Source organism: Streptomyces sp. NPDC050636 (assembly GCF_040654775.1).
Taxonomy (GTDB): domain Bacteria; phylum Actinomycetota; class Actinomycetes; order Streptomycetales; family Streptomycetaceae; genus Streptomyces.
Map to the genome: position 1 here is coordinate 1 of NZ_JBFAIP010000015.1, position 111,597 is coordinate 111,597.

General features: G+C 70.5%; 102 protein-coding genes, 5 tRNA genes and 2 pseudogenes (1 of these 109 only partly in view). 49 read left to right on the plus strand and 60 right to left on the minus strand.

Annotation, left to right across the window (positions count from 1 at the left end; translation table 11 throughout):
• The first annotated feature begins 632 nt into the window (after positions 1-632).
• Positions 633-1,340, plus strand: a complete 708-nt coding sequence (locus AB0I10_RS14950) for a bifunctional DNA primase/polymerase (RefSeq protein ID WP_363152863.1) — start codon at positions 633-635, stop codon at positions 1,338-1,340.
• Positions 1,341-1,630: 290 nt separating this feature from the next.
• Positions 1,631-2,245 (plus strand): hypothetical protein, encoded by a 615-nt coding sequence (locus AB0I10_RS14955; RefSeq protein ID WP_363152864.1) that lies wholly within the window; start codon positions 1,631-1,633, stop codon positions 2,243-2,245.
• Between the two features lie 252 nt (positions 2,246-2,497).
• On the opposite strand, the gene AB0I10_RS14960 is transcribed toward AB0I10_RS14955, so the two are convergent.
• The 3 genes from AB0I10_RS14960 to AB0I10_RS14970 form a co-directional block, all read right to left on the minus strand.
• The gene (locus tag AB0I10_RS14960; RefSeq protein ID WP_363152865.1) at positions 2,498-3,463 is read right to left on the minus strand and encodes a DUF5926 family protein; all 966 of its coding nucleotides are present in this window, start codon (positions 3,461-3,463) and stop codon (positions 2,498-2,500) included.
• A gap of 156 nt (positions 3,464-3,619) precedes the next feature.
• Positions 3,620-4,228: an ATP-binding protein gene (locus AB0I10_RS14965; RefSeq protein WP_363152866.1), complete on the minus strand. Its 609-nt coding sequence runs from the start codon at positions 4,226-4,228 to the stop codon at positions 3,620-3,622.
• Positions 4,229-4,368: 140 nt separating this feature from the next.
• Positions 4,369-5,214 (minus strand): glycerophosphodiester phosphodiesterase, encoded by an 846-nt coding sequence (locus tag AB0I10_RS14970; protein ID WP_363152867.1) that lies wholly within the window; start codon positions 5,212-5,214, stop codon positions 4,369-4,371.
• A 325-nt stretch (positions 5,215-5,539) separates the two neighbouring features.
• Between AB0I10_RS14970 and AB0I10_RS14975 the strand changes: the two genes are divergently transcribed.
• The 3 genes from AB0I10_RS14975 to AB0I10_RS14985 all read left to right on the plus strand — a co-directional run bounded on the left by AB0I10_RS14975 (position 5,540) and on the right by AB0I10_RS14985 (position 7,749).
• A complete protein-coding gene (locus AB0I10_RS14975) occupies positions 5,540-7,024 on the plus strand; it encodes a trypsin-like peptidase domain-containing protein (protein ID WP_363152868.1) in 1,485 nt (494 codons plus the stop codon).
• A gap of 42 nt (positions 7,025-7,066) precedes the next feature.
• Positions 7,067-7,153: transfer RNA gene (locus AB0I10_RS14980), tRNA-Ser, on the plus strand.
• 149 nt (positions 7,154-7,302) lie between these two features.
• The gene (locus AB0I10_RS14985; RefSeq protein WP_363152869.1) at positions 7,303-7,749 is read left to right on the plus strand and encodes a GNAT family N-acetyltransferase; all 447 of its coding nucleotides are present in this window, start codon (positions 7,303-7,305) and stop codon (positions 7,747-7,749) included.
• 1,705 nt (positions 7,750-9,454) lie between these two features.
• Here the strand turns inward: AB0I10_RS14985 and AB0I10_RS14990 are convergent.
• The gene (locus AB0I10_RS14990) at positions 9,455-10,300 is read right to left on the minus strand and encodes a bifunctional DNA primase/polymerase (RefSeq protein WP_363152870.1); all 846 of its coding nucleotides are present in this window, start codon (positions 10,298-10,300) and stop codon (positions 9,455-9,457) included.
• A 619-nt stretch (positions 10,301-10,919) separates the two neighbouring features.
• Between AB0I10_RS14990 and AB0I10_RS14995 the strand changes: the two genes are divergently transcribed.
• The 7 genes from AB0I10_RS14995 to AB0I10_RS15025 all read left to right on the plus strand — a co-directional run bounded on the left by AB0I10_RS14995 (position 10,920) and on the right by AB0I10_RS15025 (position 17,104).
• Positions 10,920-11,231, plus strand: coding sequence for a hypothetical protein (locus AB0I10_RS14995; protein ID WP_363152871.1), 312 nt, complete (start codon positions 10,920-10,922; stop codon positions 11,229-11,231).
• Positions 11,232-11,449: 218 nt separating this feature from the next.
• The gene (locus tag AB0I10_RS15000) at positions 11,450-12,697 is read left to right on the plus strand and encodes an acyl-CoA dehydrogenase family protein (protein WP_363152872.1); all 1,248 of its coding nucleotides are present in this window, start codon (positions 11,450-11,452) and stop codon (positions 12,695-12,697) included.
• Entirely contained in the window at positions 12,694-13,596 is a 903-nt protein-coding gene (locus AB0I10_RS15005; RefSeq protein ID WP_363152873.1) for an OB-fold domain-containing protein, read from the plus strand. Before AB0I10_RS15000 ends, AB0I10_RS15005 begins: the two co-directional genes overlap by 4 nt.
• A 1-nt stretch (position 13,597) precedes the next feature.
• A complete protein-coding gene (locus AB0I10_RS15010; RefSeq protein WP_363152874.1) occupies positions 13,598-14,818 on the plus strand; it encodes an acyl-CoA dehydrogenase family protein in 1,221 nt (406 codons plus the stop codon).
• Entirely contained in the window at positions 14,815-15,228 is a 414-nt protein-coding gene (locus AB0I10_RS15015; protein ID WP_363152875.1) for a MaoC family dehydratase, read from the plus strand. The genes AB0I10_RS15010 and AB0I10_RS15015 overlap by 4 nt, the downstream gene beginning before the upstream one ends.
• Positions 15,225-16,391, plus strand: coding sequence for a lipid-transfer protein (locus AB0I10_RS15020; protein ID WP_363152876.1), 1,167 nt, complete (start codon positions 15,225-15,227; stop codon positions 16,389-16,391). Before AB0I10_RS15015 ends, AB0I10_RS15020 begins: the two co-directional genes overlap by 4 nt.
• Before the next feature lie 179 nt (positions 16,392-16,570).
• Positions 16,571-17,104, plus strand: coding sequence for a SigE family RNA polymerase sigma factor (locus AB0I10_RS15025; RefSeq protein ID WP_363152877.1), 534 nt, complete (start codon positions 16,571-16,573; stop codon positions 17,102-17,104).
• Here the strand turns inward: AB0I10_RS15025 and AB0I10_RS15030 are convergent.
• From AB0I10_RS15030 to AB0I10_RS15065, 8 genes are all read right to left on the minus strand, one after another.
• Positions 17,037-17,681 (minus strand): hypothetical protein, encoded by a 645-nt coding sequence (locus AB0I10_RS15030; RefSeq protein ID WP_363152878.1) that lies wholly within the window; start codon positions 17,679-17,681, stop codon positions 17,037-17,039. The two genes, AB0I10_RS15025 and AB0I10_RS15030, sit on opposite strands and share 68 nt — an antisense overlap.
• A 70-nt stretch (positions 17,682-17,751) precedes the next feature.
• Complete coding sequence (locus AB0I10_RS15035) at positions 17,752-18,543, minus strand: hypothetical protein (protein ID WP_363152879.1); 792 nt, start codon at positions 18,541-18,543, stop codon at positions 17,752-17,754.
• Complete coding sequence (locus AB0I10_RS15040; protein WP_363152880.1) at positions 18,540-20,207, minus strand: ABC transporter permease; 1,668 nt, start codon at positions 20,205-20,207, stop codon at positions 18,540-18,542. Before AB0I10_RS15040 ends, AB0I10_RS15035 begins: the two co-directional genes overlap by 4 nt.
• Positions 20,204-21,070: an ATP-binding cassette domain-containing protein gene (locus AB0I10_RS15045; RefSeq protein ID WP_363152881.1), complete on the minus strand. Its 867-nt coding sequence runs from the start codon at positions 21,068-21,070 to the stop codon at positions 20,204-20,206. Before AB0I10_RS15045 ends, AB0I10_RS15040 begins: the two co-directional genes overlap by 4 nt.
• A gap of 193 nt (positions 21,071-21,263) precedes the next feature.
• Positions 21,264-22,205: a zf-HC2 domain-containing protein gene (locus AB0I10_RS15050; RefSeq protein ID WP_363152882.1), complete on the minus strand. Its 942-nt coding sequence runs from the start codon at positions 22,203-22,205 to the stop codon at positions 21,264-21,266.
• Positions 22,202-22,750 carry an RNA polymerase sigma factor gene (locus AB0I10_RS15055; protein WP_363152883.1) on the minus strand — a complete coding sequence of 183 codons (549 nt, stop codon included), beginning with the start codon at positions 22,748-22,750 and terminating at the stop codon, positions 22,202-22,204. The genes AB0I10_RS15050 and AB0I10_RS15055 overlap by 4 nt, the downstream gene beginning before the upstream one ends.
• A 794-nt stretch (positions 22,751-23,544) precedes the next feature.
• Positions 23,545-24,372, minus strand: a complete 828-nt coding sequence (locus AB0I10_RS15060; RefSeq protein WP_363152884.1) for a response regulator — start codon at positions 24,370-24,372, stop codon at positions 23,545-23,547.
• Positions 24,369-28,736, minus strand: a complete 4,368-nt coding sequence (locus AB0I10_RS15065) for a HAMP domain-containing protein (RefSeq protein ID WP_363152885.1) — start codon at positions 28,734-28,736, stop codon at positions 24,369-24,371. The genes AB0I10_RS15060 and AB0I10_RS15065 overlap by 4 nt, the downstream gene beginning before the upstream one ends.
• A gap of 102 nt (positions 28,737-28,838) precedes the next feature.
• Between AB0I10_RS15065 and AB0I10_RS15070 the strand changes: the two genes are divergently transcribed.
• From AB0I10_RS15070 to AB0I10_RS15085, 4 genes are all read left to right on the plus strand, one after another.
• Positions 28,839-30,782 (plus strand): SpoIIE family protein phosphatase, encoded by a 1,944-nt coding sequence (locus tag AB0I10_RS15070; protein ID WP_363152886.1) that lies wholly within the window; start codon positions 28,839-28,841, stop codon positions 30,780-30,782.
• Positions 30,783-31,003: 221 nt separating this feature from the next.
• Entirely contained in the window at positions 31,004-32,347 is a 1,344-nt protein-coding gene (locus tag AB0I10_RS15075) for a serine hydrolase domain-containing protein (protein ID WP_363152887.1), read from the plus strand.
• Between the two features lie 9 nt (positions 32,348-32,356).
• Positions 32,357-32,812, plus strand: a complete 456-nt coding sequence (locus AB0I10_RS15080) for a pyridoxamine 5'-phosphate oxidase family protein (RefSeq protein WP_363152888.1) — start codon at positions 32,357-32,359, stop codon at positions 32,810-32,812.
• A gap of 174 nt (positions 32,813-32,986) precedes the next feature.
• Positions 32,987-34,636, plus strand: coding sequence for a long-chain fatty acid--CoA ligase (locus AB0I10_RS15085; protein ID WP_363152889.1), 1,650 nt, complete (start codon positions 32,987-32,989; stop codon positions 34,634-34,636).
• 185 nt (positions 34,637-34,821) lie between these two features.
• Here the strand turns inward: AB0I10_RS15085 and AB0I10_RS15090 are convergent, their stop codons facing one another.
• Both AB0I10_RS15090 and AB0I10_RS15095 read right to left on the minus strand, forming a co-directional pair.
• Positions 34,822-39,372, minus strand: a complete 4,551-nt coding sequence (locus tag AB0I10_RS15090; RefSeq protein ID WP_363152890.1) for a PAS domain-containing protein — start codon at positions 39,370-39,372, stop codon at positions 34,822-34,824.
• A 347-nt stretch (positions 39,373-39,719) separates the two neighbouring features.
• Complete coding sequence (locus AB0I10_RS15095) at positions 39,720-40,214, minus strand: SSI family serine proteinase inhibitor (RefSeq protein WP_363152891.1); 495 nt, start codon at positions 40,212-40,214, stop codon at positions 39,720-39,722.
• Between the two features lie 239 nt (positions 40,215-40,453).
• Between AB0I10_RS15095 and AB0I10_RS15100 the strand changes: the two genes are divergently transcribed.
• From AB0I10_RS15100 to AB0I10_RS15110, 3 genes are all read left to right on the plus strand, one after another.
• Positions 40,454-40,544 (plus strand) — tRNA-Ser (locus AB0I10_RS15100).
• 302 nt (positions 40,545-40,846) lie between these two features.
• Positions 40,847-40,919 (plus strand) — tRNA-Arg (locus AB0I10_RS15105).
• Positions 40,920-41,056: 137 nt separating this feature from the next.
• Positions 41,057-41,130: transfer RNA gene (locus AB0I10_RS15110), tRNA-Met, on the plus strand.
• A gap of 59 nt (positions 41,131-41,189) precedes the next feature.
• Here the strand turns inward: AB0I10_RS15110 and AB0I10_RS15115 are convergent.
• Complete coding sequence (locus tag AB0I10_RS15115; RefSeq protein ID WP_363152892.1) at positions 41,190-41,984, minus strand: NAD(P)H-dependent oxidoreductase; 795 nt, start codon at positions 41,982-41,984, stop codon at positions 41,190-41,192.
• A 71-nt stretch (positions 41,985-42,055) separates the two neighbouring features.
• Here AB0I10_RS15115 and AB0I10_RS15120 point away from each other — a divergent pair, with 71 nt between their 5' ends.
• The 3 genes from AB0I10_RS15120 to AB0I10_RS15130 all read left to right on the plus strand — a co-directional run bounded on the left by AB0I10_RS15120 (position 42,056) and on the right by AB0I10_RS15130 (position 45,218).
• Entirely contained in the window at positions 42,056-43,120 is a 1,065-nt protein-coding gene (locus AB0I10_RS15120; protein ID WP_363152893.1) for a helix-turn-helix domain-containing protein, read from the plus strand.
• A gap of 201 nt (positions 43,121-43,321) precedes the next feature.
• Positions 43,322-44,215 carry a DUF2797 domain-containing protein gene (locus AB0I10_RS15125; RefSeq protein ID WP_363152894.1) on the plus strand — a complete coding sequence of 298 codons (894 nt, stop codon included), beginning with the start codon at positions 43,322-43,324 and terminating at the stop codon, positions 44,213-44,215.
• Between the two features lie 127 nt (positions 44,216-44,342).
• A complete protein-coding gene (locus AB0I10_RS15130; protein WP_363152895.1) occupies positions 44,343-45,218 on the plus strand; it encodes an amidohydrolase family protein in 876 nt (291 codons plus the stop codon).
• A 104-nt stretch (positions 45,219-45,322) separates the two neighbouring features.
• Here the strand turns inward: AB0I10_RS15130 and AB0I10_RS15135 are convergent, their stop codons facing one another.
• Positions 45,323-45,856, minus strand: coding sequence for an NAD(P)H-dependent oxidoreductase (locus AB0I10_RS15135; protein WP_363152896.1), 534 nt, complete (start codon positions 45,854-45,856; stop codon positions 45,323-45,325).
• A gap of 601 nt (positions 45,857-46,457) precedes the next feature.
• On the opposite strand from AB0I10_RS15135, the gene AB0I10_RS15140 reads away from it, so the two are divergent.
• The 6 genes from AB0I10_RS15140 (at position 46,458) to AB0I10_RS15165 (ending at position 55,191) form a co-directional block, all read left to right on the plus strand.
• Positions 46,458-47,159, plus strand: coding sequence for a response regulator transcription factor (locus AB0I10_RS15140; RefSeq protein WP_363152969.1), 702 nt, complete (start codon positions 46,458-46,460; stop codon positions 47,157-47,159).
• A gap of 106 nt (positions 47,160-47,265) precedes the next feature.
• Positions 47,266-48,969, plus strand: a complete 1,704-nt coding sequence (locus AB0I10_RS15145) for an ATP-binding protein (RefSeq protein ID WP_363152897.1) — start codon at positions 47,266-47,268, stop codon at positions 48,967-48,969.
• Positions 48,893-50,326: a bifunctional glycosyltransferase family 2/GtrA family protein gene (locus AB0I10_RS15150; protein ID WP_363152898.1), complete on the plus strand. Its 1,434-nt coding sequence runs from the start codon at positions 48,893-48,895 to the stop codon at positions 50,324-50,326. Before AB0I10_RS15145 ends, AB0I10_RS15150 begins: the two co-directional genes overlap by 77 nt.
• Positions 50,323-52,668 carry a glycosyltransferase family 39 protein gene (locus AB0I10_RS15155; RefSeq protein WP_363152899.1) on the plus strand — a complete coding sequence of 782 codons (2,346 nt, stop codon included), beginning with the start codon at positions 50,323-50,325 and terminating at the stop codon, positions 52,666-52,668. Before AB0I10_RS15150 ends, AB0I10_RS15155 begins: the two co-directional genes overlap by 4 nt.
• A 125-nt stretch (positions 52,669-52,793) precedes the next feature.
• Complete coding sequence (locus AB0I10_RS15160; RefSeq protein ID WP_363152900.1) at positions 52,794-54,365, plus strand: MFS transporter; 1,572 nt, start codon at positions 52,794-52,796, stop codon at positions 54,363-54,365.
• 46 nt (positions 54,366-54,411) lie between these two features.
• Entirely contained in the window at positions 54,412-55,191 is a 780-nt protein-coding gene (locus tag AB0I10_RS15165; protein WP_363152901.1) for a TetR/AcrR family transcriptional regulator, read from the plus strand.
• A 164-nt stretch (positions 55,192-55,355) separates the two neighbouring features.
• Here the strand turns inward: AB0I10_RS15165 and AB0I10_RS15170 are convergent, their stop codons facing one another.
• The 3 genes from AB0I10_RS15170 to AB0I10_RS15180 all read right to left on the minus strand — a co-directional run bounded on the left by AB0I10_RS15170 (position 55,356) and on the right by AB0I10_RS15180 (position 59,695).
• Entirely contained in the window at positions 55,356-56,234 is an 879-nt protein-coding gene (locus AB0I10_RS15170; RefSeq protein WP_363152902.1) for a YceI family protein, read from the minus strand.
• Positions 56,235-56,507: 273 nt separating this feature from the next.
• A complete protein-coding gene (locus AB0I10_RS15175) occupies positions 56,508-59,186 on the minus strand; it encodes an MFS transporter (RefSeq protein WP_363152903.1) in 2,679 nt (892 codons plus the stop codon).
• A gap of 11 nt (positions 59,187-59,197) precedes the next feature.
• A complete protein-coding gene (locus AB0I10_RS15180; protein ID WP_363152904.1) occupies positions 59,198-59,695 on the minus strand; it encodes a MarR family transcriptional regulator in 498 nt (165 codons plus the stop codon).
• Between the two features lie 300 nt (positions 59,696-59,995).
• Between AB0I10_RS15180 and AB0I10_RS15185 the strand changes: the two genes are divergently transcribed.
• Together AB0I10_RS15185 and bglX are read left to right on the plus strand one after the other, a co-directional pair.
• The gene (locus tag AB0I10_RS15185; RefSeq protein ID WP_363152905.1) at positions 59,996-60,214 is read left to right on the plus strand and encodes a hypothetical protein; all 219 of its coding nucleotides are present in this window, start codon (positions 59,996-59,998) and stop codon (positions 60,212-60,214) included.
• A gap of 295 nt (positions 60,215-60,509) precedes the next feature.
• Positions 60,510-62,813, plus strand: coding sequence for a beta-glucosidase BglX (gene bglX, locus AB0I10_RS15190; protein WP_363152906.1), 2,304 nt, complete (start codon positions 60,510-60,512; stop codon positions 62,811-62,813).
• Between the two features lie 65 nt (positions 62,814-62,878).
• Here the strand turns inward: bglX and AB0I10_RS15195 are convergent, their stop codons facing one another.
• The 5 genes from AB0I10_RS15195 to AB0I10_RS15215 all read right to left on the minus strand — a co-directional run bounded on the left by AB0I10_RS15195 (position 62,879) and on the right by AB0I10_RS15215 (position 66,487).
• Positions 62,879-63,640: a hypothetical protein gene (locus tag AB0I10_RS15195; protein ID WP_363152907.1), complete on the minus strand. Its 762-nt coding sequence runs from the start codon at positions 63,638-63,640 to the stop codon at positions 62,879-62,881.
• A gap of 180 nt (positions 63,641-63,820) precedes the next feature.
• Complete coding sequence (locus tag AB0I10_RS15200) at positions 63,821-64,657, minus strand: RNA polymerase sigma factor SigF (RefSeq protein WP_136742149.1); 837 nt, start codon at positions 64,655-64,657, stop codon at positions 63,821-63,823.
• Between the two features lie 191 nt (positions 64,658-64,848).
• Complete coding sequence (locus tag AB0I10_RS15205) at positions 64,849-65,658, minus strand: RNA polymerase sigma factor SigF (protein ID WP_189308280.1); 810 nt, start codon at positions 65,656-65,658, stop codon at positions 64,849-64,851.
• A 336-nt stretch (positions 65,659-65,994) separates the two neighbouring features.
• The gene (locus AB0I10_RS15210) at positions 65,995-66,288 is read right to left on the minus strand and encodes a Dabb family protein (protein WP_363152908.1); all 294 of its coding nucleotides are present in this window, start codon (positions 66,286-66,288) and stop codon (positions 65,995-65,997) included.
• A 34-nt stretch (positions 66,289-66,322) separates the two neighbouring features.
• On the minus strand, positions 66,323-66,487 hold the full coding sequence (locus tag AB0I10_RS15215; RefSeq protein ID WP_363152909.1) for a hypothetical protein: 165 nt from the start codon (positions 66,485-66,487) through the stop codon (positions 66,323-66,325).
• A 595-nt stretch (positions 66,488-67,082) separates the two neighbouring features.
• On the opposite strand from AB0I10_RS15215, the gene AB0I10_RS15220 reads away from it, so the two are divergent.
• The gene (locus AB0I10_RS15220; protein ID WP_363152910.1) at positions 67,083-67,541 is read left to right on the plus strand and encodes a hypothetical protein; all 459 of its coding nucleotides are present in this window, start codon (positions 67,083-67,085) and stop codon (positions 67,539-67,541) included.
• An 85-nt stretch (positions 67,542-67,626) separates the two neighbouring features.
• Here the strand turns inward: AB0I10_RS15220 and AB0I10_RS15225 are convergent, their stop codons facing one another.
• The 5 genes from AB0I10_RS15225 to AB0I10_RS15245 form a co-directional block, all read right to left on the minus strand.
• Complete coding sequence (locus tag AB0I10_RS15225; protein ID WP_363152911.1) at positions 67,627-67,938, minus strand: hypothetical protein; 312 nt, start codon at positions 67,936-67,938, stop codon at positions 67,627-67,629.
• A gap of 222 nt (positions 67,939-68,160) precedes the next feature.
• A tRNA-Ser gene (locus AB0I10_RS15230) sits at positions 68,161-68,247 on the minus strand.
• 56 nt (positions 68,248-68,303) lie between these two features.
• The gene (tadA, locus tag AB0I10_RS15235) at positions 68,304-68,804 is read right to left on the minus strand and encodes a tRNA adenosine(34) deaminase TadA (RefSeq protein ID WP_363152912.1); all 501 of its coding nucleotides are present in this window, start codon (positions 68,802-68,804) and stop codon (positions 68,304-68,306) included.
• 64 nt (positions 68,805-68,868) lie between these two features.
• Entirely contained in the window at positions 68,869-69,396 is a 528-nt protein-coding gene (locus AB0I10_RS15240; RefSeq protein WP_363152913.1) for a hypothetical protein, read from the minus strand.
• 220 nt (positions 69,397-69,616) lie between these two features.
• Positions 69,617-69,823 (minus strand): hypothetical protein, encoded by a 207-nt coding sequence (locus AB0I10_RS15245; protein WP_363152914.1) that lies wholly within the window; start codon positions 69,821-69,823, stop codon positions 69,617-69,619.
• Positions 69,824-69,999: 176 nt separating this feature from the next.
• On the opposite strand from AB0I10_RS15245, the gene upp reads away from it, so the two are divergent.
• Positions 70,000-70,635: a uracil phosphoribosyltransferase gene (upp, locus tag AB0I10_RS15250; protein WP_363152915.1), complete on the plus strand. Its 636-nt coding sequence runs from the start codon at positions 70,000-70,002 to the stop codon at positions 70,633-70,635.
• Between the two features lie 95 nt (positions 70,636-70,730).
• On the opposite strand, the gene AB0I10_RS15255 is transcribed toward upp, so the two are convergent.
• The 3 genes from AB0I10_RS15255 to AB0I10_RS15265 all read right to left on the minus strand — a co-directional run bounded on the left by AB0I10_RS15255 (position 70,731) and on the right by AB0I10_RS15265 (position 72,688).
• Positions 70,731-71,378, minus strand: coding sequence for a LytR C-terminal domain-containing protein (locus AB0I10_RS15255; protein WP_363152916.1), 648 nt, complete (start codon positions 71,376-71,378; stop codon positions 70,731-70,733).
• Positions 71,379-71,482: 104 nt separating this feature from the next.
• Positions 71,483-71,779, minus strand: a complete 297-nt coding sequence (locus tag AB0I10_RS15260) for a type II toxin-antitoxin system VapB family antitoxin (protein ID WP_030084955.1) — start codon at positions 71,777-71,779, stop codon at positions 71,483-71,485.
• A gap of 207 nt (positions 71,780-71,986) precedes the next feature.
• On the minus strand, positions 71,987-72,688 hold the full coding sequence (locus tag AB0I10_RS15265) for a DUF4232 domain-containing protein (protein ID WP_363152918.1): 702 nt from the start codon (positions 72,686-72,688) through the stop codon (positions 71,987-71,989).
• Positions 72,689-73,002: 314 nt separating this feature from the next.
• On the opposite strand from AB0I10_RS15265, the gene AB0I10_RS15270 reads away from it, so the two are divergent.
• Entirely contained in the window at positions 73,003-74,625 is a 1,623-nt protein-coding gene (locus AB0I10_RS15270) for a nitrilase-related carbon-nitrogen hydrolase (RefSeq protein ID WP_363152919.1), read from the plus strand.
• Here the strand turns inward: AB0I10_RS15270 and AB0I10_RS15275 are convergent.
• Genes AB0I10_RS15275 through AB0I10_RS15285 form a run of 3 tightly spaced genes read right to left on the minus strand, consistent with a single transcriptional unit; the run spans position 74,614 to position 76,530 of the window.
• On the minus strand, positions 74,614-75,228 hold the full coding sequence (locus AB0I10_RS15275; RefSeq protein WP_363152920.1) for a hypothetical protein: 615 nt from the start codon (positions 75,226-75,228) through the stop codon (positions 74,614-74,616). The two genes, AB0I10_RS15270 and AB0I10_RS15275, sit on opposite strands and share 12 nt — an antisense overlap.
• A complete protein-coding gene (locus AB0I10_RS15280) occupies positions 75,225-75,923 on the minus strand; it encodes a SigE family RNA polymerase sigma factor (RefSeq protein ID WP_363152921.1) in 699 nt (232 codons plus the stop codon). The genes AB0I10_RS15275 and AB0I10_RS15280 overlap by 4 nt, the downstream gene beginning before the upstream one ends.
• Before the next feature lie 25 nt (positions 75,924-75,948).
• Positions 75,949-76,530, minus strand: a complete 582-nt coding sequence (locus AB0I10_RS15285; RefSeq protein WP_363152922.1) for an LAETG motif-containing sortase-dependent surface protein — start codon at positions 76,528-76,530, stop codon at positions 75,949-75,951.
• A gap of 121 nt (positions 76,531-76,651) precedes the next feature.
• On the opposite strand from AB0I10_RS15285, the pseudogene AB0I10_RS15290 reads away from it, so the two are divergent.
• Positions 76,652-77,140 (plus strand): annotated as a pseudogene (locus tag AB0I10_RS15290) (MMPL family transporter); the annotation flags it as partial.
• Between the two features lie 137 nt (positions 77,141-77,277).
• Here the strand turns inward: AB0I10_RS15290 and AB0I10_RS15295 are convergent.
• The 5 genes from AB0I10_RS15295 to AB0I10_RS15315 all read right to left on the minus strand — a co-directional run bounded on the left by AB0I10_RS15295 (position 77,278) and on the right by AB0I10_RS15315 (position 79,226).
• Positions 77,278-77,865: an Imm21 family immunity protein gene (locus AB0I10_RS15295; RefSeq protein WP_363152923.1), complete on the minus strand. Its 588-nt coding sequence runs from the start codon at positions 77,863-77,865 to the stop codon at positions 77,278-77,280.
• A 359-nt stretch (positions 77,866-78,224) separates the two neighbouring features.
• Positions 78,225-78,473 (minus strand): hypothetical protein, encoded by a 249-nt coding sequence (locus tag AB0I10_RS15300; RefSeq protein ID WP_363152924.1) that lies wholly within the window; start codon positions 78,471-78,473, stop codon positions 78,225-78,227.
• A complete protein-coding gene (locus AB0I10_RS15305; RefSeq protein WP_363152925.1) occupies positions 78,470-78,715 on the minus strand; it encodes a hypothetical protein in 246 nt (81 codons plus the stop codon). Before AB0I10_RS15305 ends, AB0I10_RS15300 begins: the two co-directional genes overlap by 4 nt.
• Positions 78,712-78,909, minus strand: coding sequence for a hypothetical protein (locus AB0I10_RS15310; protein WP_363152926.1), 198 nt, complete (start codon positions 78,907-78,909; stop codon positions 78,712-78,714). Before AB0I10_RS15310 ends, AB0I10_RS15305 begins: the two co-directional genes overlap by 4 nt.
• The gene (locus AB0I10_RS15315) at positions 78,909-79,226 is read right to left on the minus strand and encodes a hypothetical protein (RefSeq protein WP_363152927.1); all 318 of its coding nucleotides are present in this window, start codon (positions 79,224-79,226) and stop codon (positions 78,909-78,911) included. The genes AB0I10_RS15310 and AB0I10_RS15315 overlap by 1 nt, the downstream gene beginning before the upstream one ends.
• 245 nt (positions 79,227-79,471) lie before the next feature.
• Here AB0I10_RS15315 and AB0I10_RS15320 point away from each other — a divergent pair, with 245 nt between their 5' ends.
• Positions 79,472-80,743, plus strand: a complete 1,272-nt coding sequence (locus AB0I10_RS15320) for an XRE family transcriptional regulator (protein ID WP_363152928.1) — start codon at positions 79,472-79,474, stop codon at positions 80,741-80,743.
• Positions 80,744-80,746: 3 nt separating this feature from the next.
• Here the strand turns inward: AB0I10_RS15320 and cutA are convergent, their stop codons facing one another.
• The 3 genes from cutA to AB0I10_RS15335 all read right to left on the minus strand — a co-directional run bounded on the left by cutA (position 80,747) and on the right by AB0I10_RS15335 (position 82,666).
• On the minus strand, positions 80,747-81,079 hold the full coding sequence (gene cutA, locus AB0I10_RS15325) for a divalent-cation tolerance protein CutA (protein WP_363152929.1): 333 nt from the start codon (positions 81,077-81,079) through the stop codon (positions 80,747-80,749).
• A gap of 170 nt (positions 81,080-81,249) precedes the next feature.
• Positions 81,250-81,420 carry a 50S ribosomal protein L32 gene (gene rpmF, locus AB0I10_RS15330; RefSeq protein WP_363152930.1) on the minus strand — a complete coding sequence of 57 codons (171 nt, stop codon included), beginning with the start codon at positions 81,418-81,420 and terminating at the stop codon, positions 81,250-81,252.
• 169 nt (positions 81,421-81,589) lie between these two features.
• Positions 81,590-82,666 carry an NAD(P)-dependent alcohol dehydrogenase gene (locus AB0I10_RS15335; RefSeq protein ID WP_363152931.1) on the minus strand — a complete coding sequence of 359 codons (1,077 nt, stop codon included), beginning with the start codon at positions 82,664-82,666 and terminating at the stop codon, positions 81,590-81,592.
• Positions 82,667-82,805: 139 nt separating this feature from the next.
• On the opposite strand from AB0I10_RS15335, the gene AB0I10_RS15340 reads away from it, so the two are divergent.
• Positions 82,806-83,672: a helix-turn-helix transcriptional regulator gene (locus AB0I10_RS15340; protein ID WP_363152932.1), complete on the plus strand. Its 867-nt coding sequence runs from the start codon at positions 82,806-82,808 to the stop codon at positions 83,670-83,672.
• On the opposite strand, the gene AB0I10_RS15345 is transcribed toward AB0I10_RS15340, so the two are convergent.
• The 3 genes from AB0I10_RS15345 to AB0I10_RS15355 form a co-directional block, all read right to left on the minus strand.
• Positions 83,627-83,971 carry a hypothetical protein gene (locus AB0I10_RS15345; RefSeq protein WP_363152933.1) on the minus strand — a complete coding sequence of 115 codons (345 nt, stop codon included), beginning with the start codon at positions 83,969-83,971 and terminating at the stop codon, positions 83,627-83,629. The genes AB0I10_RS15340 and AB0I10_RS15345 overlap by 46 nt on opposite strands.
• Before the next feature lie 173 nt (positions 83,972-84,144).
• Positions 84,145-84,336: a ferredoxin gene (locus AB0I10_RS15350; RefSeq protein ID WP_363152934.1), complete on the minus strand. Its 192-nt coding sequence runs from the start codon at positions 84,334-84,336 to the stop codon at positions 84,145-84,147.
• Between the two features lie 81 nt (positions 84,337-84,417).
• Positions 84,418-85,629 (minus strand): cytochrome P450, encoded by a 1,212-nt coding sequence (locus AB0I10_RS15355; RefSeq protein WP_363152935.1) that lies wholly within the window; start codon positions 85,627-85,629, stop codon positions 84,418-84,420.
• Positions 85,630-85,799: 170 nt separating this feature from the next.
• On the opposite strand from AB0I10_RS15355, the gene AB0I10_RS15360 reads away from it, so the two are divergent.
• Positions 85,800-86,279 (plus strand): MarR family transcriptional regulator, encoded by a 480-nt coding sequence (locus AB0I10_RS15360; RefSeq protein ID WP_363152936.1) that lies wholly within the window; start codon positions 85,800-85,802, stop codon positions 86,277-86,279.
• Positions 86,280-86,342: 63 nt separating this feature from the next.
• Here the strand turns inward: AB0I10_RS15360 and AB0I10_RS15365 are convergent, their stop codons facing one another.
• From AB0I10_RS15365 to AB0I10_RS15375, 3 genes are all read right to left on the minus strand, one after another.
• Entirely contained in the window at positions 86,343-86,993 is a 651-nt protein-coding gene (locus tag AB0I10_RS15365) for a peroxiredoxin-like family protein (RefSeq protein ID WP_363152937.1), read from the minus strand.
• Positions 86,990-87,607, minus strand: coding sequence for a TetR/AcrR family transcriptional regulator (locus tag AB0I10_RS15370; RefSeq protein WP_363152938.1), 618 nt, complete (start codon positions 87,605-87,607; stop codon positions 86,990-86,992). Before AB0I10_RS15370 ends, AB0I10_RS15365 begins: the two co-directional genes overlap by 4 nt.
• Before the next feature lie 89 nt (positions 87,608-87,696).
• Positions 87,697-89,205 carry an MFS transporter gene (locus tag AB0I10_RS15375; protein WP_363152939.1) on the minus strand — a complete coding sequence of 503 codons (1,509 nt, stop codon included), beginning with the start codon at positions 89,203-89,205 and terminating at the stop codon, positions 87,697-87,699.
• Between the two features lie 83 nt (positions 89,206-89,288).
• Here AB0I10_RS15375 and AB0I10_RS15380 point away from each other — a divergent pair, with 83 nt between their 5' ends.
• Complete coding sequence (locus AB0I10_RS15380; RefSeq protein WP_363152940.1) at positions 89,289-90,203, plus strand: helix-turn-helix transcriptional regulator; 915 nt, start codon at positions 89,289-89,291, stop codon at positions 90,201-90,203.
• Between the two features lie 206 nt (positions 90,204-90,409).
• Here the strand turns inward: AB0I10_RS15380 and AB0I10_RS15385 are convergent.
• Positions 90,410-91,051: pseudogene (locus AB0I10_RS15385) on the minus strand (methyltransferase domain-containing protein); the annotation flags it as partial.
• A gap of 112 nt (positions 91,052-91,163) precedes the next feature.
• Here AB0I10_RS15385 and AB0I10_RS15390 point away from each other — a divergent pair.
• Together AB0I10_RS15390 and AB0I10_RS15395 are read left to right on the plus strand one after the other, a co-directional pair.
• Positions 91,164-92,609, plus strand: coding sequence for a PLP-dependent aminotransferase family protein (locus AB0I10_RS15390; RefSeq protein WP_363152970.1), 1,446 nt, complete (start codon positions 91,164-91,166; stop codon positions 92,607-92,609).
• 170 nt (positions 92,610-92,779) lie between these two features.
• On the plus strand, positions 92,780-94,219 hold the full coding sequence (locus AB0I10_RS15395) for an alpha/beta hydrolase (protein WP_363152941.1): 1,440 nt from the start codon (positions 92,780-92,782) through the stop codon (positions 94,217-94,219).
• 60 nt (positions 94,220-94,279) lie between these two features.
• Here the strand turns inward: AB0I10_RS15395 and AB0I10_RS15400 are convergent, their stop codons facing one another.
• On the minus strand, positions 94,280-94,738 hold the full coding sequence (locus AB0I10_RS15400) for a nuclear transport factor 2 family protein (RefSeq protein WP_363152942.1): 459 nt from the start codon (positions 94,736-94,738) through the stop codon (positions 94,280-94,282).
• Between the two features lie 153 nt (positions 94,739-94,891).
• On the opposite strand from AB0I10_RS15400, the gene AB0I10_RS15405 reads away from it, so the two are divergent.
• The 3 genes from AB0I10_RS15405 to AB0I10_RS15415 all read left to right on the plus strand — a co-directional run bounded on the left by AB0I10_RS15405 (position 94,892) and on the right by AB0I10_RS15415 (position 97,964).
• Positions 94,892-95,455, plus strand: coding sequence for a TetR/AcrR family transcriptional regulator (locus tag AB0I10_RS15405; protein WP_363152943.1), 564 nt, complete (start codon positions 94,892-94,894; stop codon positions 95,453-95,455).
• A 129-nt stretch (positions 95,456-95,584) separates the two neighbouring features.
• On the plus strand, positions 95,585-96,187 hold the full coding sequence (locus AB0I10_RS15410) for a carbonic anhydrase (protein ID WP_363152944.1): 603 nt from the start codon (positions 95,585-95,587) through the stop codon (positions 96,185-96,187).
• Positions 96,188-96,362: 175 nt separating this feature from the next.
• Entirely contained in the window at positions 96,363-97,964 is a 1,602-nt protein-coding gene (locus tag AB0I10_RS15415; protein WP_363152945.1) for a SulP family inorganic anion transporter, read from the plus strand.
• Positions 97,965-98,046: 82 nt separating this feature from the next.
• On the opposite strand, the gene rocD is transcribed toward AB0I10_RS15415, so the two are convergent.
• The 3 genes from rocD to AB0I10_RS15430 all read right to left on the minus strand — a co-directional run bounded on the left by rocD (position 98,047) and on the right by AB0I10_RS15430 (position 100,955).
• Positions 98,047-99,324, minus strand: coding sequence for an ornithine--oxo-acid transaminase (gene rocD / locus AB0I10_RS15420; RefSeq protein WP_363152946.1), 1,278 nt, complete (start codon positions 99,322-99,324; stop codon positions 98,047-98,049).
• A complete protein-coding gene (gene ddaH, locus AB0I10_RS15425) occupies positions 99,324-100,196 on the minus strand; it encodes a dimethylargininase (RefSeq protein WP_363152947.1) in 873 nt (290 codons plus the stop codon). Before ddaH ends, rocD begins: the two co-directional genes overlap by 1 nt.
• A 255-nt stretch (positions 100,197-100,451) precedes the next feature.
• A complete protein-coding gene (locus AB0I10_RS15430) occupies positions 100,452-100,955 on the minus strand; it encodes an Lrp/AsnC family transcriptional regulator (protein WP_363152948.1) in 504 nt (167 codons plus the stop codon).
• A gap of 234 nt (positions 100,956-101,189) precedes the next feature.
• On the opposite strand from AB0I10_RS15430, the gene AB0I10_RS15435 reads away from it, so the two are divergent.
• Positions 101,190-101,969 carry a GntR family transcriptional regulator gene (locus AB0I10_RS15435; protein WP_363152949.1) on the plus strand — a complete coding sequence of 260 codons (780 nt, stop codon included), beginning with the start codon at positions 101,190-101,192 and terminating at the stop codon, positions 101,967-101,969.
• 65 nt (positions 101,970-102,034) lie between these two features.
• Here the strand turns inward: AB0I10_RS15435 and AB0I10_RS15440 are convergent, their stop codons facing one another.
• Together AB0I10_RS15440 and AB0I10_RS15445 are read right to left on the minus strand one after the other, a co-directional pair.
• Positions 102,035-103,363 carry an amidohydrolase family protein gene (locus AB0I10_RS15440; protein ID WP_363152971.1) on the minus strand — a complete coding sequence of 443 codons (1,329 nt, stop codon included), beginning with the start codon at positions 103,361-103,363 and terminating at the stop codon, positions 102,035-102,037.
• Between the two features lie 538 nt (positions 103,364-103,901).
• The gene (locus AB0I10_RS15445; RefSeq protein WP_363152950.1) at positions 103,902-104,237 is read right to left on the minus strand and encodes a hypothetical protein; all 336 of its coding nucleotides are present in this window, start codon (positions 104,235-104,237) and stop codon (positions 103,902-103,904) included.
• 52 nt (positions 104,238-104,289) lie between these two features.
• Here AB0I10_RS15445 and AB0I10_RS15450 point away from each other — a divergent pair, with 52 nt between their 5' ends.
• From AB0I10_RS15450 to pip, 3 genes are all read left to right on the plus strand, one after another.
• A complete protein-coding gene (locus tag AB0I10_RS15450; protein WP_363152951.1) occupies positions 104,290-104,886 on the plus strand; it encodes a TetR/AcrR family transcriptional regulator in 597 nt (198 codons plus the stop codon).
• 94 nt (positions 104,887-104,980) lie between these two features.
• Complete coding sequence (locus AB0I10_RS15455; protein ID WP_363152972.1) at positions 104,981-106,138, plus strand: agmatine deiminase family protein; 1,158 nt, start codon at positions 104,981-104,983, stop codon at positions 106,136-106,138.
• A gap of 77 nt (positions 106,139-106,215) precedes the next feature.
• Complete coding sequence (gene pip / locus AB0I10_RS15460) at positions 106,216-107,178, plus strand: prolyl aminopeptidase (protein ID WP_363152952.1); 963 nt, start codon at positions 106,216-106,218, stop codon at positions 107,176-107,178.
• A 218-nt stretch (positions 107,179-107,396) separates the two neighbouring features.
• Here pip and AB0I10_RS15465 read toward each other — a convergent pair whose 3' ends face one another.
• From AB0I10_RS15465 to AB0I10_RS15480, 4 genes are all read right to left on the minus strand, one after another.
• Positions 107,397-108,062, minus strand: coding sequence for a class I SAM-dependent methyltransferase (locus tag AB0I10_RS15465; RefSeq protein ID WP_363152953.1), 666 nt, complete (start codon positions 108,060-108,062; stop codon positions 107,397-107,399).
• A 78-nt stretch (positions 108,063-108,140) separates the two neighbouring features.
• On the minus strand, positions 108,141-108,641 hold the full coding sequence (locus AB0I10_RS15470; RefSeq protein WP_363152954.1) for a hypothetical protein: 501 nt from the start codon (positions 108,639-108,641) through the stop codon (positions 108,141-108,143).
• Between the two features lie 350 nt (positions 108,642-108,991).
• Entirely contained in the window at positions 108,992-109,216 is a 225-nt protein-coding gene (locus AB0I10_RS15475; protein WP_363152955.1) for a hypothetical protein, read from the minus strand.
• A 1-nt stretch (position 109,217) separates the two neighbouring features.
• The gene (locus AB0I10_RS15480; protein ID WP_363152956.1) at positions 109,218-109,535 is read right to left on the minus strand and encodes a hypothetical protein; all 318 of its coding nucleotides are present in this window, start codon (positions 109,533-109,535) and stop codon (positions 109,218-109,220) included.
• 1,210 nt (positions 109,536-110,745) lie between these two features.
• On the opposite strand from AB0I10_RS15480, the gene AB0I10_RS15485 reads away from it, so the two are divergent.
• Positions 110,746-111,276 carry a hypothetical protein gene (locus AB0I10_RS15485; RefSeq protein ID WP_363152957.1) on the plus strand — a complete coding sequence of 177 codons (531 nt, stop codon included), beginning with the start codon at positions 110,746-110,748 and terminating at the stop codon, positions 111,274-111,276.
• 14 nt (positions 111,277-111,290) lie between these two features.
• Positions 111,291-111,597 carry the 5' portion of a class I SAM-dependent methyltransferase gene (locus tag AB0I10_RS15490; protein WP_363152958.1) on the plus strand. 512 nt of this gene lie beyond the right edge of the window, so the window shows 307 of its 819 coding nt (coding positions 1-307); its start codon is at positions 111,291-111,293; its stop codon lies off the right edge, out of view.

Consider the following 111,597-nt stretch of genomic DNA (forward strand, 5'->3'; position numbering starts at 1 on the left):
GTTGAGTGGTTTTGTGCGGTATGTGTGGCCGCGCAAGTTCCTCAATAGCATCGCAAACCCCCATGTCATGCTGCTCCGCTATCAATGCCTCCACATGTACACGCACCGACGACATGATGTCCAGCATTGTCCCGATGGGGTTTGCGGTGTCAACGAGGTCTGTATATTGGCCTGAAAATAGCCCCCCGAACGTCAATTTGAGGTCGACTGACGGCGATCGACAGCGCGTCATCTCCACAGTGGCGGGTACGTACTCGGAAAGGTGCGGCGCGAGTTGGGGCCGCACGGAACTCTCCGGCGGGCACTGACGTCTCATACGACGACGACCGCGACGCACCCGCTCGTGGCGGGATCGCACGACGGAAGCGCAAGCGCCATGCGCGCGCCACCCTCCGCCACGTTCCACGCTCGGCGTACGGCGTGATGCGCTGCCTAGTACAGCGGTGACCAAGGATCCACGCGGCGTGATCGATGTGTGATCTATGGGTGAGTGATCGACGTGTGATCGGCCCCCGGGTCGCTTGACCAGGTCGCATGAAGCGCCACGCAGCAGATGAAGCAGCACGAAGCGGCATTCGGCATGTAGTGCGATGGACCTAGCCCTCGGCGTTAACGGAAAGGAACGAGCGCTCATGCGCGAGATCCTCGGAAGGCGACGCAAGCTCCTGTTCCGGCGCGGTGGAAGGTCGGCGCTGCTCGGCGCGGCGCTCCACTGCGCCACCGAGTGGCGGTGGCCCGTACTCCCCGGTGTGGGACTGCGGTCCGGCGGCCGGCAGCCCGTCGGCGGCCGGCTCGGCCTCGGTGAGCGGGCCACCCGCCCCTGCGGCTGTCCCGACCCCGACTGTGTGGTGCCCGGCGCGCACCCCTTCGACCCCGGGCTGCTGGCCGCCACCACCGATGCCCGGATGGTGCGCTGGTGGTGGGCGAACCGCCCCGACGCCCCGGTTGTGCTGGCCACGGGTGGCCGCGCGCCCTGCGCGGTGAGCCTGCCGGCCGTGGCCGGCGCCCGCGCCCTCGCGGCGCTGGACCACTTCGGCGTCCGCCTCGGCCCCGTGGTGGCCACGCCCACCCGCTGGTCGCTGCTCGTATCGCCGTACGACCTGGCGGAGTTGGGTGAACTGCTGAACTCGCAGGAATGGGTGCCCAGCTCGCTGCGATTCCACGGCGAGGGCGGCTATGTGGTGCTCCCGCCGTCCCAGATCGGCGCCGGCAAGATGCGCTGGGAGCGGCCGCCGGCCACTTCGGCCGCGCCCTGGCTGCCGAAGGTCGCCACGATCGTCGACGCGCTGGTCATGGCGAGCACCAGCACCCCGGACGGCGACAGCCGGCTCGCGTACTGAGCGGAGTGTCGGGCGACTACTGAGACCGGCCGAAGTTCCCGGCCAGGCGGTTCGCGGCGTGGCCAAAACCCGTCGTTCGTCACAGTGGTTGAGGTAGAGCGGAGCGCGTCGTCACGCCGTGCTCCGCACGCCCCGGAAAGAACGCGCGGGCAGTTCACCCGTACGGGTGTGAGCGGCCCGGATGACTACGGGAAATGGGTGTGCGAGCCCCCGGGGGCACGGCCGTCGACCGATAGGTTCGGCGCACCGTCAAGCCGTCGTCGACGGCACATCAATCGCAGGTGACTCCCATGCAGCGTGCGCCCAATCCCCGCCTGATCGCGCTGACCGGCACAGTGGCCCTGGCCATCGCCGTCCCGTTGGCCGCCGCGACGGCCGGCCCGGCAGACACCTTCGCGTCGGACACGAGGGCCCAAAGAGCCGCCGACCAGAGCAAGGCCGACAAGTCCGGTAAGCCCGGTGGTGGCAGCGGAGCCGGCGGCGGGACGCACGGCAGGACAGCCCCCGGTCCGCTCGCCGATCTGGAGCTCCCACTGCTGTCCGACGGCGGCCGGACCACCCGCTGCGGCCCCGAACTCGCCTCTCCCCGGGGGATCGAGGCCCAGACCTGCGTGCTCGCCGAACAGGGTCTGACCTGGGCACGGACGTATTACCGCAACCCGACGGGCGAGTCGCTGCGCGCCGTACTGACGCTGCTGCGGCCGGACGGCAGGACCGTCCAGGTGCACTGCGAGGTGGCGGCGGAGGGCGTGCCGGGGATGTGTGAGACGCCGACCGGGGCGACCGTACGCAAGGACCGGCTGCCGTACGGCGCCGTGGCGGAGTTCTCCGATGCTGCGGGGGAGCAGCTGCTGCTGCGCTCCGGCGGCAACTCGGCACCGGAGAGCGCTGGTTCGGACCAATGAGGATGCGGGGTGCGGGGCGGCGAAAGGCCGCGCGCCATGACGTCCGGCGGCGGACGGGGAAGGACTCCCCGCGGCGGACATGGAAGCGCCCGGTCGCTGGCGACGGGGGATGCACCAGCGACCGGGCTTTTAGAACCGTAACAAGAGATCGGCGGTTCGCAAATTCGATCGTGGATTTCAGGACGCCTATTTACCGGCAGGTATGGGGAGTTGTGACGGGTGTCACGCGTGTGCCTGCCGGGGTAGGGATCGTCAGCTCAGAGTGATCTGGCGGTTGGTGAGCCCGCCGCGCGACCGGCGCTCCTCGGTGGTCAGCGGGGCGTCCGACGCGAGCGCTCCGGTGAGCCGTTCGGCGAACGCGGCGGCCGGGCCCGCGACGTCCTCGGCGGTCATCGTCGAGGGCAGGTCCCAGACCGGGACGACCAGTCCGTGAGCGCGGAACGACCCGACGAGGCGGGTGCCTTCGCCCAGCGAGGAGGTGCCCGCCGCGTGCAGCCGGGCGAGCGCGTCCAGCAGCTTCTCCTCGGGGTACGAGGTGACCCAGCGCAGGTGGTTCTTCTCGGGGGCCTCGCACCAGTACGCGCCCTCCAGGCCGGGGATCCGGGCGGTGGGGATGGCCGCGGCGTTGGCCCGCTCCAGGGAGGCGGCGACCTCGCCGGTGGCGTTCTCGGCGTTCTCCACCCAGAACTCGAAGCCGGTGTGCACGGTCGGCTCGAAAGCCGCGCCCGGGTCCAGCAGATCCTGCAGCCGCGGCCCGTCGGCGGCGGTCCGTCCGGCGGCGACCGGATTGCCCGGCTTCGTGGCCAGCGCGCGCTGGAGGGTGTCCGCGAGGTCGCGGCTGATGTCGCCGGAGGCGGTGTCGTTCTGCAGGCCGAGCAGCACCGCGCCGTTGTCCCGGCGCAGCGCCGGCCAGGCCATCGGCAGCACCGTCGCCAGGGTCACGGAGGGGACGCCTTCGGGCAGCCCGTCCTTCAGCGTCAACTCGGCGGTGGCGGCGGGCACCAGCTCGCGCAGCGCCACCCAGTCGCATTCTCCCGGCAGGCCCTCGAACGGCCGCTGGACCAGCTCGGTGGCGGCGTGCGCCGCGCTCCGGCCGTGACAGGCCTTGTAGCGGCGGCCGGAGCCACAGGGGCAGGGCTCACGGGCGCCGACGACCGGCACCTCCCCCGTCGTCTGCGGTGCTGCGGCACGGGGCTGGGGGCGGCGCTTCTTGGCCATGGCGGCGGTGTCTCCTGGTCGATCCTGGGCGAACGGACGCGTTTCGGCGCGAGCCTAGAGGATGCGTGCCGTAGGGCGGTGTATGGCTGCGCGGCGCGGAGATGTCGGGCCGCTTCGGGCGGGCCCGCTCGCCGCGGGCTGCGCGCCGGGCGCCTGCTACGCCGGATCGTCGAAGTCCGCGAAGGCCAGTCCGGGCGGCAGGCCGGGGCCCAGTTCCGCCGCGAGCGACGGCGGCAGATCGCCCGTCAGATCGCTTCTCAGATTGCGGGCGAGATCCACGCGCGTAGCGAACGCGCCCTGAAGAGAGAGAACAGCCCAGACCGTGACCTCGCCCGCGATGGTGTCGCGGACGCCCCAGTCCTTGGCGAGCGATCGGATGATCGCCAGCCCGCGGCCCCCGTGCGCCGTGACGGACGGAGTGGCCGGAAGTGGCCGGGTCGGGCCGCCGCCGTCGGTGACCGAAACCGTCAGTCTTCCCTGGGCGTCGATGCGCCAGGCCGCGCGGACGGACGCGGGCGGGGTGTCCCGTGAGGGGTCCCGTACGGAATTTGACGATCCGTTTTCGTATATCGGACGTGCATGCCGACAAGAATTGCTGAGGAGCTCGGAGAGAATGAGAACCGCGTCATCGACGACTGTGTCCTGAACTCCACTTGCCAACAGCTCTTCGCGCATGCGTCGTCTGGCCTTGCCCACACCCGTCGGACCATGGGGTACGGCCATGATCGACGACGTCGGCACCTCTTGTGCCACCACCAACGCCACCCCCGAGACCTCCTTTGCCCCACGCCACGGGATGAATGCCCCATTGGACTGGACCGGAAACCGGCCAATCACAACCCAGTGACGCACTCGACACGATCGAATACGGGCCGAATGCGCCGGTGCACACCCTGTGATGAGCCTTAGCCAAGGCCGAGCTGGGCTCGTACCTGTTTGGGGCGGTTGGTGATGATTGCGTCCACACCCAGATCCCGGCACAGCTCGACGTCGTCCGGCTCATTCACCGTCCATACGTGGACGCGGTGGCCCGCGGCATGTGCCTTGGCGACGTATTCGGGGTGCGAGCGCAGGATCCTTATGCCGGGGCCTGCGATGCCGACGCCGGGCGGCAGCCGGCCGTCGCGGTGCCGCGGGGTGAGGAACTGCATCAGGAAGACGCCGGGGATGTGCGGCGCGGCCGCCCGTACACGGTGCAGCGAGCGGGCCGAGAAGCTCATGACGCGGACCGGCGGCGCCTGGCCGTCGCCCAAGGCCGGTTGTGTATGCCCGAACCTTCCGAGCAGCTCGACCAGCCGCTCCTCCACCTGTCCGGCCCATCGGGTCGGGTGTTTGGTCTCGATGGCCAGCTCGACCCGGCGTTCCGCGTCGGCGACCAGCTCCAGCAGCCGCTCCAGGGTCAGCACGGACGTCCGCTCGGGGTCGTCGTACTGCAGGTCCGGGGCCTCCCGGTCGTGTGCGCCGGCCTTCCAGGAGCCGAAGTCGAGCGTGGCGAGGTCGGCCAGCTCCAGGGCGGAGACGGCGCCGCGCCCGTTGGAGGTGCGGTTCACCCGCCGGTCGTGGACGCAGACCAGATGTCCGTCGGCGGTCAGCCGGACATCGCACTCCAGGGCGTCCGCGCCGTCCTCGATGGCCTTGCGGTAGGCGGCCAGGGTGTGCTCCGGGGCGTCCTCGGAGGCACCTCGATGGGCTACCACGGAAATGGCGTGCGGACCCGGACGGGCGTCCTGGGCGGGGCGTGCATAGGTCACCGCGTTATCGTGCCATCCGCCGTCGTGGGGCCGCCTGTGCGGTACCTGATGGGCTTCGCAGGGGATGCGCCGGATTTGTCCGGCATAAAGGATGGGGGGAACGGTCACAGCCTCGGCTTACGGCGCTCTGACGCGCGGTGAGTAAGGCTAGGACGTCGAGACTCGCCCGTATCGCCCGGATCCTGAATCCTGGAGTTCCGGAAATCCCGGAGTAGCGGATCCTGGAGGTCCGGTTTGGCATCCCTGTAGGCAGAGGAAGCGGTAGATCCGGAAGAAACGGCCCGGGGCCGTGGGCCGGCACGGTCATGAAGCTGAGGAGAGAGCTGTGAGCACCGAGAACGAGGGAGCCACCGGCCCGTCGGAGGCCATGCCGCCAACGGGGCCGCAGGCGTCGGACAGCGCCCCCGCGTCCGCCTCCGGCGCACAGACTCCGGACACCCCGCCCGTGCCGGCCACTCCCCCCGCGGCGCCCCCGCCGCCGGACTTCGCGCCGACCACCTCCGGAGCCCCGCACGGTCACGCCGGTCCCGCCCCCGTCGGCGGCACCCCGGGCGATCAGGACCGTACGGTGACGATGGGCGCGCACCCGCAGCCGGGCCGGCCGCACTCCGGTGGCGGCTGGGGCCAGCAGCCTCCCTACGGGGGCGGCGGTGACCCCTGGGGCGCGCCCGGCGGCTCCGTCCCCAGGAAGCGCAACGGCGGCCTGATCGCGGCCGTCCTGGTGGCCGCGCTGGTCGCGGGCGGCATCGGCGGTGGCATCGGCTTCTGGGCCGCGGGCCGCGACGACACCGCCTCGACGACGGTCAGCGCCCCCGGCAACCCCGAGGCACTGAACCGCAAGCCCACCTCCGTCTCCGGGATAGCGCAGAAGGCGCTGCCCAGCGTGGTGACGATCGAGGCGCAGGGCATGACCGGCGAGGGCGGCACCGGCACCGGCTTCATCTACGACAAGCAGGGCCACATCCTCACCAACAACCACGTCGTCGCCAGCGCGGCCGAGGGCGGCGGCAAGCTCACCGTGACGTTCTCCAACGGCAAGAAGTACGACGCCGAGGCCATCGGCCGCGCCGAGGGCTACGACGTCGCGGTCATCAAGCTGAAGCACGCCTCGGACGCGGTGCTCCAGCCGCTGCCGCTCGGCAGGTCCGCCAATGTCCAGGTGGGCGACGCCACCATCGCGATCGGCGCGCCCTTCGGCCTGTCCGGCACCGTCACCACCGGCATCATCAGCGCCAAGGACCGCCCGGTGGCCTCCAGCGACGGCGGCGGTACCAGTGCCTCGTACATGAGCGCCCTGCAGACGGACGCCTCGATAAACCCCGGGAACTCCGGCGGCCCGCTGATGGACGCCGGCGGCAATGTCATCGGCATCAACTCCGCCATCCAGTCGGCCGGCAGCGGCGGCCTGGGCGGCGAGCCCCAGCAGTCCGGCAGCATCGGGCTGGGCTTCGCGATCCCCATCGACCAGGCGAAGCGGGTGGCGCAGGACCTGATCAAGACGGGCCGGCCGGTCTATCCGCAGATAGGCGTCCAGGTCGGCATGAAGGACACCGGCGACGGCGCGACCATCGCCCAGAGCGGCAACAACGGCACGGACGCGGTGACCCCGGGCGGCCCCGCCGACAAGGCAGGCCTCCGGCCCGGCGACACCATCACCAAGCTCGACGACACGGTGATCGACAGCGGCCCGACCCTGATCAGCGAGATCTGGCAGCACAAGCCCGGCGACCAGGTCACCCTCACGTACAAGCGGGGCGGCAAGGAGAACACCGCCCAGGTCACCCTGGGGCAGCGCACGGGCGACAAGTGACGCGCTAGGCTGATCCCGCGACACCGCTCGGCGGTGCCGCGGGGAGGCTTGCCCGAGCGGCCTAAGGGAACAGTCTTGAAAACTGTCGTGGCGGCAACGTCACCGTGGGTTCAAATCCCACAGCCTCCGCAGAGGGTCACAAAGCGCAGGTGAGAGGGCCACCCGGTGTTCTGCCGGGTGGCCCTCTCGGCGTTCCGATGAGAGGCAGTGGGCACGTGGCGTCGCGGAGGGCGGGTATAGGGGGCAGCGTCACAGGGCGCGGGGCGTACCGGCCGACGGTGTTGATCCGGCGGGCGGTCGTTCGCGACGGCAAGCGGCTCACCCGGCTCGTACGGAACTCGGCTGCCTACCAAGGTCCGTATGCGGCGATGGTCGCGGGGTATCGGGTGGGTCCCGACTACATCGAGGCGAACCGGGTCTTCGTGGCCGTCGACGAGGCTGATGACGGCCGGCTGCTCGGCTTCTACTCGCTGATCGTCGACCCGCCCGAGCTGGACCTGATGTTCGTGGCGGACGACGCGCAGGGCCTGGGCATCGGCCGCCGGCTGATCGAGCACCTACGGGGCGAGGCGCGGGGTGCCGGGCTGGACAGCGTACGGATCGTCTCGCACCCGCCGTCCGAGGGCTTCTACCGCAGCGTGGGTGCCCGGCTCACCGGGAGTGTGCCGGCGAACCCGCCGGCGGTGATGTGGGCCCGGCCGGAGCTCGCCCTTGCGGTGGCGTGAAACTCCAAGTCGCCCATTGTTGCTGGCATTTGCCATGGCGTAGAGGTGAACTGCGCTTTGTTCAATGTTTCTGACGGGTAGTTGTGGCTGCTGATGTCTCGTGTCCTGCGTGTCACAGCCGGCAAATCCAGTCCCCGAAGGGCGAGTTCGGCGAGGCGCCTTCCATTGACTTCCCGTGTGTGTCCAAGTCCCGTCATTTTCATGGCTATTTCGCTCCCCGCCGCTGGTGTTTCGATTGATCGATCATTTCGCCCGCGTTATAGGAAAGATCGTCAGCAGGAGATTTGGCCGACCTGGCGGCAAATGTGATTTGCGCTACGCCCCGTAGGGGAACTGGCACTGCGTTCCCTGCGGGCGGCGGGAGTTCCTCCTGGTGGAGGCCTGGATCGCATCCGGCGAAGGTCTATACAAACTTCCTGACGGGCACGCAGTGCCGGTTTGCGTTACGGCCGGAGAGGTGTGCAGGGGATCGTGCGATGGCGGTGCCGACGACGCCGACCGGTACTGTATGGGGTTACCAAACGCCGAACTTCTGAGCCACTGTGCGTCGTGGGTCTCCCCATGGGGTCCACGAATGCTGGCCCCGGAAGGGAGGTGGCCCGATGGGCTCTCGACATAGCCCAAGGGTCACCGCAGCAAGTGGGACCGGGTGTGCGCAATGCGGCCTGGTGGTCCGGTCCGTTACTCACGACTCACTGGGTTGTGAAGGACCGGATTCTTCCCCCTTGCAACGCGAAGGGCCCCGACCAACTGGCCGAGGCCCCGCGCGCGGTGAGTGGTAGAGAGCCTCATCCCCAACGGCTTCGCGGGCTACAGGGGGTGGGGCTCTCGCCCGTTCACGTCTGCATGATGTCCGCCGACCCGAGACTCGGGTTCATGATTCGCCGCGTTTCTCACACCGAGAGGTGTGATGCAGATCACCTTTTCGCGAACACGTTGGCTCCATCTTGCCTCGTAATTGGGGTGCAGTGCGACCATTGGCCGGATCTGGCTCCAGCTCTGAGCTTGTTACTGACTGGAATCGTCGCAGTTCATAGTCGACCCGGCGGGATGTAAGTGGTGCGGATCACATCATTTCCGCTGCTCGTCGTGACGCATTCACCACGATTGATTCTCACCTGATCGGGTGAGTTCGAACGTCTGGATGTACCGGTTGGGGCGAAATGTCGCACCCATGGCGCGTACGGGGTGGAATCGGCGTGGTAACGGGCTTCTTTGACAGTTCTTCGGCGGTTCTTGGTCGATGATGACGCGCCTGGCCCGTCTCGCTACGTTCGGTGATCGATTGCTGGTGCGGGCGGTCGATCGGGCAACTCGCTGGTTTATGGCCGCCTTTGCGGAAAGAACTCGTTAATGCCGCATACATCGCGGACTTTTGAGGATCTGGTGGCCGACGTCGAGGCCGAGGCCGTATCGGTGGACGGCTGGGACTTCACCTGGCCGGCGCGGGGCGGCTGTCCACTTCCTGCGGAAGGTGGTCGGGCTGGGTTGGGGTTGGGTGATCTGCCTGGGTGAGCGGGGCCCGAAGGGGGAGGGCCCCGCTCGCCTCGCCCCCTGTCACGCCGGCGCGATGAGCTCCACGTGGTCCGGGCTCCACAGGTCTTCGGTGCCGTCCGGCAGCAGCAGGACGCAGCGGCAACAAGCGACAACGGCGCCGCACCCGTCAACGTACCGGCCCCCCGTCGGCGCAGGCCAAGCGCAGCGGCTAGCGGTGGGCCGCCGACGCGATCGTGGCGCGGGCCTCCCGTTCGGACAGGCCGGTGTGGCGGGCGGCCTCGATGAGCCGGGCGGCGAGTTCGTGGCTGAGACCGGACTCGCAGGCGCGGCAGGCGGCCCAGAAGAGGCGGGCGTTGCGCTGACCCGTGGGGGAGGCGCGGACGAAGCGTACGAGCGCGGCGGCGGGGTGGTGCGGGGCGCCATGGCGTGCGGGCGGTGGCGGGGGCGTGAGGAGGGTGAGCAGCGCGCGCGGCGCGGCGGCGGGTCGGCCCGGGGTGCCGGGGGCGAGGACGTACCGGCCGCGGGTCGTCAGTGATCCGGGGCCGACCAGATAGCCGCCGGCGCCGCGGATGTCGATGCCGGGGGCGAGCCGGCCGGCGGAGTTGGGGACGGGCGGCGCCGGTGGGCCGGTCAGCCAGAGGTGGCGGCCGCCGCTGGGGGTGAGGACGGTGACCGTAGGCGGGATCGGGAAGCGGTGCTGTTCAGCGATGAACTGGAGGGCGGTGAGGCCGTCGGCGCCGTTCTTGGTGTCGAGGTCGAGGCCGATGAGGTGGTGCGGCGGCAGGCCGCAGGCGATGCCGTAGCCGGTGGCCCAGGGGGTGGCGGCGAACATCCGGCGGATCTCGAAGGGGTCGGTGCTCGCGTCGTGTGCGCCGTGTCCGAGGCGGCCGCACTCACCGCGGCAGGCCGCGGTGTCCGGGCGGTCGTGGCGGCCGTGGTGCGGTGAGCGGATGGCGGGGAGTTTGCCGCGGGTCAGCGGGATGACGGCGTAGCCGCGGTCGGCGGCGGTGAGCGCGTGGGCGAGTGCGGCGGAACCGGGGTCTCCCCTGCGCATGGGCGTCCCCCCTGCTTGAGCGGAGTCGAGAGCTTGGGGGAGCAGTGGAGAGCTTGGGGAAGGGTCCGGGTGGTCCGGCCGGGCGTGGGCGTACGGCTGGGAGCGACGGGCGGGCCGGAGGTCGGGGCGCGGCTCGGGCGGGAGGCCGGCGGGCGGTGCGGCATGGCTTCGGGGCATGGCCATGGTTCTATTTTCGTACAATTGTTCGAGAAGGGGAAGGGGGTGGGTGGGGGGATCGGGGGGTGTGTAAGGGGGATCAGGGGCGCGCTCAGGGTTTACCCGGGGTTCCTCACGCTTGCGAGCGAATCGCCCCTTCCCGGTGGGTTCGCCGGGGATTCGGTGGGCAGTCCTGAGTCCGCGACGTCGAGGCAAGATCCGCGGTGGCCGGCCAACCACCCGGTGGACAAACGGAGTTCACGAAGGTCAGCTCGCAGATCAATCCACGCAGACAGATCAATCCACGCAGATCGAGAGCGGATCGAGAACTTCCACAGGTGGCACCGGACTTCATCGGACCCGCAGGGTCCACATGTCCCAACAGGTCCGGTAGATCCAACGGGTCCGGTGGCTCCAGCAGATCCAGCAGGTCCAGAAGTTGTGTTCCGTAGGAGGAATAGACATGGCAAGCACCCGTACAGCCCGCGTCATCGCTGTCGCTGCGGCACTGCCCTTTGCGGTCGCGCTCCTCAGCGGTGTGGCGCAGGCCGACAACGGCGGCTTTGCGAACAACGGGTCGAGCGCGGCGGCGGTGAGTCAGGGGGGAGTCGGCGTCGGCGGGGACAACGACGGAAACGCGACCAACGGCCAGCAGGTCGCCAATGGCGCCGGCGCCTCCAACCAGAACAACACCGCGAGCGTGAACGGCTCCGGCTTCACGGAGATCGAGCAGGCCAACACCACCACCACCGTCAACTTCGCGGAAATGTGGTGACGCCGAGCGCCGCTGGGGAGAGCGGCGCCTGACCGGCGGGTGATACGAGGTACGGCGCAGGGGCAATTGGGCTGCTCTGGGGTTCACTGCGCCGACCTTGACAGCGAGCGGGTTTCTGACGGACAGTCAGAAACCCGCTCGCTCGTTCGTGCGCCCGGCAGGTTCACCGGAAGGTCCAGCCGGGAGTACGCCGACGCCGCCACCAGGAGGCCGCCGACGTGCACCTCGCCCCTACCGCGCGCCAGCAGCGGCTGCGTGCCGAACTCCGCTCGTACTTCCGGGAACTGCTGCCCCACGGGCCGGTCGAGGACGCCGCCGGGCAGCGCGCGGTCCTCCGCCGGATCGGCGCCGACGGCATGCTGGGCCTGGGCTGGCCGACCGCGTATGGCGGTCAGGGGCGCGGTGCCGACGAGCAGTTCGTCTTCTTCGACGAGGCCTACCGCGCCGGCGCGCCGGTCTCGATGGTCACGCTCAACACCGTCGGCCCGACCCTGATGAAGTACGGGACCCGGCGCCAGAAGGACTACTTTCTGCCGCGCATCCTCAGCGGCGAGATCGTCTTCGCGATCGGCTACACCGAACCGGACGCCGGCACCGACCTCGCCTCGCTCCGTACGAGAGCGGTGAAGGACGACAGCGATGGCGGCGGCAATGGCGATGGCGGCGGCAATGGCGATGGCCACGGCAACGGCGATTGCCACGGCGATGGCCACGGCAATGGCGGCGGCCACTGGGTGATCGACGGCAGCAAGAGCTTCACCAGCAACGCCCAGCAGGCGGACTGGATCTGGCTCGCCTGCCGTACCGACCCCGAAGCCCCCAAGCACAAGGGCATCTCGATCATCCTCGTACCGACCGACGCGCCCGGCTTCTCCTGGACGCCGATCGAGACGGTCGGCGGGCTCACGACCACCGCGACCTACTACGACGGCGTCCGCGTCCCGGCCGGGAACCTCGTGGGCGAGGAGAACGCCGGGTGGGGCCTGATCACCAACCAGCTCAACCATGAGCGGGTCGCCCTCGCCGCCATCGGCATGCAGGCCGAGGACGCCTTCGACGCGGCGCTGGCGTACGCCCGCGCGCCGGACGCGGGGACCGGGCAACGGCCCGCCGACCGTGCCTGGGTACGGTCCCGGCTCGCCGAGGCGCACGCCCGGCTGGCCGCCACCCGGCTGCTGAACTGGCGGCTGGTCGGCGATGTGGGGGCCGGGACGCTCGGCCCCGGCGACGCCAGCGGCGTGAAGTTCGCCGGTACGGAGAGCACCGTCGAGGTCTACCGGATGTGCCAGGAGGTGGTCGGCGACACGGCGCTCGTGCGGGCCGGTTCGCCGGGCGCCTTCGGGGACGGCGAGCTGGAGCGGATGAACCGTGCGGCGCAGATCAACACCTTCGGGGGCGGCGTGAGCGAGGTCCAGCGGGAGATCGTGGCGACGATGCGGCTGGGGATGCGGAGGGGGCGGCGGTGAGCGAGGACGTGTATCCGCGGCTGAAGGCGTACGAGGGGCAGGCGGCCGCCGTCGCGGCTGTCGGCAAGGACCCCGTCAACGAGCCCATGATCAGGCACTGGTGCGAGGCGATGGGGGACACCCACCCCGCCTACCAGGGGCCGGATGCCGTCGCCCCGCCGACGATGCTGCAGGCCTGGACGATGGGCGGGCTGTCCGGGCACACCGACCGCTCGGCGGCGTACGACGAGCTGTTCGCGCTGCTGGACGGCGCCGGGTACACCTCCGTCGTCGCCACCGACTGCGAGCAGGAGTACCTGCGGCCGCTGCGCCCTGGGGACCGGATCACCTTCGACGCGGTGATCGAGTCGGTGTCGGAGCGCAAGACCACCAAGCTGGGGACGGGGCACTTCGTCACGACGCGGATGGACGTACGGGTGGCGGGGCGGCTCGCCGGGACGCACCGCTTCCGGATCCTCAAGTACGCGCCTGCGGCCAGGAAGCCGAAGGAGACGGAGCATCGGCGCCCCCGCCCCGTGATCAACCGCGACAACGCCGGGTTCTGGGATGGAGTCGCGGCGCACAAACTGCTGATCCAGCGGTGCGGCGGCTGCCGGACGCTGCGTTTCCCCTGGCTGCCGGGGTGCAATGGGTGCGGCTCGCAGAAGTGGGACACGGTCGAGGCGGGCGGCGAGGGCACCGTCTACTCGTACGTGGTGATGCACCACCCGCGCTTCCCCGCCTTCGCGCCTCCCTATGCGGTGGCGCTGATCGAGCTCGCGGAGGGGGTGCGGATGGTCAGCAATGTGGTCGGAGTGCCGTACGACAAGGTGCGGATCGGGATGCCCGTACGGCTTGAATTCCAGTGCGTGGAGCCCGGGTTGGAGCTGCCGGTCTTCCGGGTCGAAGGTGAGGGCTGAGATGGACTTCACGCCTACGGAGGAGCAGCGGGCCGCGAGCGGGCTGGCGGCGGAGATCTTCGCGGACCGGTCCACGCCCGACCGGCTGGCGGCGCTGGGCACGGCCGCCGACACCGAATTGTGGAAAGCGCTGTGCGCGGCCGGGCTGCCGGGCGCCGTCGAGGACATCGGGCTGCTGGGACTCGTCCTGCTGCTGGAGGAGCAGGGGCGTACGACGGCACAGGTGCCGCTGGCGGCGACTGCGGCGTATGGGCTGTTGGCGGTCGCCGCGCATGGGACGGATGAGCAACGGGCGCGGCTGCTGCCGGGGCTGCGCGAGGGGTCGGAGGTGGCGACCGGTGCGTTCGTACGGGGCGGCGGAGGGGCTGCGGTACGGGCAGCGTCCGCCGGTCGGCGCGGTGCGCCGGGCCGGGGCCGGAGGCGGGCGCGGGCGCGGCTGACCGGCGCCGTCCCTGTGGTGCCGTGGCTGTGCGAGGCCACCCTGCTGCTGGTCCCGGATGCGGACCGACGGCTGTGGCTCGTACGGGCCGGGGACCCCGGTGTCGGCATCGAACCGGTGGCGACCACCGCGCCGTGGTCGGCGGGCCGGCTGACGCTGGACGGCGCGTGGGCTGAGCCGTTGGGGGACGATGCCGGCCCCTTGCAGAACGAGGCCGGGCCGGAGCCGTCTGACGACGTCCTGAAGCGATACGACGGAGATGTGACGCCGCACGACGAAGCTGTGACGCCGTACGACGACGTCCTGGCGCGGCCCGACGAAACCGTGACGCCCTACGACGACGTCCGGGCCACCGCCCGCACCGCCTTCGCCGGGCTCCAGGCGGGGGTCTGTGCGGGCGCCCTGGCCCGCGCCGTGTCCCACGCCTCCATGCGTGAGCAGTTCGGCCGCCCGCTCTCCACCAACCAGGCGGTGCTGCTGCGGGCCGCCGACGCGTACATGGACACCGAGGCGATCCGGGTCACCGCGTACGAGGCGGCCTGGCGGCGGGACGAGGGCCTGGATGCCGGCTCACACGCGCTGACCGCCGCCTGGTGGGCGTCCGAGGCGGGGAAACGGGTGGTGCACGCGGGCCAGCATCTGCACGGCGGCATCGGCGCGGACGTCGAACACCCCGTCCACCGGCACTTCCTCTGGGGCAGGCAGCTGGACGCGTACCTCGGCTCCGGCGCGCAACTGCTCGAAGAGCTGGGCGAGTTGATCGCAAAGGAGACCGCGGCATGACCACCGTCACAGCGACGGTCGGGGACGAACTCCCATCCCTCACCGTCCCCATCACCCGCACCCTGATCGTCGCCGGGGCGGTCGCCTCGCGCGACTACCAGGACGTGCACCACGACGCGGAGGCCGCCCGGGAGAAGGGCTCCCCGGACGTCTTCATGAACATCCTGACCACGAACGGCCTGGTCGGCCGCTACATCACCGACCACTTCGGCCCGCGTTGTGTCCTGCGCAAGGTCGCCATCCGGCTCGGCGCGCCCAACTACCCGGGGGACACGATGGTGTTGAGCGGTACGGTCACCGCCGTCGACGGCGAGACGGCGCAGATACGGGTCGTCGGCGCGAACGGCCTCGGCCGGCACGTCACCGGCACTGTCACGGTCACCGTCGGCCTTCCGGAGGGCGCGATATGAGCGTGCGCCGCGCGGATTCGCTCGGCGGCCGGGCCGCCATCGCCGGCATCGGCGCGACCGAGTTCTCCAAGGACTCCGGGCGCAGCGAGCTCAAGCTCGCCGTCGAAGCGGTGCACGCCGCGCTCGACGACGCCGGGCTGACCCCGGCCGATGTCGACGGCCTGGTCACCTTCACCATGGACACCACCCCCGAGATCACCCTCGCGCAGGCCGCCGGTATCGGCGAACTGTCCTTCTTCTCCCGCATCCACTACGGCGGTGGCGCGGCCTGCGCCACCGTCCAGCAGGCGGCGCTGGCGGTCGCGTCCGGCATCGCCGACGTGGTCGTCTGCTACCGCGCCTTCAATGAACGATCCGGCCGCCGTTTCGGTTCCGGCGTGCAGCAGCGTGAGCCGTCCGCCGAGGGCACCGCGCTCGGCTGGAATCTCCCCTTCGGGCTGCTCACCCCGGCCTCCTGGGTCGCCATGGCCGCCCAGCGCTATCTCCACACGTACGGGCTGGCACCGGACGCCTTCGGCCATGTCGCCGTCACCGGCCGGCGCCATGCCGCCCGCAACCCGGCCGCCTACTTCTACGGCCGGCCCATCACCCTCGCCGATCACGCCGCCTCGCGCTGGATCGTCGAACCGCTGCGGCTGCTGGACTGCTGCCAGGAGACGGACGGCGGCCAGGCGCTCGTGGTGACCTCGCCCGAGAGGGCCCGCGATCTCCCTCAGCCACTCGCGCTGATCACCGCCGCGGCTCAGGGAGCCGGCCGCGCCCAGGAGCAGATGACCAGCTTCTACCGCGACGATCTGACCGGCCTGCCCGAGATGGGAGTCGTGGCCCGCCAGCTCTGGCGCACGGCGGCGCTTGCCCCCTCCGACATCGACACCGCCATCCTCTACGACCACTTCACCCCCTTCGTTCTTCTGCAGTTGGAGGAGTTCGGCTTCTGCGGGCCGGGCGAGGCGGCCGATTTCGTCGCTGCGGACGTGCTGCCGCTGAACACGCACGGCGGGCAGCTCGGCGAGGCGTACCTGCACGGCATGAACGGCATCGCCGAGGCCGTCCGCCAGATCCGCGGCACGTCGGTCAACCAGACTCCGGGTGCCGCGAACGTCCTGGTCACGGCCGGTACGGGGGTCCCGACGTCGGGACTGATTCTCAGCAGGGACGGCTGACGGCCGCGGGGGCGCCCGTCTCACCCGGCCGGGTCACCCGTCCCTAGGGCCTACGGGTAAACCCCCATCCGTCAGTCCTGAGGAGGTGGGGCCGGCATCACCCGTACAACTTGAGAGGGATAGCGCTTCGGCACCTGGGGCCGATCCCTGGACCCCGCCCCCGCTTCTAGCGTTGAGCCATGACCACGCCAGTGTGCACAAGCGCTTCGACGGCCGCTGTGTTCCCGTCGTTCTCGTCCTATGTACGGGCCCGGGGGCCGGTGCTGCTGCGCGCCGCGCGGTCGCTCACCGCGAACCCGAACGACGCCGAGGACCTGCTGCAGACCGCGCTGACCAAGACCTTTGTGGCCTGGGAGCGCATCGAGGACCACCGCGCCCTGGACGGCTATGTCCGCCGCGCGCTGGTCAACACGCGCACCTCCCAGTGGCGGAAGCGCAAGGTCGAGGAATTCGCCTGCGACGAACTTCCCGAGCCGGAACCCGTCCCGGCCCCGGACCCGGCGGAGCTCCAGGGTCTGCGCGACGCGATGTGGCGCGCGGTGATGCGACTGCCCGCCCGCCAGCGCGCCATGGTCGTCCTCCGCTACTACGAGGACCTCAGCGAGGCCCAGACCGCCGAGGTCATGGAGGTCTCCGTCGGTACGGTCAAGAGCGCCGTCTCCCGCGCCCTGGCCAAGCTTCGGGAGGACCCGGAGCTGGCGATGACGTGGTGACCCATTCCGACGGGTGGGCCAGAACGGGACCGGACACCGTTTCCGCCCCGGCGGTGTGCAGCAGCCAGCGCACCTCATCACACGCATAGAAATCCTCGCCCCAGCTGTCGGCCCAGACGCGGACCCGACGGTCCCCCGACTGCGTTGCGTCCCACCACGCCCAGCCCCGGGTCTCGCTGTCGGGATCGAATTGCCACAGCCACCACTGGATATCCCAGGGCCGGTTGCCGAATTCCTCCTGGTAGCGGGCCTTGCCGCGCCGGGCGAATTCCGTGAGGTCCGCATCCGGCTCACCCGGCTCACCCGGCTCACCCGGCTCATCCGGCGTACGGCTCACCGCGACGAACCACGCCGGAATCGCCTCGACCGGCAGATCCTCATCGTCGAACGTCGCCGAAACGGCCAGCTTCAGTGCGGCGGATACGACGGCCCGCACCCGTTCCATGTACGCCGTCGGATCCACGTCCTGGTGCAGGACCACGTCGAAGACGGAGAGGACGGGTGGAGCCCCGTCCTCCGGAGGACGGGCCGCTACCCGCTGCTGCTCCTCCCGCAGATCACCCAACTCGTGAAACATGAGGCCACCCCCGGTGCAGCATGCCACGCGGCTGGTCGTGATCCGTGAACGACGGTGGCCACCGCCCCTGTTACTCCGAGGACCGGGTCGGCATCCGCCTGGAATTCACGGAGTTCGTGGAGCTGCCAGGGTTCGCGGTCTGTCCTCGCGACGCCGGGCGGCCCGCCTCATCCAAGCCCCGTGCCGCGTGGCGAGCGCGTCCGCTGCGCTGCCGCCGGGGCTCGCGCAGCAGCAGCCCGGTCACGGCCACAGCTATGCCGGCCACTCCCGCCCACAGTTGGCGGGACATCCCCCACTCCGGTGTGAGCGGCTGAGGGAAGAGTGCCACCCCGTCGGGCAGCGGCAGGAGCATCGCGGTCAGGAGGAGCAGCGCCGCCCCCGGCGCGGCTACCAGGCCGCCGCCGATACCTGCCGTGGCCTTCAGGCCCGCCGATGCGAGCATGAGTACCACCAGGAGCAGCGCCCCGGCTTCCAGGGCGAGGCCGGGCTCCGGCAGTAGTTCGCGTTCCTCGCCGGTGATGGCCGACCGGCCGAGGAGCAGTACGGCGGTCCAGAGCGCGCCGGCGGTGATCACAGCCGTGAAGGCTCGAAGGCCGTGCAGCAGCAGGCGGGGCGTGGGCACCACCTCGGTCGTGCGGGCCGCCGGGTCGTCCAGCATGAAGGCTGCGCCGAGCGCGATCAGAACCGTGGCCACGCGCATCAGGAGCACGCCGTCGGTGAGCCGCAGATGCGCGGACAGCGCGGCGGGGATCCCCACCAGGAGGACGGCCGCGAGACCGGCGCCCAGCAGCGGTGTTGTCCGGGCGGCGCGCAGCACCGGTGGGAGGAGGACCAGGGGGAGCGGCTTGCCCGGTCGGCTCATCGGCAGGCCCCTTCCGTGCCGGGGACCGGCGCCGGGGCGGGCACTCCGAGGAGGTTTGCGGCCCGGTCGGTCGAGGTGTGCGCGGAGGACAGCTCGGCCCAGGACGCCTTCACGCGGGCACCGATCTCGTCGGCCGGCCGCCGCAGCAGGCCCATCGCCAACTCCTGCTCACGGGAGTCGAATCCGAGCCCCGTCGCGGACTCCAGGACGAGGAAGCTGAAGCCGCCTGCGGAGCGGGTCGCCAGGTCACGGAGGGCGCGGTGCGTGCCGTCGGTCGCCTGACCGGCCAGCCACAGGACGAGCACCCCGCGCGATCCGCACACCATGTCCGTCTTTGGGCCGTGCGGCACGGAGCCGGTGACCGCCCGATGGGCGAACAGCGCCGAGAATTCGGCCACGGCGTCGCCGGCCGCGTCGCCCCCGGCGTCGCCCTCGCTCCACCACGTACCGACCGGGACCGCTCGTGGTGTACCGGCCCGCAGATCGTCGGCGTCCCAGGCCGCCTGAGGAAGCGGCGTATCGCGGTGGGACTCGACGCCGCTGCGGAAGGTGCGCTGGCGGACCGCGTAGCGGGCGTCGGCGACCTTGCGGGGGGTGCGGGCGAGGACGCCCCGTACGACCTTGTCCCAGTCCTGGGCGCGGTCCTTGAACTCGGGAAACGCGCAGTACTCGACGGTGTCGAGCGTGGTGCACACCTGCTGGGCCACCGGGTGCTCGGTGGCTTCGGCCCGCGCTTGGACGATGTCCGAGGGGAGGGGCCGGGTCTGGAGTGTGCCCGCGAGGACGGCGAGCGTCGCTGCGGCCGCGGTACCCAGCCGCAGCGGGCCCGCGCCCGGCTGCGCGGCGGCCGGAGCATCGCTCGGCGCGCGCCGCAGCAGCGCGAGCGCGGCGCAGAGTCCGGCGAGGGCGAGCAGCCACAGAAGGTGCCACCCGGCGGGCCGTCCCACCAGGTCCGATGGCAGCGGTGGGGCGAATTCGTCCTCGATGGCGACGATGGCGAACCAGCGCCAGGCGGCGGTGTTCTGCACCGCTGCGACGAAGGTGCACGCGGTCAGCCCGGCCAGTACGAGTGGTGCCACCGAGGGGGATGCGCTGAGGCGGGCCAGCAGTACGCCAAGGGCTCCGGCCAGCAGCACCGTTGCGGGCGGCGTCGCGATCTCCGGCCACTGGACGGTGCCCACGGCGCCCGGCTTCGCCGCGAGATATCCGATCCGTGCGAGTGCGAGCGCCGCGGTCAGTGCCACTGCGGGCAGCAGCGACAGGAGATGGGCCGTGGTGCGGTTGCGCGGGCCCAGGCCCAGCACCTCGTAGAGGGGCTCGACGCTGTGGCGGCGCCCGCGCAGCATGCCGAGATTGGCGGCGAGCAGGGTGCCGATCGCGAGCAGCAGCAGCGGGACCTGGAGGTACCGGGATTCGTCCTGGAGCACCGGATAGCGGTTGGCCGCGTCGCCGGTGGCCGCCGCGTATGCCCACAGCCCCAGATATCCGGCGAGGGATGCGAGCATCGCGGGGTGCCGCAGCAGACGGAGCGCCTCGACGCGGGCAAGCGCCAGGACGGCGCCCCGGCTGGGGCCGGGCGCGGGCGGCCGGGCGGAGGTGCGGTTGCCGGCGCGGGCACTGGCGGGTGGTGTGAAGGGGCCGGTCATCTCGGTCATGTCCTTCATGCCGCGTTCTCCCGTGCGGCGGTGGCGTCGAGGAGCAGCAGATAGCCGTCCTCCAGGGTGGGTTCGAGCAGCGGGGCGCCGGGCGGCGGCGAGCCGATGTTGCGTACGGTGCCGACGCCGGTGCGCCAGCCCGCCAGCGCGCGGGGATCACGCTGCTCGCTGCTCCACACCCTGCCGCCGGCGACGGCGGCGAGCGCGGGTGGTTCGCCGTCGAACTTGATGGTGCCGCTGTCGAGAACGATGACCCGGCGGCAGAGCGCGGCGACATCCTCGGTCTGGTGCGTGGACAGCAGCACGGTGCGGCCATCACCGAGATCGGCGATCAACTCACGGAAGCGGAGGCGCTGTTCGGGGTCCAGGCCGACGGTCGGCTCGTCGAGAATCAGCAGCTCGGGGTCGCCGACGAGCGCGGCGGCGAGCGCGACGCGCTGCCGCATGCCCCCCGACAGCTGTTTGATCTTCTTGCCCCGGCGGTCGGGCAGGCCGACGGCATCAAGGACGCGGAGGACCTCGCGGTGTCTGGCGGCCCGGTCCTTCATCTCCTTGAGGATGGCGACGTAATCGACGAACTCGAAGGCCGTGAAGTGGGGATGGAAGCCCGGGTCCTGCGGCAGGTAGCCCAGTCGGCGGCGTATTCCCAGCCGCCCCTCGGGGGTGTACGGGTCCATTCCGAGGACGGTGAGCGCGCCGCTGTCGGGCAGCGCGGCGGTGGCCAGGGCGCGCAGCAGGGTTGTCTTGCCCGCGCCGTTCGGCCCCAGCAGGCCGGTCACGCCGGGCTCCAGTACAAAGGAAATCCCGTTCAGCGCACGGAATTTGCGGTACGCGACGGTCAGTCCCTGGGCCGACACGGCTGCGCGGTTCATGGCACGTTCCCCTCTTCACGGCAGTGAGATCAAGCGGTCTTTACGGCGGGGTAGGTGGGCTTTGCGGTGGTGGCGTGGGCTTCGAGGGTGCGGTGGACCGCGTGGCGGTGAGATCGAGCCAATCGCCGGGTGGGGCGCTGGTGGGATCGCCGGGCAGGTCGCGGGGCGCGCCGTCTGCCGGCGCCGGCAGACGTCATGCATGCGGCAGCCCCCTGTCGAAGCTGGACCGGGTCAGCGCGATGACGGCGCAGGCCGCCAGCGCGGCCCCGGCCGCGGCACACTGCCCGGCGCCGGACAGCAATGGGCTGTCCCCGTCCCCGAACGTCAGCACAAGGGCCAGCGTCCAGCCGCCACCGGTCACCCCCGCCGCCACCGCGGGATCGAGCCGCGCGGACAGCGCCAGTGTGATCAGGGTCAGGGCCAGGGAAGGCAGCAGCCAGCCGAGCGCCCGCAGCGCGGGGCCGGGCAGTGCTACGGCGGCCGTACCCACCAGGGCGGCCGTGGTGCCGACCACCGCGACCGTGCGCACCAGCAGCAGCCGGAGCCCGTGCACCGGGGCGACCAGCGTCATTTCGTACATCGGATCGGAGCGCGGCCCGAACGACGCGGCGACCCCGATGACCGGCAGGGCCGGCGCCAGGACGAAGAACGGCAGCGGTGCTGCGTCGGCACGGCCCCATCGCGCCACCATTACGGTCAGCAGCAATGTCACTGCCGCCCCGATCAGCCAGGAGCGGCGCAGTGCCGGAGTGGCGGCGATCAGCCGTGCGGTGTGGTCGGGGACCTGGCACCGCAGCAGCGCGCGCTCGACGGGGCCGGGCCGGGGTACGTCCATGACGACACGCAGCCGGGCCCACCCCGCGTCCGTGCGCGCCCGGTCGCCGAGGTCGCCGAGCCGGGAGCGGCAGTGCGGGCAGTCTGCTACATGCGCGTCGGCGTGTGCCAGCCCGGGTGGGGCCAACTCCCCGAACGCGTAGGCCCGTAGCATCCGGTCCTCAAGATGCGGGCTGGGCGGCGTTTGCGGGCTGTACGGCGTGCGCGGGCCGTAGGCCGGTTGGGGGCCGTACGGCGGACCTCCCGTCACCCTCATCGCTCGCTCCTCTCTGCCGCCGGTCATGTCGCTGCCTTCCGTCATGTGAGTTCCTTACGGAGCCGTCGTCGGGCCCGCATCGCGCGGGTCTTCACCGTGCCCGCCGGAATGCGCAGTACCGCGGCGGCTTCGGCGGTGGTCAGCCCGTCCACGACGGTGGCCTGGAGTACGGCGCTGAGCTCGGCCGGAAGCCGGGCCAGCGCTTGGGCCAGGTCGCTGTGCGGAAGGCCCTCCAGTACCTCGTCCTCGGCGGACGGCTGGTGCGTGGTGCGGAACCGGCCGAGGGCCTGCAGAAGCCGCTGCCTCGTGCCGTGACCGCGCTGCGCATCGGTGAGCCGTCGGGTGCCGATGCGCCACAGCCAGCCGGCGGCGTCGGCACCGGGCTGCTCGCTGTAACGAGCGGTGCCGCGCCAGATGGCGAGGAACGTCTCCTGGACGACGTCATCGACAAGGGCGGCATCGGAGCAGCGGTACCTGAGCCGGGTGACCAACCACGGCTCGTAGCGCCGGTAGAACAGCTCGAAGGCCCGACTGTCGCCTTCCGCTGCCGCGCACAGCAGTTCCGCGTCGCTGCTGTGCTTCTCGTCCATGCCTGCCACATCCCTTCATCGGATGGGCGGTGGCGATCGGTTCACGGTTTCGAAAAAATCTTCTACGGGCCGCCACCGCATGCCGCCTGGGCGTTGTGCAGGGCACGCATCGTTCCACCGGATTCACCGTGCGGCAAATGGACTTGGATCGTCCGCTCAACTCCCCCATTGGAGCGCTTGATTCCGCCCGTAAAAGGCGTCGAATCAATATCGTTTTCCCTGGCTTGAACCGTCCGTGAATGGATCTCGGAAACGCGAAGGACACTTCAGCGGAATGCTTTCGTCCTCGTCGTCGACGTGAGTAACGTCCGTTCAACTTGGGTCCGACCAACCCGAGTTCGGGCCCGACCGACCCGAAAACAAGGGGGACAGCCATGACCAATGGCCGAAAGAATCTCGCCCGCTCAGCCGCCGTCCTGGTGGCATCCGGGGCCATATTCGGAGGGATGGGTGTCGCGCCTGCCAGTGCGGCCTCCTCCGGCGAGATCAAAGCACCTTCCTGTGTGAAGACCAGGAGTACATCGAGCTGGGCCACCACCACGACCAAGGCTACGAACAACTGTTCATATTCGGTCCGTGTGTATTTCAAGTGGGACCGGCACGTCGATGGCCCCTGCACCACCATTGACGCGCGAGGCGGATGGCACAAGGAAACCGTGGCGCGCACCGCACGATTCGCCGGCCTCGGCAATTGCTGACCGGAGTCTGAAAGTCTGCGGCGCTTTCCCCGAAACGCAACTTCAGGGAAAGCGCCGCACGCTCGGAATGCACCGCGTGCGGTGTATCCGGTGTCCCTACCGCCCCCGCCTGGCCAGCAGCCGGCCCACGGCCTGCTCCAATTCGGCGATGCGGTCGGCGAGACCGTCCGGCTCGGGGCCGTCCGTCTCGCGTAGGAGCAGCTCCACCTGGGCGAGTTGACCGGCGGCCTCGGCCAGGCGGGCCGCGTCGCCGGCCCCCGCGCTGCGGCCGCCGGCCGGTTCGCGCGGACCGGTGGGTGGCTGGCCCGCCGACAGGGGGCGTTCCAGGGACTCCGCGGGCTCTGGGAGCCCCGTGGACTCGGGGGGCTCCGGGGGCCTCGGCGATTCCGGACGTTCCAGGGGCTCTGGGGGCTCTGGACGGCGCTCTGCGGTCTGCTCGGCTGCCTCCAGGGTCGGTGTCGTATCGCCGCCGGGGGGGTGCTCTGCGGTGAGCAGCCGCCGCAACTGCTCGGCCTGGGCAGCGAGTTGGCGGTTCTTGCGGTGGAGGTCCAGGAAGACGTTGACCTTGGTGCGCAGCAGCCAGGGGTCGAACGGCTTGATCAGGAAGTCGGCCGCGCCGACGGTGTAGCCGCGGTAGGCGTAGTCCGGGTCGACCGACGCCCCGGTGAGGAGGATGACCGGGACGTCCTTGGTCTGGTCGAGTCCCTTGATGTTGGCGGCGGTCTCGAAACCGGTCATGCCCGGCATCAGGACGTCGATGAGGACGACGGCGAACTCCTGACGCAGCATCGCCTTGAGGGCTTCCTCGCCCGAGTGTGCGCGGACCACGTGGGCGAGCGAGCCGAGCACGGCTTCCAGGGCGACCAGGTTCTCCTCCATGTCGTCGACGATGAGGATGGAGGTATCCGTCGGAGTCGTGGTCATGGCCGCTGCTCCGGCGTGCCGCCGTTCTCGTCACCCGGGGCGGCTCCGGTGGCTTCGGGCGATCCGGTGACACCTGCGGCTCCGGTGGCGTCGGCTGATCCAGCGGCTTCGGCCGCTCCGTTAGCTCCGCCGCTGTCGGGGGACTCGGGCGGCCGCGGCGCCGCGGAGGTGCCCTGCGGGTCGAGGAGTCGGCAGATCACCGACAGCAGACGGTCGACGTCGACCGGCTTGGGGATGTAGTCGTTGGCCCCGCTCTCGATCGCCTTCTCGCGGTCACCCGGCATGGCCTTCGCGGTGAGCGCGATGACTGGCAGGTCCGCGAAACGAGGCGCATGGCGGATCGCTTTGATCATCTCGTAACCGTCCATTTCGGGCATCATGATGTCCATCAGCACCAGCGACACATCGGGTGTCCGGTCGAGCACCTCCAAGCCCTCACGCCCGTTCTCGGCGTACTTCACGCTGATGCCGACCCGGCCCAGTACATGCGTGAGCGCGAAGACGTTGCGGATGTCGTCGTCGACGATGAGGAGCCGGCGGTTGGCCAGCACGCGGCCGGGGCGCCCGCTCAGCCACTCCTTGAGGCGCGTCGTCTCCGGCCAGGTGACATCCGATCCGTCGGCCCTCGCTCCCGTACGGGCCGGGCTCTCCTTCCTGGCGAACACATCCCCCTGCTCGGTTGTCGGCCCAGGCGCGAGCTGGGGCATGACATGACCGGCCGGAACGGGGATCCCTGCCTCGGCCGGTGTCACACCGGTCGCGGAGGACGGGCCGGAGTAGCGCGCGGGTACGTACAGCGTGAACGTGGAGCCGACGCCCACCTCGCTCTCGGCGATGATCCTGCCGCCGAGCAGCGCCGCCATGTCCCGGCTGATGGAGAGCCCGAGACCGGTGCCGCCGTATTTGCGGTTGGTGGTGCCGTCGGACTGCTGGAACGCCTCGAAGATCCCGTCGAGCTTCTCCGGCGGGATGCCGATCCCGGTGTCCTTCACGGCGAGGGCGATGACGTCGTCGGCGTTCCGCAGCGACTCCTCCTCGAAGTCCGTGCCCGGTACGCGTTCGACGAGCAGCTCGACGCCGCCGGACGAGGTGAACTTCACGGCGTTGGACAGCAGGTTGCGCAGGATCTGCTGGAGGCGCTGCTCGTCCGAGAACAGTTCGCCGGGCACGCTTTCGCCGACCTTCACATCGAACGAGAGGCCCCGGTCGACGGCGAGCGGCCGGAACGTCGCCCGTACGTAGTCGAGCAGCTTGATCAGCGGCAGCGTCTTGGGGTGCACGTCCATCCGGCCGGCTTCGATCTTCGACAGGTCGAGGATGTCGTTGATCAGCTGGAGCAGGTCGGAGCCCGCGCGGTGGATGGTGACGGCGAACTCCACCTCCTGGGAGGAGAGCCGGCCGTCGGGGTTGTCGGCGAGCAGCCGGGAGAGGACCAGCAGGGAGTTGAGCGGGGTGCGCAGCTCGTGCGACATGTTCGCCAGGAACTCCGACTTGTACTGCGAGGACGTCGCCAGCAGGGCCGCCTTCTCCTCCAGCTCGGCGTTGGTGAGCTGGAGTTCGTCGGAGCGCTTGCGCAGCTCGGCGGTGAGCCGCTGGGACTCCGAAAGCAGGGCCTCGGTACGGGAGTTGGCGATGATGGTGTTGATGGAGACGCCGATGGTGTTCACGAACTGGTCGATGAAGGCGAGGTGGACATCGCTGAACTTGCTGAACGAGGCCAGTTCGATGACGCCGAGCACCCGGTCCTCGAAGATGATCGGCAGGATGACGACGCTGGCCGGAGGCGCGGCGCCGAGTCCGGAACGGATGGTGATGTAGTCCGGCGGGACGGCCTCGACGAGGACCCGCTTCTTCTCCATGGCGGCCTGGGTGATCAGCCCCCAGCCGGGGGTGCCGAGGCGGAGGCGGGGCAGCGAGCGGCGGCCTTCGGCCTGCCCGGTCCCATAACCGGCGATCAGCTCCAGGCCCTCGCCGGGCTCGGCGCCCGCCTCGGCCAGGAAGAAGGCGCCGAACTGCGCGTTCACCAGGGGGGTCAGCTCGCGCAGGATCAGGTCGGCGACCTCGACCAGGTCGCGGTGGCCCTGCATGAGGCCCGCGATACGGGCGAGGTTGGACTCCAGCCAGTCCTTGGCGCGGGTGGTTTCGCGGAGGTTCGCCACCATGAGGTTGACGTTGTTCTTCAGGGCGGCGACCTCGCCCTGCGCCTCCACCGAGATGGAGCCGGACATATCGCCCTGGGTGACGGCGCTGGCGACCTCGGCGATCGCGCGGACCTGGGTGGTCAGGTTCAGCGCCAGCTCGTTGACGCTGGTGGTCAGCCGCTTCCAGGTGCCGTAGACGCCCTCGACCCGGGCCTGGCCGCCCAGCTGCCCTTCGCTGCCCACCTCGCGGGCCACGCGGGTCACCTCGGAGGAGAACGAGGACAGCGTGTCGACCATGGTGTTGATCGTGGTTTTGAGCTCCAGGATCTCGCCGCGTGCGTCGACGTCGATCTTCTTCGACAGGTCGCCCTTCGCGACCGCGGTGGCGACCTGGGCGATGTTGCGGACCTGGGAGGTCAGGTTGTCGGCCATGAAGTTGACGTTGTCGGTGAGGTTCTTCCAGACCCCGGACACGCCATGGACCTGGGCGCGGCCGCCGAGCCGGCCCTCGGTGCCGACCTCGCGGGCGACCCTCGTCACCTCGTCCGCGAACGCCCGCAGCTGCTGGACCATGGTGTTCACGGTGTCCTTGAGCTCCAGGATCTCGCCGCGTGCGTCGACGTCGATCTTCTTCGACAGGTCCCCGTTGGCGACGGCGGTGGTCACCTGGGCGATGTTGCGGACCTGCGAGGTGAGGTTGAGCGCCATGAAGTTGACGTTGTCGGTGAGGTCTTTCCAGACCCCGGATACATCCCTGACCTGCGCCTGACCGCCCAGGTTGCCCTCCGTGCCGACCTCGCGGGCGACGCGGGTGACCTCGTCGGCGAAGGCGGAGAGCTGGTCGACCATGGTGTTGATCGTCGACTTCAGTTCCAGGATCTCGCCCTTGGCCTCCACGGTGATCGTCTGGCCGAGGTCGCCCTGCGCGACGGCGGTGGCGACTTTGGCGATGTTGCGGACCTGGGAGGTCAGGTTGTCGGCCATGAAGTTGACGCTCTCGGTCAGGTCCTTCCAGACCCCGGATACGCCTCTGACCTGGGCGCGGCCGCCGAGCTGGCCTTCGGTGCCGACCTCGCGGGCGACCCGGGTGACCTCGTCGGCGAAGGCGGAGAGCTGGTCGACCATGGTGTTGATCGTCGACTTCAGCTGGAGGATCTCGCCCTGTGCGTCCACCGTGATCTTCTGGCTCAGGTCGCCGTTCGCGACGGCGGTGATCACCTGGGCCGTGTTGCGGACCTGGGAGGTCAGGTTGGACGCCATGAGGTTGACGTTGTCGGTGAGGTCTTTCCAGACCCCGGATACGCCTCTGACCTGGGCGCGGCCGCCGAGCTGGCCTTCGGTGCCGACCTCGCGGGCGACGCGGGTGACCTCGTCGGCGAACGCCCTCAGCTGGTCCACCATCGTGTTGACGGTGAGCTTGAGCTCCAGCAGCTCGCCGGTGGCCTCGACCGTCACCTGCTGCGTCAGGTCGCCGCCTGCCACCGCCGTCGTCACGACCGCGATGTCCCGCACCTGCGCGGTCAGCCGCGACGCCATGGTGTTCACGGCCTCCGTCACATGGAGCCAGTCGCCGGACAGGCCCTGGGCCTTGGCGCGACCGCCCAGCCGGCCTTCGGTGCCGACCTCCCGGGCGACCCGGGTCACCTCGCCGGTGAACAGCGAGAGCTGGTCCACCATGCGGTTCACGCCGATGCCCAGGCGCCTGAGGTCGCCGCGGAGCTGGCGTTTGCCGTCGTGCAGTTCGACGTGCTGGGTCAGGTCACCGTCGGCGACGGCGTCGAGCACCCGGGTGGCCTTCGCGACCGGGACGACCAGCGCCTCAAGCACCGTATTGGCGGCGTCCACGTTCGTCGTCCAGGTCCCCTGGCCGGGGCTCGCGGTGATCCGCTCGTCCAGTCGTCCCTGGCGGATGATCTCGCGCCGGACGCGTTGCAACTCTTCGGCCAGATGGGCGTTCCGCGCGACGATCTGGTTGAAGAGTCCGGCCATATCGCCGACGAGACCCTCCTGGCCGGTCTCCACGCCGGCCTTGAAATCTCCGTCGCAGAGGGAGTGCATCGCCGCCAGCAGCGGGCGCAGCTCGGCCGTGCGGACCCACTGCTCTTCGGGCGCAGCAGTGGGCGGGGCCGGGGCGGAGGCGGTGCCCGCCCGGCTCTCGGGGGTGTAGTTGTCGGAGCCCGGGGGTGGAGCAGCGGCATCGGGCCGGGCCGGGTCTAGCGCCATGGCACACCCTCCCCCCGTGATCCATAAAGGGCAGATATGTCATAGTATAAAGGGCTTGCAAGTACTTTCTCCCAGGCGCATCCAGGGGGCGCAGTGGGACCAATGTCCGCGCGCGCGACCGCATCCGTGTCCCGGAAGGCTCTGCCGGCGAACCAGCTCGCGCCCTCCGGGGCACGGAGATTCGTACGGGCCGTGCTCACCGGCGAGGGCCGGGAAGCGGCGCCTGTATCAGGGGCGGCGCCTGCATCCGTGACGGGCGGCGGAGGCGCGGTCTCCGAGGGGCTGCTCGACGACGCCCTTCTCCTCGTCAGCGAGCTGGTCACCAACGCCGTCATGTATGCCGGCACCGATATCGACGTGGTCTGCCGCCTGGAGGAGAAGCCCTCCAACGGGACGGGTGTGGTCATCGAGGTGGCGGACCACCACCCCTCCAGGACGGTGCACGGCGGAGTGGACGCGCGGGAGGGCGAGCCCGGTTACGGCCTCCAGGTGGTGGGGGCGCTCGCGGAGTCGTGGGGGGTGACGTACCGGCAGTCGGAGAAGCGCGTGTGGTTCCGGCTGGAGGCGGAGGAACCCGGTGAGGCCGGGGAGCCCGGTAAGGCCACGGAGGGTGACGGCGGGGCCCTCAGGGGGGGTGCCGGGACGTCGAAGACCGGGGCATCGGAGACCGGGGCCGTGTTCGCGAGCGAGGTGCCCGATTCCCAGACCCCTGTCTACGAGTTTCCCGCTCCGGCGCACAGTGCGCCGGAGCACCACGTAGGCGTCACCCACGGCCGCGGTCGGCCCGCCGCCGAATGGGCCGACCGGGGCGGGCCGTCGTTCCTCGCCGAGACCAGCGAACTCCTGGCCGGTCAGCTCGACGAGGACATGGTCACCGCGCTCGCCGCGCAGCTGCTCGTCCCCCGGCTCGCCGACTGGTGCGGCATCTGGCTGACCACCCAGGGCATGGGGCTCCAGCTGTCCCGGGTCTGGCACGTGGACGAGCGGCGCATCAATCCGCTCCGCGCCGAACTGGAGCGGGACCCGCCGTCCGTCGGTGCCCGCACCGCGACCCCGTGGCCGTGGCCGGAGAGCGCGGGCGCCGTTCAGACGGGTGGGTCGGCCCTGGTGTTCCCCCTGGTGGCCCGAGACACGGACCAGGGCGTGCTGCTGCTCGGCCGGGCGGGGCAGCTGCGGATGACCGACACCGTGGTGCGGATGGTGGAGGACGTGGCGCGGCGGGTGGCCCAGGCCGTGTTCACCGCCCGCCAGTACACCCGGCAGACCATGATCAGCCGGGCGCTCCAGCGCAGACAGCTGCCCTCGTCGCTGGCCAGCATCGTCGGCGTCGACACGGCGATCGTCTACGAGCCGCACGGCGAGGGGCAGACCGTCGGTGGCGACTTCTACGACATCTTCCCGATGGGCGAACGCCGCTGGTGCTTCCTGCTGGGTGACGTCCAGGGCAAGGACCCGGAGGCGATGTCCGTCACCGGCCTGGCCCGTCATCTGGTGCGGCTGCTGGCGCGCGAGGGCCATGGCGTCGAGTCGGTGCTCGGCAGGCTGAACGCCGCCATGGCGGAGGAGAGCGCGGAGGCGGTGGAGCTGGGCGGCGAGCAGGCCGGGCCGCGCTTCCTGAGCCTGCTGTACGGGGAGCTGGAGGTCGAACCGGGCGTGGCCGGAGCCCACTGCACGGTCGCCAGCGCCGGCCACCCGCTGCCGCTGCACCTGTTCGTCGACGGTACGGTGCGCCCCGCGTCCGATCCGCAGATGCTGCTGGGGATCGACGAAGGCGCCGAATTCCATGCCAGCTCCTTCGATCTCGCGCCGGGCGAGACGCTGTTGTGTGTGACCGACGGTGTCACCGAACGCCGGTGCGGGAACTGGCAGTTGGACGACAACGACGGCCTGGCCGACATCCTGCGGCAGGGCATGGGGCTGGGCGCGAAGGCGCTGGCGGAGCATGTCCGGCGGGCGGCGCACGACTTCGGCACGGGGCCGGTCGAGGACGATCTGTCGGTCCTGGTCCTGCAAGCGGTGGCGAAGGGCGGACGCGGGCGGGGATGACCGCCGCCCCGCCATCTCGTCCACTCACCGTCCCTCTCTGAAGTCGTCCCTCTCTGAACAGTTCCTGGCTTTCTTGGAACCACCCCACTAAACCTGACACTTGTCATGTGAACTTGGGATCAAGGTAGTTCCACGGGTTGATGGCTCGGTGACGCTCCGTTGCGAAAATCGAGGCAACGAAGATCGCACGCCCGCACGGGCCTCGAACCGATGGAGAAGCCATGTCCCTGGCACACCTGCGCCCTTCCCTGCACCTGGAGTTGCACGTCAAGCGCCGCCGCGCACGGCTGGCCGGGACGGCCACGGCGGTCTTACTGGCGCTGGCAGTACCGGCGGCTTCGGCAGCCCCGGTGTGGGCCGCGTCCGCCGACGGCCCCGCCGCGGTGGCCACGGACCACCGGACCGGGCTGGACCGCCCCGCGCTGGAGGGGACGTTGCGGGCGTTCCATGAGGCGGGGATGTACGGCGCCTATTCGGCGGTCCGGGACGGTGCCGAGGAATGGCAGGGTGCCGCAGGGGTGGCCGACACCGACACCGAGCGCCCCATGACGCCACAGATGCGGCACCGCATCGGCAGCATCACCAAGTCCTTCACGTCGGTCGCCGTGCTTCAGCAGGCCGACGCGGGTCGCATCGAGCTGGACGCGCCGATAGGGCGCTATCTGCCCGACCTCATCCCCGGGGAGCGCGGCCGGGCCATCACGGTCCGGATGCTGCTCAACCACACCAGCGGCATAGGCGAGTACACCCCAGCGATCTTCGCGGCACCGGACAGCATGGAAGCCAACCGCTTCCGCACGTTCGACCCGAGAGAACTGGTCCGACTGGGTCTGAAGGCCAAGCCGTCGGGAAAACCGGGCCAGGCACACCACTACGCCAACACCAATTACGTGATCGCCGGACTCCTGCTGCGCAAGGTCACCGGCGAGTCCCCGGAGAAGTACATCACCGAGCACATCATCCGTAAGGCCGGCCTGCGGCACACCTACTTCCCGCGCTCGCCGTACCTCACCGGACCGCACGCCAAGATGTACGACGCCATGTACGGCGTATACGACCCGCCGCGCGACTACAGCGTCTACAACATGTCCTGGGCCGGCACGGCCGGCTCACTCGTGTCGACGATGGCCGACCTCAACCGGTTCTACCGCGCACTGCTGGGCGGCGAGCTCCTCGCCCCGGCCCAGCTGTGGGAGATGAAGAGAACGGTGCCGATCGAAGGCAGCACGGTGCGCTACGGCCTCGGCCTGTTCCGTATGCAGCTTTCGTGCGGAGAGTTCTGGGGGCACAACGGCCAGGTACCCGGCTCGATGTCCTGGTCCCTTTCCAGCGAGGACGGGCAGCGCCAGCTGTCCCTGGGCTTCAATCTGACGAACTATCAAAACCTCGACGGGAACGGCCTCCCCATACCCAGCCGGATAGACACCGCCATGAAGGCCCACCTCGTACAGGCGCTGTGCGGGAGCGGCAAGCGTGGCGCCGGCCCGGACGGAAGTCCCCGGCCAGGTCGTACGCCCTCGGACGTACCTCTCTTGGCCGAGGTGGCGGGAGCGCGTGATCAGTAACCTCCGGCCATGACTACCTACCCGCCGGCCCGCAGTGCCGAGCAGCGGAAGCGTGATGTGCTCCAGCGATGGGAAACGGACGAGGACGCATGGGTGTCGTCGGCATCCAGCGATGGCACGCCCTGCCTGGTCCCGCTCTCCTTCCTGTGGCACGGCGACCGGCTGCTGATGGCCACCAAGGCGGCCAATCCCACCGCCCGCAATCTCAAGGCCCGCGGCGACTGCTGGGTCGCCATGGGCCCCACCCGGGATGTGGTGCTGGTGCAGAGCACCGCGGAGGTCATCGGGTCGAGCGACCTCCCGGCCGATGCGGGGGATGCCTTCGCGCAAAAGCTCGGCTGGGATCCGCGGGGCCGCAGCGCATGGGTGTTCCTGGAGTTCCGGCCGCACCGGGTGCTGGCCTGGCGCGAGGAGAACGAGCTGGCCGGGCGCGAGCTGATGAAGGAGGGGGTCTGGGCGGTGTGACGGGGGACGGAATGCGGTGCCCCGAAGGTGGTGCCGCCTGCGTGCGACTCACCGCTCACTCACCCCCACTCACCGTAAGCGGTAAAGAACACATCACAGGGGCGTGACATACCAGCTGGTATGCGTCGACAATCGCAGCACCACTACCCGCCCGTAACAACGCGGAGGCACCCGGTGCTCAGCACGATGCAGGACGTACCGCTCACGGTCTCGCGGATCCTGATCCATGGATCGACGATTCATGGCGAGTCGGAGGTCATCACCTGGACCGGCGCAGATCCGCAGCGGCGCACGTTCGCCGAGGTCGGCCGCCGTGCCGCACAGCTCGCCAACGCGCTGCGCGATGAGCTCGGCGTGGCGGCCGAGGAGCGGGTCGGCACGCTTGCTTGGAACAACGCCGAGCATCTGGAGGCCTATCTCGCGATTCCCTCCATGGGGGCGGTGCTGCACACCCTCAATCTGCGGCTGCCCGCCGAACAGCTGGCCTGGATCATCAACCACGCCCAGGACCGGGTCGTACTCGTCAACGGCACCGTGATCCCGCTGCTCGCCCCCCTGCTGCCCCAGCTGGGCACTCTGGAACACCTCGTCGTCATCGGCCCCGGTGACCTCTCCGCACTCGCGGACGCACGGGTGCGGGTGCACGACTACGAAGAGCTGATCGCAGGGCGGGCGGAGACCTTCGACTGGCCGGAGATCGACGAGCGGGAAGCCGCTGCGCTCTGCTACACCTCCGGGACGACCGGGGACCCCAAGGGCGTCCTCTACAGCCACCGTTCGCTGTATCTGCACTCCCTTCAGGTCAACAACGCCGAGGCGTTCGCGCTCAGCTCCCGGGACATCGCACTGCCGGTCGTGCCGATGTTCCATGTCAACGCCTGGGGCCTGCCGCACGCCGCGTTCATGGCCGGCGCGTCCCTGCTGATGCCCGACCGCTTTCTGCAGCCGGCCCCGCTCGCCGAGATGATCGAGACGGTTCGCCCGACCATCGGCGCCGCCGTACCGACCATCTGGCAGGGCCTGCTCGCCGAACTGGACGCCACCAAGCGGGATGTCGCGTGTCTGCGCACGGTCATCATCGGCGGTTCCGCCTGCCCGCCGGTCCTGATGCGCGGCTTCGAGGAGCGGCACGGCATCCGCGTCGTCCACGCCTGGGGCATGACGGAGACCTCCCCGCTGGGCAGCGTGGCGCATCCGCCGGCCGGCGTCAGCGGCGAGGAGGAGTGGACCTACCGCGCCACCCAGGGCCGTTTCCCCGCCTCCGTCGAGGCGCGGCTGATCGGCCCCAGCGGAGAGGAGCTCCCCTGGGACGGCGAGGCGGCGGGCGAGTTGGAGGTCCGCGGCCCGTGGATCGCCGGCGCGTACTACGGCGGTGCACAGGGCGAACCGCTGCGCCCCGAGGACAAGTTCAGCCCCGATGGCTGGCTGCGTACCGGCGACGTCGGCACGATCACCCCGAACGGCTATCTGACCCTGACCGACCGGGCCAAGGACGTCATCAAGTCCGGCGGCGAGTGGATCTCGTCCGTCGAGCTGGAGAACCATCTGATGGCGCACCCGCATGTCGCGGAGGCCGCGGTGGTCGCGGTACCGGACGACAAGTGGGGCGAGCGGCCGCTGGCGACGGTGGTACTGACGGACGGCGCGGTGATCGGTTACGAGGAGCTGCAGGCGTTCCTCGGTGAGCGGATCGCGCGCTGGCAGGTGCCGGAGCGGTGGGCGGTGATCCCGGCGGTGCCGAAGACGAGCGTGGGCAAGTTCGACAAGAAGGTGCTGCGCAGGCAGTACGCGGAGGGTGCGCTGGATGTGACGCGGCTGGCGTGAGTGAGGGCGGAGCCGTAGGGCAGCCGTAGGGTCTGTCTGATGGGTCAGGGTCGGAGAGGCCCTACGGCTCCGTCAGCCCCTTGCCCACGGCTCCACCAACCGGCCGCCTCGTCGGCCGCCTCGCCGTCCGCAAGGTCCCGTCGTCCCCAACAGCCCGCCGCCTGGCCGTGCCCAACGCCTCGGCGTCAGTTCGTGCCGATCTTGGCGAGCAGGTCGACGATCCGGGCCTGCACCTCGGCGCTCGTGGAGCGCTCCGCGAGGAACAGGACGGTCTCGCCCGCGGCGAGCAGCGGCAGCTGGGCCGGGTCCATGTCGGCGTAGGTGTAGACGACCAGCGGGGTGCGGTCGAGCAGCCCGTTGGCGCGCAGCCAGTCGACGATGCCGGCCCGCCTGCGGCGTACCTGCATCAGGTCCATCACGACCAGGTTGGGCTGCATCTGTGTGGCGAGGGTGACCGCGTCGGTGTCCGCGTCGGCTCGGGCGACATGCATCCCGCGCCGTTCCAGCGACGTGGTCAGGGCGCCCGCGATGGCGTCGTTCTGCTCGATCAGCAGCACCCGTGGCGGGTGCTGTTCGCTGTCGTGCGGCGCGAGCGCCTTGAGGAGCACGGCCGGGTCGGCGCCGTACGCCGCCTCCCGGGTCGCCTGCGCCAGACCGGCGGTCACCAGCACCGGGACCTCGGCTGCGCCCGCCGCCTGGCGCAGCGACTGGAGCGCGGTGCGGGTGATCGGCCCGGTCAGTGGGTCGACGAACAGCGCCGCGGGGTACGCCGCGATCTGCGCGTCCACCTCCTCGCGGGAGTTGACGATCACCGGGCGGTAGCCGCGGTCGCTCAGCGCCTGCTGGGTGGAGACATCCGGCGCCGGCCAGACCAGCAGCCGGCGCGGATTGTCCAGCGGCTCCGGCGGCAGCTCGTCGTCCATCGGCAGCGGCTGACGGTTCATCACCTCTATGGCCCCGTTCGGGCCGTCCAGCGGCTCGGGGCCCTCGCTGCCCTCGTCGGGCGCGGAGATCGCGAAGGCGCGGCCCTCGCCGGCGTCCATCAGACGCGGCTGCGACTGCGCCGGGACTGCGGGCTTGGGCTGCGGCTGGTGCGCGGGCTGGGCCGGCTGCGCCCCTGCCTGGGGCCCCGGGTGCGGCCGCGCCTCGGCCGGAGCAGCGGACTCGGCGGCGGTGGTGCGCTCACCGTCCTGCGGGGGTGCGGCGAGCTTGCGGCGGCGGCCCGAGCCGGCGGACGTGCCACCGGGGGGCGTGCTGCCGGCGGGTGGCGCCGGGCGCTGCTGGTCGGCGAGCTGCTGGGCGAACGGCACGCCCTGGCCGAGCGTGCGCACGCTGAACGCCCGCCCGTGGGAGTGTCCCGCCGCGTGGCCGCCGTCGTCCTCGGCGGGCGGCAGCGGCTGCCGCTGCGCGGGGGCGGGCCCCCGTCCCTGCGGAGGGACGGGGGACGTGTCCTGTGCCGCCGCGCCCTGATCCGGAGCCTGCGCTGCTCCGCGGGCCGGGGTGTGCTCGGGGTGCTGGCCGGTGGCCGTAGTGGCCGCGGCCTGGCCGCCCGGGGGCTCCTCGGCGGGGCTGGGGCGCCCACGCCTACGCCCGGTCGGTGCGGGCGCGGCCGGCGCCGGCCCGTCCGTCACCGGGGCGATCCCGGCCACCGTGCCCGTCGCCGTACCGGTCTCCTCGCCGGGCTCGGTCGGCTGTGCCACGAGCCCCTCCGGGCCCGCCACGAACGTGCCGGACGCCTCGGAATCGGCCATCGCGGCCGCCGCCCGTTCCTCGGCCGCGGCCCGCCGGGCACGCCGTCGGCCGGTCGGCTCGGCATCCCAATCGCCTTGCGGGTCACCGGAGTCGGCGGCCGCTTCCAGCTCGTGCCCCGGCTGCGCACCGGGCGTCCCGTCCACGCCGCCACCGACCGGCCGACGTGCCCGGCGACGGCCCGTGCCACCGCCGTCCTGCGGACCGGCCTCCCCCGGGCTCGGCTCCTCCGCCACTCGCGACGTCGCGCGAGCGGGGGCACCCCCATGCCCGAGCGTGCCCCCACGCGCGGGCACCTGACCGGCGACCGCGGGCAGGGCCGGCAGCGACTGCGGCGTCTGGTCCGCCGCGGCCGGCGGCAGCGCGAAGGCGGTACGTGCGCCGGCGGGCGACAGCGCGTCCGCGGACCGGGGGTCCGACGGCTGCTGAGCGGCACCTGGATGCTGCGCGGAGGCGGCCCCGTTCGAGGCGGCGGCGGACGCGGTCGACTGGGCCCGCTCAGGCGCCTCGGCCAGCGCCCGGCGCGCCCGGCGGCCGCTCGGCTGCACCGGTCCCAAACCCGCCGGCGGAACCGGGCCTTGGCCCTGCGGCTGCACCGGGCCGAGCCCCTGAGGCTGCCCCGGAGCCGACGCCGGAACCTGCCCGGGAGCCGACGCCGGACCCGGACCCGATGCCGACGGTCCCGTGGCCGGACCGGCCGCCTGAGCCCCGCCTGCGCCCTGCTGCGTGTGCTCGGCCGCATCGTTCGCGCCCGAGGGAAGCGCGGGCAGCGCCCTGCCCTCCGGCGTCCCCTGGCGGGCGCGTCGCCGTCCGCTCGGCGGTACGGCCTCGGCGCCCGCCATCCCCGGCGGCAGCCCCGCACCGTCCGCGCCCGGCCGGCCGGCGCCGTCGGACCCGCCCGCGGCACCGCCGTGGGGGCGCGCCCCCGGACCGCCGTCGGTCGCGCCGGAGCCCGCTTCGCCCTGTGTGCCATCGCCCACGGCGCCGTGCGGAACACCGGCCTCCGCACCGGGCGCGACCTCTCCGCCCGGTCCGCGGCCATTCGCCGCGTTCAGTTCCTGTGCGCCCTCGGGACCGTGGCCGGCAGGCCCGCCACCCGCGCCGAGCGCCCGCGGTCCGGTACCCGCGCCCTGCTCCGCGCCGGAGTGCCGTGCGCGCCGACGGCCGGTCGGCTGCTGCGGCCCGCCGTCTGCCTGGGCGGGCACTCCCGCACCACTCTCAACAGCCGCCCCGTGCTGCCCCGTACGGTCACCATCCCCGGAGGCACCACCGGAACCACCGGCACCCGTGTCACCGGCCTGGCCCCCCTGACCCGGATCGCCCGTACGACCGTCCGCACCCGAATCCGCGCCCGCATCGGCCCCGCCCGGCTGCGTTCCCCGCGCCCGGGCAGCCGGTACCGGCATCACCGTCGTCTCATTACCGGTCGCCTCAGGCGCCCGCTCCGCCCCGGCCGTCACCGACCCGTCCGGTGAAACCGGTAGCTCCAGCACATACGCGCTGCCGCCCGCGCCCGGCGCCCCCGGCATCTCGTGTGTCTGCATCAGACCGCCGTGCTGCCGCATGATCCCGCGGACGATGGGCTCATGGACCGGGTCGCCGCCGCCATACGGGCCGCGCACCTCGATCCGTACGACGTCCCCGCGCTTCGCCGCCGCGACCACGATCGTCGAGTCACCGGGGACCGGACCCGACCGCCCGTCCGGGCCCGTGCCGCCGTCGCCGACCGGCATCCGGCCCGTGGAGTCCACACCCGCGACATCCGCGATCAGATGAGACAGCGCCTGCGCGATCCGCTCGGCATCGACCGTGGCCTCTATCGGCGGCGCGTGCACCGCGAACTGCGCGCGGCCGGGGCCGATCAGCTCGACCGCGCCCTCCACACCCGCCGCGACGACGGTGTCCAGCGAGACCTTGACGCGGTTGAGCCGGTCCTGCCCGGAGTCCAGCCGCTGATAGCTCAGGACGTTGTCCACCAGCGTCGTCATCCGGGCATGGCCGGCGGCGAGGTGGTGCAGGATCTGGTTCGCCTCGGGCCACAGCTGCCCCGCCGGGTCGGACGCGAGCGTGCCCAGCTCGCCCTTCAGCTCCTCCAGCGGTCCACGCAGCGCCTGTTCCAGCACCGCGAGCAGCTGGCTGTGCCGCGCCGCCAGCGCGTCGTACGGACGCCGGTCCGTGAACGTCATCACCGCACCGACGAGCTGATCTCCGTCCCGCACCGGTGCCGTCGTCAGATCGACGGACACCGAGCGCCCGTCCTTCGCCCACAGCGCCTGCCCGCGCACCCGGTGCTTGCGCCCGGATTTCAGCGTGTCGGCGAGCGGGGTGTCCTCCCACGGCAGCGCCGAACCGTCCGCCCGCGAGTGATGGATCAGCGGGTGCAGCTCCTTGCCGCCCAGCTCGCTCGCCCGGTAGCCCAGGATCTGTGCGGCGGACGGATTGACCAGCACGACCTTGCCCTCGGCATCGACCCCGACCACACCCTCGGCCGCGGCGCGCAGGATCATCTCGGTCTGCCGCTGCTGGCGGGCCAGCTCGGTCTCGGTGTCCAGGGTCCCGGTCAGATCGCGGACGACGAGCATCAGCAGCTCATCGCCGGTGTAGCCGTTGCGGTGATCGGCGTACGCGGCCTCGAAGGCGCTCTCGTACGGGGTGCGCCCGTCCTCCAGATTGGCGCTGGTCACCTCGACCAGCAGCTCGGTCCCGTCGGTACGCCGCGCGACCATCCGGGTGGGCTTCGTACGGCCGCCCTCGGTCTCCTCGTCCCGGCGCCGCATGGAGCCGGGAATGCGCTTGGAGTCGAAGGACGGCAGCAGGTCCAGCAGACCGCGGCCCACGAGGGCGGTACCCGGCGCCTCGAAGGTCTCCAGCGCGATGGTGTTGGCGTTGACGACCGTGCCGTTGCAGTTGACGAGCAACAGCGCGTCGGGGAGGGCGTCGAGTATGGCTGCGAGGCGAGCAGCGCCTCGGGATGGCCTGCTGCTCACGACGACGCTTCCTCCCTGTTACCGCACCTTGCCGACCCACCGGGGCGGGTCGCTGGGATGGAGTCTACGGGCACTTGCCCGCGGCGCGGAGGCGCATGACGAGGAGGAAATGCCCCGACTTTGTGCGACTCACCGCACGCCGGACATGTGCCCCGCGTCCTGACCTGGCGCGCTACTCCGTCATCAACCGGGTCACGGGCCGGGCGGTGAACCGGGTGGCGAACTGAGTGACGAAGGGGGCGTTGAGCCCTGCCGCGTACCGGATTTCCTACCGGATCGCGCACCGATCAGCTGACGGATCACGAACCAGATCACGAGCCAGATCACGAATCGGCTCACGAATCGGCTCACAAAGTGGTACGCGGAAGCAGCGGCTCCGCTCGGTTCCATCGGCCGATCTCACACCCGTCGGTCCGCTTGAAGTCGGCGTTCACCGGCCGCCCCGCCCAGGTGCCTTCGACATGAGCGGTGGCCGGGCCGCCGTAGATCATCGTGCACCGGGCGCCCGGCGGCACCGGCGCGAAGGGGTCCTTGCCCCATGTCGTCACCTCGTCCAGCCCGTCGCAGGCCGCCTCGGCATCGGGGTGGTCGCCGCGGGTGGGGTGGCAGGACAGCTCGTACGTACCGTCCTGGTCCGGGTCCCCGGAGCCGGTGACGGTCAGCGTGAGGTGGTCGCCGGACGAGAGATGGCTCGCGGGCGACGGCGGGCCGGCCACGGCCCGGCGCTCCGGCAGCGGGATCGGAGCGGCCGACGCCGTCGCGGCGAGGGCCGACACGACGGACACGGCGGCGGCCGTGGCGGCGGCCGCCACGGCGAAGCGGGACGTCTTGCGATGCGGCATCACGGCTCCAGAGGGACGAGAGCGGGGCGGGTACGCGACACGTACGCGCCGGGGCGTACGGCTGTGTCCCCATACGGCCCCGCCTCTCCTAACGCGCCGCCGACCCCGACGTTGCGCCGCAAAAACGTCTTTGCCGGGTGGCGCGCGAGCCGAGTACCGTGGGGGGCGATTGGTGACAGCCCGCAGAGCTGTGCCATCATCTGGACACGCCACAGCGCGCTTGCGCGCGTGGGGTGTGTGGAGGCGTCGCCTAGTCCGGTCTATGGCGCCGCACTGCTAATGCGGTTTGGGGCTTACCCCCCATCGAGGGTTCAAATCCCTCCGCCTCCGCTCTTCTTTCGTTCAGGCCCCGGTCGTCCGCGACCGGGGCCTGAACGCTTTTGTGCGGGTGGGAGTCCGAGTACGGAGGCCGGGGCGGGGCGGATGCGGGCGCCCGAAGAGGGCGACAGCCACCCGAACTTCGTCCGGATCGTCGAGGACGCCGGCCGCGACCGGCAGCCACCAGGAACCGGCCGAGAGCACATTTCCGCAGGTCAGGAGGGGTGCGGGTAATGGATTTCGCCTCACGGCGCAGGTCATGTAATGTTGTTCCCGCAACGCCGACCGGCCAAGAAAAACCGCCGGAAAGCCAAGCGCTCGTAGCTTAACGGATAGAGCATCTGACTACGGATCAGAAGGTTGCAGGTTCGAATCCTGCCGAGCGCACCGCAAGTCAAAGCCCCCTCCCGGTTCTCCGGGAGGGGGCTTTTTCGTGTCGTACGGCGGCGGTTGGGGGGCCTGGGTGGGTTGTGGAGAAAGGATTAGGCGTTGGCCCCATAGTCGCGTAGTGTTTGGTCTACCGACGCGGGGTGGAGCAGCTCGGTAGCTCGCTGGGCTCATAACCCAGAGGTCGCAGGTTCAAATCCTGTCCCCGCTACTGATGCCGCAGGCCCGGTGGATTTACATCCACCGGGCCTGCGGCTTTTTGCGTTCGGGTCACCCGTGGGCCGGTGCGGGCGGGGTTGTGTAGTGGGCGGACGGGCCATGGTGGTGCGGGGCGGCCAGGTGGGGGTGCAGGAGGAGGTCGTCGTCGTAGTCGCCGGTGTTTTGGTGGCGGAAGGGCAGCGGGGTGGTGGTGGGGAGGGTGTGAAGGCGGTCGCGTAGGCGGGTGGCGGCGGTTTCGTAGTCGGTGGGGGTGGCGCGGTCCGCGGCCGGGATCAGGAGGGGCGGGACGACGGAGATGCCGGTGTACCAGAGGGTGCCGTGCTGGAGGGGGAAGAGGAGGTCGTTGAGGTCGCCGTTGACGCCGCGCGGGCCGAGGGTGGCGGCGCGGGCCCCGGCGGTGACGATGACCATGGCGCGCTTGCCGGCCAGCTTGCCGTCGCCGTAGCGCTGCGGGCGGCCGGTGGCGGGGTCGGTGATGCCGAAGGCGAAGCCCTTGACGAAGACGCGGTCGAACCAGCCCTTGAGGATGGCGGGCATGCCGTACCACCAGAGGGGGAACTGGATGACGAGGGTGTCGGCCCAGGCGAGTTTCTGCTGCTCGGAGCGGATGTCGGGGCTCAATTGCCCCGTTGCGTAAGCGCGTTCCGAGGCGTCGCCTATGAGGAGGCGGTCGGCCGGGTCGTGGGCGTAGTCGTCGGCGTCGACCACCGGGTTCCACTTCATGGCGTACAGGTCGGAGACGCGGTGTTCGTGGCCGTGGGCATCGAGGGTGCGCAGTCCCTCGGTTTTGAGGGCGCCGCTGAGAGAGCGCTGGTCAGGGTGGGCGAACAGCCAGAGGACCTTCATGGCGTCCACTGTCGGGGTGGGCGGGGCGCCGAACGAGTGGCCGGATAGCCATGATGTGCAAGGATCGGGCCATGGCGGGCGACAAGGTGGTTTCGGTTTCGGGGAAGGTTTCCGTTTCGGGGAAGGCTTCCGAGGGTTTCCGGCGGCATCGGGTGGCGGTGCTGGTGCGGCACGGGCTGCTGCCGATCGAGGTGGGGATCGTGCACCGGATCTTCGGGGAGGCCAGGTCGGCGGCGGGGGAGCGGCTGTATGAGCTGGTGACCTGCGCGCTGGAGCCGGGAGAGGTGCGTACGGACACGGATTTCACGGTGAATGTGGCGCATGGGGTGGAGGCGCTGGAGGAGGCGGACACGGTCGTGGTGCCGGCTTCCGGGGTGGATTACGACCCGGGGACGGAGCGGAGCGCCGGGCGGCTGAGTCCGGCGATGGCCGACGCGCTGGGGCGGATCCGGCCGGGGACACGGATCGCGTCGATCTGTACGGGGGCGTTCGTGCTGGCCGCCGCGGGGCTGCTGGACGGGCGGCGGGCCACCACGCACTGGCGGTCGGTGGACGACTTCCGCCGGATGTTTCCGGCGGTCGAGCTGGATGCGGATGTGCTCTATACGGACGAGGGGGATGTGTTGACGGCGGCCGGGGTCGCCTCGGGGATCGATCTGTGTCTGCACATGATCCGGTGCGATCACGGTGCGGCGGTGGCCAATGATGTGGCCCGGCGGACGGTCGTACCTCCGCACCGGGAGGGCGGCCAGGCGCAGTACATCCGCCGGCCGGTGCCGGAGCCGCAGGTGTCCTCGACGGGCACCGCGCGGGCGTGGGCGCTGGAGAATCTGGACCGGCCGCTGAGCCTGCGGGAGCTGGCGGCGCGGGAGTCGATGAGCGTACGGACCTTCACCCGGCGGTTCCGGGAGGAGGTTGGGGTCTCGCCGTTGCAGTGGCTGACGCAGCAACGGGTCGAGCGGGCCCGGCAGTTGCTGGAGGAGACGGATCTGTCCGTGGACCGGATCGCGGCGGAGGCGGGCTTCGGTACGGCGGCATCGCTGCGGCAGCATCTCCAGGCGGCGCTGGGGGTCTCGCCGCGGGCCTATCGGAGTACGTTCCGGGGGTCGGGTGTGGAGCTGACGGTGGTGTCGTAGCCGTGTGTGGGGCGGGCGGCGGCGATGTGGGGCGTCGTGTCGTAGGGCCGCGGTGGGCGGGGCGGCGTTGTCAGTGGTCGGTCGTACGCTGACTGTGTGTGGCGATGTACGGGACCACGCTGGTCAGGTGGCGGATCGGGGCCGGCGGGAGGGTATGCGCAGCGGCTCGGCTGGTACTGCGCCGAGCGGGGCGAGGAGCGGGTGAGCCTGCTCCCCGCGGGCAAGGTGCTGGCGTTCGCCGCGCAGGGGGAGCGGTGCTGCCTGGGGGTGCGAAGGGCCGGCCGCTGGATCGTGTGTCCGTACGGGGCGGTGCTCGACGGCGCGAGCGCGAAGGACCAGTGCGCGCGGTGCGCCCAGTTGGACCGGTCGCGTTCGGTGGCGGCCGACACCATGGCCGATGATCCGCGGCCGTACGGCGTCTATCTGGCGTACTTCGGTCCCGGGCTGCTCAAGGTGGGGATCACGGCCGCCGAGCGCGGGCCGGCCCGGCTGGTGGAGCAGGGGGCGGTGGCGTACGCATGGCTGGGGCGCGGGCCGTTGATGGCTGCGCGGCGGGCGGAGGCGTTGCTGGGGAGCGCGCTGGCGGTGCCGGACCGGTTCGGGAAGGGGGCGAAGCGGGCGGCTCGCGGTGTGCTGCCGCCGCTGTCCGAGCGGATTGCGGCACTGCGTGAACTGCACGACAGGGCACGGGAGTTGGCGGGTTGGCCGGAAACGTTGGAGCCGGTGGACTTCGACGGTACGGACCATACGGAGCTGTTCGGGCTGGACCGTGTTCCGGCGGGCGCGGCGGAGCTGGGCGGGATGACGGCGGGGGCGGAGATCGTGGGCGAGGTGGTGGCCGGGGTGGGGTCGGACGTCTATCTGCGGCTGCGGGTGGCGGGGGATGTGCCGGGGCAGGTGGCTGCGCATGTTTCGGGGGACATGCCGGGGCGGGCATCGGGGGACTCTGAGGTGGTCGCCGTGCTGGATGCCAGGGTTTTGTCGGGGTGGGTTCTGGGGGCGGCCAAGGGGCGGGTGACGACGGTGCCCCTAAGGGCTGCGGCGTACGGAGCAGGGGCGGCGGGGGCGGCCGGACCCCAGGAGGGACTGTTCTGATCCGTACGGGTGTGTTCCCGGGTGGATGTGGGGCGGGGAATATGGGTGCCATATGCAGGTAGGTGTTGGGTGGGCGCCGGATGCGTGTGCGTCCGTGCCGTGAGCGGAATGGCGGGAAGGGGCTGGTGTGGCGGACGGCGATGAGCAAGTCGGCGTGTTCTGGCAGGAGTTGGGGCTGCCCGGGCTGATCGATGTGCATACGCATTTCATGCCCGAGCGGGTGATGGCGAAGGTCTGGGCGTACTTCGACGCCGCCGGACCGCTGGTGGGGCGGCCGTGGCCGATCGCGTACCGCTACGAGGAGGACGAGCGGCTGGCGGTGCTGCGCGGCTTCGGCGTGCGGGCCTTCACCTCGATGATCTATCCGCACAAGCCCGGGATGGCGCAGTGGCTGAACGGCTGGGCGGCGGACTTCGCGGCCCGTACGCCGGACTGCCTGCGGACCGCGACGTTCTTCCCGGAGGACGGGGCGGCGGAGTACGTCCGGGCCGAAGTTGCGGACGGGGCACGGGTTTTCAAGGCGCACGTGCAGGTCGGCGGGTACGACCCGGCCGGTGCGCAGCTCGACCCGGTGTGGGGCGCCCTCGCGGAGGCCGGCACGCCGGTCGTCGTCCACTGCGGGTCAGGACCGGCGCCGGGTAAGCACACCGGGCCCGAACCGATCGCGCGGCTGCTGGCCCGGCACCCCCGGCTGCGGCTGATCATCGCGCATATGGGGATGCCCGAATACACCGACTTCCTGGACCTGGCGCAGCGCTATCCGGGTGTGCACCTCGACACGACGATGGCGTTCACCGACTTCGCCGAGCGAGCGGCGCCGTTTCCGCAGGGTGAGCGGGATCGTCTCGCCGACCTGGGCGATCGGGTGCTGTTCGGCAGCGACTTCCCCAACATCCCCTACGGGTACGCGCATGCGCTGGAGGCGCTGAGGCGACTGGAGATGGGGGAGGAGTGGCTGCGGGGGGTTTGCCATGGGAACGGGGCGCGGTTGTTCGGGGTGTGAGGGACTCCGGACATACCAATGGGCGGAGGGATTCCGGGCGTATCAATTGGCAGCCAGGTCAGTCGTCATGACGGTGACCTGCGGCGCCCGGTGTATCCAACCGATCACTCGGTCGCTGCCGTGGTCAGGTGGTGCATGGCGGTTCGGAGGTCCGCCAGCGTTGCCTCGTCGGTGACCCGTTCCGTGGTGGGGTCGATCTTCGGGCCGATGGCGGGGATTTCTCGGCAGGCGGCGGTGACGATCTCGGCGGTCATCATGCGCAGGGTCTCGCGGAGTTGGGCGTTCGCGTGGTCGCCGCCGGTGGGGAACGGCGACGCGGTGATCACCGCGACCGGCTTGTGGACGCATTCGCCGCTGCTCACCAGCCAGTCGAGGGCGTTCTTGAGGACACCGGGGACTCCGTGCGCGTATTCGGGGCTGACGACGAGAAGGGCGTCGGCGGCCGCGACGGCGGCGCGGAGGGTGGCGACAGGGGCGGGGGGTGTGGCGTCCTCGCCGTCCAGGTCCGGGTTGAAGTGCGGGAGCGCGCCGATGTCCGCGGTGGTGGCCGGGCCGTCGACGAGGTCGAGGGCGGAGTGCAGCACGGCACTGTTGGAGGAGCGGGCGCGCAGGCTGCCGGAGAGGGCGAGGAGTCTCATGCCGCGACCGTACGGGGTGGCGTCGAGGGATGGGCCGGGCGGTGCGGGTGAGCGCCCCACAGGCGGCGTTATTGCTGGTCAGGGCGATTGTCAGTGGTGGGTGCGATGCTTGCGGAGTGCTGATCGGTTTGGACCGCGCGGGGGGCGGCCCAGGCCGGTTGCACGGGAATTGCCGGTCAGTTGGGGAGGGCTGGGAGGTACGGGGGAGAGGACAGGGGGGAAGTGGGGGAGGGGCAGAGGTAGAGGTAGGGAACAAGGGGGGAAGCAGGGGGAGAGCAGGGGGACAGTAGGGGGAGACCACGGGGGATTCTCAGGAGATTCACAGATACCGGAAAGGGAGCTCTCAGGGGAGCCGGTCACGCTCAAGGTCATGACCATGACTCCGGTGTCCTCTGCGTCGTCCCGTCTCTCGCCGGGCCGTTCGCCCGGTCGTTCGTCCACCCTCTCGTCCGGTCTCTCGTCCGGTCTCTCGTCCGGTCTCGCGTCCGGCCGTTCGTCCGCTCCGGCGTCCGGCCGTGCGTTCCGCGAGGTGTCATCCGTGCCCGCTGACGGGGCAGGGGCAGGGGCTGCGGTGCGGGCGCCTGGGAAGCGGTCGGAGCTGTTGCGGGCCGATGGCAGCCCGGTGCGGGTGCTGGTCGTGGATGACGAGTCCTCGCTCGCCGATCTGCTGTCGCTGGCGCTGCGCTACGAGGGCTGGGACATCCGGTCGGAGGGGGACGGCGCGGGCGCGCTGCGCTGTGCGCGGAGTTGGCGGCCCGATGCGGTGCTGCTCGATGTGATGCTGCCGGACATGGACGGGCTGACGGTGCTCGGCCGGCTGCGGCGCGAGCTGCCGGACGTCCCGGTGCTGTTCCTGACGGCCAAGGACGCCGTCGAGGACCGGATCGCCGGGCTGACGGCGGGCGGCGACGACTACGTCACCAAGCCGTTCAGCCTGGAGGAGGTGGTGGCCCGGCTGCGTGGGCTGTTGCGCCGTGCCGGGGCGGCCACCGCGCGCAGCGAATCGCTGCTCACGGTGGGCGATCTGGTGCTCGACGAGGACAGCCATGAGGTGTGGCGGGGCGGTCAGGAGATCCATCTGACCGCGACCGAGTTCGAGTTGCTGCGGTATCTGATGCGTAATCCGCGCCGGGTGCTGAGCAAGACCCAGATCCTGGACCGGGTCTGGAGCTATGACTTCGGGGGTCAGGCCAATGTCGTCGAGCTGTATATCTCCTATCTGCGGCGGAAGATCGACGCGGGGCGAGAGCCGATGATCCACACCCGGCGTGGTGCGGGGTATTTGATCAAGCCGGGCGGGTAGCCGGCCGATGAACTCTCCCGCCCCGGGTCACGGTCATGGACCTGCCCCGGTCCGCGCCGGTGCACCGGAGCGCGGCCATGCCCCCGCTCCCCGGCGTCGCTGGTCGTTGCGGACTCGGCTTGTCGTGTCGGCGGTGGCGCTGATCGCCGTGGTCGGGGCGGTGATCGCCACGGTCACGACCATCGCGCTGCACTCCCAGCTCCAGGGTCAGTTGGACAAACAGCTGAGGGAATCCGTCGACCGCTCCCGGGGACCGAAGCCGCACGACCTCCTCATGGGGGACCGCCCCGACTTCGTGGTGATGCCCGGCATGCCCATCGGGACGGTGGGCGCGCGGGTCGCGCCCGACGGGGCGATCGAGGGCGGGGCGAAGAGCAAGGGCTCCGCCAGCCGTACGCCCGAAGATCACCTGGAGGGGCTGACCCGTGCACAGACCGCGGCCCTGAACTCCGTGCCCCGGGACGGTGCGCGGCACACCACCGAGCTGCCCGGCCTGGGCGACTACCGCGTGCAGTACGCCAAGGACGGCTCGCTCGTCCTCGGCCTGCCGCTCGGCCACGTCCAGGAGACCGTCGGCACGCTCGTGCTCGTAGAGGTCTGTGTGACGGGTGCCGGGCTGATCGCCGCCGGCATCGCGGGCGCCGCCATGGTCGGTATCGCGCTGCGGCCGCTGCGCCGGGTCGCGGCCACCGCCACCCGTGTCTCCGAACTCCCCCTCCATCAGGGCGAGGTGGCGCTGCATGTCCGGGTCCCGGAGGCCGAGGCGGATGCGCGTACGGAGGTGGGGCAGGTCGGTGCGGCGCTGAACCGGATGCTGGGGCATGTCGGTTCGGCGCTCTCGGCGCGTCAGGAGAGCGAGACGCGGGTGCGCCGCTTCGTCGCCGACGCCAGTCATGAGCTGCGCACCCCGCTGGCGTCGATTCGGGGCTATGCCGAGCTGACCCGGCGCGGGCGGGAGCAGCCGGGGCCCGAGACCCGGCACGCTCTGGGCCGGATCGAGTCCGAGGCGGAGCGGATGACGGGGCTGGTGGAGGATCTGCTGCTGCTCGCCCGGCTCGATTCCGGACGCCCGCTCTCATACGAGAGCGTTGATCTCTCGCCGCTGGTGGTGGACGCCGTGAGCGATGCACGGGCCGCCGGCCCCGGTCACCGATGGCGGCTGGAGCTGCCCGACGACCCCGCTCTGGTGTGCGGTGATGCCGGCCGGCTGCACCAGATCCTGGTGAACCTGCTGGCCAACGCCCGGACGCATACGCCCGAGGGGACGACGGTGACCGCCCGGGTGCGGAGCGCGGGCCAGGAGCCCGCCGTCCGCCTTGAGGTGCGGGACGACGGGCCCGGCATCCCGCCCGACCTGCTCCCGCATGTCTTCGAACGCTTCGCGCGCGGCGACGCGTCCCGCTCCCGCGCTGCCGGGAGTACCGGACTCGGCCTCGCCATCGTGCAGGCGGTGGTCGCCGCCCATGGCGGGACGGTCGCGGTCGACAGCGCCCCGGGCCGGACGGTTTTCACGGTGATCCTTCCGGCCGCGAGGCTGGAGACGCCGATCGGGAGTCTGGAGACGCCGGCTGGGCGTCTGGAGACGCCGATTGGGCATCTGGAGACGGCGGCTAGGGGCCTGGAGACGCTGGCTGGGGGGCTGGAGGCGCCGGCCGCGAGCCCTCCGCCGACTCACAGCCCGGCCACAGGCTCACCACACCGAGGTGACAGCGCAGTTGGCGAGTGTCGTCGGCATGACGATGACACAGCCGGCCCGCACTCCACTGGGCTCCCTGCCGCCACGCGAGCATCTGCGCCTCGGCGAGATTGAGACGGTCCTTGATGTCGTGATCCCCGTCTACAACGAGGAGACCGACCTCGAACCCTGCGTGCGACGGCTGCACTCGCACCTGACCCGCACCTTCCCGTACGGCTTCCGGATCACCATCGCCGACAACGCGAGCACGGACCGTACGCCGGAGGCCGCCGCCCGCCTCGACGAAGCGCTCGACGAGGTCACGGCCGTACGGCTGGAGCAGAAGGGGCGCGGGCGGGCGCTGCGCACCGTATGGACGCACTCCGACGCGCCGGTGCTGGCCTATATGGACGTCGATCTGTCCACCGACCTCAACGCCCTGTTGCCGCTGGTCGCGCCGTTGATCTCGGGCCACTCCGACCTGGCGATCGGCTCGCGTCTGGCCCGCAGTTCACGGGTGGTGCGCGGCCCCAAGCGCGAGTTCATCTCCCGCACCTACAACCTCATCCTGCGCGGCTCGCTCGCCGCCCGGTTCTCCGACGCGCAGTGCGGATTCAAAGCGGTACGCGGCGATGTCGCCGAGCGCCTGCTGCCGATGATCGAGGACACCGGCTGGTTCTTCGACACCGAGATGCTGGTGCTCGCGGAGCGGGCCGGGCTGCGGATCCACGAGGTGCCGGTGGACTGGGTCGACGACCCGGACAGCACCGTGCACATCGTCCGTACGGCCACCGACGATCTCAAGGGCGTCTGGCGGGTGGGGCGGGCGCTGGCGACCGGCGCGCTGCCGCTGGACCGGCTGGCCCGGCCCTTCGGCGACGACCCCCGGGACCGTGACCTGTCCGGTGTGCCGGGCGGGCTGGCACGTCAGCTCGTCGGATTCTGTGTCGTCGGCGCGCTCAGCACGCTCCTCTATCTCGCTCTCTACTCTCTCTTCCGGTTGGGGATCGGGCCCCAATTCGCCAATGCCGGCGCTCTGTTGGTGTCGGCGGTCATCAACACGGCCGCCAACCGGCGGCTGACCTTCGGCGTACGGGGACGGGACCGGGCGGTCCGCCACCAGGCGCAGGGGCTGGTCGTGTTCGCCATCGGACTCGCCCTGACCAGCGGCTCGCTCGCCGCCCTCGACGCCGCCACCGGCACCCCGTCGCACGGCACCGAACTCGCGGTACTGGTCACCGCCAACCTTGCGGCGACGGTGCTGCGGTTTCTGCTCTTCCGCGCCTGGGTCTTCCCGGACGCGGAGCGGCGCGACGACGCCCGCGACGGCATCCGGGACGACGTCCGCGACGGTGCCTGGGTCGGCATCCGCGACAACGTCCGCGATGACCACCTCCGCGACAACGTCCGCGACAACCACGGCGACGGCCCCGACGAACCGCAGCCGCTCGCCCCGCACGACCGGAACGACCACACCAGGAGCGCTCGATGACCCCGCACCCGCCGCCCGGTACGCCGGCGCAGTCGCCGTACCCGACCCCGGTCACCGCACAGGAGAGAGCGCTGGCGTCGGTCGCCGTTTCCGCGCAGGGGCGACCCCTATCGCGCTGGGCCCGGCCCGCGCTGCTGGCGCTGCTGGTGGTCACGGCCGCGCTCTACCTCTGGAACCTGGCCGCCTCCGGGTACGCCAACCAGTTCTACTCGGCCGCCGTACAGGCCGGCAGCGAGAGCTGGAAGGCGTTCTTCTTCGGGTCCTCCGACGCTGCCAACTCGATCACCGTGGACAAGCCGCCGGCCGCGCTCTGGCCGATGGCGCTGTCCGTGCGCCTCTTCGGGCTCAGCTCATGGGCGATCCTGGTGCCCGAGGCGCTTATGGGCGTGGCGACGGTCGGCGTGCTCTACGCGGCCGTACGGCGCAGGTTCGGCGTGGCGGCCGGGCTGCTGGCGGGCGCGACGCTGGCGATCACGCCGGTCGCCGCCCTGATGTTCCGCTTCAACAACCCCGACGCACTGCTGTGCCTGTTGATGGTCTGTGCAATTGCCGCTGTTCTGCGCGCGCTTGAGGACGGCCGGACGAGGTGGCTGCTGCTGGCCGGTGTCTGTTTCGGGCTCGGCTTTCTCACCAAGACGCTGCAGGCGTGGTTGATCCTGCCGCCGCTGGCCCTCGTCTACGCGTGCTGCGCGCCGGTCAAGGTACGCCGCCGGTTCGGCCAACTGCTGCTGGCCGGTCTGGCGATCGTGGTGTCCGGCGGCTGGTGGGTGGCGCTCGTCGAACTGTGGCCGGCGTCCACGCGCCCGTACATCGGCGGATCGCAGACCAACAGCTTCCTGGAGCTGACCTTTGGCTACAACGGCTTCGGCAGGATCACCGGCAATGAGACCGGCAGTGTCGGCGGTGGTGGTCGGGGTGGGCCCGGCGGCGGTGGTGGTGGCTGGGGCGAGACGGGTATCACCCGGCTCTTCTCCTCCGACATGGGCGGCCAGATTTCCTGGCTGCTGCCTGCCGCGCTGATTCTGCTGGTCGCGGGCGTGTGTGTGCTCTGGCGTGCCCGTCGCGCACACGCCGCCGAAGAGGCCGGTGAGCGGGCCGAGTTCCTGGTGTGGGGCGGCGCGCTGCTGATGACGTTCGCGACCTTCAGCTTTATGTCCGGGATCTTCCATCAGTACTACAACATCGCGCTGGCGCCCTATATCGCGGCGTTGGTCGGCATGGGCGGGACGCTGCTGTGGCGGCGGGCAGGCTGCCGGCGCGTAGCGCCGCCTTCTGGGGGTGGAGGTCGGGCGACGGGCGGGAGGATCGCGCCGCTCGTCCTGGCCGTGACGGTCGCGGCGACCGCCGGCTGGTCGTACGTGCTGCTGAACCGTTCGCCGGACTGGCTGCCGTGGCTGCGCTGGACGGTGCTCGCGCTCGGATTGCTAGCGGCGCTGGGTCTGCTGCTGGCGCTACGGCAGACACGGTCGGCGGGATCGGCGGGATCGGCGGGATCGACGGGATCGACGGGATCGACGGGACAGGCAGGGCAGCTAGGAGAGGCGGGACAGGCCGGACAGTCGGGACAGGCAAAGTCGGCAGGGACCCGCCGCCGGATCGCGGTGCTCGCGGCCGGGCTCGGGGTGGCGACGGCGCTGGCCGGCCCGCTCGCGTACACACTCAACACGGTCAACACGGCCAAGGGCGGCTCGATCATCACGGCCGGGCCTTCGGTCCAGGGCGGCATGGGCGGGCCGGGCGGGGGTGGCTTCCCGGGTGGTGGACGGCCGGGCGGAAAGACGCTGACGGTGCCGGGCCAGGGTGGGCAGGCTCAGCCGCCGGCACCGGGAGGCCAGGCCGCCCAGGGGCAGAAGCAGGGCCGGGCCCCGGCACAGGGCGGCCCCCAGGGTGGCCGGCAGGGCTTCCCCGGCCCGATGGGCGGTACTGGTGAGCGCGGCGCCGGCCGTATGGGAGGCATGGGCGGCGGCATGGGCGGTCTGCTCAACGGCAGCCAGGTGTCCGACAAGGCCAAGGCGCTGCTGGAGAAGGACGCGGCCGACTACACGTGGGCCGCCGCGGCCATCGGCTCCCAGAACGCCGCGAGCTACCAACTCGCCACCGGGAAGCCGGTGATGGCGATCGGCGGCTTCAACGGGAGCGACCCGTCGCCGACCCTCGCCCAGCTCAAGAAGTATGTGGCGGACGGCAAGATCCACTACTTCATCGCAAGCAGGGGCGGCTCCATGGGCGGTCCCGGCGGGAGCCAGGGCTCCTCGTCGAAGATCACCTCGTGGATCGAGAAGACCTTCAAGAAGGTCGCCGTGGGCGGCGCCACGTTCTACGACCTGACGCGCAAGGCCTAACGCGCAAGGCCTGAAACGCAAGGCCTGAAGCTGAAGCGCAAGGCCCGACGTAAATCAATGTACGGCGTATAACGCTCCCTGTACGGTGTAAGGCAACCAGTCCCCGCACCGTACAGGGAGCCCGTATGCCCGCCGTGGCCTCCGCCGCCACCCCCCTCCAGCCGCCCGGCCGGTCCGCCACCCGCTGGCTGATCCTGGCGGTCATCTGCGTCGCCCAGCTCACGGTCGTCCTCGACAACACCGTGCTGAACGTCGCCGTCCCCTCCCTCACCGAGGAGATGGGCGCGACCACCGCCGACGTCCAGTGGATGATCAACGCCTATTCGCTGGTCCAGTCCGGCCTGCTGCTCACCGCGGGCAACTCCGCCGACCGTTACGGCCGCAAGAAGATGCTCGCCGTCGGCCTGGTGCTGTTCGGTGTGGCCTCTCTGGGTGCCGCCCTCGCCCAGTCGCCCGGCCAGTTGATCGCCGCCCGTGCCGGTATGGGTATCGGCGGCGCGCTCCTGGTGACCACCACCCTCGCTGTCGTCATGCAGATATTCGACGCCGCGGAGCGCCCCAAGGCCATCGGTATCTGGAGCTCCGTCAACTCCCTCGGGTTCGCCGCCGGGCCGCTGATCGGCGGATCGCTGCTCGACCACTTCTGGTGGGGTTCGCTGTTCCTGGTCAACCTCCCCGTCGCACTGATCGGGCTGGTGGCCGTGGTCGCGCTGGTCCCGGAGTCCCAGAGCCGCGGCAGCGAACGGCCTGACCTGCTCGGCGCGCTGCTGTCCATGATCGGCATGGCCAGCGTGGTCTTCGCGATCATCGACGGGCCCGTGTCCGGCTGGCTGTCGGGCCGGGTGCTCGTATCCGCCGCCGTCGGCATCATCGGCCTGGCCGTCTTCGCCCTCTGGGAGCTGCACGTCCCGCACCCGATGCTGGATATGCACTTCTTCCGCAACCGCCGGTTCATCGGCGCCGTCTCGGGCGGCATCCTCGTCGCCTTCGGGATGGGCGGCTCGATGTTCCTGCTCACCCAGCATCTCCAACTGGTCCTCGGCTACGGTCCGTTGGACGCCGGGCTGCGGATGGCGCCGCTCGCCGTCACCGTCATCCTGGTCAATTTCACCGGCCTGGGCGCCCGTCTGATGCCCAGGGTCGGCACCCCGGGAATGATCGTTTCCGGGATGACGCTGCTCGCGGCCGGGCTCGCCGCGATCTCCACGCTCGGCGGTGACGGCTACGGCGGCATGCTGACCGGCCTGATCGTGATGGGCGTCGGTGTCGCGCTGGCCATGCCGACGATGGCCAACGCCATCATGTCCGCGATCCCGCCGGCCAAGGCCGGGGTGGGCGCCGGCGTCAACGGCACGCTGATGGAATTCGGCCAGGGCCTCGGTGTCGCCGTCCTCGGCGCGGTCCTGAACTCCCGGTTCGTCGCGCTGCTTCCGCTGGTCGCCGCAGGCGCCGGAGCACTCCCCGCGGCGCTCGCCAGGACCCGTACGGACGCGGAGCGGGCCGCCGTCCACGACGCCTTCGCGAGCGGCATCGGCACCAGCCAGCTGGTCGGCGCGGCCGCGGTGTTCCTCGGCGGGCTGATCGCGGCGGTACTGCTGCGCCGGGCGGAGCGCACGGGGCAGGACGTCTCGTCGGACGCATCGTCAGCCACCACATCGGGGGACGGATCGTCACCCACTGTCAGTGCCGCGGAATAGCATCAGCAAGGAGAACAAAGATCGCTCTGCGAAAGGGAGGGGCGCCATGGCAGCGACGGACGGCCGCGCCACGAAGCGGCCGAACAGTGTCTGGCTGACCGAACGCCCCCCGCTCAAGCGGAAGGCGGACCAGCCGGCCGGGCTGGATCTTGACAAGATCATCGCCACCTCGGTCCGGCTGCTGGACGCCGAGGGCCTCGCGAAGTTCTCGATGCGCCGGCTCGCCGCCGAGCTGGGCGTCACCGCGATGTCCGTCTACTGGTACGTCGACACCAAGGACGACCTGCTGGAGCTGGCGATCGACGCGGTGGCGGGCGAGATGCCCCTCCCCGACGAGTCGGACCCCGGCGCCGACTGGCGCGACCAGCTGCGCGCCCTCGCCGTCGCCTACCGCGACATGCTGCTGCGGCATCCCTGGGCGGCCCGGCTGCTGGGCGAGTTCATCAACATCGGCCCGCATGCGACGGCGTTCGCCAACGCGACACTCCGGGTGATGCGGCGTAGCGGCCTCGCCCCGGAGACGGCGTCCGGCGCGCTGGCGTCCGTCTTCCACTTCGTCTACGGCTTCTCGACGATCCGGGCGCTCCACGAAGCCCGCTGCCGGGCCGCGGGCATCAGCCTGGACGAGTACTTCGGCCAGGTCGTCGCCGCGGTCTCGGACCGCCCGGAGTTCGCCGAGGCGATGGAGCTGTCCATCCGGGCCGGGGAGACCCGCAAGGGTCTGACCGCCCTCGAAATGCTGGAGCGGGACTTCGAGGTCGCGCTCGATATACAGATCGCCGGAATCGAGGCGCTGCGGGACCGAGCGGCCCACCGGGAAGGCTGACTACCGTGCTCGGGCCGGGCTCCAGAAGGAGTGGCCCGAGCGAGCTATGTGGCTATGTGGCCATGTGGCTATGTGTGGTGAACGGCGACAGCCACGGCTTCGGCGACAGCTACAGCTACGGCTACGTCTACGGCCTGACGAGGAGGAGCGGGATGGCGCCGGGATCACCCCGTCGGCAGGCTCTCGCCCTGCACCGCCTGGCCGCCTTGAATCGCCTGTCCGCCTTGAATTGCCTGAATGTCGAGCTCCACCCGCAACGTCGTACCGATCGCCGCGATTCCGGCCGCCACCACCTGGTTGTAGTTCATCTTGAAGTCCTCGCGGCGCAGTTCCGCGGTGGCCCGGAAGGCGGCCCGCACCCCGCCCCACGGGTCGGGCCCGGTGCCGAGGTAGGTCAGGGCCAGATCGACGGGCCGTACGACGCCGTGCAGTGCCAGCTCGCCGTGCACCGTCCAGCGGTCCGGACCGGCCGGCTCCAGACCGGTGCTGCGGTAGGTGATCTCCGGGAACGCGTCGACGTTCAGAAAGTCCTCGGAGCGCAGATGCCCGTCCCGCATGCCATTGCCGGTGTCGATGGTCGAGGCATTGATCACCGCCTCGACCGTCGACTTCTCCAGGTCCTCGGCGATCTCGATCCGCCCGCCGAACTCGGTGAACCGGCCGTGCACGCTGGAGATCCCCAGGTGCTGGGCGACCGCGGCCACCGTTGAATGCATCGGGTCGATCGTCCAGGCTCCGGGCGGCGGCAGCTCCGCGCCGCCCTGCCGCGCCAGCACCACACTGCCGACGTCCATCCGGCCGCTCGCCGTCACGATCGCGCTGGAGGCGACCGGGGCATAGCCGACGGCCGTCACGATGACCGTGTACGGGCCCGCGGCCAGCGGCTGTGCGCTGCGGATGGCGCCTTCCTCGTCGGCCGATGCGCGCAGCACCTGAGTGCCCGTCATATCGGTGACGGTCAGTACGGCGTGCTGGACCGCCCAGCCGTCGCGTGTGCGGATCTGCGCCCGCAGGCCGGCAGCTCCCGCGCCCGTCGAAGTCATTGCCTCTCCCGTGTGTTGCCTCATGGGGGTGCCCCTGCTCTGGCGGAGCCGAGAGCTTGGCGGAATGTCGGGCTCCGGGCGGCGGCGTGCAGGCCGTCCCCTGCCTGTGCGCACAGCCGCCGCCGGAGCCCTGGGCCGGACCGGGGCGCGTCTCCGCTCAAAGCGCGCCCCGGACCGGGGTCTTGATGCCGGGATTCCTCGGTCCGGTATCCCGGGCGTGGTGTCAGGGCCGGCGCCCGCTCAACGCGCGACCGACCATGGCTCCTGCCACGCTCACCCCGGCGTACCCGCTTCCCCGGGGTGAGCGAGCTCGACGTCGTAACCGTCGACCCCGCGCGCGTCGACCGACAGGCCGCTGGCGACCGGCGGGTAGCCGCTCGCGATGACCGTGTAGTCGCCGGCGTCCAGGTCGGTGAAGGCGTACGCGCCGTCGTCCCCGGTCGTCGAGGTGGCGACGACATTGCCCGCCGCGTCCACCAGCGTGACCCGGGCGTCGGGCAGCGGCCGCCGGGCGCCGCTCTGGCCGCCCGCCCGTACGACGCCCTGCAGCCGTGCCCCGGCCAGCAGCTCGACCTCGATACGGGTCGTGCCCTGGCCGCCGACCTCGACCGGCAGTGCGGTCGGCCGGTAGTCGGCCGCGTTCACGGCGACGGTGAAGGAGCCGGTGGCCAGGTCGTCGAAGGCGAAGTGGCCCTCGGCGCCGGTCTTTCCGGTGGCCAGCACCTCACCGCGGACGTCGGTGACGACGACCATGGCACCCTCGACCGGCGCGCCGGTGACCGCGCTGCGGACCTGCCCGCCGAGGCCGCTGGTGCCGCTGAGCAGGATGTCGTAACCGAGCGGCTGCTCGCCGACGACGACCGTGGACGCCTGCGGCTGGTGCCCGTCGGCGGCCGCGATCAGCACATACGAGCCGGCGCCGGGGGCGTTCAGCACGTACGAGCCGTTGGCCTGGGCGACCGAGCGGCCCAGCTGACGCCCGCTGAGCGAGATCAGCGTCACCGCGGAGCGCGGGACGGGGTTGCCCTCCGGGTTGCGCACGAAGCCGTGGATCGCGGACCCAGCCGGGGCGCTGTCGCCGCCACCGGCTGACGCGAAGGCCGCCAGCGGCTGCGTGGCCGCCGCCGCGGCCGGCTGCGCCCAGGAGGGCGTATGACCGCCATCGTTGGAGGAAGTGGAGGAAGTGGAGGAATGGGAAGAGTTGGAGGAGTCGTAGGCGACGGGCGGGGCGCCGGCACCCACCAGGGCGGGCTCCGGCTCCTCGACGGCCGTCGAGGCGGCGGGCGCGGCAGGCGCATCTGCGGAAGCCACAGCCTCCGCACCGCTCGGGCTCTCACTGCTCGCGCTCTGTGCCAGTCCGCCGCGCGTCTTCAACGCGACCTCCTTGATGAACAGCGTGAAGAGGAAGGCGAGCAGCGCGCAGGGCGCCGCGTACAGGAAGACATCGCCGACACCGTGCCCGTACGCGGTCTCCATGACTGTGCGCAGCGGCGCCGGGAGGGCGTCCAGGTCCGGGATCCCGCCACCGCTGTTCCCGCCGGCCTGGGCGGCCGCCTTCGCGGCCTTGGGGCCGAGCTCGGCCAGACCGTCCTTGACGTACTGGGTGACGCGGTTGGCGAGCACCGCACCGAGCGCCGAGACGCCCACCGCGCCACCGAGGGAGCGGAAGAAGGTGACGACGGACGAGGCGGCGCCGAGGTCCTCGGGAGCGACCTGGTTCTGCGTGCAGAGCACCAGGTTCTGCATCATCATGCCGATGCCCAGACCCATCAGGGCCATGAAGATCGCGATGTGCCAGTACTCGGTGTCGTAACGGATGGTGCCCAGCAGCCCGAGCCCGGCAGTGACCAGCACACCACCACTGACCAGCCAGCCCTTCCACTTACCGGTCTTGGTGATGACCTGGCCGGAGACCGTCGACGAGATGAACAGACCCCCGATCATCGGGATCGTCATCACACCGGACATCGTCGGGGACTCGCCCCGCGCCAGCTGGAAGTACTGGCTGAAGAAGACGGTGCCGGCGAACATCGCGATACCGACGAACAGCGAGGACAGCGAGGCCAGGGTGATCGTCTTGTTGCGGAACAGCCGCAGCGGGATGATCGGTTCCGCAGCCTTGGTCTCGACGAGAACGAAGATCATGCCGAGTACGACCGCGCCGCCGACCATCGCGCCGGTCTGCCACGACCACCAGTCGTACTTGTCACCGGCCAGCGTCACCCACACCAGCAGCAGCGAGACCGCCGCGCTGATGAAGAAGGCCCCCGCCCAGTCGACCTTGACGCCCTCGCGCTTGACGACGGGGAGCTTCAGGGTCTTCTGCAGCACGATCAGCGCGATGATGGCGAAGGGCACGCCGACGTAGAAGCACCAGCGCCAGCCGAGCCAGCTGGTGTCGGTGATGACGCCACCGAGCAGCGGGCCGCCGACGGTGGCCACCGCGAAGACGGCACCGAGGTAGCCGCTGTACCGCCCGCGCTCCCGCGGGGAGATCATCGCGGCCATCACGATCTGGGCCAGGGCGGACAGGCCGCCCACGCCTATGCCCTGCACCACCCGGCACGCGATCAGCATGCCGGTGTTCTGCGAGAGTCCGGCGACGACCGAACCGGCGACGTAAATGATCAGGGCGAACTGGACCAGCAGCTTCTTGCTGAACAGGTCGGAGAGCTTGCCCCAAAGCGGGGTGGACGCCGTCATCGACAGCAGCGCGGCGGTGACGACCCAGGTGTAGGCGCTCTGCCCGCCGTCCAGATCATGGATGATCTCCGGCAGCGCGTTCGACACGATCGTCGACGACAGAATGGCGACGAACATGCCGAGCAGCAGCCCGGACAGCGCCTCCATGATCTGACGGTGCGTCATGGGTGCCCCGTTGGAGGCGCCGTGTCCGCCGCCTCCGTGTTTGGCGTGGCCGCCCCGCACACCGGCTGGTGTGGTCGTAGCCATGTGGTTCCTTTTCATCGTGCTGGTGTACGGGTGGTGGAGTCGTGGCGTGAATCGTGGTCCGCGTCGTGATGCGCCCGGGTGCGGCAGTCGCCGAAGCTCGTACGGAGCCTGGCGAGCAGCTCGTTGAGACGGCCGACGTCGGCGTCGGACCAGTCGTCCAAGTACCGGGCGAGCGACTGGGTGTAGCGCTCGGAGAGCTCCTGGAGGAGCTCCTTGCCGCTCGGGGTCAGACGAAGCAGCCGGGACCGCTTGTCCGCCGGGTCGGCCTTCCGCTCGATCCAGCCGCGCGTGGCGACATGGGCGACATGCCGGCTGGTCACCGACATGTCGATGGCGAGCAGCTCGGCGAGCTGGCTCATTCGCATCTCGCCGTGCCGGTCGAGCAGGGTGAGTACGCCGGCCGACGCGGGCGGGCAGTCGTGGGGGAGGATCCGCCCCATTTCCCGTTTGACGGCACCGATGGCGCTGAGTTGCCTGGCCAGCTCTTCGTACTGACTCTGAGCGGCCACCGGCTCCTCCAAGATCTTTCGTTGCTTAGGGCAACCATAAGTAATGTTGGTTGCTGAAGGCAAACGAATATGGGGCGGTAGGGGTAAAGGGAGCCAAAAGTCTCCATCGGCGAGAGGTCAAGGGTGGCGATTTGTGACGTAAAGTCGCAGGTCAGGCGGCGATGGGCGCCGGGCGGGTGCTGCATGCGTGGTGAGTACGTGCGGTAGGCGTGGTGCGCGCGTGGTGCATACGTGGTGCATACGTGGTGGTACGCGCCCCAGGGGTGCCCCTCCGCCCCCGGTTCGCTAGGGTCCTTCCCCATGGCGACCAACCCGCAGAATCAGGCCGACGGCAACTACGACCCGGCGGGCAGCACGCAGATGTTCCGCGCCTTCGTCGACGAGGGCGGCGTCCCGCAGGCCGGTGCCGGCCGCGCGGCGGCCCCGCAGCAGTCGGCCGGCCCGCGCGTGGGCGTCATCATCGGCGTGATGGTGGCGATCGCGGTCGTGGCCGGCGCGGCGTGGCTGGCGCTGTCCTAGGGCTTTTCCGATAGGTCGGGGCCTAGCGGGGCCTTCGTATCGACGCGCTCTCCACGCGCGCCTTCACCGCGCGCCATAACTGCATGCCTTGTCTACGCGACTTCCGTACGAACGGGGGCCCGGGTGATCCCGGGCCCCCGAACGTTTGGGTGGCGTGATGTCGCGTGATGCCGTCGTCGGCGTCATGTCCAAACCCTTGACGTGCCTGTGACAACGCCATAGCTTCAATCAACTCTTGCAGGAATCATGGCAGTTACCGCAGTTACTCACCGTTTTGAATTGAAAAGGTGAAGGCATGAGCGGGATTCGACGACGTACTCTGCTGACCGCCGCGGGCGGCACAGTTGCCGCGGCCGGTGCCGTCACGGCAGCCGCCGGACCGGCCCAGGCGGCCCCCATCGCGAGTGCCGGGGCCGTCGCGCGGGAACCCAGGCCGCACGACCGTAAGGTCGAGGCGCTGCTCGGACGTATGACTCTCGAAGAGAAGCTGGGGCAGTTGCAGCAGCTGCCGTGGACGTACGACACCGGGCCGGGCGGCGGGGAGACCAAGGAGGTCGAGGAAGCCGCACGGAACGGCCGGCTGGGATCGGTGCTCAGTATCTTCGGCGCCAAGAGCAGCAACGCTCTGCAGAAGATCGCCGTCGAGGAGTCCCGGCTCGGCATCCCGCTGCTCTTCGGGCTGGACGTCATCCACGGCTTCTGGACCACCTTCCCCATCCCGCTCGCCCAGGCCGCCGCCTTCGACCCGGCGGTCACCGAGCGGGACGCGGAGATCTCGGCCGCCGAGGCCCGCTCCAACGGTGTCCACTGGACCTTCGCCCCGATGATGGACGTCACCCACGAGCCGCGGTGGGGGCGGATCGCCGAGGGGAACGGGGAAGACCCCTATCTCGCTTCCGTCTTCGCCGCCGCCAAGGTCCGCGGCTACCAGGGCGACGGCCCGGACGGCCTGCGCGCCCGGGACCGGCTGGCCGCCTGCGCCAAGCACTTCGTGGCCTACGGGGGAGCGGAGGGCGGACGCGACTACAACACCGTGGATGTCTCGGAGTCCCGGCTGCGCAACCTGTATCTGCCGCCGTTCAAGGCCGCGGTCGACGCCGGCGTGGCCACCGTGATGGCCTCCTTCAACACCATCAGCGGTATACCGGCACACGGCAACACCCACACCCTCACCGGGATCCTCAAGGAGGAGTGGGGCTTCGTCGGAATGGTGGTGAGCGACTGGACCGGCGTCCAGGAGCTGATCGCGCACGGTTTCGCGGAGGACGGTGCGGACGCGGCGCGGCTGAGCTTCAACGCGGGCGTCGACATGGAGATGAGCAGCACCAACGTCACCCGGTACGGCAAGCAACTGGTCCGCTCCGGGAAGCTGAGCCGCGCCCGGCTGGACGACGCGGTCTCCCGGGTGCTCCGGCTGAAGTTCTCGCTCGGTCTCTTCGACGACCCGTACGTGGACGAGGCCGCTGAGATCCGCGAGCCGTCGAAGAGGGCGCGTACCGCGGCGCGTACGGCCGGGGCGCGGTCGATGGTGCTGCTCAAGAACGAGCAGCGCACGCTGCCGCTCAGCCGGTCCGTCTCCGCCGTCGCCGTGGTCGGCCCGTTCGCCGACTCCGGGGACCTGCTGGGGACGTGGGTACTGCCCGCCGCGCAGGGCAAGTTCCCCTCGGGGACGGTGCTGGACGCGGTCCGCGCGGCGGCGCCCGGGGCGAAGGTCGGCCATGCGCGGGGCGTCGACCCGGAGGGAACGGACACCAGCGGCATACCTGCGGCCGTGGCCGCCGTCCGGGCCGCCGACGTCGCCGTGGTCGTCGTCGGCGAACCCCCGGCACTCAGCGGCGAGGCCGCCGCCCGCAGCGACATCGGGCTGCCCGGCGCGCAGGAGAAGCTGATCGCCGCCGTGGCGAAGACCGGCAAGCCCTTCGTCGTGGTGCTGGTCAACGGCCGCCCGCTGACCATCGGCGACTGGCTGGATCGGGCCCCCGCCGTACTGGAGGCATGGCACCCGGGCACCGAGGCCGGACACGCCATCGCCGACGTTCTCTTCGGCAAGGTCAACCCGGGTGGCAAGCTCCCGGTCACCTTCCCGCGCGCGGTCGGCCAGATCCCGGTCCACTACAACCACGAGAACACCGGGCGCCCGTACGACCCGGACAACAAGTACACCTCCAAGTACCTGGACCTGCCGCACGGCCCGCAGTTCGCTTTCGGCCACGGGCTGAGCTACACCGCCTTCGAGATCGGCGAACCCCGCCTGAGCACCGCCCGCATGGCCGCCAAGGCGCTGGAGCTGGGTGACACGGTCGAGGTCGCGGTCTCCGTACGCAACACCGGGGACAGGGAAGGCGACGAGGTCGTACAGCTCTACGTCCACGATCGCGCCGCCAGCGTCGTTCAGCCGGTCCGGCGGCTGCGCGGCTTCCGCCGGGTGACCCTCGCCGCCGGGAAGAGCCGGACCGTGCGGTTCCGCCTCGGCGCCGAGGACCTGGGCTTCTGGAGCAATGATCCGGACGGCGAGTTCCGGATCGAGCCCGGTGCGATCGACATCTATGTGGGGAACAGCTCCACGGCCACGACGAGGCGGACGCTGACGTTGAGCTGACCGGCGCGGGCCCCGATCCTGCGACGGGGTCAGTGATGGCGTCAGTGACGGAGCCAGCGATGGCGTCACTTCCAGTTGAAGGCCGCGTCCTGGGTTTCGATGTGCATGCCCAGCGGGACCCGCCAGGCGTCCACGCACACCCGCCAGGTGCCGGTCCTCTTCTCGCCGGGGGCGAGGGGCAGGGGGAGCTCGTGTGTGGAGTCGACGGTGGCCCAGTCGATGCCCAGCGGGCCGATGATGTGGCTGCCGAAAGTGACGGTGCCGGAGGTGACCGGCTGCTTGCCGGTGTGGAGGAAGTCGAGAGTGACCTTCTGGCACCAGCGGACGTCCGTGCCGGCCAGGCGGGGCTTGCCGATCACGAGCCCGTCGGGGGTGTCCGGGCCGGCCGGGGTGGTGGGGGAGGGCGGCTTGGGCGCGGAGGAACCGCCGGGTGAGGCGGAATCACCGGGCGGCGAGGGTGAGTTGGGGGAGGGCGAACTGCCCCCTGGGGCTTCGGGGCGGGCTTCCGGCGGTGGCGCTGGTGGCGCCGAGGTGCCCGGTGAGGGTCCGCCGGTGGTGCCGGGGCGGGATTCGGTAGCGCTGCCACCGCGATCTTCGCCGTCACCGCGACCTACGCCGTCACCACGACCTTCGCTGCCGCCGTCCAGAGGCGTCAGTTCGACTCCGCCCTCCGGCGGTACGGCCTTCGTCGGCGCGCGGCCGTCGGTGGGGCCTGCCGCGCCCACCGCGATATAGCCCTTCTCGGGTGCGCTCCCGCAGCCGGCGAGCAGAACGCTCAGACACAGTACGGCCGCCGAGGCGGAGGCAACAGTCGTCGTCCGTCGCATCGGGCAAGTGTTGCTGACGAGACGTCAGGAGTACAGGGGCGTACGGCACTTCGTACGAGACCGCAGCGATCCGGCGACCCGCAGTGATCCCGTGCCGCTCTCCGTACCGCTGTCCATGCCGCTCTCCGTACAGCTGTCCGCCGAGCGGCGCGATGCGCATGCCTCTCGGCGGACCGGGCCTCAGTCTGCGATGAGTCCTTCTCGCAGCTGCGCGAGGGTGCGGGTGAGCAGCCGGGAGACATGCATCTGGGAGATGCCGACCTCCTCGCCGATCTGGGACTGCGTCATGTTGGCGAAGAACCGGAGCATGATGATCTGCCGCTCACGGGCCGGGAGTTTGGCCAGCAGGGGCTTGAGGGATTCGCGGTACTCGACGCCCTCCAGCGCGGAGTCCTCGTAGCCGAGGCGGTCCGCGAGGGAGCCCTCGCCGCCGTCGTCCTCGGGGGACGGGGAGTCGAGGGAGGAGGCGGTGTAGGCGTTGCCGACCGCCAGGCCGTCGACGACGTCCTCCTCCGACACCCCCAGGCACAGGGCCAGTTCGGGAACGGTCGGCGAGCGGTCCAGTTTCTGGGCGAGCTCGTCGCTGGCCTTGGTGAGGGCGAGCCGGAGCTCCTGGAGGCGGCGCGGCACGCGCACCGACCAGGACGTGTCACGGAAGAAGCGCTTGATCTCGCCGACGACGGTCGGCATCGCGAACGTCGGGAATTCCACGCCGCGTTCGCAATCGAAACGGTCGATGGCTTTGATCAGCCCGATCGTGCCGACCTGGACGATGTCCTCCATCGGCTCATTGCGGCTGCGGAAGCGCGCCGCGGCGTAGCGCACGAGCGGGAGGTTGAGTTCGATCAGGGTGTCGCGGACGTACGTACGCTCCGCGCAGTCCTTGTCGAGCGTGGCCAGCCGCAGGAAGAGGGAGCGGGAGAGCGTGCGGGTGTTGATGGCGTCGTCGTCATGCACGTGTGGCGCAGGCGCGGGAATCGCGGAAAGCACCTTCGAGCTGCCCAGTTCTACGGACATGCCACCCCCTTGAGGTCGCGGTTGGGTCGCTACGGCGTCTCCCGGCCCAGGCCGGACCGAGGAGTTATGCCTCCACCTGAATACCGGAGGCAGGGCCACGGCAAACGCGGTTCCAGCAGAATGTCACATGTCGGCAACACGCTGTAGCGCCATGTCGACATATCTGCGCAGGAACGGGTCGCCCATCCCGGTTAGGCGTCGATCCTGTTTGCGGATCTCAATCTGGCGAAGCTCCGCGACAGCAACCGCGACACATGCATCTGCGACACGCCCAGCTCCGCGCTGATCTGGGACTGCGTCAAGTTGCTGTAGTAGCGCAGGAGAAGGATCCGTTGTTCGCGCTCGGGCAGCTGGACCAGGAGGTGCCGTACGAGGTCGCGGTGCTCGACGCCGGCCAGCTCCGGATCCTCGTATCCGAGGCGGTCCAGGAGGCCCGGCAGGCCGTCGCCCTCCTGGGCGGCCTCCAGGGACGTCGCGTGGTACGAACGGCCGGCCTCCAGGCAGGCCAGGACCTCGTCCTCGCCGATTTTCAGCCGCTCGGCGATCTCGGCGGTGGTGGGGGAGCGGCCGTGCAGCACCGTCAGATCCTCGGTCGCGCCGTTGACTTGCACCCACAGCTCGTGGAGACGGCGCGGGACGTGGACGGTGCGCACATTGTCGCGAAAGTAGCGCTTGATCTCGCCGACGACGGTCGGCATCGCGAAGGTCGGGAACTGGACGCCGCGGTCGGGGTCGAACCGGTCGATCGCGTTGATCAGGCCGATGGTGCCGACCTGGATGACGTCCTCCATCGGTTCATTGCGACTGCGAAAACGGGCGGCGGCGTAGCGGACCAGCGGCAGGTTGGCCTCGATCAGCGCGGCACGGACCCGGGTGTGCTCGGGGGTGCCGGGGTCGAGGCCCGCCAGCTCCGCGAACAGCACCTGTGTGAGTGCCCGCGTGTCCGCGCTTCGGCTCTCGCGGGATGGAGCCTTGGGCGCAGTACGGGCCGTCACGGTCACGCCACCCTTCACAGTGCATGTATCGGGCAAAAGCGGTCATAGCATCACAAGACATGTGCACTGTGTGCAAGCACCCCATAACGACGTGTTGAGTGCTGAGTTGGATGGGGAGTTGAGTGAGAGGCGAGGCAGATGGGGGTCAGGGGGCGCGTGAGGCGTTGTAGGAGGTGGAGGCGGGGTCGGCTGTGGATTGAGGGGGTGGGGGCGCATGGGGGCGCATACAGGCCGTACGCGGGCGTGCGGGGGTGCTGGCGTGATGCGGCCGGCGCCGGAGCGCACGACGAAGCCCCCCGCCTGTACGGGCGGGGGGCTCGGTGAAGGGGCGTGGGTGCCGGCTCAGAACTCGTAGTCGGCGATCACCCAGGTGGCGAACTCGCGCCACTGGGTGGCGGCCGCCTGGTGGGCCGGGTGCTCGATATAGCGCTTGAGGGCGTCCGCGTCGACGACGGCCGAGTTGATCGCGAAGTCGTAGGCGATCGGGCGGTCGGTGATGTTCCAGGCGCACTCCCAGAACTCCAGCTCCGGAATCAGGCCTTTCAGCTCCGCGAACGCGCGGGCGCCGGCCTGCACCCGCTCCTCGTCGCGGGAAACACCTTCGTTGAGCTTGAACAGGACCAGGTGGCGGATCACTGGGGCCTCCGTGCGGCGGATCTCCGGCTGATATCTAGCTGACCAGCTGCGTCATGAACTCGCCGACACCCTGGGCAGCGGTCGAGATGCCCTCGAAGCCTATCTGGACAAGATCGGCGGCCCGCGACGGGGACGTGATGATCGTGTAGAGCACGAAGACGATGACCACGTACAACGCGATCTTTTTCGCTTGCACCATCAGTCCCGTCTCCCCTGTGGCAGTCCCTGCAGTTCCCGAGTGCAGTCGGGTGAGTGTAACCACACGTGTTCGACGGTGGCGGTGGGGACCGGTTGTCGTGCCCCCGTCGCCTGCCCGCCGTTGATCCCGTCTTTAAGGACCAAAGGCCCACCAAATGGGGTCCTTCGCCCAGCTGTTGAGGCGGGTCGGAGCGGCAGTATGGGTGATGTGTCCAGCGGATCTGGCAGGAATCCGCTGGTCCTGGGATCGGGACCTCGCTGCGGGGTCCGCGCCGCAAGCTTTCCCCTGACCGCGGCGCGGACTTGGAGGTTCGGTCCTCATCGGGGGAGGCGGCCTGTCCCCCCGACGCCGCTTCCCCCGACCTGAACGGCCGCCCGCCCCATGGGCCCGTCGCCGTTCCCTTTCGCCGGTCCCCTTCACCGTTCGCCGCGCCTCGCCGAGATCCCGCCGGTCCTCCGGAACCGGGCCGAGGGTGCCTTGCGTCCCTCTCCCCGTAAGGGTCCGCGCCGCACTCCTGCAGGCCGGGGCCCCGCCGGGGTGGCGCCCCTCCGCGCCCATAATGGCCGGACGCCCGAACTGGAGGGGGATTGGATCCATGGAGATGAACTCGGTACGCCGGCAAAGCGATTCGCGGCGGACGCGGAGGCGGTCGGCACAGCGGCGGCCGGCCGTGGTGCTCGCGCTGCTGTTCGGTCTGCTGGCCGCGGCTGCCGCACCGGCCGTCGCCGCGGGCGGGAGCCAGAGCGCACCGCGCACTGCGGCGACCACCACGTACGCGGCCGCCCAAGCGGCTGCCCGTACGGCGAGCACGGGGCACGCGACGGCCGCCACCGCCGCCTCGTCGCATCACCGCTCGACGCATGTCGATCTGGCCGACTTCAAGTCCAAGAAGTCGAAGTGGAAGTCGAAGGCGAAGAAGAAGTCGAAGGGCTTCTTCAAGAAGCTCGGCATCATCGCGATCGTGCTGTTCGTGATCTTCCTGATCATCGCCATCGTGGTGATCTGGCTGATCATCCACTTCGTCCGGCGCGCGCTGGGGCGGCGTAACGACTAGCACCCGATACGCGGTGCGGCGATGGGCCCGGCTCTCAGGAGCCGGGTCCATCGCCGTTTTGAGCGGGTCAGCGACGACAGTGGCGTCAGCTGTTCATGCACCTCTCGTAGGTGTCCAGGAGGATCTTGCCCGTCCTTGTCTCGTCGTCGGCCTTCAACGAGTACTGCTTGACCTTGTCCCAGTTCGGGTGCGCCTTGGCCTTCTCGTCCTGGGCGAGCTTCTTGTACCGGTCGCCTGCTATGAGGTGTGCGCGCGCTTCCTTGGCGTACTTCTCGCACTTGGCGCTGCCGGCCGACGCCGAGGCGGCACCTGCCGGAGCGGCGCCGGCGAAGGCGAGACCGGCGAAAGCCGCGGTCGCGACGGTGGCCGCTGCCAGCGAACGGGTCATTTTGCGCATATGTGCCGATTCCCCCATAGACCTTGGTCTTGGTCATGGCATGACGCTGAGTGCGCGCCGCCGGTGTCAGCCTAATTGTCGATCATGGAAGTCACCGTGGCCCTGCACGCAACTGGCGTCGACCGGAAGGCCGTTGGCCGGAATGCGGCGGCCGGAGCGACGGGAATCACGGGAACGACGAAGGCCCCGATCCGCAGGGGATCGGGGCCTTCGTCTTCAGAGCGGTAGCGGTGGGATTTGAACCCACGGAGGAGTTGCCCCCTCACGCGCTTTCGAGGCGCGCTCCTTCGGCCGCTCGGACACGCTACCGAGAGAGAGCTTAGCCCACAGGGGGCCGTGCGCCGAAATCGGATTCCCGTCGCTGGTCAGCGGTCCCGGAAGAAGGCGGTGAGCAGGGCCGCGCACTCGGCTTCGAGGACGCCGGTGATGACCTCGGGGCGGTGGTTGAGGCGGCGGTCGCGGACGACGTCCCAGAGGGAGCCGGCGGCGCCGGCCTTTGCGTCGCGGGCGCCGTAGACGACGCGGTCGACCCGGGAGAGGACGATCGCGCCGGCGCACATCGTGCAGGGTTCGAGGGTGACGAGCAGGGTGCAGCCGGTCAGCCGCCACTCTCCGACGGCGCGCGCCGCCGTCCGTAGCGCCAGGATCTCGGCGTGGGCGGTCGGGTCGCCGGTCGCCTCGCGTTCGTTGCGGCCGGTGCCGAGCACCGTGCCGTCCGGGGACAGGATGACGGCGCCCACCGGGACGTCACCGGTCCCGGGGGCGCGTGCCGCCTCCTCCAGCGCCTGGCGCATCGGGGCGATCCAGGGATCGCGCAGCGGGTCGGGCGCGGGGGAGGGCTCAGGGGCGGATGGGGGGACGGTCATGTCCCCAGTGTCGGGGACGTGACCGGGGGCCGGGCCCAGGGGCGGGACACGGGCCCGGCAGGGCTCAGCGCACGGCTTCCAGGACTTCCGTGCAGCCCAGGGCGTCGGCGATGGTGGAGAGCGCGTCGCCGTCGAGGGCGAGCAGCTGCTTCTCGCCGACTCCGAGGTCTTCCAGCAGCTCGGCGTCGCCGAGCGGGCCGCGCGGTACCGCGCCGCTCACCGCGTCGTCATCGCTGTTCTCCGGTTCCGTTTCGGTTTCGCCGTCCTCCGTGCCGTCCAGGTCGAGGCTGTCGAGGTCGTCCGCGTCGTTGTCCTCGCGGCCGAGGAGCTCGTCGGTCAGCATCGCGCCGTACGAGCTTCTTGCGGCAACGGCTGCATTGGAGAGGAACACCCGTGGGTCTTCCTCGCCGTCCACCCGGATGACGCCGAACCAGGCGTCCTCCTGTTCGATGAGCGCCACCACTGTGTCGTCGTCGATCGCCACCTCTCGGGCCAGCTCGGCCAGATCGGCCAGCGTCTCCACATTGTCGAGCTCCGTATCGCTCGCTTCCCACCCGTCTTCGGTGCGCGCGAGCAGTGCGGCGAAGTACACCGTGACTCTCCCACTGGTCATAGGCGTGCCGGGCCGGGCGGGGCGGCGTTGCACGCCGTGGTCCCGCCCCTTCGGAATCGTGGCAGAAACATCGCGTTCGCGCGGGGTCTTCGGCGCTGCGTCGTGATGAGGATGTGAGAGATGTCGCTCACGTGCCGCAGCGCGGGAGGGGGCGCGGGGGCCTGGGACCGCCCGGGGAACGAGGACCGGGGCAGGCGGGCTACCAGCGGAACGTGCGCATCCGCATCGCCTGGCGCATCCGTGCGGCCCGCGCGCGGCGCGGCTTTACGCGGTCCCGTAGCTCCCTCGCCTCATGCAGCTCACGGAGGAACTGCGCCCGGCGCCTTCGGCGCGCCGCGTTGCTCTCGACGCCCTGGGCACCGGAATCGGCGTCCCTCGTGTCGTCGATCCGCTTACGGTCCGGCACGCTGCACACACCGCCTCGGGTGGGTCCTCGCCCGATACCGAGTCGACGCATCGGGCGTACGTGCTCACTTTCCCTCGTTTTGGTGGGTTGATGCCAGCGCAGATATGCACCCGGGACGGTCGCCGGGCGCCGCAGGGCGGGCGTCGCGGCCGCGAGGCTCGGCTACTGTCGATGTCATGCGGATCCACGTCGTCGACCACCCGCTGGTGGCGCACAAACTCACCACACTGCGCGACAAGCGCACCGACTCCCCGACTTTCCGGCGGCTCGCCGACGAGCTGGTCACCCTGCTCGCCTACGAGGCCACCCGTGATGTGCGCACCGAGCAGGTCGACATCGAGACCCCGGTGACGGGGACCACCGGCGTGCGGCTCTCGCACCCGCGCCCCATGGTCGTACCGATCCTGCGGGCCGGCCTGGGCATGCTGGACGGCATGGTCCGGCTGCTGCCCACCGCCGAGGTCGGCTTCATGGGCATGGTGCGCAACGAGGAGACCTACGAGGCGCATACGTACGCGACGCGGATGCCCGACGACCTCTCGGGGCGCCAGGTGTATGTCGTGGACCCGATGCTGGCCACCGGCGGCACGCTGGTCGCGGCGATCCGCGAGCTGATCAAGCGCGGTGCGGACGATGTCACGGCGATCTGCCTGCTGGCCGCGCCGGAGGGCGTCGAGGTCATGGAGCGGGAGCTGGCCGGCTCGCCGGTGACGGTGGTCACCGCGGCGGTCGACGAGCGGCTGAACGAGGACCGCTACATCGTGCCGGGGCTCGGTGACGCGGGCGACCGGATGTACGGCACGGCCGGCTGAGACGGCCGGATTTCTTACTCGATCACTGCTCGGGCCCCTCGCCGATGGATGGCGAGGGGCCCGAGTGCTGCGGTCTCACGTGTTCTGCCGCGGCCTCAGCACTTGTCGCGGGACGGGGGCGGAGACGGTTTGGTCAGCAGGGCCAGTGACTTCGCGGCGTCCTTCGGCTTGGCCAGTTCCTTGAACGTGTCGCCGAGGATCAGGTCGAGTTCGGTGCCCTTGCGGTCGTCCGTCTTCTGCTCCGCGCCTGCCAGCTGGGTGGCCAGCACCTTCAGCGGGCCGCCGGCCGCGGCCTTGGGGCCGAGCAGTATCCCGGAGCCCTTGACCTTCTTGTCGTAGACCGCCGGGGCGTTGCCCACCTTGCCGATCTTGAAGCCGCGCTTCTTGAGCTCGTCGGCGGTGCGCTTGGCGAGGCCGGCGTGCGGGGTGGCGTTGAAGACATTGACCGTCAGGGCCGCGGGCTTGGGCGGCTTGTCGGCGGCGGGCTTGGCGTGCGACCCGCCCGCCGTGTCGGCCTTCCGGCATTTCTCCTTGTCCTGGGAAGCCTGGGCCGTATTGCCCCTGCCACCGAAGACATCGATGAGCTGCAGGGTTCCCCAGCAGGCCAGGCCGAGGGCGCAGGCCGCGGCCACGATGGTGAGGACGATCCGGCGGCGGTGTCGGGGACGGCGCATCCGCGGGTACCTGTCGCCCGTGATGCGGTACTTCTTACCGCCCATGCCTGGGGGCGTCAGCATGCTCATGGGCGCAGCGTAGTGCGGGGCGGTGGCCATGCCTACTAAATGATCAACGCGTGGCGTGAGACCCAACCCAAAAGGCTCAATTCGGGCCTGGGATGCCCGTTATGTCAGCCCAGTTCGAGCACGCGGGCATGCAGTACCTGGCGCTGCTGGAGGGCCGCGCGCACGGCGCGGTGCAGCCCGTCCTCCAGGTAGAGATCGCCTTCCCACTTCACGACATGCGCGAAGAGGTCGCCGTAGAACGTCGAGTCCTCGGCGAGCAGCGTTTCGAGGTCGAGCTGCTGCTTGGTCGTCACCAATTGGTCGAGGCGTACCGGGCGCGGGGCGACGTCCGCCCACTGGCGGGTGCTCTCCCGGCCGTGGTCGGGGTACGGCCGCCCATTTCCGATGCGCTTGAAGATCACACGGAAAGCCTACCGGGCGAGCGGCACCGGGCGCAGCCATGCCGCAGCAGCGCAAAGGGTGTGAATCCCGATAAACGGGGAGTGACGTGTGGGGGTGGAGTCGGTGATTGTCAGGGGTGGGCGGGGTGGTGGCCGCTTCTTCGGCGCATCGGAATTCGACACGAATGGGTTACGGGACGGGCTGCGGGCAGGCGCCGGGCCGGGCGGTCACCACTTCAGAGCGTCCGCGCGGCATGACTGCCAGTAGGTGACCTTGGCGGTGTCCATGTCGACGTACACCGGGGCGCCGCCGTCCAGGCCGACCTGGGTCGGGGTGGTGTGGCGGGCCAGCGCGACGCCGAACTGGGAGATCTTCTCGCCCTTGCCGTCCGGGAGGTCGGCGGCGGAGGTGATGATTCCGGCGTACGCGGTCGCGCGGGGAGCGAGTGAGAGGGCGGCCTTCCGCTTGCTGCGCCTGATCACGGGGGTGGCGTGCCGCTGCTCGCCGTTGAACCGGAGCTTCGGGTAGGGCTGGGCGGCGAAGTCGCAGGTCCGGTCGGAGATATTGGTGACGGTCAGGATCATGTGGTTGATCGGCCGCCGCGCGGCGCCGGCATGGAACCTGAGCATCTCCGGGATGCAGGCGACCTGCGCGCCGGAGGCCTTGAGCTCGGTGGGCTTGGCCGTGGGCTTGGCTGTGGGCGTGGGCCTGGTGGTGCTGCCGCTGTCGGATGTCGCGCCGCCGCCGGATGCCGCACCGTCCTTCGCCGATGTGCTGCTGTCCGCCGACGGGGATGCGGCGGGCGATGCGGGGTCGTTCCTGCCGCCGCTGTGGCCCTGGCATGCGGTGAGCGACAGCACGGTGGCGAGCAGCGAAGCGACGGCTATCCCGCGGCCGCGGCGGGTGGTGGCGGTACGGATGAACGGCATGGTGGGCTCCCCCGGGGACGGCGGCTGAGCGGTGGTGCGACCGGTGAAGGCGGACACCGGTCGGTGTGGTGTGTACATGATCTTCGGTGGCGGCACTGCTGATCGACTAACGAGTGGCTAACGTGCGCTGCGGCCGACCGGTGCATGGCTCCGAAGGCGGCAGCCTGACGAAAGTAAGGGATACGTCCCGACGAACGGCAGCGGTGCCAAGTGTCCTGCCGTCCCTAGCGTTCCCCTCGCGTCCCATCCGCCGATGCTGTTGCGGAGGCCGTTGCGGATGCCCATACGGATGGTGACCACGAGGGGAGACACGGGTGTTTGGGCTGCGGGAACGGAAGAGAGGGACGGCGCCGCGCGCGGAAGGGGCGGAAGAGGGAGTTGAGGCGTCGCGCGGTCGGGCGTCGGGGCGTCGGCTATGGCTCGCCGGTGCCGTACTGCTGGTCCTCGCCGTGCACAGCAACTGGCATGTCGCGCTTGCCGCCTGGCTGTTCCCGGTCTTTTTGCTGCGTTACGCGCGGCTGCGGCCGGCCCGCCGCGGACTGCTCCGGGTCGGGTACGCGGTGGGGCTCGCCACGCTGCTGTGGCTGGTCTCGACGGGGCTGGTCTTCGTGCCGACCGCGGTGGGGGTGTTCGCGGTGCTCGCGGTGGCGCAGACGCTGCCGTTCGTCGCCGACCGGCTGATCGCGGCGCGCACCGGGTCGGCGCTGTCGACGCTGGTCTTCCCGGTGGTGCTGGTCTGCGGCGAGTATCTCTTCACACGGCTGGCCGACTTCGGCGACTACGGGGCGCTCGGCTTCACCCAGCACGGCTTTCTGCCGCTGGTCCAACTCGCCTCCGTCACCGGTGTGTACGGCGTCAGCTTCGTGGTGGCGTGGACCGCTTCGGTGGCGCACTGGGTGTGGCAGCGCGGCTTCCGGTGGCCGGAGGTCCGGCGGACCGCGCTGGTGTGGGCCGGGGTGCTGGCCGTCGTGCTGGGCGCCGGTGGCGTACGGCTGGTGTTCTTCGCGCCGACGACGGACACCGTACGGGTCGCCGGCATCAGCGCGGGGCGCGCGGCGGAACGGGCCACGCGGCAGGCGCTGGACTGGAACGGGCAGGAATGGTGGCGGCCCCGGTCGGAGCTGCGGGCCCACCCGGAGCGGGTGCGGAAGGCGCTGGCACCGGTGGCCGACGACCTGGTGGCGGCCACCGACCGCGAGGCGCGGGCCGGTGCACGGATCGTGGTGTGGCCGGAGACCCAGGCCGCGGTGCTGGACGGCGACCGGCAGCGGCTGCTCGGGCGGGTGGCGAAGATCGCCCGCGCCCGGCACACCTACGTCAGCACCGCCTTCGCGCTCTACACCCAGGACGCGCCCTACGTACGGAATGTGGCCGCCCTGGTCACGCCCGAGGGGAAGGTCGCGTGGACGTACGACAAGACGCACCCCACTCCCATGGAGCGGAATGCGCCGGGGAAGGGGGACGTCCCGGTGGTGGACTCGCCGTACGGGCGGCTGTCCGCGGTGATCTGCTACGACGCCGACTTCCCGGAGCTGATGCGGCAGGCGGCGGATAAGGGCACCGCCTTGATGATGGTGCCCGCCAACGACTGGATCGGCTTTGAGGCGCTGCACGCACAGCGGGCCGTCTTCCGGTCGGTGGAGTACGGCTATGCGACGGTCCGGCAGTCCGTGAACGGGATCGCCACGGCGGTCGACCACCAGGGCCGCACGCGCGGTGCGGCGGATTACTTCACCGCGGATCGGCAGACCCTGGTCGCCGAGGTGCCGGTGCAGCCGCGGACGCAGACGGTCTATGGCGCGGTCGGCGACGCATTCGCGTGGTCGTGCGTCGGAGGGACGGCGGGCGTGGTGGCGCTCGGGGTGCTGTGGCGGCGACGCGGCAGTGTTTCACGTGAAACGGGGCGGATGGTGGCCGCGGGTACGTCAACGCGCTGATGCGGACGGGGAGTTGGCGGACTGTTCGTCGGGTTTGGTGGAGCCCGGGGGCGTGGGGGTCGGTGAGGGGGGCGGGGCGGAGGTGGGCTGCCCGCCCTCCTCGGTCGGCCGGGCAGTGGGGGTGCTCGTCGCAGTGCCCTCAGGTGGCCGGCCGGGGTCGGCTCCGGGCGTTCGCGAGCCGGATCCGGAGGGCCTGGCGGACGGGCTGCCGCCCGGTGATGACTCGCCGGCCGAGGGGCCGGGGGCCGGGCCGGTCTGCTTCGGGGGCGGGGAAGGGCTCACCGGGCTCACCGGGCTCGGCGGCGACGCGGGACCGGGCCGGGCGGGCGGAGCGGCGGGAGCGAGCGCGAGATAGCCGACGGCGACGGCGGTGGCCGCGGCGGCCGCCGCCAGCGGCAGCCCGAAGCGGCGCAGCCAGGGTCGCGGGCCGGGCAGACGGCCGTGGCGCAGATGCGGTCCCGGCGGCTCGGCGGGCCGTAGGTCCCGTACGTCGATCGACTCGGCGCGGGCCGCGAACGCCCGCCGCAGCCGCTCCTCCACGGGGCGCTCGGGGCACTCGTCACCTGCACTCGTACCGAAGCCGCCGCTGCCGTGGCCGTTCATGACCGCGCCTCCAAGATCTTCTCCAGGGAGTCCAGGGCGCGGCTGGCGATGGACTTCACCGAGCCGCGACTGATGCCGAGCGTCGCCGCGATCTGTGCCTCGGTCAGATCGCCCCAGTAGCGCAGTACGAGGACCTCCCGGCGGCGCGCGGTCAGCCCGTTCAGCGCGGCGAACACCTCTCGGTGCTCCTCGTCCAGCACGATCCGCTCCTCGGCGGATGGTGCGTCCGCCTCGTGCGGCGGGGTGTAGTCCCGCGCGGTACGACGGCGCCGCAGCACCGAGCGGGCCGCGTTGACGACGGCGGTACGCAGATAGGCGAGGGCGTTGTCGACCTCGCCGAGCTGTTCGCCGTGGCGTTTGTACAGCGCGGCGAATGCGTCCTGGACGACGTCCTCGGCGGTGGCGCGGTCGTCGACGAGCATGACGGCCAGCCGGACCATGTTCAGCCGGTGCGCGTGGTAGAGCTCGCTGATCGTCGGACGGGGGTCTGCTGACGGGGCGGAGGCCGGCAACTGGGCCTGGGCGTCGGTCAGTTCGCCGGTGTCGGGGGAGTGGCGCGGGTATCCGGGGTGATGGCCTTCGCGACGCGTCATCGCCGGGCGGGCGGCACGCAGCAGCCACTGCCACAGGCCGTGCCGCGGCCCCGGTACGGCGAACCGTACCGGGGCGCTGTGCGGGGTGGCGGAGTACTCCATCGATTCCTCGGGGCGGGCGCGGGGCTCAGGCGCGCCGGCGGCGGACGACGTAGAGGGTGCCGCCGCCCGCGGCGAGCAGGGCGGCGGCACCGCCGGCCAGCCCCATGGTGGCGGCGGGGGAGGCGCCGGTGCGGGCGAGTTGGCCGTGCCCGTCGGCGGGGGCGGGGCTCGGCTTGGCGTCGTGGCCGCGCTCAGGTGCGGCGGTCGGCTTCGGGCCGGGGCTGGACGGGGCGGCGGTCGGCTCGGCGCTGGTCCCGGGCGCTGTGGGCCGGGCGGACGGGGCCGCGGTGGTGGATTCGTCCGGGGTGGGGGCCGGCGTCGAGGGGGCGGCGGTCGGACGCGGTGATTCGGGGGCGGTGGTCGGGCGCGGTGATGCGGAGGTGGGCGCCGATGCGGGAGCGCCGGCTGTGGGGCGCTCCGCCTTCGCCGCCGGGGCGTCGGCGTGCGCGGCGGTGGCCGTGGACAGCGCCGACAGCGTGACCGCCGCGAGCAGCGCGGCGCCGGCCGCACCACGGAGGTGTGTACGGGAGGCGGGGCGTGCGGCGCGCTTCGGGGCGCCGTCGGATGCGGACGGCTCGTGACGGCGGGAGGTGGGCGAGAGGTTCACTGGTCGGCTGCTCCACGTTCGACGGGCGGCGCCTGATGGCGCCCTCACCCGTGACGACGTGTGGCGGGGACCCGGGTTGCCGACCGGTGCGGGAAATCTTCGGGCGCCCTCAGCCCACGCTGTCATCGGACTGATCGGTGTCGTGTTGAACCTGCTGTCCGCCGGGGCCGCGTTCGGCCTGGTCGTGGTCTTCTTCCAACACGGTCTGGCGAGCACACTGTTCGGCTTCGACCCGGCGGCGACCAGCGCGATCGGCTCTCGCGTGCCGTTCTTCCTCTTCGTCATCCTCTTCGGTCTGTCGATGGACTACCAGGTGTTCGTCGTCAGCCGTATTCGCGAGGCGGCGCTGCGCGGCGTGCCCACCCGGCAGGCGGTCGTGCACGGCATCGGCGCTTCGGCCAAGGTCGTGACCAGCGCGGCAGTGGTGATGGTGACGGTCTTCGCCAGCTTTATGTTCCTGCACCTGGCCGAGATGAAGCAGATCGGCTTCAGCCTCGCGGTGGCCGTACTCCTGGATGCCTTCGTCATCCGGGTCATGATCCTTCCGTCGGCGATGGTGCTTCTGGGGCAGGTGAGTTGGTGGTCGTCCCGGAGGATGCGCCGGGCGCAGGAGCGGGGGACGGGGGACGGGGGAGCGAGGGAGCGGGGGACGGAAAGGCTGCCGTATCCCGGCCCTCCCTCCAGCCCTCCCTCCGGCCCTCATCCCAGTCCTTACGCCAGTCCCTATCCCAGTCCCTACCCCGGCTCTTAGGCGCTGTCGGCCACTAGCTGGACCAGACCGATCCAGGTGTGCTCGCCGGCCTCGGTGTGGACGGCGCGGACCGTCCACCGGCCGGCGGGTATGAGGACCGGGGCCTGCTCCGGCAGTCCGCCGCCGATGGGGTACTCGATGCCGAGGTCGGTCCCGGAGGTGACGGAGTCCATGAGCACGGCCGCGCCGTCCGTCTTCCATGTGCCGCACTCCTCCCACGCGGTGGCGGGGGCGGCGAGGACGGCCTCGGCCGCGGCGATCAGATCGGCCTCGGAGTCGGCGGCCAGCCAGCGCAGGAAGGCCCGGTGCTCCGGGAGGTAGCGGCTGCGGGCGGGCTCGTCGGCCAGGACCAGTGCCTGCGCGCCGTCCCCACCCACGGCGATCACCCCGGCCCAGCCGTCCACCTCGCAGGCGCGGTCGTAATCATCCGGGCCGTCCGCCCTTCCCGCCCCGCCCGCTTGGGCGCAGCCGCCCCAACCCGGCAGCGCGGAGACGGGGACGGCTATCAGCGGGCCGCCCATGGACTCCACCCAATGCCGGGACTGCCGCGCCGAACCGGCAACGGTGCGTGGGGAGATGCTCATGCCGCCAGTGTGCCCTGAGCCACTGACAACTGCTGGCAGTGCCTTTCTGTGACCTACCCCGGGCGGCCGGTCGGCCATCGAAGGGGCTGAGTGAAGGGGCGGGATTTCGGGCCCGCCACTTAGCGGTCCCGCCCGGTGCAGGAGATCACCGGGCGGGACCTGTTTCCCTCACCGCGTTGCCGCGCGGCATCCTTCAAGGGAGCATCCCGGGAGACTCCCCGCAGGGCGGACCGGGCCGGGAGTGAGCCCGTCGGCTCAAGCGGAACACGTGCTGTCCCTGCTCTCGGCTTGTCCGGTCGGGGGAAGATGTGCGGGCGGGGCGGCTGGAGCCAGGCCACGGCAGCCCTGCCCTGCCTGTCCTACGTCGCGGGAGGAGCACCGTCCGCCGCCGCGTTGGTCAGGTAGGCGGTGAAGAACTGGAATCCCTTCATCTCAAAGCGCCTGTCCCCGGTGAGCCCGGCATGCTTGAGGCACCACCACTGCGCTTCATCAGCGGACGCGGTATCGACGCAGCGCTCCCCGCAGTCCAGGCATTCACCGACAAACCGCAGCGACACTTCCGAATCGGCCGCCAGCGTCCACTCGGCGAACCGGTAACGCGCCCTCATGCCCTCCCCTCCCCATGGTCCGGGGCGTCGCCACCCGATGTCTGTACAGCGTCGATGCACTCGGCGAGACCACGCAGCACCCCCGCCAACTCCTCCTCGGACAACTCATCCATCCACGCGGCACGGGCCTTCAGGTCCGCCCGCATCCGGTCAAGCTGCCGGTACAACTCCCGATACCTGACATGCCGACACCACGCCTCTTCGGCCCAGTCGCGCAGCCGTGACCACACGCCCGCGCTCATGACCGCGCCGCCTTCGTGTGGGGGTGGCTGCCGATCTCGATGTTGCAGTCGATCACCTTCGACAGGTCTCCGACGGCTCGCGCCCCCGCACGCTGCCCTGCCAGAGCCAGACACACATCGCACCCGGCAACCGGCTCCGGCTCCGGCGTCGATACCGGTTCCTTCAGGTGGACGGGGCGGCAGTTGAGGGGCATCAGGACGTCACCTCCACACCGTGGATCCAGCGGGGTCCGGCGTCGTACCCGTGGACCGCCAGCCACAGTGACCGCCGCCGCCCGCGCTGCAACCGCCGCTCCTGCCGCTCTTCGGGTGTGAGGACGTACGGGCGGATCAGGGCAGTGTCCTCACCACGCAGTAGCCCCTGCTGCCCGGCGGTCACGCGGGGAAGTACGAGCGTCGGCGCGTCCGTGCACCCCATGGCAGGCGGTGCGCCGGCGGACCGGTGACGCCCCCGCGCGGGCAGTAACAGTCCCAACAGCAATTCGAAGATCCACGCGCTATGTTTGCGCATGCTGTCAACCTCCTACCGGTTGATGGCCACGCCCCCGGACCGGTCGCACGGTTGCGGGGGTCTGATAGGTCCAACTGTCCGCGCTGGTAGAGCCGGTGACTTCCCGCCCACGGGTATCCCCATCATGGGTAGGCTGACGCTTCGGCCAATGCGGCACACTGTCACCAGCAGGCGCGACGGGGCACTTCATGACCGGTTACGTACCGCCGACCGCGCTCCCGCGCGGACTCTTGTCCCATGTGGAGATGAGAGCCGCGCTCGCGGCCCATGACTTCGGCACGGTGTTCCGTCTCGCGCGCAGTGAGGCAGGGATCAGTTACTCGAAGATCGCGGCCGAGTGCGACATCAAACCGGAACGTGTCGGGTTACTGGCACGCGGCATCGGCAGCGTGACGACCTTCGAGAAGGTCGCGCGGATTGCCGTCGCACTGCGCATTCCCGGAGGACTGCTCGGTCTCGCGCCCCGCGAGTGGGAGGCCCCGGCTTGCCGTGCGCTCCCCACGCCTGCACATGCCACCGCTACGGACGGAGACGGAGACGAAGTGCAGCGCAGAGAGTTCTTCAAGGCATCGGCCGTGGCCGGGCTCGCCGTCGGGTTGTCTGACCTCACGCGTCCTCAGAGGGTCCGCCGAGTCGTGAGCAATGTCCCTGAGCAACTCCGGGAGCGCACGGCCAGACTGCGGCGCCTTGATGACGTGCTCGGCGGAGGTGACACGTACCGCGTCTACCTCGGCGAGTACCAGGCCACGAAGGCACTGATGCGTGATGCCACATACACCGAGGAGACGGGCCGAGCCCTCCTCTCCGTGCTCGCCGAGCAGGCGCAGCAAGCCGGTTGGGCCGCATTCGACGGCGGCAAGCACGCCATTGCGAGCAGCCTGTACGAGGCCAGCCACGAGGCTGCCACGGAAGCAGGAGACAAGGCTCTAGCAGGCAACGCGCTCGCCTTCCTCGCTTACCAGAAGGTCAACGGCGACCGACAGGCCGGAATCGAGACCGCCGCCCGCTCGTGTGCAACAGCGGGCCCCGACGCTGCCTCAGGCGTCCGAGCCCTCCTGTACGAGCGGCTCGCATGGGCATACGCCGTCGCCGGGCTTGCAGTCGAGACGGAACGCGCGCTCGACTCTGCCACATCTGCACTCGCCGAGGCCGACGACGCTCCACAACCGGACTGGGTGGCGTGGGTCGACCGCAACGAGTTGCAGATCATGAGCGGCCGGTGCTGGACGGAGTTGCGGCGCCCGCTGCGCGCCGTTCCGGTCCTGGAATCAGCGCTCGCCACATACGACGACACCCACGCCCGGGACAAGAGCCTGTACCTGTCGTGGCTGGCCGACTCCTACCTGACAGCCCGGGAGGTTGAGCAAGCCGCGACCGCCACCGGCCGAGCGCTGGACCTCTGCGCCGGGGTGGCTTCGGTGCGCCCACGGGAACGGCTTGCTCCCGTCCTGCGACGGCTCGGCGAGCACCGGACCGTGCCCGCCGTCGCCGAGGTCTTGGAGAAGGCCCGCCCCTGACACTTACTCGCCGGGGGTTGGTCCGACGGTCGTGGCGATCCAACGGAGGTACGCATCCGACCCGGCCACGAGGGGCACGGCCGAGACCTCGGGGTTCTTCCAAGGGTGATGTTTCAGGAGGTGCGCCTCCAACGCGGCGTATCCGTCGGCCCGGCTCTTGAGCAGGAGTTGCCACTCCTCGCCCGTCCCGAACTCGCCCGCATGCCAGAAGGCGGAGACCACGGGGCCAACGATCTGGGCACCAGCCGCGAGACGACCTGTCACTACGGAACGGGCCAGCTCTACCGCCTGCTCGCGCGTCTCCGTCGCTGTGGAAACCTGGAGGAAATCAGCCATGCGGCGAGCGTAGCTGTGATGGTGGCGCTGGAGCGTGGATTGCTGTCCTGAGGGGCCGGACCCAGTGGAGCGCGTCACGGCGACCTGCACGTGTGCCCACCGCCGCCGCTGCCCGCGCCGAGGAACCCCGAGAGCACGGTGACGGGCAGCCGGGGGTGCGCCATGGCCGGTCAGTCCTTCGGGTCGATCAGGCCGAGCTTGTACGCCTTCGCGAGACGCTGCGGGACCTGGTACACGGAGCCGTCGACGGTGATCGGCACCAGCTGGGGCGTGGTCGCCTTCCACTGGGCGCGACGGTGGCGGGTGTTGCTGCGGGAGAGCTTGCGCTTGGGTACGGCCATGGGTTTCGGGCCTCCTCCGGGTGGGCGGGGTACGGGAGGTTAGAGGCTATATGGAAATGGGTACCGTTTCCAATTAGTGCCATGGGGTCACGGCACACGAACGCCCGGGACGGCCGTCAGGAGGCCGTCCCGGGCGTTCACACTCACACCGGGTGAGCGGGATACCGGGTCAGATCGTCGAGGCGTCGATCACGAACCGGTAGCGGACGTCGCTGGCGAGCACCCGCTCGTACGCCTCGTTGATCTGCTCCGCACCGATCACCTCGATGTCCGCGGCCAGGCCGTGCTCACCGCAGAAGTCGAGCATCTCCTGTGTCTCCGCGATGCCGCCGATCAGCGAACCGGCGAAGGACCGCCGCTGGCCGATCAGTGCGAAGGGGGCGACGGGCAGCGGGTTCTCGGGGACGCCGAGCTGGACGAGCGTGCCGTCGGTCTTGAGCAGCTCGAAGTAGGCGTTGAGGTCGAGGTTGGCGGAGACCGTGTTGACGATCAGGTCGAAGGTGCCCGCCAGCCGCTCGAAGGTGGCCGGGTCGGAGGTCGCGTAGTAGTGGTCGGCGCCCAGCCGCAGGCCGTCGTCCTTCTTGCGCAGCGACTGGCTCAGGACGGTCACCTCGGCACCCATGGCGTGGGCGATCTTGACGCCCATGTGCCCGAGGCCGCCCAGGCCCACGACCGCGACCTTCTTGCCGGGGCCGGCCTTCCAGTGCGCGAGCGGGGAGTAGAGGGTGATGCCGGCGCACAGCAGTGGGGCCGCGCCGTCCAGCGGGATGCCGTCCGGGATGCGAAGGGCGTAGTTCTCGTCGACGACGATGTGGGTGGAGTAGCCGCCGTAGGTGGGCTGCCCGTCGCGGCCGGTGCCGGCGTAGGTGTTGACCATGCCCGGCTCGCCGGTGCAGTACTGATCCAGACCGGACTTGCAGTTCTCGCACTCCCGGCAGGAGTCGACGAAGCAGCCGACGCCGACCCGGTCGCCCGCCTCGTACCGGCTGACCTCGGAGCCGACCTCGGTGACCACGCCGGCGATCTCATGGCCGGGGACGATCGGGAAGTTCCCGTCGACGATCGGGGAGTTCCCGGCGTCGCCCCACTCGGCGCGGACGGTGTGGATGTCGGAATGGCAGATTCCGGCGTACTTGATGTCGATCAGGATGTCGTGGGCACCCAGCTCGCGGCGCGGGATCGTGATCCGCTCCAGCGGGGCCTTGGGTGCGGGTGCGGCGTACGCGGCGACAGAGGTGTGGGTCATGGCATCGAGAGTGCGCTGGTCGGAGGGGCGTAGCCAGTGCCCCCTTGAACGTATGCATGCCCTTCCTACTACCGACGGGACCACCCTCCCGACCCGCGACGGGCGGCAACCCCTGCCCGACCGGCCGCATACTGCCGCTATGGACCAGCGCACCGAACTGAGCGAGTTCCTACGCTCCCGGCGGGCCCGGCTGCGGCCGCAGGACGTCGGGCTGCCGGACCACGGGCGGCGCCGGGTCCCGGGGCTGCGGCGCGAGGAGCTGGCGCAGCTGGCCGGGGTCAGCGTCGCGTACTACATCCGGCTCGAACAGGGCCGTGGCCGGAACGTCTCCGCCGCCGTACTGGACGCGATCGCCAACGTGCTGCGGCTGACCCGCGCCGAGCGCGACCACCTCACCCATCTCGCCCGTCCGGTCTCCCGCAGGGTGCGCCCGGCCGGCCGTCCGCAGAAGGTGCGGCCCGCGCTCCAGCAGCTGATCGACACGATGGAGGGCATCCCCGCGTACGTCGTCGGGCGGCGGCTCGACATCATCGCCTGGAACCGGCTGGCCTGTGAGCTGCTCGGCGACTTCCCCTCGCTGCCGCGCCCGCAGCGCAATCTGGCCTGGCAGGTCTTCCTGGACCCGGCGGCGCGCGAGCTGTACGAGAACTGGGAGGCGAAGGCCGCGGACATCGTCGGCTATCTGCGGCGCGACGCCGGCCGCAATCCCGACGACCCGGAACTGACCTCGCTGATCGGTGAACTGTCCGTCAAGAGCGACGAGTTCCGGAAGCTGTGGGCCGCGCACGACGTCCAGGACAAGGGCTTCGGGGTGAAGGTGCTCAACCATCCGCTGGTCGGGCGGCTGACTCTCGCGTACGAGACCCTGACGCTGCCCGCCGACCCCGACCAGCAGTTGATCACCTACCACGCGGAACCGGCCTCGCCGTCGGCTGCGGCGCTGCGGCGGTTGGCGTCAGGTCAGGAGAAGGCCACCGAGCGGAGCTTGAGCCGCGCGGAGGCGTGACCGCCGTTCGGCCGGAGGGTGAAGTAGTCGCCCTCGCAGTCGGCGTCCGAGAAGACCGTAACGGTCGCGTCCGTGTCGTTCCTCGGTGTATCCGCAGGCGGCACGGCCTCGTCGGTCGCACCTGGGAGGTTGATGCACTCCTGGCTCGGCGGGGCGATCAGCCCGCTGGTGTGCCGGGCGCCGTCCGGGTCGGTGTACACGTAGGTGAAGTTCCCCGCGGCCGCACTTGCGGAGGTGGGCAGGGCCAGGACGAGGGCGAGGGCACCGACGGCGGTGGCCACCGTGTGGCGAAGACGCATGCGGATATTCCTTCCGTTACGGGATCCGTGCGGACTGTCGCTGCCCGTGCGGAGACCCGGTGATGTGCGCCGTCACACGAAGGAGTGCCGCGGAATCGAACCGCCGGTGGCTATTGCGCCCCCAGGGGTAAGGGCCTCAACACTGCGCCCTGCCAGGGGTGTTGCCGGACTCCCTACGAAACGGAGATCGCCGCGGCCGGGCAGATGGCCGCCGCCTCCCGCACCGCCTCGTGCAGCTCCGCCGGCGGCCGGGCGTCGAGGACGATGACGATGCCGTCCTCGTCGCGCTGGTCGAAAACTTCCGGCGCGGACAGCACACAGCTTCCGGCGCCGCAGCACTTCTCCTGGTCGGCGTGAACGCGCATGGTTCTCCCTGCGGTGGGCCCGGCCGCGAGCGGCAGCCGGTGATGGACGGACGGACTGGAGCGGGCTTCAGAGGCAGGCGGTCACCAGGCGACCGGCAGGGCGTGCACCCCGTAGATCCCCATGTCGTGGCGGAACGGGACGTCCTCGAACGGGATGTCCAGGCGCAGGCCCGGCAGCCGGCGCAGCAGCGTCTCCACCGCGATCTGGAGTTCCACCCTGGCCAGCGGCTGGCCCAGGCACTGGTGGACGCCGAAGCCGAAGGCGACATGGCGCCGGGCATCGCGGCCGACATCGAGCGCATCGGCCGCGGGGAAGACCCCCTCGTCGCGGTTGGCCGCGTTGAGAGTGCACAGGACGCCCTCGCCGGCGCGGATCGTACGGCCGCCGACGGTGGCATCTTCGGTGGCGACCCGGGGGACGCCGTTGTGGACGATCGTCAGATAGCGCAGCAGTTCCTCGACGGCACCCTTGATCAGCGCGGGGTCTTCGCGCAGCCGGGCCAGCTGGTCGGGGTTGCGGAGGAGGGCGAGCGTCGACAGGGCCGTCATGTTCGCGGTGGTCTCATGACCGGCGATCAGCAACAGGCGGCCCATGGCGGCGATTTCCGTGAAGTCGAGCTCACCGCGGGCGACCAGCCGGCTGACGATGCCGTCGTCCGGGGCGCTCTGTTTGGACTCGGCGAGACGCGTCAGATAGTCCAGCAACTCCTCCTGTGACGCGCGCACTTCATCCGGCGTCGACCGGAGGGTGAGCAGCACCCGGCTGCGTTCCTGGAAGAAGTCGTGGTCCTCGTACGGGACGCCGAGGAGCAGGCAGATCACCAGCGACGGCAGCGGCAGCGCGAACTCGGTGACCAGGTCGGCCGAGGTGCGGCCGTCGGTCATCCGGTCCAGCAGGTCCTCGGCGATGCGCTGCACCTCGGGGCGCATCGCCTCCACCTTCTTGACCATGAAATCGGCGGTCAGCATGCGGCGCAGCCGGGCATGGTCCGGGTCGTCCATGCGGATGAAGGTCGGGTTGCTGCCGACGAGTTCGCGCAGGCCGGCGGTGAGGAAGGGGAATCCCGGGAGGGCGGCGTCGGCACTGAAGCGCGGGTCGCCGAGCACATCCCGTACGTCCTGGTGGCGGGTGACCAGCCAGCACGAGGAGCCGTCCCACAGCGTCGCCCGGGTGACCGGCTCCTCCCGTCGCGCGCGCTCGACACCGGGTGCCGGATCGAAGGGACATCCGCCGGCGCGTGCGGCGGGCACGGCGAGCGGCGGGGCCTCGGTACGTACTTCTGCAGTCGTCATTCGGCTGGTCCTTCCACGATCGGCCAATTCATTACCTAAGTTAAGCAACTAAGTGATTTCACGCTAACTCAGGGCGAGTTGGGGAGGGAAGGGGCGATCACGTGCCGATCGAGGTTGGCTCAATCCCGACGGGAGTGTTGAGGGGAGTGCCGACTGGCTAAAGTTCCCCCATGCCGGACCCCGTGAGAGCTCAGGACCCCACCGTCGCACTGCAAAGAGTGCTGGCCACGCTGTCCTATCTCCTCACCCGGTCGCAGACGCACGAGCGCCAGGCGGCGGCGGCCGGGGTCAAGGCGGGACGCTCGGACCTGTGGCTGCTGATGGCGCTGGACGGTGGCGGAGGTGTCAGCCGGATCGGCGATCTGGCGGCTCTTCTCATGGTCGAGCCGCCTCATGTCACCCGTCAGATCAGCCAGTTGGAGTCACAGGACCTGGTCGAGCGGACGCCGGACCCCCAGGACCGGCGCGCTCGCCAGGTGGCCATCACCCCGCACGGCAAGGTTGTCCTCGAACGCCTTCAGCAGGCCGCGCGGACCAGCCTCCACCAGGCGCTCGAAGACTTCGACGATACGGATATCGCCACCACCGTCGCCGTACTCAACTGCCTGGTGAGCCACGCCCGGCAGCGCCATGCGGAGGAATATCGGTAGGGGGACAGGGGGTCGGCGGTTTCGGCCTGGAAATCCGACCTTGGCGCTCCCGCTGCCGCCGTCCTATCCTCGGGTCGCGTCGAGCGCCGTAAGGATGTCGGCAGGTTCCGCGCGGGCCGTGTAGTCGGTGTCGACGAAGGCCCAGCGGATGGTGGCGGTGCGGTCGATGACGTAGGTGGCCGGGAGCGGAAGCGTGTGCGGGTGACCGCCGTTGACGCGCTGGAGGTCGAAGCCGAAGGAGTCGTAGACGGCGGCCAGGTCGGCGGGCAGATCGAAGCTGAGGCCGTACTGCTTGGCGGTGTCGGAGCCCACGTCGCTGAGGACGTCGAAGGCCAGCTCGTGCTTCTCGGAGAGGGTCAGGGACTCGTCGGGGATCTGCGGGGAAACGGCCACCAACTGGGCGCCACGGGCAGTGATTTCGGCGTGGTGCTGTTGCAGGGCGCGGAGCGCGATATTGCAGAACGGGCACCAGGCGCCGCGGTAGAAGGTCAGCACGACCGGGCCGTCGGCCAGCAGGCCGTCCAGGGTCACGGTCCTGCCGTCCGCCGAGGGCAGGCTGAAGCCGGGGGCCGATGCGCCGACGTCCAGGGCGCGTTCGGCCTGGCCGGAGGCGGCGAGTTCGCGGCCGGCACGCTCCATGATCTCGCGCGCGGCGGCCGGGAGCTGCGGGTAGCCGGCGCGGAAGAAGGCGGTCAGTTCGTCGTTGAGGCTCATCGCGGTGGTTCCTCCTGTGGTGGGTGGTGGGCGCGCAGCGGAGCGACGGTGGCGGACACGGCGTCGGTCAGCGTCGCGGCGGCGGCACCCGCGCGGGAGCGCAGATTGACGCCGTACGCGAGCATCGCCAGGGTGGCGGCCGCGGCGTCGAGGTCGACGGACGGCCGGAGCTGTCCGAGCCCGGCGGCCGTGGTGAGTGCGGAGTGCATGGCCGCCTGGAGCGTCCGGTGGTGCGCGTCGAGCAGTGCGCGTACGTCGGGCTCCGCGCACTCCGGACCGGCGTGGGCGTTGGTGACCAGGCAGCCCCAACCCGCGACGCCGCCGGAGCAACGCAGACGGATCAGTCCCGTGAAGAACTCCTCGATCGCCGTCAGCCCCGAGGGCGCCGCCGCCAGCCGGGCGAACGCCGGGGTCGAGTGCTGCTCGATATAGCGGCCCAGGGCCGCGGCGTAGAGGCCGTGCTTGCTGCCGAAGGTCGCGTACAGGCTGGAGCGGCTGACGCCGGACGCGGTCACCAGGGCCTGGATTCCGGTGGCGGGCATGCCGTGCCGCCAGAAGACCCGTACGACCTCGTCGAGTACGGCGTCGGGATCGAAGTGCTTGATGTCCGCCATGTGTGCCCCATCTCGGAACGGTCGTTCCAAGATAGCGGGTTGGGGTGTGCCGCGACAAGGCAATCGGAGGAACTCGGCGGTAGGGCAGGCTACTTGGGGCGCCGGGACGGGCTGTCGGGGAGGAGGGGGAGCAGCGTCGAGACGGTGGCGGCGAGGGCGAGGTTGAAGAGCAGCGCGCTGGTCAGCGCATGGTTGTACGCGCGGATGTCGTGGTGTGCGGCGCCGCCCAGGGCGTTGTAGTAGAGGACGCCGACGAGGGCCACGCCGACCGCGCCGCCGACCTGCTGTCCCGTGGAGAGCACACCGGAGGCCATGCCGACCTCCTTGGGGCCGACGTTGCTGAGCACGGCGTTCAGCAGCGGGGTGACCAGCAGACCGTTGCCCACGCCGATCAACACCAGGGTCGGCGCGAGCGACCAGGCGGTCAGCGCGGAACCGGCGTGCATGACCAGGACGATGGTGGCGAGGTAGCCCAGGCCGCCGATGAGGCCGCCGGCCTGGAGCACCCGGCGTCCGAACCGGGTGAGCCGTCCCGCGACGAGGCTGGCGGCGAAGAAGGCCACGGCGAGTGGCGTATAGACCAGGCCGGCGCCGAGCGCGTCCATCCCTAGCCCGTCCTGCAGGGTGAGCGACAGGATCAGGAAGAAGGAGTTGATGCCCGCGTACGTGAGGACGACCAGGGCCATACCGACGGCGAAGGGCCGCTCGCGCAGCAGGCGCAGCCGGACGAGCGGGGTGCCGCCCGAAGCGTCCACCCGCCGTTCCACCACGGCGAACGCGGCGCAGGCGAGGGCGCTGCCGGCCAGGCTGAGCCAGGTCCACAGCGGCCAGCCGTACGTCCGGCCTTCGACCAGCGGCACGACGAGGAGGAAGAGGGCCGCGGTCAGTACGACGGCACCGGGCAGGTCGAGCCGCCGGGCCTCCGGCGCGCGCGACTCGGGGACGAAGCGGGCGGCGAGCAGCAGCGTGGCCAGCCCGATGGGGAGGTTGACCCAGAAGACCGGCCGCCAGGAGGAGCCGACGGCATCGGGGACGAGCGCGCCCAGGAGGCCGCCGGCTGCGGAGAAATCGGTGGCGATCAGGACGCCGCCGAGCAACTGGCCGGCGATCGTGGCCATGCCGATGACCGCACCCAGCGCGCCGAACGCCCGGGGCCGCTGCCCGGCTGGGATCAGCACCTGGATCATCGCGAAGACCTGCGGGAACATCGCCGCCGCGCCCAGTCCCTGGACCAGACGCGCGGCGATCAGGCTACCGGGGTCGGGGGCGAGGGCACAGGCGACGGAGGACAGCGTGAACAGCGCCATACCGGTCAGGAACAGCCGCTTGCGGCCGTACCGGTCACCGAGTCGGGCGCCGGCGATCAGGGCGATGGCGTAGGTGAGTTGGTAACCGGCGAGGACGAGTTGGATATCGGCGTCGGAGGCGTGTAGGCCCGCCTGGATGGCGGGGGCCGCGACCAGCACGATGAAGGTGTCGAGTACGGCCATGAAGGCCCCGACCAGCACGACCGTCAGGGCCCGCCATGGCGCCGCGGCGGGCGGCGTCGGCGTTGCCTGCTGCTCGGTGCTGGGAAGTGCGAGGGGGAAGTGGCGCATGCCGCAAGCGTTGTGGAGGCCGGGGCGGCGATACAGAGGCCAAATATGCTGGTATTCGTACCAACCCCCGTGAGTGGAGTGCGATGGCTGACCAGGAGCGACGGCGGTACCTCGGGGAGTTTCTGCGGTCCCGCCGGGAGCGGATCACGCCCCGCCAGGCGGGTATCCCCGCGGGCCCGCGGCGCCGCACCCCCGGACTGCGGCGCGAGGAGGTCGCCCAGCTCTCCGGTGTCAGCGTGACCTGGTACACCTGGCTGGAGCAGGCACGGGACATCACCGTCAGCCGACAGGTCCTGATGAGCCTGGCGCGCGCACTGATGCTCAGTTCCGTCGAGTGCCGGCATCTGTTCGCGCTGGCCGGCGTGCAACCGCCGGAACAGCCGTCCGGCCGCGGCCCAGGGCCCGCCTTGCAGCAGCTGGTGGACGCGCTCGAACCGCACCCGGCCTACCTCCTGGACGCCAATTGGGACCTGGTGGGCTGGAACCGGGCCGAGGCGGGTCTGATCGGCGACCCGGGGCAGCTGACGCCGTCCGAACGCAACCTGATCTGGCTGGTGTTCATGGACCCGGCGATGCGGACGCTGTTGGCCGACTGGTCCGGGCAGGCGCGGAATCTGCTCGCGCAGTTCCGGGGGGACGCGCAGCAGCGCATCGGCGATGCGCGCTTCGAGCGGCTCACGGGCGAGTTGCGGCAGGCGAGCGTGGAGTTCCGGGCGTGGTGGGAGGCGCACGACATCGCGGAGCTCGGCAGCAGCCGCCGGGAGTTCGCACACCCCCGGGTCGGACTGCTCACCTTCGACTACGTGAAGCTGGCGGCGCTCGACGCGCCCGGCATCAAGCTCTTCGCCTGCATGCCGGCCGATGTCGGGACGGCGGGGAAGCTTCCCGCGCTGCTGGAGTGCGCTGCGGCAGCTCGCGAGGCAGCTCCTGAGGTGCCTGAGGCGTCTCCTGAGGCAACTCCCGCTTCCTTCACCGCAGTCGCCTTGAAGAATGCGTAGTGGAAGCTCCCGCCGTCCTGGGTGGTCCGCCGCAGGTCGGCGATTCCGCGGTCCCAGTCGGCCCCCGTGGTGAGCCCGGCGCTCAGCGCGTCCGCCCGTACCGAGTCGATCATGGCGATGAACGTCTTCCGTGTGAAGCCGTCGACCAGCGCGGGCCGGGTGCCGTCGGCGTAGACGGTACGCGGGCGGACCACCACGTCGGCGAACCCGGCATCGGCCAGCAGCGGCTGCAACTCGCGCCCGATCAGCGCGTTTCCGCCGGCGGCGGACTGCAGCCGGACCTGGTGCCCGATCGCCGCGCGGGCGTAGCGGCTGTCCGGGTGGAAGAGCGCCGACCCGTGATCCCCCTCGATCACGGTGAGCGTGCCGCCGGGCCGCAGTACGCGCCGCAGCTCGGCCAGCGCCCGCTCGACGTCCGTCAGATGCTCCAGCACGAAGCAGGCGAAGACGTGGTCGTACGTCGCGCCGGCGAACGGCAGGTCGTACAGGTCGGCGCGGCGCCACTCCACGAGCGCCTCCGGGGCCTGCGCGGCCAGGTACTCGCGGGCCTGCGCGAGCGACCCCGCGGAGCGGTCGACGGCGACGATGCGTGCCCCCGGGCTGCCCTTGACCAGATGTACGGTCTGTGCGCCGACCCCGCATCCGACCTCCAGCACCCGGCTGCCGGCGGGGTACGCCGTCCCGGCATGCAGCAGCGCCGCAAGAGTGTCCGCCTGATCCCCCAACCGGCGCGCCTCGTGGTCGGAGTATCCGTGCACGTAGGCGGTGTCGGCTGCCGACTCCCACAACTCCCGTTCTGTGTCCATGACTTCACTGTGTCGACACAATGGTCCGGTGAACAGGTCCATAGACGACGGCTCTCACCGGTCCAAAACCGCCCCTGCCCCTGCCCCTGTCGCTACCTCTCCCTCTACCTCTGCCCCTGCCGCCATCTCCGCCGCCGGGGCGGACTTTCTTCAGCTGAACATCGGCGACGCGCCTACGGGCGGGCGTGCCGAATGGCTGGCCCAGCAGCTGCGGCAGGCGATCGCCGACGGCCGTCTCCCAGTCGGGAGCAAGCTGCCCGCCACCCGCGCACTCGCGGCTGACCTGCACATATCCCGTGGCGTCGTCACCGATGCGTATCAACGGCTCACCGAGGACGGGCATGTCGTCGGGCGGGGACGGAGCGGGACCACCGTGGTTGCCGCTCCCGTCGCGGCGCCGACGGCGACGCGCCCGGCCCGTCCGGCCGATCCACCGTCGTCGGGCGCGCTGTTCGCATCCCCGCCCGGTCCGGACATCTTCGACTCGCTACGGGCGGCAACGGCCCGGATCGACCTCTCGCCCGGTGTGCCCGACCTGGCCGCGTTTCCGCGAGCGGCATGGCTGCGCGCCGAGCGCGCGGTGCTCACGGACCTCTCGGCGGCCGACTTCGGATATGGAGATCCTCGCGGAGCGCCGCCGCTGCGCCTGGCCATCGCGAACTGGCTGGCCCGTAACCGTGGCATCAGGGCGGATCCGGACGAGGTGCTCATCGTCGCCGGGACCGCGCAGGCGCTCGGTCTGATCGCCCAGGTGCTCCGGCGCGACGGCATCAAGGCGATCGCGGTGGAGGACCCCGGATCGCTCGGCGCCCGTCAGCATCTGCGCAACTGGCAGGTGGAGACGCCGCCGGTCCCGGTCGACGGCGACGGCGTATGCGTCGACGCGCTGCGGGCCGGTGGCGCACCGGCCGCTCTGCTCACCCCGGCACATCAGTTTCCGATGGGCGTGGTGCTCGGCGGCAGCCGACGGCGCGAGCTGATGCGCTGGGCGGGTGACGGCGGGCTGATCATCGAGGACGACTACGACGCCGAGCACCGCTACGACCGCCCGCCGGTTCCCGCCCTGCGTGCCATGCTCGCCGAGCGCGTCTGTTACGCGGGCAGCGTCTCCAAACTCCTTGCTCCCGCCCTGAGGGTGGGATGGCTGCTCGCGCCGCCGAAATACCGAGATCCCCTCGTCGAGGCCAAGCGGTTCGCCGACCTCGGCAACGCCGTACTGCCGCAGCTGGTACTGGCCCGGCTGATGGAATCCGGCGAGATGGAACGCCGACTGCGCCTTCTGCGCAGACGCCACCGCCGCCGCAGGGACGCCATGATCGAGGCGATCCGTAGGCACCTACCGGGTGCGACGGTGCACGGCGCCGCCGCCGGCCTCCATCTGACGATCACCTTCGAGCGCGGCCTGGACTCCGGCGGCGACCTTGCCGACGTGGATCTGGCCGCCGCCGCCCTCGCCAAGGGTGTAAAGGTCCAGCCGCTGTCGTGGCACAGCCTGCGTCCACAGCCGCCGGGGCTGGTGCTCGGCTACGCGGCGCGCAGTCCCAGCGATCTCGCCGAGGGCGTGTTCGTCATCAGTGAGGCCCTACGCCGTGTGCGGTGACGCCTTGGGGTCGATAGGGGCATTGCTTGAATGCTCGCCCGTTCGCCGGGCACGTGAGGACCGTTCGGAGGAGCGGAGGTGTGGCGGCGAGGCCGTGCCGGGGCGTGGCTCCTAGGTTCTGGTGCGGACCGGGGCCCGCCGTCGAGCCCCTTGTTTCCAGGGGAGCCGACATGCCCGACCGCTCCGCAGGAGCCGATGAGCCCGACGACCGTACGCCCGTCGCCGCGCCCGGTCTCTCCCGCCGCGGCGCACTCACCTCGCTGGCCATCGCCGGTGCGGGCACCCTCACCGCCTGTTCCAGTACCGGCCCCGCAGCGGTCGGGCCGGCAACCGGCTCCCCAGCGCGCCGCGGTGCGGCAGCGTCGTCCCCCACGCCGGGTGCGATGCAGCTCTTCCAAGACGCCGCGATGAACTTCAACGCATTGCTCGCGCTCGGCGCGGCGGGGCAGCACGCCGGCGAGGTCGGCGAGGTGCTGACGGCCGTCAACGCGATCAACACGGCCGGTGCGAGCTTCCAGACCTTCACCGACACCTTCCGGTCATGGGGCGACCGGCTCACCCGGCAGGCCGAGCGGGCCGGACGGGAGGGGGACGAGGAGACCCGGCGCTGGCGCTCGCTGCGCGCCGCGCAGTACTACGGACAGGCGCTCTTCTTCGTGCTCGGCACGGACCACCCGGGCGACGAGGAGGCGGTGTACCGCGCCGGCCGCCGATCCTGGGACAGCTTCGCCGCACGGTGCCGACCGGCCGCCCTACGTGCCTCCGTGCCGTGGGGAAAGACCCGGATGCCGGTGTGGTTCTTCCGGCCCGATGACGCGCCGTCCCCTCGTCCCACGGTGATCCTCACCAACGGCAGCGACGGCCAGAATGTCGACATGTGGACGTACGGGGTCCTGGCCGCCACGCAGCGCGGCTGGAACGCGCTGGTGTATGACGGCCCCGGCCAGGGCCAGCTGCTGTTCGTTGAGGAGATCCCCTTCAGTGACCGCTGGGAAGACGTGGTCTCTCCTCTCGTCGACTGGCTGCGTCAGCGCACGGACGTGGACGAGGACCGCATCGCACTCGCCGGCCTCAGCATGGCCGGTGACCTGGCGCCACGCGCCGCCGCCTTCGAGCACCGGCTGGCCGCGCTGGTCGCCATGCCGGGCTGTGTCTCGCCGTGGCTCGGCTTCCCCGCCGAGATCCGCAAGATCGTCACCGGCGACAAGAAGGCGACCAACCAGATCTGGAACGAGGAGGTCGTCCCCTCGCTCGACGCCGCCCAGCAGTTCACTTTCAAGAAGCGCCTGGAGTGCTTCTCGCCGGCCGCACTGCGCGCCGCTCGCAGGGGCAAGCTGCCGACCGATTTCTGGACGCCGGCGCAGCGCATCGAGAAGCTGGACATCACGGGTGTGGTCCCGCAGATCACGGCGCCCACCTTGGTCCTGGACTACGACGATGAGGCGTTCTACCCGGGCCAGCCGCAGCAGCTGTACAAGCTGCTGCGCGCCCCTAAGGAGTACGTCAAGCTCACCGCGGCCGAGGGCGCACAGCTGCACTGTTCCCCCATGGCACCGCAGCGGCACTGCGAGGTGGTCTTCGACTGGCTGGCGGACGTGCTGCACGCCTGAGCCGGCCCAGGCCGACAGGGCCCAGGGGCCGGGCGGGGTCGCTACGCCCGCCCTGCCTCCTCAACGGACCGGCAGCACAAGCCCGTTCTCGGACTCCGGGCGCGGGCCGAAGATGCGCCGTTCCGACTCCGCGATGGCGACGTCATGGATGCCGGCTTCGCGGCGGCGCATCAGTCCGTCCTCGGTGAACTCCCACAGCTCATTGCCGTAGCTGCGCCACCACTGGCCGGTCGCGTCGTGGCTCTCGTACTGGAAACGCACCGCTATCCGGTTGCCGCCGTACGACCAGAGTTCCTTGCGCAGTGCGTAGTCGAGCTCCCTGGCCCACTTCGCGCGCAGGAACTCCACGATGGCGGGACGGCCGGTGACGAAGGTGTCCCGGTTCCGCCAGACCGAGTCCTCGGTGTACGCGAGTGCCACCCGCTCGGGGTCGCGGGTGTTCCAGGCGTCCTCGGCGGCCTGCACCTTCTGGAGTGCGGTCTGCTCGTCGAACGGGGGGAAGGGTGGCCTGGGTGTCATGTCGGGTCTCTCTCTCGGCGATCTCTCGCGATCTTGGCGATCTCTCGCGGAGAACGATCGTTCTCCGCGTGTCCGGTAGTGTAGAGAACGAACGTTCTCGTGCCAAGTGGGCAAGGGGACAAGTGGCGAAGTGGGGGCGAAGTGGGAAGCGCAATGGATCAAGATGAAGCCCGCTTGCGGATACTCGACGCCGCGGAGCAGCTGTTCTACGACCGTGGGATCCAGGCCGTCGGCATGGACGAGCTGCGCACCGCCGCCGGTGTCTCGCTGAAGCGGCTCTACCAGTGCTTCCCGTCCAAGAACGACCTGGTGGAGGAGTACCTGCGGCGCCGCGACACCCGTTGGCGCGCCGCGCTTGCCGAATACATCACCCGGCACGCTGCCACTCCCCAGGACCGGCCGCTGGCGCTCTTCGACTGGCTCCACACCTGGTTCGCCGCACCCGGCTTCCGGGGCTGCGCCTTCATCAACTCCTACGGTGAGTTGGGCCCGTCCTCGGACGGTGTCGCCTGCGTCGCCCGGGACCACAAGCTCGCGCTCCGCGAGTACGTGACCGACCTCGTCCGCGACCTCCCGGTCGGCAATCCGTCCGGCCTGGCAGGCCAGTTGGTGCTTCTCATCGACGGCGCGATCACCACCGCCGCGCTGACCGGCGAGCCGGCCGCGGCTCGGGACGCCCGTACGGCGGCGGAAGCTCTCGTGGCGGCGGCCGGCTAGCGGACCGGTCTTCAGCTTCGCTTCAGGATCACTGCGTCATGGTGTGCCGCAGGTGCTCGCCGAGCGCCGCATCACCTCTAGACCCGACCACACCACACGCCCGCCAGGGCGAGTAGGAGGCAGGCCGCCATGCAGCAACTCACCGCGTATGCCCGTACTTTCGAGAGCCGTTGCGCGGAGCGCGGCGAGGACTTCGGCAGGCTGGGGGCCGGGCAGTCGCCGCAGGCCCTCTTCATCACGTGTTCCGATTCGCGCGTCGTGCCCGCGCTCATCACCGGGGCGGGCCCCGGCGACCTCTTCGAGCTGCGCACCGCGGGCAACATCGTCCCCGAGTACCGCGAAGAACACCCCGCGGGCGAGTCCGCGACCATCGAGTACGCCGTGCGCGTGCTGGGCGTACGGCACATCGTCGTCTGCGGGCACTCCCACTGCGGGGCGGTCGGCGCCCTGGTGCGCGACGACGATCTGAGCGATGCGCCCGCCATCCAGGGCTGGCTGGACGCGGCCGCGCCGGAGCAGCTGCGCGGTACGGGGGCGGGCGGGAGTTCGCCGGAGTTCGCCGATGCCGTGCAGCGGCATGCGCTGGTGCAGGGGGAGCGGCTGCGGGCCTATCCGTGCGTGGCGGAAGCGATGGCCGAGGGCCGGCTCTCGCTGGATGTCTGGTTCTACGAGGTGCATACGGGCGCCGTACGCAGCTACCGGTCGGAGGCGGGGGTCTTCCAGCCGCTGTAGGCGCGGCGCCGGGTGGCCGGGTGGCCGGGTGGCCGGGTGGCCGGGTGGCCGAATGGCCCTTTGCCGCTTTGCCCCTTTGGCCGCACCGCCTCCTGCCGCCCGCCCGCTCCCCCCACCCCACCCCGCCCCGCCCCGACCACTCCCGCTCACCGCTTCCGGAGGAACCGCAGATCCCATGCTCGCTTCACTCAGGCATCGCTCCACAGCCAAGCTCTCGGCACTCAGCCCCACGACCTTCCGCCACGACGTGCTCGCCTCGCTCGTCGTCTTTCTCGTCGCCGTCCCGCTGTGCGTCGGCGTCGCCGTCGCCTCCGGTGTCCCCGCCGAACTCGGACTGATCACCGGCATCGTCGGCGGCCTCGTCGTCGGCTGTCTGCCCGGCAGCTCGTTCCAGGTCAGCGGCCCCGCGGCCGGGCTGACCGTCCTCGTCCACGAGGCGGTGCAGAAGTTCGGGCTCGCCTCGCTCGGCGCGATCGTGCTCGCCGCCGGCGTTCTTCAGCTCGTCCTCGGCGCACTGCGCTGCGGGCGCTGGTTCCGCGCGATATCCGTGGCCGTCGTCCAGGGAATGCTGGCCGGCATCGGCCTGATCCTCATCCTCGGCCAGGTCTATGCCATGGCCGACGCCGACCAGCCCGGCAGCGGGCTCGGGAAGATCGCCGGACTGCCCGGTCTCGTCGCGCACATCGCCGGCCGCCCCGAGGCGCTCGCGGCATTCGCCGTCGGCGCGGGCACCTTCGGCCTCCTTGTGCTGTGGAAGTGGCTGCCCGCGAAGGTGCGGACGGTGCCCGGCCCGCTCGCGGCCATCGGCGTGGCCACCATCGCGACGGCGCTGCTCGGGTTGCCCGTCGCCAAGGTGGAGGTGCAGGGCCTGCTGGCGTCCATCCAGCCGCCCGGCCTCGGCGAACTCGGCGGGCTCGCCCAGCTGTCGGTCATCGGCACCGTGCTCGCCTTCGCTCTCATCGCGTCCGCCGAGAGCCTGTTCAGCGCCGCGGCGGTCGACCGGATGGCCGACGGGGCGCGCACGGATTACGACAAGGAGCTGATGGCGCAGGGCGCGGGGAACGCGGTGTGCGGGGTGCTGGGCGCGCTGCCGATGACCGCGGTGATCGTACGCAGCGCGGCCAACGTCCAGGCCGGAGCGCGGACCAAGGCCTCGCGGGTGCTGCACGGCGTCTGGCTGCTGGTCTTCGCGGCACTGCTCCCGGCCGCGCTCGGTGTCGTCCCGCTCGCCGCGCTGGCGGCCGTCCTCGTGCACGCCGGGGTGAAGCTGGTCCCCGCACGGCAGCTGCCGCAGCTGTGGCGGGAGCACCGGGGCGAGGCGGTGATCCTCGGGGTGACCGCGGGCGCCATCGTCTTCACCAACATGTTCGAGGGCGTGCTGCTCGGGCTGCTGCTCTCGGTGGTGAAGTCCGCCTGGGAGACCTCTCATGTCCAGGTCGACGTGCGGGAGTTGACCGGTGGGCGGATGGTCGTCGCCCTCCGCGGCAACGCGACCTTCCTGCGGCTGCCGAAGATCCTGGACGCACTGGAGGCGCTGCCCCAGGACACACCCGTAGAGCTGGACCTGACGGAGCTGCGACACCTCGACCATGCCTGCCGCACCGCGCTCGACGGCTGGGCGGCGCAGCACAACGGGGCCCGATACAACGGGGTGCCGAACAACGGGGCGCAGGACAACGGGGCGCAGGACGATGCGGCACAGGACGACGGCTCGCAGCAGACCGGCGCGGGCGGCGCACCGTCGCCCCAGCTGACGGGCAGGGCGGCGGGGGAGTAGCCGCGGAGATCCGAGTACCAGGGCTCGGGGAACCAGGGCTCGGGCGCGCGGAAGCGGGCGCCCGAGCCCTGGTACGCCGGTGTCAGGCCAGTGCCCGCGCCAACCCGCCCAACGCCGACTCCAGTTCCTCGCCGGTGATCGTCAGCGGCGGGGCGAGGCGGATCGTGGAGCCGTGGGTGTCCTTGACCAGGATGCCCTCGCGCAGCAGGCGTTCGCTGATCTCGCGGCCGGTGCCCAGGGCGGGGTCGATGTCGACGCCGGCCCACAGGCCGCGGGCGCGGAAGCCGGTGACGCCCTTGCCGGTCAGGGCGGTCAGGCCGGTACGGAGGACCTCGCCCAGTTCGGCGGCGCGGCGCTGGAACTCGCCGGTGGCGAGCAGGTCGATGACGGCTGAACCCACCGCCGCGGAGAGCGGGTTGCCGCCGAAGGTGGAGCCGTGCTGGCCGGGGCCCAGCACACCGAGGACCTCACGGCGGGCGACGACCGCGGAGACCGGGACGATGCCGCCGCCGAGCGCCTTGCCGAGGAGGAGGACGTCAGGGAGGACGGACTCGTGGTCGACGGCCAGAGTGGTTCCGGTGCGGCCCAGGCCGGACTGGATCTCGTCGGCGATGAACAGGCAGCCGGTGCGCCGGGTCAGTTCGCGTACGCCGGCGAGGTAGCCGTCGTCGGGGATGTTGACGCCCGCCTCGCCCTGGATGGGTTCGATGAGGACGGCTGCCGTGGTCTCGTCCACGGCCGCTTCGAGGGCCGCCAGGTCGTTGTAGGGGACGACGCGGAAACCGGGGGCGAAGGGGCCGAAGCCGGCGCGGGCCGTCTCGTCGTCGGAGAAGCCGACGATCGTGGTCGTACGGCCGTGGAAGTTGTCGGCGGCCACGACGATCGTGGCCTGGTCGGCCGGGACGCCCTTGACGTCGTACGCCCACTTGCGGGCGACCTTGATGCCGCTCTCCACCGCCTCGGCGCCGGTGTTCATCGGCAGCACCATGTCGAGACCGGTCAGCTCGGCCAGTCCCTCGGCGAAGCCGGCGAGGCGGTCGTTGTGGAAGGCGCGGGAGGTGAGGGTGAGCTGGTCGAGCTGGCGGTGTGCGGCCTCGATCAGCGCCGGGTGACGGTGGCCGAAGTTGAGGGCCGAGTAGCCGGCCAGCATGTCGAGGTAGCGGCGCCCCTCGACGTCCTCGACCCAGACGCCTTCGGCGCGGGCGACGACCACGGGCAGCGGGTGGTAGTTGTGCGCGAGGACCGGGCCCTCGGCGCGGATCAGCTCCGCCGAGGAACGGGCCGGCGAACGGTCCGGCGACCGGGGCGCGCTGACGGAGGCGGTGGAGGCGGTGGGGGCGGTACGGGTGGGTGCGGTCATCAGCGGATCTCCTGGGTGCAGCACTTGATGCCGCCGCCGGCCTTGTGGAACTCCGACAGGTCGACGGGGACGGGGACGTAACCACGGCTGGTGAGCTGGTCGATGAGGCCGACGGCCTGCGGGGCGATGAAGACATGACGGCCGTCGGAGACGGAGTTGAGGCCGAACGCCATCGCGTCGTCCCGGGTGGCGATCACCGCCTCCGGGAACAGGTGCCGCAGCACCTCGCGGCTGCCGGACGAGAACGCCTCGGGGTAGTAGGCGATGTTCGCCGCAGCGGTCTCCCCGCCCGTCCTGCCCGTTCCGCCCGGTCCACCCGTTCCATCCGTCCCGTCCAGGACGAAGAGCGCGGTGTCCAGGTGGTAGAAGTACGGGTCCACCAGCTGGAGCCCGATCGTCGGTACGCCGAAGAACTCCTGCACCTCGGCATGCGCCTCCCGCGTGGTGCGGAAACCGGTACCCGCCAGGATGAAGCGGCCGGCGGGTACGAGATCGCCCTCGCCCTCGCACAGCGACTCCGGCCGGTAGACGTCGTAGCCCGCCGCCTTGAACCACATCTCGTACTCGGCGGATTCCGGCTGCCGCTGGGGCGCGTGGAAGTACGAGCCGAAGACCCGGCCGCCGACGACCAGCGCCGCGTTCGCCGCGAACACCATGTCCGGCAGGCCCGCCACCGGGGTCACGTTCTCCACCGTGTGGCCGTGGTCGCGGTACGCCCGGATCAGCGTCTCCCACTGGCGGCCCGCGAGGGCGGAGTCGACCTGTGCGTCCTCGCGCATCCAGGGGTTGATCGCGTACTGGACGTCGAAGTGTCTGGGCTCGCAGACCAGGTAGCGCCGGGGGACCGGCGCCGGCACACGAATCGTCGGCACACTTGGCGGCACAGAGGGATCCCTTCGCTTCGTGCGTGACATGCGGGGTGACCGGTTGTCACTGATCGTGACCCGGGGTGCATGTACACGGTACGGAGCGTCCGATTCCGGCGACAAGAACGAAGAGCTGCTTGGCAGCGCAGGAATGCTGCGTGGATGGGCTGGTCAGCGCATGTTTGCTGCGCCACGTTCCCCAGTCACCCGAGTGCGCCAGTCACCTGGTTCATCGCTTGCCCGGTTCATCGCTCACCCGGTTCACCGCTCAGCCCCGTCCCCCGGAGCCGAGGACTGGCGGGCGCCGGCCTCCGGGCTGTCCGGCAGCAGATGGGAAAGGACCATGTAACTGATCGTCTTGCGGATGAACGGCTCGGCCCTGATGCGTTCGAGCACCTCCTCGAAGTGCTCGACGTCGGTCGCCCGGACATGCAGCAGCGCATCCGCGCCGCCCGTGACGGTCATCGCGGCCGCGATCTCCGGATGGTTGCGTACGACCTCCGCCAGCCGGCGGGGCGGCGCGGCGCTGTCGCAGTACACCTCGACATAGGCCTCGGTGAGCCACCCCAGGGCGGCGGGCCGGACGGTGGCGGTGAACCCCGTGATGACGTTGTTCTCCCGCATCCGGTCGACCCGGCGTTTGACCGCGGTGGCCGACAGGCCGATGGCGGTGCCGATCTCCGCGAAACTCGCCCGGCCGTTCTCGATCAGCGCCGCAACGATCTTTCGGTCGAGGTCGTCGAACGGGGCGGCCTTGTTGGTCATGACGGGCGAACCTTCCCTTCCGTCGGATTTGCCTCACCGTAGCGGTGGCGCGGGTCGGGTTAGGCCCCGTGAACCCCAGGGCAGTAATCGATGCAGGTCAGAGAGGGTGGCGTAACTTCGCCGAGATGTCGCTCGCCTAGCGTCGGCGTCCGGTGGGCGGATGAATGGCCCGCGCGTCGCCGCGCGTTGCCCCGTGTCGCAGCCGCGACCCGTACGAGCGAGGAGGGCCGGACCGTGCACGATCCGACACCGAGCGGCGGCGGGTCCGGCGAGCCGCTGACGCGCGCCGACCGGGCCCGGCGAGTGGCGAACGTGCTGCGCCGGCAGGTCCTGCGCGGTGCCTTCCCCACCGGTGTACTGCCCGACGAGCGGGACCTGATCGCCGAGTTCGACACCTCTCGCAACACCGTGCGGGAAGCGCTCGGATTGCTGCGCGACGAAGGGCTGGTGGCGCGCCGCCGTGGCGTGGGCACGGTCGTGGTCGGCCGCGCCTACGAGCATCCGCTCGGCGAACTGTCCGGCCTCGCCGAGGTCCTTCAGCGGCATGGCGTCGTCGTCAACGAGGTGCGCGAGGCGCGGACCGTACGTCCGCCGCTGTCGGTGGCCCGCCGGCTGGACCTGCCCGAGGGGAGCCCGGCCGTCTACCTGGAACGGCTGCGCCGGGTGGACGGCACCCCGCTGTCCCTGGACTGCACCTACCTCATCCCCGAGGTCGGTGAGCCGCTGCTGGCGCGGGGCCGGCGGACGCTGGAGAACCACGACGTCTTCGATCTGATCGAGACGGTGGCGGGTACGCCGCTCGGTACGGCCGAGGTGTCCGTGCAGGCGGTGGTCGCGGACCCGGCGACGTGTGGGGTGCTGGCGATGCCCGCGGGCGGCGCGGTGCTCGCGGTCGAACGCTTCACGAGGCTCGCCGATGGGCGGCCGGCGGACCTGGAGTTCATCCATGTGCGGGGGGACCGGCTGACGTTGCACGCGAGGCTCGATCGGGTGCGGGACGCTTCGGGCGGGTAGGGCCGACGGGGGTGCCCGTACCGCTGCCGGTGCGGCACCGCCGTCGGCCCTACCCAAGCGCAGCGTCACGGCAACGGATTCACCCGCTGCACTTCGGCCTTCCGCACCACCTGGGGCCCCACCTTCGCGGCCCGTTCCACCAGCGCCCGGCCGTCCCAGTCAGTCGGCCAGCCGTCCCACAGGCGCAGTTTGCCGTCGACGACGACCGCGCGGATCTGGTCGCGGTTCGCCAGGCGAACAAGTTCCCACCGCAGATCCCAGGACGGCGTGAGCTCGGGGACGTTGACATCCACGACGAGGAAGTCGGCGGCCTTGCCGACGGCGATCTCGCCGGTCACCTTGCCCAGCCCCAGCGCGTCGGCGCTCAGCGAGGTCGCATGCTCCAGCCAGATCCGCCCGGCCCCGCACGAGGAGTCCCCCGACGCCATCCCGTACGCCAGCCGCTGTGCCGTCTCCGCGGCGTCGATCAGCCGGAAGCCGTCACCGCGGGTGCCGTCGGTGCCGGTGCCGAACCGTACGCCCATCGCGGCGAGCATGGTCGCATGGGCCACGCCGTTGCCCTTCCAGGCGCTGGCCACCGGGTTGTAGCTGATGGCCGCGCCGGAGTCGGCGAGCAGCCGCATCTCGGTGGGGGTGAGCAGGGTGGCGTGCGAGCCCAGAGTGTGGGGACCGAGGGCGCCGATGTGATGCAGATACTCGACCGGGCGCCGGCCCACGCTCTTCAACGAGCGCTCCACGGACGCGAGATGTTCATTGACGTGGATCTGGAACACCGCACCGGCGTCGGCGCACATGTCCGCGGTCTTCTTGAGTACTTTCGCCGTCGCGTTCTCGGCCACGGCGATGGCGAGTGAGGGGTGCACCAGCGGATGCCCCTCCCATCTCCCGAGGTGCTCGGGGCCGCCCTGCCCGTCAGCGACGATCTTGGACAACACGCATCGGATGCCGGCCTCTTCCGTGCCCCTCGCGATCACCTCGACATCGACCGGAGCACGTGTCCCCGCGTCCGCGACGGTGGTGAAGCCGCCCCGCAGCGCTTCGAGTGCGGCCAGCTTCGCCGAGAGATAGGCGCTCTCCCTGTCCAGCGCGTGCTCCAGCGGCTCCCAGATCGTCTTGAAGATCTCCGACGGCTGGCCGAACGACTGCGCCTTCCCGAAACTCTGGGTCAGGTGGTGGTGTGCGTCGACGAACCCCGGCATGAGCAAATGCCCGTCCAGCCGCACGGGTTGGAGATCGCGGTGCGCGGCGATGAGCCGCCGGGCCGGGCCGATCTCCCGGAACTTCCCTCCGTCGACGAGTACGGCCTGCCCGCGCGTCGGCCCCTCCGGCAACAACGTGAACTCGGGCACCAGTAGCTTCTTCCTACCCGCACCCTCGAACTGCTCCCGCCGCAGCCCATGCGGCGCGCCTGCCCCGCTCGCGCCCCCTGCCCCGCTTGCACCCGCGGCCGCGCTCGTACCCCCGGCCGCGCTCGCACTTCCAGCCGCCGGGCCGCCGAGCAGCCCGCCCGCCCCGGTCACCGCCACTCCGGCGATGAACCTCCGCCGCCCGACGCCGTCTTGTCCCGGCTGCCCTTCCCGCTGCGGCTCCTGCTCCAGCCTCGCCGGATTTTCCTGCTGCTCGCTCGCCAACGCGCTCGCCCGCTTCCCACGTTCGTTTTGGTGTCCGTGCACGGGCAGCAGCGGGGTGTGCTGCGCACGCGACGGAGCCCGGAAACACCCGCGAACGAGGTCAGCCGCGCCGGGTGGCCCGACCCTAGGTCTCGATCAGAAGCGGAACAAGACTTCCGGCATGCGAGATTTTGAGTTTGGGGAGATGGGTGGCGGAAGTGTCGTCTGAGCCCGGAAAATGGCTGGTCAGGGGCGTGCTCGGGCAGGGAGAGGGTGGCGGAACCTCACCGGGACTGCAGAACCTCACCGAGACTGCGGAACCTCACCGGGACTTTCGATAGAGGGCGACGGCGCTCTCGGGCGGAAAGTTGGGGACAGTGGTCGTCTCACCGGTGTCCTTGGCCACCACGATGTTGGCTCCGCCGGGCGGCGGCGGGACGGGGTTGCCGGCGGCGTCGGTGCCGGTGGTGCGCGGGAAGGTGGCGTACACCAGGTAGCCGATGTCGAATTCGTGGACGTGCAGGGGGGCGGGGGTGCCGTCCGGCCACTTCGGCTGGGCGTAACGGCTGCGGACGATGGCGAGGGCTTCCTCGGGGGTCGCCGGTGGCGTGGTGGCCGGTGGTGCGGTGGTCGGTGGTGTGGGGCTTTCCGGGGTCACGGGGCCTCTTCCGGCTGGGCTGCGTATGCCGTGTCGCGGATAGGGTGTCACGGTGTCGAAAGCCTCCAACCGCCAGAAGCTGATCCTCGAAGCCGCCACCCGGCTCATCGCCCGGCGCGGTGTACGCGGACTGCGGGTGGAGGAACTGGCGGCCGAGGCCGGGGTCTCGACGGGGCTCATCTACTACCACTTCGGCGACCGTGCCGGACTGATGCGCCGGACGCTTGAGTTCATCAATGAGCGGGCCGAGCGGTATACGGAACCGTCCGCGAGCCCACGCACCGATCCCCGTGCCTATCTCGAAGAGATGCTGCTTCTCGAATTGCAGGATGTACCCGCGGTGGTGGAGAACAGCACCGCGTGGGGCGAGTTCCGGGCGAGCGCCATGTTCGACCCCGAGCTGCGGGAACAACTCCGGGAGGCGACGGCCCAGTGGGCCGACGACGCGGGTGATCTCATCCGCCGGGCGCAGGAGGCCGGGACGGTCCGTGATGACGTGGTCGCTTCGGACGCGGCCGAGCGGATCACCGCGCTTGTGGAGGGCCTGAGCGAACGGTGGCTGACCGGCGCGATTCCCCTCGACCGTGCGCGGGAGCTGCTGCGGGGGGCGCTGGAGCTGGAGCTGGGGCCGGTGGGCGGCGGGAAGTAGGCCGCCTGCCCTTTCCTCTGGGTAGCAGCCGCTCCGCCACACCCTAATTCTTGACTGAATTTTCAGTCAGTGTCACTCTGTGGGCATGCGCCCCATGACCGATTCGCCCTCATCCCTGTCCCTCTCCCGCCGCACCCTCCTGCGCTCCCTCGGTGGGGTCGGTGCGCTCGCGCTCGGCGGTGTGGCCTGCTCGCCGGAGGCTCCGAAGGGCGGGACCGCAGGCCCGAGCCCGTCGGCCGCCGGGCGCCGCCTGGGCGCCGAATGGGAGAGTCACGCCCGTACGTTCATGGCCTGGCCCGCCTCGGCGGCGATCTGGGGCCGATATCTCCCCGACGTCCGCCGGGACATCGCGGGGCTGGCGCGCGCCATCGCCGACTACGAACCCGTGGTGCTGCTCGCCCGGCCCGGACAGGAGGACGCGGCGCGACGGGCGTGTGGCTCCGATGTCGAGGTCGCCTCGATAGCGGTGGACGATCTGTGGGCGCGCGACACCGTGCCGGTGTTCGTGGAGGACGAAAGCCGGGTCCGCGGCGTCGACTTCAACTTCAACGGCTGGGGCGGCAAGCAGGAGCGCCGTCACGATGCCCGCGTCGGCCATAGGGCGTTGGCCCAGTACGGCATTCCCCGCGACCGGACCTGGGTCGTCGCCGAAGGCGGCTCGTTGGAGACCGACGGCCGGGGCACGCTGATGGCCACCGAAAGCTCGCTGGTCAACAAGAACCGCAACCCCGGCAAGAGCCGGCAGCAGATCGAGGACGAGCTCAAGCGGGTGCTGGGCGTGCGGAAGGTGATCTGGTTCGCGGGCGTACGCGGCGAGGACATCACCGATGGGCACGTCGACTCGATGGCTCGCTTCGTCGCGCCAGGGGTGGTGCTGCTCGACAAGGCGTTCCCGGACGAGCCGGCGGACTCCTGGTCACGGGCAGCCGACCAGGCAAAGCGCGTCCTGAAGAGCTCAACGGACGCTCATGGCAAGGCTGTTGAGGTCATTGAACTGCCCCAGCCGGACCCGTACGAGATCACCGGTCGCGGCGACGCGTTCCTGTCCTCGTACGTCAACTTCTACGTCGCGAACGGGGCCGTCTTCGTCCCGCGCTTCGGTGACGCAAAGGCGGACGACCGCGCCCAGCAGATGCTGCGGGACCACTTTCCCGGCCGCGACATCGTCCCCGTGAAGATCGACACCATCGCTTCTGGTGGGGGCGGGATCCACTGCGCGACCCATGATCAGCCGGGGAAGTCGGGCGGGTAGCCCGTTGTCCGGCTCCCGGTGGGGCTTTGCCGTAATGTGCCAGGACTGTCGGTTCCTGGGTGCGAGGCGATCTGGACATGGGTGAGCTGTACTCGCCGATCGAGCCATACGAGAAGGGGATGCTCGACGTCGGCGACGGCAACTTCGTGTACTGGGAAGCCTGTGGCAACCCGGAGGGCAAACCCGCGCTCGTCGTCCATGGCGGGCCGGGATCAGGGTGCAGCACGGGCGTGCGCCGCTGCTTCGACCCGGACCGGTACCGGATCGTCCTGTTCGACCAGCGCGGATGCGGACGCAGCATTCCGCACGCGAGCGACCCCGACACTGACATGCGGCACAACACCACCGCACATTTGACCTCCGACATGGAGCGGCTCCGGGAACATCTGGGGATCGAACGCTGGCTGCTGTACGGCGGTTCCTGGGGCTCTACGCTCATCCTGGCCTACGCCGAGCAGCACCCGGGGCGGGTGTCCGAGATCGTCATCTCCAGCGTCACCACCACCCGGCGTTCAGAGATCGACTGGCTTTATCGAGGCGCCGGCCGGTTCTTCCCTGAGCAGTGGGAACGCTTCCTCGCGGGTGCCCCCGGCACGCCGCGTGACGGCGATGTGGTCGCGGCCTACGCCCGGCTGATGGAGCACTCCGATGCCGCGGTGCGGAACAAGGCCACGGCCGACTGGTGCGCCTGGGAGGACGCGGTCCTGTCCGGGGAGACGAACGGCACCGCCAACCCGTACGGCGACCGTCCGCCGGCCGCCCGGCTGGCGCTTGTCCGCATCTGCTCTCACTACTTCTCTCATGGGGCGTGGCTGGAGGAAGGTGTGCTGCTGCGCGAGGCCCATCGGCTGGTCGGCATTCCGGGAGTCCTGGTCCACGGCCGACTCGACATGGGCGGGCCGCTCGACACCGCGTGGGAGCTCAACCGTGCCTGGCCCGATGCCGAGTTGATCGTCGTCGAAGATGCGGGCCATCTGGGGAGTGTGACAACGCGCGACCATGTGCTCCGAGCCCTTGGCCGATTCGCCGGCAGTGATTGAGCTTGTCGTCAGGCGAGTTCGGGTTGTGGGGTGGCGGGTGGTGCAGCCCTCGCCTGCTCCCGGGGCGCTCCTGGGGCGGTAGCGGGCCACGGTGTGCGCGGTCGGCCCGGTGAGCTCCCCGTTCCCGGACTCGTTCACCAGCCTGGGGTCCCGGTAGAGGACGTTCGTGGCTTCCATCTCGCTCGGCTTCCGCGTCGGACTGGTCATGCGAGGGCCTGTCAGAGGCACGTAGCGCGGACCACGAGTGTGCCGATATGGCCCGGCTTCGGTGCCTCGATCACCTGGGCGTCGGCGTGGTCGAATCCGGCTTCGAGCAACAGGTCTTCCCACGTCTGTGGCTCGTAGCTGTAACGGTAGGTGAACATTGCCGGGCCGGCGAACCCGCCCTTGTACATGCCTTGGGGGCCGTATGCGCCGGGGATGGCCGGTGGCTGAGCGAAGGCGAAGACCCCGCCGGGGTTCAGACGGGCCGCGACCAGGGGGAACAGGTGCACGGGGTCGGTGAACCAGGCGGCTCCGAAAATCGAGTACACCGCGTCGTACTTCGCGGCGCTTGTGCGCAAACAGTCAAGGACCTCGGCGCAGATGAACTGTGCTCCCAAAGGACCCCATCGTTCAGTGGTGTTCTTCACCATCACCGGTGAGAGGTCGAGGCCGGTGGCCTTGATTCCCTTCTGGGCGAGAAACGCAAGGTGTCTTCCAGTGCCGCAGCCGATCTCCAGCACGGTTTCCGGGTCGCCGAGGATTTCTGGTCCGGGACCGTGGCCGGTGTACTGGGTCCAGCAGAACGTCAGCTCTTCGTCCTCGAACACCTTGTCCCGAGTGCTCTCAGCGTAGGTGTTCCATACTTCGCGTTCGTGCTCGATGTTGTGCGGTGCGGTCAACGGTCTTCCTTCGCTTCATGGTTCGGAAGGCGGAAGCCCTCGCCGGCCGGACCGGCGAGGGCGCCCACTGTAGGCGCGTCAGTGGCTGTCGGGCACCTTGCTGTCACACGGTGAGCAGTTGGCGCCGTCGATCGCCCACAGTTCGTCGTCGGCGTCGAAACCGATGGAACGCAGGAAATCGGCGGTGCGGATCACGATGCCGTCATGACGACGCTTGATGAACGGCGCGTGGTGTTTGTAGACGCCCCCGTTGTAGAGGTCGCAGAAGGCGAACATGACGGGGGTGTCGAGGTAGATCTGATGTACGCCGATGTCCACCAGCTTGCCGACGCCCAGGTGCACCTCGGGGTGTTCTACGGACGCGATCATGTACATCACTGCGTTGCCCAGGATGCGCTCGGCCATGTCGCGGACCATCGTCTCGTCGCGGAGCAGCAGTGCGATTTCTCGGTCCCAGATGGTCATGCCGCTGTCCGACACATTGATGCTCAGGTGTTTGATGTGCGGCTGTACCGCGTTGAGGAGTGCGTGCGGGTCGCGATGGTCCGTGCGACTTGGGGTTTCGAGCAGGACTGTCATGCGGTGTTCCCCTTTCGGTTGGTGTTCCGGTAGCGGGATGGGAGTCCTTGGGGTCAGCACGGCGAGTGTTGCGGTGGCCTCAGGCACGTTCCGGCGTAGAGCGGCAGTAATGGGGCGGCATATCGGCCAACAGCCTCATCACCGGTTCTCCTTGCGGCAGCGGTGACACGGGAATTCGCACGGCGGGAGTTCCACTCCCTGCGGGAAGTGGACGACCCCTGACGCCATGTCGAGCGCGCCCCCGTATTCCATCCACCACCCCTCTGGGGAATCGGTGTACGTGGTTCCCGCTAATGGGTCGGCGAGGGTCTCGGTTTTGGTTTCGCCGGGGGGCTTCGCCGCGTCGGTGTTCACGGACGTTCCCTGTGCTGCCGGGAGTTGACCTCCCGGACCCTGGCCAGCAGTTCGCCTATGACAGGGGAGAGGGCGGGAGGCGGGGTGGGGACCTCGCGGTCGGGGCACTTCGGGCTACCGCACCGGCATGGGGGCCACTTGAGCGCGTCACCGGGGACTTGGTCCCCGCCGTCCGCCTGCCGCACAGGGAGGGGGAGCCGCAGCGTCCGCATGTCGCGCATCTCAGGCCGCCACCTTCACGCCGTGAATCCAGCGCGGCCCCACGTCGATGCCGTGGACGGCCAGCCACAACGTCCGGCGCCGAGCGCGTCGCAACCGCCGTTCCTGGAGTTCCTCGTGCGTGAGTACGTACGGGCGGATGAGGGCGGAGTCCTCGCCACGCAGTAATTCGGGCTGCTGGACGGGGTTTCGGTGAGGGCGCGCCGTCGGCGTGTGCCCGCTGTACGGGGTGGGCGGTGGGCCGGCTGAGCGGTGACGTCCCGGTGCGGGAAATAGCAGCTTCAGCACTGGCACGAGCAGTCGCGCGATAGCGTTGGTCATGTCGTCAACTCCGTGTGGTTGATGGCCGCGCCCCCGGACGTTCGCCCGTCGCGGGGGTCTTGCGTGTGGTGTTTTTCTCGCGCGGAAGTGAGCGTGACCTACGCCTTCTTTGTGGAGGCGCAGTCGCCGGTGGGGTCGGTTACGTTGGGTCGCTACAGCGTTGCCCTACGCAGTGCCAGTGGCCGGATGCGAGGGACGGCCACAGGACACGAGCGCCATTGCTGGCGGCTCTCGCAGTAGTGCCGACCGGAGCTGGCCACAACGGAAGTGCATAACGAGGGTTTCGTGACGGCATGCCTTCAGCTAACCGCCGTCGCTCGTTTGAGTCGGGAGCCTGTGAGGGGGCCAGTAGGGGGGCCAGTATGGGGGCCAGCACACTTTTGCTGGGGGCGGTATGAGCGAAGCCGATGTCGGGGATCTGCTCGTCCGATTGCGCAGGAATCGCGGGTCGGTGACGCAGGCACAGGTCGCGGACGAGTACAACGCCATCGAGGGCAGCGCAGTCCCCAGGATGACGGGCAAGGAGATCGGCCGGTACGAGCGCGGGGTACGACTGCCGAACTCACGAACGCGGGGCATCTTGGCCCAGGTCTTCAGTGTTGACCGTGCGGAGTTGGATCGTGCTCATGCGGTCAGCCGGCGGGGCCAAGAGGAGCGTGAGGAGGGGGCAGCTTCGCCGGCCCCTGAGGTGGTAGGGGCCGTGCTTCCTGGGCATGGCACTGCCCGTCCTCCGTCGGCGTGTGAACTTGCCACGGATGCTGCCCAGTCGGCGAGGTTCGCTCGGTTCATTGCCACCGTGAACACGACAGCGACCACGGTCGAACAGCTCGACGCAGACACTGCTCGGCTCGGTCGACAGTTCGTTAGTCGGCCATTGGAAGACTTGTACGCGGAGATTCGCGATCTCCGGGTTGAAACGTTCGAATTGCTGCGTGGGCGTCAACGTCCGGTATATACACGTGACTTGTTAGTGACTGCCAGTCGGCTCTGCGGTCTGTCGGCGCACGTCTGCCTTGACAGTGGCGATTACGGATCGGCTGCCACTCACGCACGCACTGCGTGGTCGTGCGCTGAAGCTGCCGGACACCACGAAATGCAAGCATGGGCGAGGTCAGTAGAGTCACTCATTGCCTTCTGGGACGGCAACCCGCAAGCGGCCGTAGACCTCGCTCGGCAGGGGCAGGTCTACGCAACTCCTGGAAGCGTGGGAGTGCGTCTTGCCAGTCTTGAGGCGAGGGCGCTCGCCGTCGCCGGTAATGCAGATGGCGCTGCTGTCGCGCTGGCGAACGCGGAGCGGGCCAGGGATGAGATCCGTGGGCCTGACGAGATGCCTGGCATCTTCAGCTTCCCGACGGCCAAACAGTTGACCTACGCCGGCACCACCCACCTCGCCATAGGTGGTGCAGGCCATGTGCGGCAGGCGATCGACTGTGCCGAGGCCGCAGTCGGCTTGTACCGCGGTGCCCCCGCCGACGATCGCTCGACCTTCGACCTGGTCGCCGCGCACCTCGACCTCGCTCGGGGGTACATGCTTGCCGGTGACATGGATGCCACCGAGGCGCTGCTCGCCGCTGTCCTGGGCTCAGGGCCGGAGCAGCTTTCGGCCAGCATCCTTACTCGGCTTGAAGCTCTGGCCGGCGAGCTGGGAGCCGCGCAGTACCGTGGATCATCGCGGATCGCCCATCTACGCGAGCGCATCACGAGTGCCGCTACGCCTGTGCCATTGCCTGCCGCTGAATAACCGGAGCCGCCGACGTGACCGACCGTTCCGCCGAGCAAGACGCCGCCGTAACCGATCGCGCCATCCTGACCGGTAGCGCATACCGCACTGGCCGGGATCTCGCCGCGCGACAGTCCATCTACCAATGGCAGACACCGCGTTATGACCTACCCGGCATCGTTGTGGAACAGCTACAGGGCACACGGGGCAGTGTCGTCGACGTCGGGTGCGGTAACGGAAAGTTCATCGAGCGCCTGCGGCAGGACCGGTCCGATTTGCGGCTGCTTGGTCTCGACGTCTCGCTCGGCATCCTCGCCGGCGTTCCCCGCCCTGTAGCGGTGG

What these genes read in the sequence shown, in the direction of transcription:
- AB0I10_RS15475 (WP_363152955.1), bottom strand. Translation starts at nt 109,216, where the DNA reads ATGCGCGACATGCGGACGCTGCGGCTCCCCCTCCCTGTGCGGCAGGCG.
- AB0I10_RS15275 (WP_363152920.1), bottom strand. Translation starts at nt 75,228, where the DNA reads ATGAACGGCCACGGCAGCGGCGGCTTCGGTACGAGTGCAGGTGACGAG.
- bglX (WP_363152906.1), top strand. Translation starts at nt 60,510, where the DNA reads ATGAGCGGGATTCGACGACGTACTCTGCTGACCGCCGCGGGCGGCACA.
- AB0I10_RS15400 (WP_363152942.1), bottom strand. Translation starts at nt 94,738, where the DNA reads ATGACACCCAGGCCACCCTTCCCCCCGTTCGACGAGCAGACCGCACTC.
- AB0I10_RS15360 (WP_363152936.1), top strand. Translation starts at nt 85,800, where the DNA reads ATGCCGGACCCCGTGAGAGCTCAGGACCCCACCGTCGCACTGCAAAGA.
- AB0I10_RS15170 (WP_363152902.1), bottom strand. Translation starts at nt 56,234, where the DNA reads ATGACTTCGACGGGCGCGGGAGCTGCCGGCCTGCGGGCGCAGATCCGC.
- AB0I10_RS15220 (WP_363152910.1), top strand. Translation starts at nt 67,083, where the DNA reads ATGGAGATGAACTCGGTACGCCGGCAAAGCGATTCGCGGCGGACGCGG.
- AB0I10_RS15410 (WP_363152944.1), top strand. Translation starts at nt 95,585, where the DNA reads ATGCAGCAACTCACCGCGTATGCCCGTACTTTCGAGAGCCGTTGCGCG.
- AB0I10_RS15065 (WP_363152885.1), bottom strand. Translation starts at nt 28,736, where the DNA reads ATGGCGCTAGACCCGGCCCGGCCCGATGCCGCTGCTCCACCCCCGGGC.
- AB0I10_RS15295 (WP_363152923.1), bottom strand. Translation starts at nt 77,865, where the DNA reads ATGAGCATCTCCCCACGCACCGTTGCCGGTTCGGCGCGGCAGTCCCGG.
- AB0I10_RS15380 (WP_363152940.1), top strand. Translation starts at nt 89,289, where the DNA reads ATGGCTGACCAGGAGCGACGGCGGTACCTCGGGGAGTTTCTGCGGTCC.
- AB0I10_RS15375 (WP_363152939.1), bottom strand. Translation starts at nt 89,205, where the DNA reads ATGCGCCACTTCCCCCTCGCACTTCCCAGCACCGAGCAGCAGGCAACG.
- AB0I10_RS15430 (WP_363152948.1), bottom strand. Translation starts at nt 100,955, where the DNA reads ATGACCAACAAGGCCGCCCCGTTCGACGACCTCGACCGAAAGATCGTT.
- AB0I10_RS15335 (WP_363152931.1), bottom strand. Translation starts at nt 82,666, where the DNA reads ATGACCCACACCTCTGTCGCCGCGTACGCCGCACCCGCACCCAAGGCC.
- AB0I10_RS15165 (WP_363152901.1), top strand. Translation starts at nt 54,412, where the DNA reads ATGGCAGCGACGGACGGCCGCGCCACGAAGCGGCCGAACAGTGTCTGG.
- AB0I10_RS15015 (WP_363152875.1), top strand. Translation starts at nt 14,815, where the DNA reads ATGACCACCGTCACAGCGACGGTCGGGGACGAACTCCCATCCCTCACC.
- AB0I10_RS15040 (WP_363152880.1), bottom strand. Translation starts at nt 20,207, where the DNA reads ATGAAGGACATGACCGAGATGACCGGCCCCTTCACACCACCCGCCAGT.
- AB0I10_RS15055 (WP_363152883.1), bottom strand. Translation starts at nt 22,750, where the DNA reads ATGGACGAGAAGCACAGCAGCGACGCGGAACTGCTGTGCGCGGCAGCG.
- AB0I10_RS14990 (WP_363152870.1), bottom strand. Translation starts at nt 10,300, where the DNA reads ATGCGCAGGGGAGACCCCGGTTCCGCCGCACTCGCCCACGCGCTCACC.
- AB0I10_RS15405 (WP_363152943.1), top strand. Translation starts at nt 94,892, where the DNA reads ATGGATCAAGATGAAGCCCGCTTGCGGATACTCGACGCCGCGGAGCAG.
- AB0I10_RS14995 (WP_363152871.1), top strand. Translation starts at nt 10,920, where the DNA reads ATGGCAAGCACCCGTACAGCCCGCGTCATCGCTGTCGCTGCGGCACTG.
- AB0I10_RS15200 (WP_136742149.1), bottom strand. Translation starts at nt 64,657, where the DNA reads ATGTCCGTAGAACTGGGCAGCTCGAAGGTGCTTTCCGCGATTCCCGCG.
- AB0I10_RS15195 (WP_363152907.1), bottom strand. Translation starts at nt 63,640, where the DNA reads ATGCGACGGACGACGACTGTTGCCTCCGCCTCGGCGGCCGTACTGTGT.
- AB0I10_RS15310 (WP_363152926.1), bottom strand. Translation starts at nt 78,909, where the DNA reads ATGCCCCTCAACTGCCGCCCCGTCCACCTGAAGGAACCGGTATCGACG.
- AB0I10_RS15320 (WP_363152928.1), top strand. Translation starts at nt 79,472, where the DNA reads ATGAGAGCCGCGCTCGCGGCCCATGACTTCGGCACGGTGTTCCGTCTC.
- AB0I10_RS15470 (WP_363152954.1), bottom strand. Translation starts at nt 108,641, where the DNA reads ATGACAGTCCTGCTCGAAACCCCAAGTCGCACGGACCATCGCGACCCG.
- AB0I10_RS15175 (WP_363152903.1), bottom strand. Translation starts at nt 59,186, where the DNA reads ATGGCTACGACCACACCAGCCGGTGTGCGGGGCGGCCACGCCAAACAC.
- AB0I10_RS15030 (WP_363152878.1), bottom strand. Translation starts at nt 17,681, where the DNA reads ATGTTTCACGAGTTGGGTGATCTGCGGGAGGAGCAGCAGCGGGTAGCG.
- AB0I10_RS14960 (WP_363152865.1), bottom strand. Translation starts at nt 3,463, where the DNA reads ATGGCCAAGAAGCGCCGCCCCCAGCCCCGTGCCGCAGCACCGCAGACG.
- AB0I10_RS15355 (WP_363152935.1), bottom strand. Translation starts at nt 85,629, where the DNA reads ATGACGACTGCAGAAGTACGTACCGAGGCCCCGCCGCTCGCCGTGCCC.
- AB0I10_RS15070 (WP_363152886.1), top strand. Translation starts at nt 28,839, where the DNA reads ATGTCCGCGCGCGCGACCGCATCCGTGTCCCGGAAGGCTCTGCCGGCG.
- AB0I10_RS15060 (WP_363152884.1), bottom strand. Translation starts at nt 24,372, where the DNA reads ATGACCACGACTCCGACGGATACCTCCATCCTCATCGTCGACGACATG.
- AB0I10_RS15120 (WP_363152893.1), top strand. Translation starts at nt 42,056, where the DNA reads ATGGCGGGCGACAAGGTGGTTTCGGTTTCGGGGAAGGTTTCCGTTTCG.
- AB0I10_RS15265 (WP_363152918.1), bottom strand. Translation starts at nt 72,688, where the DNA reads ATGCCGTTCATCCGTACCGCCACCACCCGCCGCGGCCGCGGGATAGCC.
- AB0I10_RS15025 (WP_363152877.1), top strand. Translation starts at nt 16,571, where the DNA reads ATGACCACGCCAGTGTGCACAAGCGCTTCGACGGCCGCTGTGTTCCCG.
- AB0I10_RS15080 (WP_363152888.1), top strand. Translation starts at nt 32,357, where the DNA reads ATGACTACCTACCCGCCGGCCCGCAGTGCCGAGCAGCGGAAGCGTGAT.
- AB0I10_RS15050 (WP_363152882.1), bottom strand. Translation starts at nt 22,205, where the DNA reads ATGACGGAAGGCAGCGACATGACCGGCGGCAGAGAGGAGCGAGCGATG.
- AB0I10_RS15010 (WP_363152874.1), top strand. Translation starts at nt 13,598, where the DNA reads ATGGACTTCACGCCTACGGAGGAGCAGCGGGCCGCGAGCGGGCTGGCG.
- AB0I10_RS15315 (WP_363152927.1), bottom strand. Translation starts at nt 79,226, where the DNA reads ATGCGCAAACATAGCGCGTGGATCTTCGAATTGCTGTTGGGACTGTTA.
- rpmF (WP_363152930.1), bottom strand. Translation starts at nt 81,420, where the DNA reads ATGGCCGTACCCAAGCGCAAGCTCTCCCGCAGCAACACCCGCCACCGT.
- AB0I10_RS15115 (WP_363152892.1), bottom strand. Translation starts at nt 41,984, where the DNA reads ATGAAGGTCCTCTGGCTGTTCGCCCACCCTGACCAGCGCTCTCTCAGC.
- rocD (WP_363152946.1), bottom strand. Translation starts at nt 99,324, where the DNA reads ATGACCGCACCCACCCGTACCGCCCCCACCGCCTCCACCGCCTCCGTC.
- pip (WP_363152952.1), top strand. Translation starts at nt 106,216, where the DNA reads ATGGGTGAGCTGTACTCGCCGATCGAGCCATACGAGAAGGGGATGCTC.
- AB0I10_RS14955 (WP_363152864.1), top strand. Translation starts at nt 1,631, where the DNA reads ATGCAGCGTGCGCCCAATCCCCGCCTGATCGCGCTGACCGGCACAGTG.
- AB0I10_RS15370 (WP_363152938.1), bottom strand. Translation starts at nt 87,607, where the DNA reads ATGGCGGACATCAAGCACTTCGATCCCGACGCCGTACTCGACGAGGTC.
- AB0I10_RS15215 (WP_363152909.1), bottom strand. Translation starts at nt 66,487, where the DNA reads ATGGTGCAAGCGAAAAAGATCGCGTTGTACGTGGTCATCGTCTTCGTG.
- AB0I10_RS15135 (WP_363152896.1), bottom strand. Translation starts at nt 45,856, where the DNA reads ATGAGACTCCTCGCCCTCTCCGGCAGCCTGCGCGCCCGCTCCTCCAAC.
- AB0I10_RS15455 (WP_363152972.1), top strand. Translation starts at nt 104,981, where the DNA reads ATGACCGATTCGCCCTCATCCCTGTCCCTCTCCCGCCGCACCCTCCTG.
- AB0I10_RS15095 (WP_363152891.1), bottom strand. Translation starts at nt 40,214, where the DNA reads ATGCCGCATCGCAAGACGTCCCGCTTCGCCGTGGCGGCCGCCGCCACG.
- AB0I10_RS15280 (WP_363152921.1), bottom strand. Translation starts at nt 75,923, where the DNA reads ATGGAGTACTCCGCCACCCCGCACAGCGCCCCGGTACGGTTCGCCGTA.
- AB0I10_RS15155 (WP_363152899.1), top strand. Translation starts at nt 50,323, where the DNA reads ATGACCCCGCACCCGCCGCCCGGTACGCCGGCGCAGTCGCCGTACCCG.
- AB0I10_RS15160 (WP_363152900.1), top strand. Translation starts at nt 52,794, where the DNA reads ATGCCCGCCGTGGCCTCCGCCGCCACCCCCCTCCAGCCGCCCGGCCGG.
- AB0I10_RS15185 (WP_363152905.1), top strand. Translation starts at nt 59,996, where the DNA reads ATGGCGACCAACCCGCAGAATCAGGCCGACGGCAACTACGACCCGGCG.
- AB0I10_RS15045 (WP_363152881.1), bottom strand. Translation starts at nt 21,070, where the DNA reads ATGAACCGCGCAGCCGTGTCGGCCCAGGGACTGACCGTCGCGTACCGC.
- AB0I10_RS15255 (WP_363152916.1), bottom strand. Translation starts at nt 71,378, where the DNA reads ATGAGCATGCTGACGCCCCCAGGCATGGGCGGTAAGAAGTACCGCATC.
- AB0I10_RS15350 (WP_363152934.1), bottom strand. Translation starts at nt 84,336, where the DNA reads ATGCGCGTTCACGCCGACCAGGAGAAGTGCTGCGGCGCCGGAAGCTGT.
- AB0I10_RS15415 (WP_363152945.1), top strand. Translation starts at nt 96,363, where the DNA reads ATGCTCGCTTCACTCAGGCATCGCTCCACAGCCAAGCTCTCGGCACTC.
- AB0I10_RS15300 (WP_363152924.1), bottom strand. Translation starts at nt 78,473, where the DNA reads ATGAGGGCGCGTTACCGGTTCGCCGAGTGGACGCTGGCGGCCGATTCG.
- AB0I10_RS14950 (WP_363152863.1), top strand. Translation starts at nt 633, where the DNA reads ATGCGCGAGATCCTCGGAAGGCGACGCAAGCTCCTGTTCCGGCGCGGT.
- upp (WP_363152915.1), top strand. Translation starts at nt 70,000, where the DNA reads ATGCGGATCCACGTCGTCGACCACCCGCTGGTGGCGCACAAACTCACC.
- AB0I10_RS15340 (WP_363152932.1), top strand. Translation starts at nt 82,806, where the DNA reads ATGGACCAGCGCACCGAACTGAGCGAGTTCCTACGCTCCCGGCGGGCC.
- tadA (WP_363152912.1), bottom strand. Translation starts at nt 68,804, where the DNA reads ATGACCGTCCCCCCATCCGCCCCTGAGCCCTCCCCCGCGCCCGACCCG.
- AB0I10_RS15225 (WP_363152911.1), bottom strand. Translation starts at nt 67,938, where the DNA reads ATGCGCAAAATGACCCGTTCGCTGGCAGCGGCCACCGTCGCGACCGCG.
- AB0I10_RS15035 (WP_363152879.1), bottom strand. Translation starts at nt 18,543, where the DNA reads ATGAGCCGACCGGGCAAGCCGCTCCCCCTGGTCCTCCTCCCACCGGTG.
- cutA (WP_363152929.1), bottom strand. Translation starts at nt 81,079, where the DNA reads ATGGCTGATTTCCTCCAGGTTTCCACAGCGACGGAGACGCGCGAGCAG.
- AB0I10_RS15345 (WP_363152933.1), bottom strand. Translation starts at nt 83,971, where the DNA reads ATGCGTCTTCGCCACACGGTGGCCACCGCCGTCGGTGCCCTCGCCCTC.
- AB0I10_RS15395 (WP_363152941.1), top strand. Translation starts at nt 92,780, where the DNA reads ATGCCCGACCGCTCCGCAGGAGCCGATGAGCCCGACGACCGTACGCCC.
- AB0I10_RS15020 (WP_363152876.1), top strand. Translation starts at nt 15,225, where the DNA reads ATGAGCGTGCGCCGCGCGGATTCGCTCGGCGGCCGGGCCGCCATCGCC.
- AB0I10_RS15305 (WP_363152925.1), bottom strand. Translation starts at nt 78,715, where the DNA reads ATGAGCGCGGGCGTGTGGTCACGGCTGCGCGACTGGGCCGAAGAGGCG.
- AB0I10_RS15075 (WP_363152887.1), top strand. Translation starts at nt 31,004, where the DNA reads ATGTCCCTGGCACACCTGCGCCCTTCCCTGCACCTGGAGTTGCACGTC.
- AB0I10_RS15150 (WP_363152898.1), top strand. Translation starts at nt 48,893, where the DNA reads ATGACGATGACACAGCCGGCCCGCACTCCACTGGGCTCCCTGCCGCCA.
- AB0I10_RS15365 (WP_363152937.1), bottom strand. Translation starts at nt 86,993, where the DNA reads ATGAGCCTCAACGACGAACTGACCGCCTTCTTCCGCGCCGGCTACCCG.
- AB0I10_RS15480 (WP_363152956.1), bottom strand. Translation starts at nt 109,535, where the DNA reads ATGACCAACGCTATCGCGCGACTGCTCGTGCCAGTGCTGAAGCTGCTA.